Genomic DNA, 111,444 nt, shown 5'->3' with positions numbered 1-111,444 from the left:
TGGGGCGCATCCGCAGCGCCACCTTGCAGGCACTGGCCTATCAATCGGGGGTTGGCACGTTGCGCCTGGCTACCCTGCCAACCTTCGGTTCGAAATGGCTGTTGCCGAGGCTGCATGCGTTCTACAGCGCTCACCCAGGCATGCTGGTGCACATTCATTCACGCATTGAAACCATCAACTTCGACACCAGCGAAATCGATGCCGCCATCGGCGTGGCCAGCCACGACTTGCCGGGGCTTGTCTGCCATCGCCTGCATGCCGAGGAGCTGGTGGTGATCTTGCCACCGGAGGCCGGCGTCGGCAGCCAGGGCTGGAGCCCGGCGCGGATCAGTGAAGAGGTGCTGCTGAATGTGGCCAACAACCCGCATGCGTGGGGCGAGTGGTTTTCCCATCATGGGCTGCCGCACCGGGCGATGCGGCTGGGGCCGAGCTTCGAGCTGACCTCGCACCTGATCCAGGCGGTACGTGCCGGGATCGGGATCGGGCTGGTGCCGCGCATATTGGTGGAGGAGGAACTGGCCAAGGGAGAGCTGTACAGCCCGGGGGTGGCGTTTGCCAGCCAGCGCAGTTATTACCTGATCTACCCGCCGAGGAATGAGGCGCTGCCGTCGTTGCGGGCATTCAGGGGGTGGTTGCTGGAGCAGATCTGATTTTTGGCGGGGTCACCTAACCTGAGGGCAACGCTGTACCCGTAGGAGCGGGTTTACCCGCGAAAGGGCCGGGCCTGCTGGCCAATCTCCACCTTCCTTTCACCGTGGCCGCCGCCACCGTATTCGCGGGTAAACCCGCTCCTACAAGGGTTACGTAAGCCTCAGGCATACCAGGTCGTTGTAGGAGCGGGTTCACCCGCGAAAGGGCCGGGCCTGCGGGCCAATCTCCACCCGCCGCTCACCGTTGCCGCCGCTACCGTATTCGCGGGTAAACCCGCTCCTACAAGGGTTGCGTAAGCCTCAGGCATACCAGGTCGTTGTAGGAGCGGGTTCACCCGCGAAAGGGCCCGCACAGGCAACAAAAAACCCGAAGCCAGTCACCTGACTCCGGGTTTTCACATGCCGCCTATGGCGCCTTACTTAGCCACAGTCTCAACAGCACCGCCCGCATTCACCTGGCGACGCGACTTGACCATGTACACCACGAACATCGCAAGCAGCCACACCGGGATTGCATACACCGACACCTGGATGCCCGGGATCATCAGCATGATGCCCAGAATCAGCACCACGAAGGCCAGCACCACATAGTTGCCGTACGGGTACCACAGTGCCTTGAACAGCGGCTTCTGGCCGGTACGGTCGAGGTGCTGACGGAACTTCAGGTGCGAGTAGCTGATCATCGCCCAGTTGATCACCAGGGTGGCCACGACCAGCGACATCAGCAGTTCCAGCGCGTTTTGCGGCATCAGGTAGTTCAGCAGCACGGCGACGAAGGTCACGGCAGCCGACACCAGGATCGAACGCACTGGCACGCCCCGCTTGTCGACCTTGGCCAGCGACGCCGGGGCATCGCCCTGCTCGGCCATACCCAGCAGCATGCGGGCGTTGCAGTAGGTGCCGCTGTTGTACACCGACAGCGCCGCAGTCAGCACCACGAAGTTCAGCAGGTTGGCAGCCACGTCACTGCCCAGCAGCGAGAACACTTGCACGAACGGGCTGCTGCCGTAGCTGCCACCCGAGGCGTCGATACTGGCGACCAGGTTGTCCCACGGGGTCAGCGACAGCAGCACCACCAACGCACCGACATAGAAAATCAGGATGCGGTAGATGACCTGGTTGATCGCTTTGGGGATCACGGTCTTTGGCTTGTCGGCCTCGGCGGCGGTGAAGCCGAGCATTTCCAGGCCACCAAAGGAAAACATGATGAAAGCCAAGGCCATTACCAGCCCGCTGACACCGTTGGGGAAGAAGCCGCCGTGTGACCACAGGTTGGCCACGGTGGCTTCAGGGCCGCCGCTGCCGCTGGTCAGCAGGTAGGCACCCAGGCCGATCATGCTGACGATGGCGACCACTTTGATGATGGCGAACCAGAATTCGGCCTCACCGAAGAACTTCACGTTCATCAGGTTGATGGCGTTGATCAGCACGAAGAAGGCTGCCGCCGTGACCCAGGTGGGGATCTCCGGCCACCAGTAGTGGACATACTTGCCGACCGCCGAAAGCTCCGACATACCCACCAGGATATACAGCACCCAGCAGTTCCAGCCCGACAGGAAGCCGGCGAACCCACCCCAGTAGGTGTGGGCGAAATGGCTGAACGAACCGGCCACCGGCTCTTCGACGATCATTTCACCCAGCTGGCGCATGATCATGAAGGCGATGAAGCCGCAGATCGCGTAGCCAAGGATCATCGACGGGCCGGCGGATTTCATCACGCCTGCCGAGCCGAGGAACAGGCCGGTACCAATCGCACCGCCGAGGGCGATCAACTGGATATGGCGGTTCTTCAGGCCCCGCTTTAGCTCGCCTGAATGCATGTTTTGTCCACTCATGAACGAAGTCACCTGCATTGTTTTTATCTGTGACGGAATCGGACCCACCGCGCTCGTGGCGCAGCGGAATGGGCAAGGTGGTTACCTTGGGTTTCTTGACCTCAGGTGCCGCCGGAGCGGGTCAACCAGGCGTGATCAAGAGTGCGCGGTACGCAAGAGGGTCACAGGTAAAACGCGGCGCACTGTATACCCCTGCAAACGCGCAGGCGTCAACGCGTTGCATCGTTTCCTCGGGAAAAAACGCAGCGTTCCTGTGGTACAGGCCTTCAAAGGCGAAGTGATCGGCGTACATGGCGCCTCCATTTGTTGTTTTGTCAGCCCGGCTCTTTGGACGGGCTCCTGCACAAGGCAATGGCGGCTATAACACCGTGGGGACGGGGGTTTGGGCAAGGGTGGCTAGCGCCATGGCGACGGCTTTGGCACAGGGGCGCCGGCAAGGTTTGTTTACACGATCGGGCTTGATCTGAAATGCGGGCTGAAAACAGCCACATTCGTACAGTTTTCTTTACATGGCGGATCAAGAACTTGCCAGTCGTCCGAAAAATTCTTTCTGCTCAATATCTTGGGCCGCTTGGCGCGCATTCCCGCAGGCATAAAAAAACCAGCCCGAAGGCTGGTTCCTTGATTACCACGCTGGCTTATCAGCCACGCGGCTTGCCGCGACCACGGCCTGCCGGCTTGTCACCATCAGGCTTGCCCGGACGCTTGCGCATCTCGCTCGGGCGCTCAGCCACCGTGCTGCCACGGGTGGGTTTGCGCGGCGCTTCTTCACGCGGCTGACGCGCCGGGCGTTCGCCAGTAGCGGCACCTTCGTGGGCCGGGCGCAGGTTGCGCACGCGCTCGCCACGGCCCAGCGGGCGGGTCGATTTGCGCTGCAGGCGCTCCATCTTGTCCTTGGCCTTGAGCTTCATGGCTGGCAGCGCGACCGGCTGCAGGCCGACTTCGGCGGCGAGGATGTCGATTTCGCCCTGGGTCATTTCGCGCCAGCGGCCCATCGGCAGGTCGGAGTTGAGGAACACCGGGCCGAAACGCACACGCTTCAGGCGGCTGACCACCATGCCCTGGGATTCCCACAGGCGACGCACCTCACGGTTACGACCTTCCATCACCACGCAGTGGTACCAGTGGTTGAAGCCTTCGCCACCCGGTGCCTTCTGGATATCGGTGAACTTGGCCGGGCCGTCCTCCAACATTACGCCGGCTTTCAGGCGCTCGATCATCTCGTCGTCGACTTCACCACGCACACGTACCGCGTACTCACGGTCCATCTCGTAGGATGGGTGCATCAGGCGGTTGGCCAGTTCACCGTCGGTGGTGAACAGCAGCAAGCCAGTGGTGTTGATGTCGAGACGACCGATGTTGATCCAGCGGCCCTCTTTTGGCCGTGGCAAGCGGTCGAACACGGTCGGACGGCCTTCCGGGTCGTCACGGGTGCAGATTTCGCCGTCGGGTTTGTTGTACATGATCACCCGGCGGGTGGCCTCGGCGGCCTCCTCGCGCTTGATCAGCTTGCCGTCGACGGCGATGGCGTCGTGCAGGTCGACGCGCTGGCCAAGGGTGGCCTCGACGCCGTTGACCTTGATGCGACCCTGGCTGATCCAGGCCTCGACGTCACGCCGCGAGCCCACGCCAATGCGCGCCAGCACTTTCTGCAGCTTTTCGCCGGATGGCGGGGTGACTTCGGTTTCTTTCAGGTCTTGCTCACTCATCTGGGCACCTCCCGGTGTAGGAATGAAAACAGGTTTCTGGCGACGAACGCGCCAAAAGGCCGCGCATCATACGCGGTTCATCAGGGGAACGCACTGGAGGGTAGAGGGTTTTGTGGGGCTGGGCATGATTTTCTGCCCAGTGGGCTTTGTGCTGGCCTCTTCGCGGGCACGCCCGCTCCTACAGGTACGTGCGCAACCTTCGGGACCTGTGATACCCCTGTGGGAGCGGGCTTGCCCGCGAAGAGGCCAGCACAGGCAGCAGATCAATCAGGGCTGAGCCTTGATCTCCTCCTCCACCGGAGGCTCAGGCTCTTCTCCCCGCAAATCATCAAAATCGGTTTTCAAACCGTCTTCCATGGCATCCAGCTCCACCAACAGGCTACGGAAACTGGTCTCCTCTCTCGGCTCACCAACCTCCTCTTCCCCAAGGCTGGCATCCGCCAACGCCTGCAGGTGCGCAGGCACCGGCGCATCATCCGGGTCAAGTTGCGGCGCTGGTTCCATTTCGCGCAGCTCGGCCAAGGCCGGCAGGTCCTCAAGGCCCTTGAGGTTGAAATGGTCGAGAAACGCCTTGGTGGTGGCGAACATCGCCGGCCGCCCGGGCACTTCGCGGTAGCCGACCACGCGAATCCAATCGCGCTCCATCATGGTCTTGATGATATTGCTGTTCACCGCAACGCCCCGCACGTCCTCGATTTCACCACGGGTGATCGGCTGGCGGTAGGCAATCAGGGCCAGAGTCTCAAGCAGCGCTCGCGAATAGCGCTGCGGGCGCTCTTCCCACAGGCGCCCGACCCAAGGGGCATAATCCTCGCGAATCTGCAGGCGATAGCCGCTGGCCACCTCCTTGAGCTCGAACGCACGGCCATCGCACGACTTGCCCAGCACCTCCAGGGCCTGCCTGAACACCTTGGGCTCGGGGCGCTCGGCCTCCTCGAACAGCTCGTACAGGCGCTCCAGGGATTGCGGCTTGCCCGAAGCGAGCAAGAAGGCTTCGATCAGCGACGCCAGGTCGCGGGGTTCATTCAGGTTCATTGGGTTCTTCAACTGGCGCCGGGCGAAGCCGCACGTGAATGGCGGCGAAAGGTTCATTCTGCACAAGTTCGATCAGCGATTCCTTCACCAGTTCGAGAACGGCCATGAAGGTCACCACCACGCCCAGCTTGCCCTCCTCGGCAGCGAACAGCGCGATGAACGGCACAAAGGCACCGCCCTTGAGACGCTCCAGCACCTGGCTCATGCGCTCGCGGGTGGACAAGGTCTCACGGGTGATCTGATGGCTTTCGAACAGGTCGTTGCGGCGCATCACCTCGGCCATGGACATCAGCAGCTCTTCCAGGCTGACCTGAGGCAACAGCTTGCGTACCTTGGCCTGCGGCGCTTCCAGGCGCGGCACCACCACCTCGCGCCCGACCCGTGGCAATTCGTCGATGCCCTCGGCGGCAGCCTTGAAGCGCTCGTACTCCTGCAGGCGGCGGATCAGTTCGGCGCGTGGATCACCCTCCTCCTCCTCGACGTCGGCGGAACGCGGCAGCAGCATGCGTGACTTGATCTCGGCCAGCATGGCAGCCATCACCAGGTATTCGGCGGCCAGTTCAAGGCGCACGCTTTTCATCAGCTCCACATAGCCCATGTACTGCCGGGTGATCTCGGCCACAGGGATGTCGAGGATGTCGATATTCTGCTTGCGGATCAGGTACAGCAACAGGTCCAGCGGGCCTTCGAAAGCTTCGAGGATGACTTCAAGGGCGTCCGGCGGAATGTACAGGTCCAGCGGCAGCTCGGTCAGGGCTTCACCATAGACCAGCGCCAACTGCAGTTGCCGAGGCTCCTCGACCCGTTCGGCCGGCGCCTCAGGCGCTTCCAGCTGGCTCACGCGTTGACCAGGAACGGCGTGGGGTCGCCACAACCTTCGCGGATCAGTTCCGGTTCGTCGCCGGAGAGGTCGATGATGGTCGACGCCTTGAGATCGCCGAACCCGCCATCGATCACCAGGTCGACATGGTGCTCCAGCCGTTCACGGATCTCATAAGGGTCGGTCATCGGCTCGCTGTCGCCCGGCAGGATCAGGCTGACGCTCATCAGTGGCTCGCCCAACTCGGCCAACAAGGCCAGGGTGATGGCGTGGTCCGGTACACGCAGCCCGATGGTGCGACGCTTATCGTGCAACAGCAGACGCGGCACTTCACGCGTGCCGTTGAGAATGAAGGTGTAAGGCCCCGGTACATGCGCCTTCAGCATGCGGAAGGTGCCGGTGTCGACCTTGGCATACAACCCCAGTTGCGACATGTCGCAGCACATCAGGGTGAAGTTGTGCGTCTTGTCCAGCCCGCGCAGGCGCCGCACCCGCTCGATTGCCGACTTGTCGCCTATCTGGCAACCCAGCGCATAGGCCGAGTCCGTCGGATACACCACCACGCCCCCCTTGCGGATGATCTCGACGGCCTGTTTTATCAGGCGCGCCTGTGGGTTCTCCGGATGAATCTGGAAAAATTGGCTCACGTAATCGTCCTGTTCATAGCGCCAAAGGCTGTTCATGGCTGAATCGACGCCACAAAGGTGGCAGATCCTCGGGCAAAGGCCGATAGGCACCGATCTCGCCCCAGGTGCCGGGGCCGTGGAAGTCACTGCCAGCGCTTGCCAGCAGGCCGAACTCACGGGCAAGGATGGACATGGTGCCCACTTGCTCGGCAGGCATCATCCCGTTGACCACTTCAAGCGCCTGCCCTCCTGCCTGAATATAGTCGGCAATCAGCCGCCTGCGCTTGCTGCGGGTCAGGTCGTAGTGCATGGGATGCGCCAGGCTCACCCAGGCGTTGGACTGCCTCAGCGTGGCAACGGTTTCGTCGAGCGTCGGCCAGTGCTGCTTGACGTCGCCCAGCTTGCCGGCGCCCAGCCACTTGCGAAACGCTTCACCACGGTCCTTGACGTGCCCGGCCCGCACCAGATACTCGGCAAAATGCGGGCGCGCCGGGGCATTGCCGCTGTCACCCAGCTCGTGCTGCACGGCGCGCGCGCCTTCGAGCGTGCCGGGCATGCCCTTGGCCGCCAGCCGTCTGTCGATTTCTTCGGCACGCAGCCAGCGGCCTTGGTGCAGCGCTTGAATCGCCGCCAGCAATGGCGGTGCGTCGAGCGGGAAGTCATAACCCAGCACATGGATGGTCGCGCCGCCCCACGTGCAGGACAGCTCCACCCCGCTGACCCAGCGCATACCCAGGTCAACGCAGGCCTGGCGCGCTTCGGGCAGGCCTTCGAGGGTGTCATGGTCGGTCAGTGCCAGCGCTTGCACCCCATGCTCATGAGCCCGGGCAACCAGTACCGAAGGCGACAGGGCGCCGTCGGAGGCCGTGCTGTGACAGTGCAGATCAACATTCATAGAGGAGCGCTTTCGCTGGAATCGATGTTTGTTATTATGCCGTCACATCCCGATTCTGGCTGCCATTGTGAAACAATTCATCGATTTCATCCCGCTGCTGCTGTTCTTCATCGTCTACAAGCTTGACCCGCGCCCCATGGAAGTCGCCGGCCATCACTTCGAATTTGGCGGCATCTACAGCGCCACGGCCATGCTGATCATCAGCTCGCTGGTCGTGTACGGCGCACTGTTCCTGCGCCAGCGCAAGCTGGAGAAGGGACAGTGGCTGACGCTGATCGCCTGCCTGGTGTTCGGTGGCCTGACCCTGACCTTTCACAGCGAAACCTTCCTCAAATGGAAGGCTCCTGTCGTGAACTGGCTGTTTGCCCTGGGTTTTGCCGGCAGCCACTTCATCGGCGATCGGGTGCTGATCAAGCGCATCATGGGCCACGCCCTGACCCTGCCTGATGCCATCTGGACGCGCCTGAACCTGGCCTGGATCGCTTTCTTCCTGTTCTGCGGCGCGGCCAACCTGTTCGTCGCCTTCACCTTCCAGGACTTCTGGGTGGACTTCAAGGTGTTCGGCAGCCTGGGCATGACCGTGATCTTCCTGGTGGCGCAAGGCGTGTACCTGTCGCGCCACCTGCACGATGACCCTTCTACCTCCAAACCCAAGGATTGACATGCTCTACGCCATTATCGCCAGCGACGTCGCAAACTCCCTGGAAAAGCGCCTGGCTGCCCGCCCGGCGCACATCGAACGCCTGCAGCAGCTCAAGGCCGAAGGCCGCGTGGTTCTGGCGGGCCCACACCCGGCCATCGACAGCAACGACCCGGGCGAAGCGGGTTTCAGCGGTAGCCTGATCGTTGCCGAATTCGAGTCGCTGGCAGCCGCGCAGACCTGGGCCGATGCCGACCCGTACATCGCTGCCGGCGTGTACGACAAGGTTGTGGTCAAGCCGTTCAAGCAAGTACTGCCTTGACCTGAGACGGCACGGCCCTCTTCGCTACAAGGTACCCACAAACCTTCGGATCTGTGCGATCGCCCGTAGGAGCGGGTTCACCCGCGAAAGGGCCGGTCCTGCTGGCCAATCTCCATCCGCCGTTCACCGTTGCCGCCGCTACCGTATTCGCGGGTAAACCCGCTCCTACGATGGTGGTGGACACACGTCGGTGGTTGGACACAGCCCCTTGTAGGAGCGGGTTTACCCGCGAAAGGGCCGGGCCTGCTGGCCAATTTCCACCCGCCGTTCACCGTTGCCGCCGCTACCGTATTCGCGGGTAAACCCGCTCCTACACAGATTGGTGGTGGACACATGTCGGTGGTCGGACACAGCCCTTTGTAGGAGCGGGTTCACCCGCGAAAGGGCCGGGCCTGCTGGCCAATCTCCATCCGCCGTTCACCGTTGCCGCCGCTACCGTATTCGCGGGTAAACCCGCTCCTACACAGATTGGTGGTGGACACACGTCGGTGGTTGGACACAGCCCTTTGTAGGAGCGGGTTCACCCGCGAAAGGGCCGGGCCTGCTGGCCAATCTCCACCCGCCGTTCACCGTTGCTGCCGCTACCGTATTCGCGGGTAAACCCGCTCCTACACAGATTGGTGGTGGACACATGTCGGTGGTTGGACACAGACCGCTGTAGGAGCGGGTTTACCCGCGAAGAGGGCCACGCGTTACCAGCAGTTATACTCAGGCCATCAGTCTGCGGTATCTTTGCCACTGGCGGACCGAATCACCGCCGTCAATGGTTGAATTGAGTGAGTCATGAGCGAGCTGTTACTGATTGATGATGACCAGGAACTGTGCGAGCTGCTCGGCAGCTGGCTGACCCAGGAAGGGTTTTCCGTGCGTGCCTGCCACGATGGCCAGAGCGCACGCCAGGCCCTGGCTGAGCATGCCCCTGCTGCCGTGGTACTGGATGTGATGTTGCCCGACGGCAGCGGCCTGGAGCTTCTCAAGCAGCTGCGCAGCGAGCATGCCGAGCTGCCGGTGCTGATGCTGTCAGCCCGCGGCGAGCCGCTGGACCGCATTCTCGGCCTGGAACTGGGCGCTGACGACTACCTGGCCAAACCCTGCGACCCGCGTGAGCTCACTGCCCGACTGCGCGCGGTACTGCGCCGCAGCCACCCCACCGCCACGACCAGCCAGATGGAACTGGGTGACCTGGTCTACAGCCCTGCGCGGGGCGTGGCCAGCATCGATGGCCGCGAAATGACCCTGACCCTGTCCGAAAGCCGTATTCTTGAAGCGCTGCTGCGTCAGCCCGGCGAGCCGCTGGAAAAACAGGAACTGGCGCAGATCGGCCTGGGCCGCAAGCTGACCCTGTACGACCGCAGCCTGGACATGCATGTCAGCAACCTGCGCAAGAAGATCGGCCCCCACGCCGATGGCCGACCACGCATTGTGGCGTTGCGTAGCCGTGGCTATTACTACTGCCTGTAAACACACCGGGGCCACTGCGCGCCCCTTCGCGGCACAAGGCCGGGCTGCACGGCCCCATCATCTTTACTTTGCCTTTACCATCCCCTGACTGCGCTTGACGGTGATCTCCCTAGACTGTGCTCATCCGGTAATCACCGGCCTATGAAAGGAGAGACACCATGCGCAAGACCCTTATCGCCCTGATGTTCGCTGCCGCTTTGCCGACCGTGGCCATGGCCATGCCTGACGGCGGCCCGCGCCACGACGGCCCGCATCATCGCGGTGATGCGCCTTTCCACCAACTGGACCTGAGCCGCGATCAGCGCCAGCAGATCGGCAAGCTGATGGGCGAGCAGATGCAGCAGCGCCGCGACATTACCGAGCGCTACCTGTCCAAACTGCCGGCCGCCGACCAGAAGGCCATGAAGGATGAGCTGCAAGCCAGCCGCGACAAGACCGACAGCGCAGTGCGCAAGTTGCTCACGCCTGACCAGCAGAAGAAGTTCGATGAACTGCAAAAAGAACGCGCCGCCAAGAAAGCCGAGTGGCAGGAGTTCCAGGCCTGGAAAGCTGAAAAAGGCGCCAAGGCCCAGTAAGCTGTCCGCCCCGTGCCCGGCCCGCCTCACTGCGGGCCGGGCTTTTCCCGTTTAGGAGGTGCACTTGCGTTCACTGTTCTGGCGCATCCTGGCCAGTTTCTGGCTGGCCATCACCCTGGTCGCAGGCCTGTCGATCCTGCTGGGGCACATGCTCAACCAGGACGCCTGGATCCTCAGCCGTCACCCGGGCCTGAATACCCTGGCCAGCAAGTGGACCAAGCACTACGAGCAGGAAGGCCTGGAGGCGGCACAGCACTTTCTGGAACGACGCAAGGACCGCTACAAGATCGACGTGCAGGTGCTCGACGATAGCGGTGAAGCCGTGGTGCCCGGTACCTTCCCACGCCGTGCGGCAGCCTTCGAAGCGCGCCAGCACAACGACCAGCGGCGCTTGCCATGGCGCCGGCTGACCGAGGAATACACCAGCCCCGACACCGGCGAAACCTACTTGCTGATCTACCGCATCCCCCACCCGGCGCTGGATGCCTGGCACCGTGAAAGCCTGCTGTGGCCACTCAGCGCCCTGGGCATTGCCTTGGTCGTGCTGACCCTGTTCAGCCTGCTGGTGACGCTGTCCATCACCCGCCCGTTAAGCCGCCTGCGCAGCGCCGTACACGATCTGGGCCAGACCACCTATCAGCAGAACAGCCTGGCACGGCTGGCAGCGCGGCGCGACGAGTTTGGCGTGCTGGCCAAGGACTTCAACAAGATGGGCGCGCGCCTGCAAAGCACCATTGGCAGCCAGCGCCAGCTGCTACGCGATGTGTCCCACGAACTGCGCTCGCCGCTGGCCAGGCTGCGTATTGCCCTGGCCCTGGCCGAACGCGCCGAGCCTGAGCAGCGGCAAGCGCTGTGGCCACGCCTGACCCGCGAGTGCGACCGCCTGGAAGACCTGATCAGCGAAATCCTCGCCCTGGCCCGAGTGGATGCCGAACAGGCTCATGCCGAACCCGTCGACATCAATGCCTTGCTCGGCAGCGTACGCAAGGACGCCCTGCTGAGCGCACCGGAGCAGGACGTGCGCCTGGAGGCGCAGCCGGGGTTGAGCTTGCAGGGTTGGCCAACGCTGATCGAGCGTGCCGTGGACAACCTGCTGCGCAATGCCCTGCGCTTCAACCCGGCGGGCCAGCCGGTCGAGGTCAGCGCCGCACGCGAGCAGGACCGCATCGTGATCAGCGTGCGTGACCATGGTCCTGGGGCGGCAGCGGAGCACCTGGCGCAACTGGGTGAGCCGTTCTTCCGCGCGCCAGGGCAGGAAGCACCGGGGCATGGCCTGGGGCTGGCGATTGCGCGCAAGGCCGCGGAGCGCCATGGCGGTAGCCTGGTGCTGGAGAATCATCCACAGGGTGGGTTTGTGGCCAGGCTGGAGTTGCCCCTGGCTGAAGCGACAGGCAGTTGATGGGGTGTAAAGGTACCTGGCCTCTTCGCGGGTTAACCCGCTCCTACAGGGGATGTGGATGCCGTTGTAGGAGCGGCTTCACCCGCGAAAAGGCCGGAAGCCTTGATACCTGAATCAGCCCAAGGCCAGGTTACTCACCCCAGCCACTGACGAAATCAGCCGTTTCCAGCACCGGCGCTGTCCGCGGCTCGGTCAGCGGCGTGCCGACGTACAGGTAGCCGATCAGCTCCTCGTTCTCGGCCAACCCCAACCCCTTGTGCACATGGGCATCGAAGGCCATGTCACCGGTACGCCACACCGCGCCGATCCCCTGCGCGTGCGCAGCAATCAGAATACCGTGCGCCGCACAGCCCGCCGCCAGGCGCTGCTCGGACTTGGGCACCTTGAAGTGGTCCTGCAACCTGGCCACCACCACGATCAGCAACGGCGCCCGCAGCGGCATCGCACGGGCCTTGTCCAGTGCAGCCTGGCTGGCATCGCCCTTGTGCTGCACGGCTTCGGCGAACAGCTCACCCAGCTTCTCGCGGCCCTGGCCTTCGATGGTAAGAAAACGCCACGGCCGCAGCTGGCCGTGATCCGGGGCGCGCAGGGCAGCCTGGAACAGCGCCTCGCGCTGGGCGGCATTGGGCGCCGGGTCGGTCAGGCGTGGCACGGAAACACGGTTGAGCAATGCGTCGAGAGCCTCCATCGGCTACCCTCCTGGCAGTTGAATGTGCGGCCATTCTAGCGTTTACATCACCAGACCCATAGGTAGAATGGCGCCCTTCCGTTTCGAGTCTGAGCAGATCACATGGCGTTGCCGACCTTAAGGATCATTGGTTTCATCATCGGCATCTTCCTGATTACCCTGGCCGTCGGCATGGCCGTGCCCATGGCGACCCTGGTGATCTTCGAGCGCACCGGTGACATGCCGTCGTTTCTCTGGTCGAGCCTGATCACCTTCATCGCCGGCCTGGCCCTGGTGGTGCAGGGGCGCCCGGAGCATGTACACCTGCGCCCGCGCGACATGTACCTGCTGACCGTCAGCAGCTGGCTGGTGGTGTGCGTGTTCGCCGCGCTACCGTTCCTGCTGACCCAGCACATCAGCTACACCGACGCCTTCTTCGAAAGCATGTCAGGCATCACCGCCACTGGCGCTACCGTACTCAGCGGGCTCGATAACATGTCACCGGGCATCCTCATGTGGCGCTCGATGCTGCACTGGCTCGGCGGTATCGGTTTCATCGCCATGGCGGTGGCGATCCTGCCGCTGCTGCGCATCGGCGGCATGCGCCTGTTCCAGACCGAATCGTCCGACCGCTCGGAAAAAGTCATGCCGCGCTCGCACATGGTCGCCAAGTCGATCGTGGCGGTTTACGTCGGTTTCTCCATCCTTGGTGCGTTGGCCTTCTGGTGGGCAGGCATGAGCCCGTTCGATGCGATCAACCACGCCATGTCAGCTATCTCTACGGGTGGGTTCTCCACCTCCGACCAGTCGTTGGCAAAATGGGATATCCCGGCCGTGCACTGGGTGGCGGTGGTGGTGATGATCATGGGCAGCCTGCCGTTCACCCTTTACGTAGCCACCCTGCGCGGCAACCGCAAGGCGCTGATTCGTGACCAGCAGGTACAAGGCTTGCTGGGCATGCTGGTGGTCACCTGGCTGGTACTGGGCACCTGGTACTGGTACAGCACCAACCTGCACTGGCTCGACGCCCTGCGCCATGTGGCGCTGAATGTGACCTCTGTGGTCACCACCACCGGTTTCGCCCTGGGGGACTACAGCCTGTGGGGCAACTTCTCGCTGATGCTGTTCTTCTACCTGGGCTTCGTTGGCGGCTGCTCTGGCTCGACCGCCGGCGGTATCAAGATTTTCCGCTTCCAGGTGGCCTACATCCTGCTGAAGGCCAGCCTCAACCAGCTGATTCACCCGCGCGCGGTGATCAAGCAAAAATACAACGGTCATCGCCTCGATGAAGACATCGTGCGTTCGATCCTGACGTTCTCGTTCTTCTTCGCCATCACCATTTGTGTCTTGGCGCTGCTGCTGTCGCTGCTGGGCGTGGACTGGATGACTGCGCTGACCGGTGCCGCCGGCACGGTTTCGGGTGTAGGCCCAGGCCTGGGTGAAGTGATCGGCCCGTCGGGCAACTACGCCACGCTGCCTGACGCGGCCAAATGGATTCTGGCGGCCGGCATGCTGCTGGGTCGCCTGGAAATCATCACGGTGTTGGTGTTGTGCATGCCGGCGTTCTGGCGTCACTGAGCACTTCGCCTTCCGCGCCCAGGCGGGCGCGGTACTCGCTGGGCGTGGCATCGAACCAGCGGCGAAACGCCCGATAGAAGTTGCTGGGGTCGGCAAAGCCCAGCAGGTAGGCGGTTTCCAGCAAGGTCATACCCGGCTGGGCCAGGTATTGTTCGGCCAGTTCGCGGCGGGTGTCGTCAAGCAAGGTCTGGAAGCTGGTGCCTTCCTCCTGCAGCCGCCGTTGCAAGGTGCGCTGCGACAGGTGCAGGGCCTGGGCCAGGGTTTCGCGCTTGGGCTCACCCTGCGGCAGGATGCGGCACAACACCTGGCGCACGCGGTGGCTGACCCGGGTTTCTGAGAAGCGTGCCAGGTACTCGCCGGCAAACCGGTCGTGCAGCACCGCCATGGCCTCGTTGGCGGTCGGCAGCGGCGCCTCCATGTCGGCCCGCTCGAACACCAGCGCATCATGTGGGGCGCCGAACACCAGCGGCGAATGGAACGCCACCTTGTAAGGCTCGACATTCTTCGGCTGCGGCCCCTGCACCAGTACCCGCCGCGGCTGGACCGGCCGGCCACTGAGCCATTTGCACAGCGCCAGCGCACAGGCCAGCGACGCTTCGGCGCTGTGCCGGGTTGGCGGCAGGTGGTCGCCGTGCACGGTCAGAATCAGCGAATAGCCCTCGGGGCCGAGGACGAAACTGAGGTCGGAGCTTTCGGCGATGATGCGCTGGTAGCGCACCAGGCGCTTGAAGCCCTCGGCCAGGGTGCGGCTGGACATCAACGCATAGCCCACCACATGGAACGACGCCGGGCGAACCACCCGTGCCATGTTCAGGCCGATGGCCTCATTGCCCGACAGCTCCACCGCCAGCTGCCAGAGGCGGGTCATGGAGTCTTGCGGAAAACGTGCATCGGGGTCGTCGAGGGCGGCAAAGTCCAACCCCAATTGCTTGAACATGGCTCTGCAATCCAGCCCTTCCAGTTCAAGTGCCTTCACGATCCCTGATGCCCAACTGGCTGACGTTGTTCTTTCGCTCATGACAGGCTTCTTTTACCAACCGCTCCTGCGGTGAACCCCAAGGATACTCATTTGGCGCCTATTGTCACTGGTAGGCCCCGTCAGTCACTCTAGACTCGAATCAGGCTCCACGCCGTGTATCTTGTCCAGAAGTATTAATCCCGGAGCACTGCCATGAACAGCACAGCGCAGTTTCGCAGTTTTGCCGAGTTCTATCCGTACTATCTGGGGGAGCACAGCAACCCCACCTGCCGCCGCCTGCACTTCGTCGGCACCAGCCTGGTGATAGCGCTGCTGGCCTACACCATTGGCAGTGGCAAATGGTTGCTGCTGCTGGCCGTGCCGGTGTTCGGCTATGGCTTTGCCTGGGTCGGGCACTTCTTTTTCGAGAAGAATCGGCCAGCGACCTTTACCTATCCGCTGTACAGCCTGGCCGGGGATTTCGTGATGTTCCGGGATATCCTGCTGGGCAAGCTCAGGCTGTAAGCGTCCGAGGCCGCTTGGCGGCACTCTGCCCTCGGCCCCTAAGCCGGCTCGCGCAACGCCGCCACGGCCTGCGCTTCGGCCAGCCGATACAGTTCGACGCTGCCATCCCAATGCTCGATCAGGGCCGTGCACGACTCCACCCAGTCCCCGCAATTGAGGTAGTCCACCTCACCCACTTTGCGGATCTCGGCATGATGGATATGCCCGCACACCACTCCATGAAACCCACGACGGGTGCATTCATGGGCAATGGCATTCTCGAAGTCGCTGATGAAGTTCACCGCGCCTTTCACCTTGTGCTTGAGGTACGCCGACAGCGACCAGTAACCATAGCCATACCGCGCTCGCCAGTGGTTGAGCCAGCGGTTGAGCACCAAGGTGAATTCGTAGGCGCGATCACCCAGAAACGCCAGCCAGCGGTGGTAACGGGTAATCACATCGAACTGATCGCCATGGACCACCAGCAGTCGGCGGCCATCGGCTGTCAGGTGCTCGGCCTCGTCTACCAGCTGAATGTTGCCCAGAATCAACTTTGAGTAGCGGCGCAGGAATTCGTCATGGTTGCCGGTGACGTAGATCACCTCGGTACCGCGCTTGCTCATGGTCAGCAGCCGGCGAATCACGTTGGTGTGGGCTTGCGGCCAGTAGATCCCGCCGCGCAGCTTCCAGCCATCGATGATATCGCCAACCAGGTAGACGCGATCAGCCTGGTAGCCCTTGAGAAATTGCGACAGGTGTTCGGCCTGGCAGTCGCGGGTACCCAGGTGCACGTCGGAGATCCACAGGGTACGCACACGTTGCTTGCGCGAGGGGCGGGACAGTTCGGCATGGGTCATGGGTAGGCTCCGGCGCAGTTTGCTGGAGACTGGCAGGCGCACATGACAGCGCCATGGCAAAACGGTGACGAGTGATGGCGTGCAGGGATTGAGGCACAATGGGCGCCTGCCCTGCGAGGAAGCCCCCATGACCGCCGGCCCGATCCTCTCGTTGCGCCATTACCGCGACAGCCTGATCGCCCATAGCCACGAACACCCGCAACTGGTGTTCGGCCTGCGCGGCCGCCTGGAGTTCGAGGTCCAGGGGCATGGCGCCGGCATCGATCGCCAGGGGCTGATCGTGGTCCCGGCGGGTGCTCATCACACGTGCGCCAGCGATGCCGGCAGTGATTGCCTGGTGCTTGATGTGCCAGGGGAGCCTTGGCTGCGCGAGCACCTGGGCGAGCATGCCGATGCCAGCCGCCGCCTGCTCGACCGCCCCGCCGCCGTAAGCCTGGATGAGCGCCAGCAGCAACTGGTGGACTGGCTGGCGACCAGCCCCGTGCACGACCCACTGATTGCCCGTCAGGGCGCGGCACTGCTGCTGGCCAGCCTCAACGCCACGGCGGCAGCCAGCGTGCACCCCAGCCAGCGCCTGCCCTACAGCGCCTTCGATGCGCATATCGAACAGCATGCTGCCTACCCGCTGCAGGTTGCCGACCTTGCACGCATCGCCGGGTTGTCCATTGCCCGGCTGCATGCGCGATTTACTACGGAGTGCGGGATGACTCCGATGGACTACATTCGCCAGCGGCGGTTGCTCAAGGCACGGCGGCTAATCGTGCAGACCGTGCTGCCGATGGGCGAAATTGCGGCGCAGGTGGGGTATAGCTCGCAAAGTGCCTTTTCAGCGGCGATGCTGCGGGCGTTCGGGTGTACACCTTTGGCTTTGCGGCGAGAGTCTGGCGATAACTGACAGCAGTCTTGCGACAGAATGTGTTTGCCTGAGGCTTTAGACTTTGCCTTTACCGGCCCTTTCGCGGGTGAACCCGCTCCTACAGGATGCCCCCGCCTGAAGGTTGTGCAAAAACCTGTAGGAGCGGGTTTACCCGCGAAAGGCCCGGCACACCTGTAGGAGCGGGTTCACCCGCGAAAGGGCCAGCACACCTGTAGGAGCGGGTTCACCCGCGAAAGGGCCGGCACTGCCTGTAGAGATCTCCATCAAGGACCCACCATGAACCACCGCACCGCCCTCGGCGCCCTGCACATTGGCGCGCTGTTCTTCGGCCTTACCGGCGTCTTCGGCAAACTGGCCACCAGCGCCAGCCCGGCGATCATCGTCTTCGGTCGCGCCACCTTCGCCGTACTCGCCCTGGCCCTGTTCGCCAGCCTGGCCGGTCCGGGCTGGCAACGCCTGAGCAGCCAGGATACGCGCCGCCTGCTGCTCGGTGGTGTGCTGCTGGCCGGCCACTGGGTCAGTTTCTTCATCGCCGTCAAAGTGGGCGGCGTAGCCATCGCCACCCTCGGCTTCGCCAGCTTCCCGGCCTTTACGGTGATCCTCGAAAGCCTGCTGTTCCGCGAGCGTATCCACCGTAACGAAGCCGTCTTGGTCGTGCTGGTCAGCATCGGCCTGATACTGGTCACACCGGCATTCGACCTGGCCAGCGAAGCCACCGGCGGCCTGCTCTGGGCATTGCTCTCGGGCCTGCTGTTCTCGCTGCTGTCACTGACCAACCGGGCCGGCTCCGGACGTTTGCCTGCAGTGCAGGCCGCACTGTGGCAAAACCTGGTGGTGGGCCTGTGCCTGCTACCGTTCGCGGCGCCCGGCCTGGCCGACGTTGCGACCCTGGACTGGCTGTGGATCGCCCTGCTCGGCATCTTCTGCACGGGTGTGGCGCACAGCCTGTTCGTCGCCAGCCTGGCGGTGATCAAGGCGCGCACCGCCGCGGTCGTGTTCGGCATGGAGCCGGTCTACGGCATTGCCGTGGCCTGGGCAGTGTTCGCCGAAACCCCGACCGTGCGCATGCTGCTGGGCGGCGCGCTGATCATCTTCGCCATCGTGCTGTCCAGCCGTCTGGCTGCCGAGCAACCGCCCAGGCAGCGACCACTGACCGAGGGCGCCTGATCAGCGGTCGTTGTGACCAAGATCACGCTGCGGGTCGACCTGGTCGCGCACTCGCTGCTTCAGTACCTTCGCTTCGGGGAAACCACCGTCGGCCTTGCGCTCCCAGATCTGCACGCCATTGCAGGTGACGCGGAAGATACCCCCGGTACCCGGCTCCAGCGCTACCCGGCCAAGGTCGTCGGCAAAGGTGCTGAGCAGTTCCTGAGCCAGCCAGGCCGCACGCAGCAGCCACTGGCACTGGGTGCAATAGGTGATGACGATTTCCGGCTTGTTGTCAGCCATGGTGAAACATCTCCAGGTAAGGGGCCGCTTATACTAGCGGTCTTTAGCCCACGGTTTGAGAGTCACGATGCGCCGTCTGCTGTTCTGTTTTCTGCTCGCACTCACCTCGCTTACGGCAATCGCTGCGGAACCCGCCAGGCCCAAGGTCGGCCTGGTGTTGTCTGGCGGTGCTGCCCGTGGCCTGGCCCACATCGGCGTGCTCAAAGCACTGGAGGAACAGGGTGTGCGCATCGACGCCATCGCCGGCACCAGCATGGGCGCGGTGGTCGGCGGCCTGTACGCCTCGGGCTACAGTGTCGAAGAGCTGGAAAAACTCGCGACCACCCTTGACTGGCAACAGGCGCTCTCCGATGCCCCGCCGCGCAAGGATGTGCCGTTCCGGCGCAAGCAGGATGACCGTGACTTCCTGGTCAAGCAGAAGCTCAGCTTTCGCGACGACGGCAGCATGGGCCTGCCGCTGGGTGTGATTCAGGGCCAGAACTTGTCACTGCTACTGGAAAGCAAACTGGCGCATACCGCCGACACCCGCGACTTCGATAAGCTGCCCATTCCTTTCCGCGCCGTGGCTACCGACATCGCCAGTGGCGAAAAAGTCGTGTTCCGCCGGGGTCACCTGCCCCAGGTAATCCGCGCCAGCATGTCGATCCCCGCCGTGTTCGCCCCGGTCGAGCTGGACGGCCGTCTGCTGGTGGACGGCGGCATGGTCGACAACATTCCGGTGGATGTGGCCCGCGAAATGGGCGTGGACCTGGCCATCGTGGTCGACATCGGCACCCCGCTGCGCGATCGCAAGCAATTACTGACGGTCGTCGACGTGCTGAATCAGTCGATCACTTTGATGACCCGGCGCAACTCCGAAGAACAACTGGCCAGCCTGCACCGCGACGACATCCTCATCCAGCCATCGCTGACCGCCTTCGGCGTGACAGATTTCGGCCGTGCACGCGACATGATCGACGCCGGTTACCGCGCCACTCGCCTGCTTGACCCGCGCCTGGCCGCCCTGCGCCAGCTCGAGGGCGACGCCAGCCTGGCCATTGCCCGCTCGCCGCGCCAGCGCACGCCGGTAATCACCGCAATCCGGATCGAAAACGACTCCAAGGTCAGCGATGATGTGATCCGCTCGTACATCCGCCAGCCGATCGACGCACCGCTGGAACTGGACCGCCTGCAGACCGACATGGGTACGCTGTATGGCCTGGACTACTTCGACAGGGTGCAGTACCGCGTGGTGCACAAGGGCAACGACCACACCTTGGTGATCAACGCCCGCGGCCGACGCGGCGGCACCGACTACCTGCGCCTGGGCCTGAACCTGTCCGATGACCTGCGCGGTGACAGCGCTTTCAACCTGGGCGCCAGCTACCGGGTCAACGGCATCAACAGCCTTGGCGCCGAATGGCTGACCCGCGGCCAGATCGGTGACCAGCAAGCGCTGTACAGTGAGTTCTACCAACCCCTGGATGTGGGCTCACGCTACTTCATCGCGCCCTACCTGGACATGGGCTCGCAGAACATCGAAGCCACCCTGGACAACGACCCCGTCGCCGAGTATCGCCTGGAGCGCTACGGTTTTGGCCTGAACGTAGGCCGGCAGATCGGCAACAGCGGTGAAGTGCGCCTGGGCGTGGGCAAAGCCTGGGGCGAGGCCGAGGTGCGCATCGGCGACCAGGACCTGCCCAAAGTCAGTTTCAACGAAGGTTTCTACGAGCTGAAGTACTCGTTCGACACCCTCGATAACGTGTACTTCCCGCACCATGGCGAGGACATCGGCCTGACCTTGCGCAAATACGACAAGTCGCTGGACTCCGACCAGGATTACCGGCAGTGGCTGTTCACCCTGGACAAGGCCATCAGCAGCGGGCCGAACACGTTCGTGCTGGGTGGGAGCTACGGGCGCACGCTGGACGATACCGAAGTGGTGACGTCGAGCTTCGTGATGGGCGGGGCGCGACAGCTGTCAGGCTTCCGCGAAGACTCGGTATCGGGGCAGAACGCGAGCCTGCTGCGCATGGTCTATTACCGCCGGCTGACGCCGCGGGCCTATGTGCCGCTGGACTTCCCGCTGTACATCGGCGGCTCGCTGGAGCGTGGGCGGGCGTGGAACAACGACAACGAATTCGACAGTGGGTACATCAATGCGGCGAGCATCTTCCTGGGGCTGGATACGCCTCTAGGGCCGCTGAACTTCAGCTACGGCGCCAACAGTGCGCATGAGCAAGCGGTGTACCTGAACCTTGGGCACACCTTCTGAGGCTTGCACTGCACCTGCATCGATGGGGGAGCTCAGGACTTTTCGAGGTTGGCCAGGATCTTGGCATGCACGCGCATACAGACCTGCAATTCCGCCTCGTCCACGCCGGTAAACAGCTCTACCCGCAGCTGGTTGGCGATGGTCTCGATCTGATCGATCAACGGCTTGGCCGGCGGGCACAGCACAATCTTCTTCGCCCGCCGATCCTCCAGCACCGCCTGCCGGCGCACCAGCCCTTGCGCTTCCAGGCTGTCGAGCAGACGCGCCAGGGTCGGGCCTTCGACGCCTACGCTCTGGGCCAGCTCACGCTGTGTCGGGGCTTCTTCGAAGCGGGCCAGGTGCAGCAACACCAGCCAGCGCGCCTGGGACAGGTTGAGCCCGGCCAGGCGGCGGTCCAGCTCGGCACGCCAACCTCGGGACATCTGAGCCAGTTGCATGCCAAAGCGGTGTTGGTTGTCGTTCAGGGGCATAAGGAACTCATTGGAGTAGATCTAATTATTAGGCAGCTAACCATGCCCTGCCCCACGAGGCAAGGCTCGGCCATGGTTACGCGTTCGATAATCGTCAAAAAGCATGACAAAGGTCAGCAGATGGCGCTTCTGCCTTCGATCCTGCATGCCTTTACAACTCGAATTCCGCCGCCAGCGCTGCGCGCACGCAATAGAGTACGCCCTCTGGCACCCGCGCCCCGAACTGCGGGGCAATGGCCGACACCGGTGGCAGTTCCCCCTCGCCATCAAGAAAGGCGTCCTGCACCTCCATCATCAGGTCTTCCGGCAGGTCGATGGCCTGGTCCAGACTCAGTTCCTGGCGGCCCAACGCCTCGGCCAGCAGGCTATACACGTTCTTCTCGCTGCAATTGAGCTGCCCGGCGATCTGCGCCGGGGTCATGCCGGCACGGGCCAGGCTGACCAGTTCGTGGCGCAGGTCGAGCACCACTTTCGGTGCCTCGTCGGTACCACCGCTGTTGTTCAGCACTTCGAGGAACGCCTGGCCGTAGCGCTCCAGCTTGCGCGCCCCCACACCACTGACCTGGGCCATGTCGCTGAGGCTGACCGGCTGGCTGCGCAGCATCTCCAGCAGTGTCGAGTCGGGGAAGATGACGTAGGGCGGCACACTGTGTTCTTCGGCCAGCTTGCGGCGCAGGGTACGCAGCGCTTCCCACAGATCGCGCTCTTCGGCACGCACCAGCTGGCTGGCAGGGCTGCCGCCGCTGGACGACGAGGTTTTGGCCGTGGTCTGCGGTTTGAGATCACGGCGCAGTTGCAAGGTCACCTCGCCGCGCAGCAGCGGCCGGCAGCTGTCGGACAGCCGCAGGCCGCCGTAGCCTTCGAGGTCGATATCGACCAGCCCGCGCGCCACCAGTTGACGGAACAGCGAGCGCCACTCGACCTCGGCCAGACCTTTGCCAACGCCAAATACCGACAGCTTCTCATGGCCGAAATTGCGCACCTTCTCGGTGTCCTTGCCCAACAGCACATCGACCAGGTGGCCAACACCATAGCGCTGACCGGTGCGGAACACCGCCGACAGCGCCTGGCGGGCCGGCTCGGTAGCGTCCCAGGTCTGGATGTTGTCGACACAGTTGTCGCAGTGCCCGCACGGTTGTTCGAGGATCTCGTCGAAGTAGGCCAGCAGCGACTGGCGGCGGCAGCGGGTTTCTTCGCACAGCGCCAGCATGGCATCCAGCTTGTGCTGCTCTATGCGCTTGTGGCGCTCGTCGCCTTCGGAATTCTGCAGCATCTGCTTGAGCATCACCATGTCCTGCAGCCCGTAGGCCATCCAGGCATCGGAGGGCAGGCCGTCACGGCCGGCCCGGCCAGTTTCCTGGTAGTAAGCCTCAAGCGATTTGGGCAGGTCGAGGTGGGCAACGAAGCGTACGTTGGGCTTGTCGATACCCATGCCGAAAGCAATGGTAGCGACCATGATCAGCCCTTCCTCGTTCAGGAAGCGATGCTGGTTGGCCGCCCGCGTCTCGGCGGCCAAGCCAGCGTGATACGGCAGCGCGGGGAACCCCTGACTACAGAGGAAGGCGGCGGTTTCGTCGACCTTCTTGCGCGACAGGCAGTAGACGATGCCAGCGTTGCCACGGCGCTCGCCGAGAAAGGCCATCAACTGCTTGCGCGGTGCCTCCTTGGGCACGATGCGGTAGAAGATGTTGGGCCGGTCGAAACTCGACAGGAAGCGCTCGGCGCCTTGCAGGTGCAGGCGCTGAACGATCTCCTCGCGGGTTCGCATGTCGGCCGTGGCGGTAAGCGCAATGCGCGGCACATGCGGAAACAGTTCGGCCAGCTGGCCCAGTTGCAGGTACTCGGGGCGGAAATCGTGCCCCCATTGCGAAACGCAGTGGGCCTCGTCAATGGCGAACAGCGAGATGTCCAGATCGCGCAGGAAGTCGAGCATGCGCGGCTGCACCAGGCGTTCCGGCGCCAGGTACAGCATCTTGACCTCACCACGGCGCAGGCGCCCGGCCAGTTCACGCTGCTGCTCCGCCGTCAGGGTAGAGTTCAGGGCGGCCGCAGACACACCCAGCTCGTCAAGGGTGGCGACCTGGTCGTCCATCAGCGCGATCAGTGGCGATACCACCACCGTCAGGCCCGGGCGCAGCAGCCCCGGCACCTGGAAACACAGCGATTTGCCGCCACCGGTGGGCATCAGTACCAAGGCATCGCCGCCATTGGCCACGCATTCGATGATCGCTGCCTGGCGCCCACGGAAACTGTCGTAGCCGAAGATGTCCTTGAGAACGCGCTGAGCCTGTTCGAGCATGTGCAACTCCAAATCGCCGTACCATCCTGGATAAAGGCTGGACGAAAAACCCGCCCCGCACACGCCAAATGCGTAAGCGGTTTTTGCCAGGCAGCCGTTGAAACCTGCCCCTGGATGAAAAATCGCGGAGTATACCGCAGCACCGTGCTGCACATGCACCGCGGCGATAGACGTTCCCTTTGCCCCGCTGCCGCTGCAAGGTGCTAGAATTCGGTATCGTTTATTCCCCAAGGTAGCCCTGTAATGTCCTTCGCCGAGCAACTGACCCGCCTGCAAGCCTTCCTCGACGCCGACGAGCTGCACGAAGAAGCGCTGGACTATGTCGCCGCACACGGCTACCTCACCGCTCTTTCGATCAACGCCGAGGACGTGCCCGAGCGCGAATGGATCGACGCCCTGTTCGCCGAGGAGCCGCACTACGCCAGCGAAGCCCAGCGCACCGAGATCGAGGCCACCCTGGTGGCGCTCAAGGCGCACATTGCCCGCCAGCTGGCCAGCGACGAAGAATTCGACCTGCCCTGCGACCTCGACCTGACCGATGAGCCGGACGATTCCGACCTGCGCGGCTGGTGCATCGGCTTCATGGAAGGCGTGTTCCTGCGGGAAGAGGCGTGGTTCGAAAACGCCGAGGAAGAAGTCAGCGAAATGCTGCTGCCGATCATGGTGGGTTCGGGCTTGTTCGACGAACAACCAGAGTTCGCCGACATCGCCAGCAACGCCAACCTGCAGGATGACATGATCGTGCAAATCCCCGAGGCACTGAGCGCACTGTTCCTGCTGCTGCACGCCCCTGACGAAAAACCGGCGCTGCTCAAGCCACGCCACCACTGAGCAAGCTGTGCGCTACCTGCTGCTGGCCACTGGCTGGCTCAGCGTCGCGCTAGGGGTGCTGGGGATATTCCTGCCGGTATTGCCCACCACCCCATTCCTGCTTTTGGCGGCGGCCTGCTTTGCCCGCAGCTCGCCGCGCTTCCATCACTGGCTGGTCCATCATCCCAAGCTGGGGCCATGGATCCGTGACTACCTCAGTGGTGAAGGCATCCCCCTCAAGGGCAAGGTCTACGCCATCGGCCTGATGTGGGCCAGCATTGGCCTGTCGTGCTATCTGGTGCCGCTGTTCTGGGCGCGCACCTTCATGTTGACCAGTGCCGCATTGGTCACCCTGTACATCCTCAGCCTGAAAACCCTGCACAAGCCAAAGTGACAATATTTTGTCGCCAAATATCGCTTTCGCCTAATCAATGCCCTCTTTATCCGAATTAGTTCTGGAACTGCGCATAGCCCTTGTATCCATTGGTTTTCAAGGCATTTCCTGCGTTCATTCCGTGCCCTTGAATGCATACTTATTAGACAACAAAGATATTATATGGCAATTTGATATGAATAAATCTTCTTATCTATCGCGTTGAATGTACTTAGCTGTGTTGTTAAAAACCTGCAACACTATACGCGATAAGTTTATCGTCATTTTTTTGGCGAACAGCAGGATCAATTCCAGGATCAGGGAGATGTACCATGCGCGTTTTGAACCCCATCACCAGTGCTTTACTGTTGGCCCTGGCGAGTGCCAACGTACAGGCGATGTCGATTACCGAGGCTGTCCAAAGCGCCGTGGACTACCACCCACAAGTCAGCTCCAACCGTAACAGCAAGCTGTCGGCCGATGAAGACGTGAAGTTCGCGCGTGGTGGCTACTACCCTTCCGTGGACCTGGTTGCCGGTTATGGCCGCCAGCGCTCGGACAACGCCACTACCCGCGCCGAGGGAAACCACAACAAGGAAACCCTCAACTACACCCAGTCCGAACTGCGCCTGCGGCAGATGATCTTCGACGGCTTCAACACCTCGAATGAAGTAGGCCGCACCGAGGCGGTCTCTACCTCCCGCGCCTATTACACCCAGGCCGTTGCCCAGGATGTCGCCCTGCGTGCAGTCGAGGTCTACCTGGAAGTGCTCAAACGCCGTGAACTGGTGACCCTGGCCAAGAACAACCTGCAAGCTCACCTGCGCGTCAACGATCAGATTGGCCTGCGCAACGAGCGCGGCGTCGGCAGCACCGCCGACCTCGACCAGTCCCGCGCCCGTCGCGCCCTGGCGGAAAACAACCTGGACACCGCCGAAGTCGACCTGGCCGATGCCGAGGCCAACTTCTTCAGTGTGATCGGCCGTGCCCCGGACGAGCTGGAAAGCCCGCAGAGCATCAAGGGCGAGGTGCCAGGCACCCTCGAAGAAGCCCGCGATGGCATGCGTCAGAACAACCCGTACATCAAGTCTGCCCAGGCTGACGTCAACGCCGCCGAGAAGCAGTACGAAGTGGGCAAGTCGACCTTCTACCCACGCTTCGACGCCATTCTGGCAACCGGTGCCAACAACAACACCGGCGGCGAGAAAGGCCACAACAACAACGACTGGCAAGCTGGCGTGGAGATGAACTACAACCTGTTCCGCGGTGGCAGCGACAAGGCTCGCCTGCAGTCCGACGCGCACAAGATCAACCAGGCACTGGACATTCGCAACAACGCCCTGCGTGAGTTGACCGAGAACCTGAGCCTGGCGTGGAACGCCATGAACAACGCCAGCAAGCAGCTGCCGACCGCGCGTGAATACGCCGAAACCACCAAGCGTGTGCGTGCGGCCTACCAGGACCAGTTCGGCCTGGGCCAGCGCACCCTGCTGGACGTACTCGACAGTGAGAACGAGCTGTACAACGCCGACCGCCGCTACACCGAGGTGCGTTACACCGAAGAGTTCTCGCGCTACCGCGTACTGGCGACCATGGGTGAATTGCTGAGCAAACAGCATATTTCGCTGCCGCCAGAGGCGCTGGCGACCACCGAAGTACGCACCGAGGCGCGTCTACCTGAGATGCGTTGAGCGGGTTTTAGGTAGCGGGGCCGCTTTGTGCTGCGAATGGGCTGCAAAGCAGCCCCAATCCTCACTCACGGCCATGATTACGCTGAAAGGTCTCTACGCCCATGGCCCTGATCTGCCCCTCGATCAACGTCTCGAACGGCGCCAGCAGTGCATCGAAGCAGGCCGGTTGCTCCAGCGTGTTCAATGCCCCGACCACCGCCTCGATCGTCGACAACGCACCCGCCTCCGGCGCTTTGCGCAACCGATAGCGTGAAGCGGCCGCCTGGGCCAGCGTCACCCGTGGCAGCCCCCCCAGCAACGGGTTCAGGTACAGCAGCTTGCGCGCCTTGCGCCAGGTGCCGTCGGGCACGATCAGCAGCAAAGGTTTGTCGCCCGCCTCGCCATAGGCTGTCAGCACCTGGGCGTCATCACCCGGGAACAACAGCACCGGCTGGTATCCAGGGGTGGCGAGCAGGTCAGGCAGGTCATCGAACACCTCTCCAATCCGCAGCTCGGCATTGTTCAGGCCAAGGGCAGCCAGGCGCGCCGTGTTAAGGGCATGGGCAGTTTCACTGGGGTGCTGCAGCAGGATCACGCGGGTGCGGCTGTCGAGCGCGGGGATCAGTGGGCATAGGCAATGGTCGAGCGGGCGCTGGCAGCGCTCGCAGCGGGGTCTGGGCATGGCGGTCTCCTTGGCGGGGACAGTTTGCCACATAACCGGGGCCCGCTTTGCGGGCTCCGCGATTTCAACGGTTGAACCTTTCCGCCAGGCTGTGCAGGTACTCCGCCATGCGCTCGAGGTCCTGGCTGATTTCCGCGCCTTGCCTGGCTTGCCCGGCACTCTGGTCGCACAGTTGGGCAATCCTCACGATCTGCTGGTTGATGTCTTCAGCCACATGGCTCTGCTGCTCCGATGCCGTGGCCATCTGCTGGCTCATGCCGGTGATGCGGCTGACCGCCTGGGCAATCCCGCTCAGCGCCGCCTGCACCGCCTCGACACTGTGCACACTGTCCCGGGAAATCTGCTCGCCCCGGCTGGCAGTGCTCACCGCTCGCTCCGCCCCGGCCCTCAGCGAGGCAATGATATGGTGGATCTCTTCGGTCGACGCGCGGGTACGCTGCGCCAATGACCGCACCTCATCAGCCACCACGGCGAACCCCCGCCCTTGCTCACCGGCGCGCGCCGCTTCAATGGCGGCGTTAAGCGCCAGCAGGTTGGTCTGTTCGGCAATCGAAGTGATCACGTCGACCACACTACCAATCGACTGGGTCTGCTCAGCCAAGGCGTTGACTGCCTGACCAATGTCATTGACCGCATCGCTCATGCTGCCCATGTCTTTCAGGCTCTTCAGGGCCAGCTCGCTGCCCTGCTGCGCCAGTTGGTCGGCATCACTTGCCGCGTGTGCCGTACTTTGCACGTTGTGGGTGACCTGCTGGATGGTCGCCGCCATCTGCGCGATGGCCGTGGCGGACTGGTCAGTCTCGCTGCGCTGCCGGTCGAGCATCTGCGCCTGGGCATCGGACAGGTCGGAAGATTGCGCCGCCCGCGACTTTACCCCGACCCCGGCATCCACCAGGCGGGTCAGGGCCGTTTGCAGGCGGGCTTCTTCGCTGATGATGGCCAGGTCGAGCTGGCCCTTCAGGCCTGGGTTGTCGCTGTAGGTCAGCGCCACCAACGGACTGGTAAAGGCCTTGGGATGCTCAGCCAATGTGCGGCGAATGGCCTGGTTCTGCCGGTGCTCGACCCAGTACCAAGCCAGCAGCAGACTTGCCATCAGCACCCCGAGCGCCGCATAGGGGGGCAGCCAAAGGTAACCCGCCGCCGACAGCAGGCCGGCGCCGATCAGTGGCCAGCCATGGCCCAGGCCGTGCCCCAGGCGGGCAGCCCAGGGCACCGGGCTGCGGCCATCGCGCAAGCGCGCATACAGCGCCTCGGCCCGGCGGATCTGCTCACGCGTGGGCACCGAGCGCACCGACTCGTAGCCACTGATCCGGCCCTGTTCGTATATCGCCGTGACGTAGGCGCTTACCCAGTAGTAATCGCCGTTCTTCGCCCGGTTCTTGACGATGCCCATCCAGGGTTTGCCCTGCTTGATGGTTTCCCACATATGGCCAAACACCGCCGGCGGCATGTCCGGGTGGCGCACCAGGTTGTGCGGTTGACCGATCAGTTCGTCGTAGGTAAAGCCGCTGATCGCCACAAAGGCGTCGTTGCAGTAGGTGATGCGGCTGTCGAGGTCAGTCGTGGAAATAAGGCGTTGATCACCGGGGAAGGTTCTTTCGTGCTCAGTGACGGGCAAATTCATGCGCATCTTGGGCGATCCTTGCAGGATGAAATGAGGGGAAATCATCAGCGCAAGTTGATATGTAGCAGAGCGCTATCAGGTTAGCGGCCAGCGTTTAGCGGAATTTAACCCGCTCCCGACGGAATGCATGAATGCGTCGCATCTCAGCCCACGTTGAGCTGGCTTTTCAACAGGTCACGGAAGGTCTGGATCAACGGTTCGCGGCTGCGCCCGCGGCGAATGATCAGCGAGAACGGGGCCTGGTAACCAAAGGTCGACGGCGACAGCACGCGCAAGTCACCCTTGTCGACCCAGGCCTGGGCGTAGTGTTCAGGCAAGTAGCCGATATAGGCCCCGGAAAGGATCAGGATCAGCTGCGCCTCCATGCTTTCAACCGTCGCCGCACTGTGCTTGAAGCCATGCCGGGCCAGTTCGGCCTGGCTCCAATAACCACGGCCGACCATGCGCTGCTGGGTCACCACCTGCTCGGGAATGCGCCGCTCGGCATACAACGGGTGGCGGCTGCTGCAGTACAGCCAGTGCTGTTCGCGATACAACGGCTGGTAGAGCAGGCCGCTCATCCGCGAAGAAAACGCGCCGATGGCCAGGTCCAGCCGGTTGTCCTGCACACCCAGTTGCAGCTCGTAGGGGCTGGACACCGACAGGTGCAGGTGCACCGCCGGGTGCTCCTGGCTGTAGGCACCGATGGCTTCGGCCAGCGGCAAGGCGCGATCACCGACGGTGGAGTCGATCACCCCAAGGTTGAGGGTGCCACGCAGTTCGCCCTTCAGGGCGGCGGCATACTGCTCGAAACCGTCCAGCTCGGCCAGCAGGCGCAGGGTTTCCTGATGGAACAGCTCGCCCTTGCTGGTCAGGCTGAAGCCCCCCCGACCCCGGTGGCACAACACGATACCCAAGGCGCCCTCCAGCTGGCTCATGTAGGTACTGATGGCGGAGGTCGACAGGTTCAGCTCGCGCTGGGCGTTGGCAAAGCCCTGGTGGCGCACCACGCTGATGAAGATGCGCAGCAGTTTCAGGTCGGGCAAGGTCGAGGCCATGGTGCAACGGTTCCACTAGGGTATATGCGCGCAGTCTAACTGCTCTACCCGCCTTTAGTTCAGAAATTCCTGAACTAAGTATTTGTCGGTAGCGATTCTTCCCCGGCGCTCGCTTGAGCAGACTTGGCCGAAATGTCCCTGCCCGCCGGCAAACCACACGTGAATGGCGCGCGGCGGCACAGGTTCGAACAAACACAACAATCGACCGACTGATGAGGCCCACCGTGGACAAGACTCTCCACCAACCACTGGGCGGCAACGAAATGCCGCGTTTCGGCGGCATCGCCACCATGCTCCGCCTCCCCCACCTGCAAAGCGCGAAAGGTCTGGATGCGGCCTTCATCGGCGTCCCGCTGGATATCGGTACCTCGCTACGTTCCGGCACCCGCTTCGGCCCACGGCAGATCCGCGCCGAATCGGTGATGATCCGCCCGTACAACATGGCGACCGGTGCCGCCCCGTTCGACTCGCTGTCGGTCGCCGATATCGGCGATGTGGCAATCAACACCTTCAACCTGCTGGACGCCGTGCGCATCATCGAAGAAGCGTATGACGAAATCGTCGAGCACAACGTCATTCCCATGACCCTGGGGGGCGATCACACCATCACCCTGCCGATCCTGCGTGCGCTGCACAAGAAACACGGCAAGATCGGCCTGGTGCACATCGATGCCCACGCCGACGTCAACGACCACATGTTCGGCGAGAAGATCGCCCACGGCACCACCTTCCGCCGCGCCGTGGAAGAAGGCCTGCTCGACTGTGAGCGCGTGGTGCAGATCGGCCTGCGCGCCCAGGGCTACACCGCCGATGACTTCAACTGGAGCCGTCGCCAGGGCTTCCGCGTGGTCCAGGCCGAAGAGTGCTGGCACAAGTCACTGGAGCCACTGATGGCCGAAGTGCGGGAAAAGGTCGGCGGTGGCCCGGTTTACCTGTCTTTCGACATCGATGGCATCGACCCGGCCTGGGCCCCCGGTACCGGAACCCCGGAAATCGGCGGCTTGACCACCATCCAGGCAATGGAGATCATTCGCGGCTGCCACGGCCTGGACCTGATCGGCTGTGACCTTGTCGAAGTCTCCCCGCCTTACGACACCACCGGCAACACCTCGCTGCTCGGTGCCAACCTGCTGTTCGAGATGCTCTGCGTGCTACCTGGCGTGGTGCGTCGCTAATACCGCTCTACCCCGGCAGGAGCCATGAGGGAGGGCCACTGAGGCCCGCCAACACAAGAAAAGACCGCCGGGCGCCGTGCAAACGCCCGCGCGGTCGATCTCGCCATAATAAAGATAATCGGGAGACCCCCAATGGCCTTGGACATCATTGTTGTAATGATCTACACCGCTGGCATGCTAGGGCTTGGCTGGTATGGCATGCGCCGCGCGAAAACCCATGAAGACTACCTGGTAGCCGGGCGCAATCTCGGCCCGGTGCTGTACATGGGTACCATGGCCACCACCGTACTCGGTGGCGCTTCCACCGTCGGCACCGTGCGCCTGGGCTACGTCCACGGCATTTCCGGCTTCTGGCTGTGCGCAGCCCTTGGCCTGGGCATCATCGCCATCAACCTGTTCCTCGCCAAACCGCTGCTGCGCCTGCGCATCTTCACCGTGACCCAGGTACTGGAGCAACGCTACAACCCCACCGCACGCCAGGCCAGCGCCGTCATCATGCTGGCTTATGCACTGATGATCGGGGTCACCTCGACCCTGGCCATGGCCACCGTCCTGCAGGTGCTGCTGGACCTGCCGTTCTGGGCTTCTCTGATGCTCGGCGGCGGCGTGGTAGTGCTGTACTCGACCATCGGCGGCATGTGGTCGCTGACCCTGACCGATATCGTCCAGTTCGTGATCAAGACCGTCGGCCTGATGTTCATCCTGCTGCCAGTGTGCCTGTACAAGGCCGGTGGCTGGGATACCCTGGTGGCCAAATTGCCAGCGGCCAGCTTCCAGCTGACTACCATTGGCTGGGACACCATCATCACTTACTTCCTGATCTACTTCTTCGGCATCCTCATCGGCCAGGACATCTGGCAGCGGGTGTTCACCGCCCGTGACGAAAAGGTCTGTCAGCGTGCCGGTACCGCCGCTGGTGTGTATTGCGTGCTGTATGGCCTGGCCTGCGCTGCGATCGGCATGGCTGCGCATGTGCTGATGCCCGACCTGGCCAACCCGAACAACGCCTTTGCCGAGATGATCAAGACCACCCTGCCCGATGGCATCCGTGGCCTGCTGATGGCTGCGGCCCTGGCGGCCATGATGTCCACCGCCAGCGCCGGTCTGCTGGCTGCCTCGACCACCGTAACCGAAGACCTGCTGCCCAAGCTGCGTGGCGGCAAGCAGTCGAGCCTGGGTACCAGCCGCCTGTTCACCCTGCTCACCGGCCTGGTGGTGCTGGGCATCGCGCTGGTGGTGAATGATGTGATCAACGCCCTGACCCTGGCTTATAACCTGCTGGTCGGCGGCATGCTGATCCCGCTGATCGGGGCGATCTTCTGGAAGCGTGCGACCACTGCAGGCGCGATTGCCAGCATGTCGCTGGGCTTTGCCACCGCCCTGCTGTTCATGTTCCTGGACGGGCTGGAGGCCAATACGCCGATCTACTACAGCCTGGCAGTAGGGCTGGTGAGCTTTGTGGGCGTGAGCCTGGTGTCGCGCAAGTCGGTGGCGGCGGTGAAGCTGGCCTGACTGCTGTACCGGCCCTTTCGCTTGTAGCGGGCTTGCCCGCGCGAAAGGGCCAGTACAGGCAATAGACAATCAGCAGACACAAAAAGGCCGCTGCACCCACTCGGGTGAAGCGGCCTTTGTCGTTAATCAGCGCCGACGCGGTTGACGTTTGCGCTGCTCTTCATCAGTCGGGATCGGCACCGGCTGCAAGGGTGGTGGAATCAGCCCCAAGGCGACAGCCAGGTCATGGAGCCAGTTTGACAGTGGTTTATTCATAATGCCCCCTTGACGGGTCAGCCTCACGGCAAATCAATCCTGCGATGTTTCATACAGATCATAGCCCGATGTCCTGTATTACGCATTCCTCTGTTCCTACAGATAAGGGCGATTTTGACTCGGATCAAGCCGTGGCAGCGCATTCCGACGACTGGTTAATCGTTTCGCTTTGTTGCAGGTCGATCCATGCCTGCAGATTAGCCCCGCGCATACCTTGGCGCCACATCAGCCAGGTGACCGCCTGATCGAAAGGTGCCTGCAGCGGGTGCACCCTCACCCGATCACGCCCAGGCAGGCTGTCGAGCATCGACTGGGCCATCATCGCCACACCCGCACCCGCGATCACACAGGCCAGCATGCTCTGGTACGACTCGATCTCCATCACTCGCCCCATCGGCGTATGGGCATGGGCATACCAGGCCTCCAGGCGCATGCGGTACGAGCAACCCTGGCGGAAGGTGAACACCGCCTTGCCCGCCACGTCCTTGGCTGTGAGTACCGCCGGTTGTTCGGGGCTGGTGATCAGTACCAGTTGCTCATCGCACAGCGGCACGCCATCCAGCCCGGCAAGGCTCGGTGGCCCGTCCACAAGAGCAGCATCCAGGGTGTGGTTCAGCAGCCCTTCAAGCAACTCGCCGCTGGGTGCAGCACGCACTTGCAGGTTCACCTGCGGGTAAGCCTGGTGATAGCGCGCCAGCAACGCTGGCAGGTGGGTCGCCGCCGTGCTGTACATGGTCCCCAGCACGAAGTCCCCAGCCGGCTGACCGCCACGCACGGCGCCCAGCGCTTCGTCGCGCAAGGCGGACATACGGTTGGCATAGTCCAGCAGCACCTTGCCTGCTGGCGACAGTTGCAGGCGCTGACGTTCGCGCAGGAACAGATCGACGCCCAGCTGCTCCTCGAGTTGGCGCAGGCGCGTGGAAAGGTTTGATGGCACCCGGTGCAGGCGCTCTGCGGCGCGGGTAACCGAGCCCTCCTCGGCCACGGCCTGGAAGATACGCAGTTGGCTGAATTCCACGGCATTCTCCAAAACAGAACAACTTGATCACCATTATTCAATTTTATTGAAGAATAAACCGCCCTAACCTGCCATCTATCGCTTACCCGCGCAGGAGACCTGTCATGTCGCCACTCATTCAACTGCTCGCCAGCGCCGTGGCGCTGATGATGGCCATGGGCATCGGCCGTTTCGCCCTCACCCCGCAACTGCCGCAACTGATTGCCGAAGGCCAGTTCGACCTGACAGTCGCCGGGCTGGTCGCGGCGGCCAATTACCTGGGCTATTTCGTGGGCGCGGTGGACGCCATGTTCGCCCGCTCGCCAGGCCAGGTACGGCGGCGCCTGCATGGCGGGCTGTGGCTGTGTGTGCTGCTGACCCTGGCCTCCTGGGCTGCCAATGGCTTCTGGGGGCACCTGCTGCTGCGCTTCGGCACAGGCGTAGCCAGCGCCTGGGTGCTGGTGATGATCACCAGCCTCAGCCAGCAAGTAGCCACTGCGCACAACCGCCAACGCCTGGGAGCGCTGGTATTCGCCGGGCCCGGCCTCGGTATCGCCGTGACCGGGCTACTGGCACTGGTTGCGCATGTGCTGGGGCTTGGCTCGGCAGCCCTGTGGCTGATCTATGCCGTGGCTGCGCTGGTGATGCTGCTGGCCGTGCGGCCGTGGTTGCCACGGGCATTGCAAGCGGCACCGACTCAGTCGCCAGTACGACCAGGCGCGACGCGCAATGTCGGCACTGGCCGCCTGGGGTTGGTGTATGGCCTGTATGGCATGGGCTATATCCTGCCAGCCACCTTTCTGTCACAGATGGCCAATCAGCAGTTTCGCGGGCAGTGGCTGGCGGACCTGTTCTGGCCGGCGTTTGGCCTGGCGGCGGCGCTGGGCGTCTTGCTGGTGAGCGTGCGCCGTGGTGGCCGCACTTCAACCTGGTTGACCGCCACCCTGTGGTTGCAAGGGCTGGGTGTGCTGGCCTGCCTGTTGGGTGGGGGTATCGGGCTGGCGCTGGGTGTTGCGCTGTGTGGCGGGCCGTTCCTGGCCTGCATGCAACTGGTCATGCAACGCTCGCGCGAGTTGGCGCCACAGGCCACACAGCGCAATGCCGGGCTGCTGACCGCATGCTTTGCCTTGGGGCAGTTGAGTGGGCCGCTGCTGGCGGCGCTCAGCAGCCACTACAGCGGTGGGCTGCAACCCGCATTGATGCTGGCGGCGGGCGGGTTGGTGGTGGCTGGCGGGTTGGTCCAGTTGCCGGGTGATGCACAACAAGGAAGCGCCTGTCAGGCCAAGGTTGCATCCTGAGCCGGTACAGGCAACCCATCACCCTACCAACCGCCGCAATTGTTGTTTCACCCAAGGCTCGGCACTGACCAGGATCACACCCAACAACACCATCAACGCCCCCACCACGAAATTCGCACTGAGCGGCTCATCCAGCAGCAAAACGCCAAAGGTTACCCCAAACAATGGGGTAATGAAGGAAAACACCGCGAGGTTCGACGCCAGGTATTTGCGCAGCAACCAGAACCAGGTGAGGTAGCTGATGAACGACACCACAATCCCCTGGAACAATACACTGCCCATCGCCAGCGGCGTCAGCGACACCGCGCCGATCTGCCCGCTGAGCAGGGCGATCAGCAACAGCCCGGCAAAACCGACCGCCAGCTGATAGAACAGGGTCAAGGTCGCTGGCGCCTCCGACAACCGCGAGCAGCGCACCACCACCGTGGTCGCGCCCCAGGCCAGCCCGGCGATCACGCCAAAGGCATCACCCAGCAAGGTGCGGCCGTCCATGTGCTCGAACGAAGAGCCACCGGCAAAGGCCATGGCAATGCCGCCGAAGGCCAGCAGAATGCCCAGCCACTGCAGCAGCCGCAAGCGTTCACTGGGTAGCCGAAAATGCAGGCCCAAGGCGGTAAATACCGGCGCGGTATAGAGGAATACCGACATGTGCGCCGCCGAGGTCAGTTTCAGCCCTTCGGCAATGAACAGAAACTCCACCCCGAACAGCCCGCCCGCCACCAGCCCTGCGCGCCAGGTGCTGCCGACCTGCTCCCAGCCACCCCTCCAGCACAGCATCAGCCCTACCAGCACAGCGGCAATGCCATTGCGCAGCGCTGCCTGCATCACCGGCGCGATGTCGACGGCAGCGGTCTTGATCAGTACCTGCTGGCAGCCCCAGATCAGGCAAAGGCCCAGCATTACCTGGAAGGCAAAGGCGTCAGGGTTCTTGCGGACCGCGCTCATAAGCGGGCCTCTGGGGTGATCGTAGGCATGGGCAAGGCTCGGCAGCGTTCAGAAGCTACCGATTATCGGGTTTCGAACGCTGCACTTGCCAGCCTTAAAACGACCTCAAGCAATCTGTGCCTTCGCAGATACCCGTTCGAACGTCGTTTCGTCCAGCGCATCCTCCTGCTCATCCAGCACCTGGCGCGGGTGCTCGAAGCCGGGGATGCTGCTGTCGATCAGGCTCATCAAGCGCGAGCCGCGTTCGGTCAGGACGAAGTTTTCGCCATTGCCGCCGTCCTCTTCAGGTCGGCATTCAATGAATCCGCGCTCAAATAGCAGCTTTTCATACTCGCATGCACGGGTTTTCAGGTGATCCACGTCACCCACCGGCTCACCCTTGGCGGCCAGTGCCGCAGCATGCTGCTCGGCATAGGGGCGGGGCGTGAAGCTGTGACCGGCGCCGTTCTGCACTTCGTGCAGCAAGCGTTCGATCAGGTCCCAGTCGTAGGCGATGCTCATGGCTACGGGCTCCTGCTGTGGACGAAAGGGGTACACAGGTTGGGACCTGCCAAGGTTGCCAAGCGTTCCGAAGCGCTTAGCGCTGGCGTTGTTGCGCTTGCATGTACTGGCGCAGCAACTGATTGATGCGGGTCTGGTAGCCGCTGCCCTGCTCCTTGAACCAGGCGAGGACATCTGAGTCCAGTCGAATGGTCACCGTCTGCTTGGCGGGAACGCGCAGCTCGGCCTGGCGGAAAAAGTCCTGGTCCAGTTCAGGGATATCTGATGTATCGATATCCTTGTCGTCCTGTCGGGCCAGGCGGCTCCAGTCAGTTCTCGATGATTTGGTCATAGTACCTGGCCTCCCGTTTGGTGGCTTTTCTTGCAGAAATGATGCGTATCACCTCACCCCGCCTCTCCGTGTACACGACGACACCTATCAGCGCCTTTAGTCATTCAAAGAACATGGGACGACCTGTATTTACAGCTGTACATACAACACCCCCTCTTTTCTTTCGAGACTAGAGCGACGTAGCGTGCTGCTCAACAGCGCTGGAGGGATACGGGAGCGTTTCAGAAACGGACTACCACCACCAAAGAAATCTTCCATCGGTCGCAAGCCCTGAACTTCCCTGCACCCACAGCCCTCCACCGGGCATCACCACCGCCGGAGGTTGGAAGGATGAAACCGCTACTGCCCATAGCCTGTGCCACTGCCCTGCTCTGCGCCCTGCCCGCTTGGGCATGCACACCTGAAGAAGCAACGCAGAAACGTGAGGAGCTGGCCGGGCTGGTTACTCAGTTGACTGAGCAGAACCCGCAAAAGGCCAAGGAGATCAATGATGAGCTTCAGGGGATGGATCTGGGGACGGCGAGCAAGGACTTGCCCGACAAGTGTCAGCTGATCGACCAGCGGATCAAGGAGTTGAAACAGGCAGAGAAAAAAGCGGAGTGATCGTTCGTCGCCTGCGCACGCCCTTCGCAGATGCGAACTTGCGTCGCTTCTGCAAAGGGCCTGCGTGAGTCTTATTCAGCAGCAGGCTTGCGCTTCTTCAGCGGTGCCAGGCCGTCAGCACTGGCCAGAGGCGCGTTGGCCTTCGGCTTGGCAGTAGGCTTGCGCTTGGCTGCGGCTTTCTTGTCGCCAGTCTTCTTCTCGACCTTTTTCTTCTTGCTACCGGCCGCCTTGCCCGAGGCCTTGACCTTCTTAGGCCCGTTGTAGGTGCCCTTCACTTCCTTGATGACCCGGCGCTCGAACTGCTGCTTGAGGTAGCGCTCGATGCTCGACATCAGGTTCCAGTCGTTGTGGGTGATCAGCGAGATCGCCAGGCCTTCGCCACCAGCACGGCCGGTACGGCCCACACGGTGGACGTACTCGTCACCGCTGCGTGGCATGTCGAAGTTGATCACCAGGTCCAGGCCGTCGATGTCCAGGCCACGGGCTGCCACGTCGGTCGCTACCAGCACTTTGGAGCTGCCCTGCTTGAAGCGCTCGATGGCCAGCTTGCGGTCCTTCTGGTCCTTTTCGCCATGCAGCACGAAAGCCTTCACGTCCTTGGCCACCAGGTGACCATAGATACGGTCGGCCATGGCGCGGGTGTTGGTGAAGATGATCGCCTTGTCGAAGGTTTCGTTGGCCAGCAACCACTGCGCGATCTGCTCTTTATGCTGGTCGTGGTCGGCGGTGATGATCTGCTGGCGGGTGCCTTCAGCCAGTTGCGAGACACTGTTGAGCATCAGGTGTTCAGGGTCTTTCAGCACCTTGCCGATGATGTCACGCAGGGCCGCGCCACCGGTGGTAGCCGAGAACAGCAAGGTCTGCTTGCGGTTTTCGCACTCTTTGCACAGGCGCTCCATGTCTTCGGCAAAGCCCATGTCGAGCATGCGGTCGGCTTCGTCCAGGATCAGGACCTGCACGTGGGACAGGTCGAGGTTGCCGGCATTGAGCTGCTCGAGCAGGCGACCCGGGGTGCCGATCAGCACGTCAGGCACCTTGCGCAGCATGGCGGCCTGTTCCTTGAAGTCTTCGCCGCCAGTCACCAGGCCCGACTTGATGTAGGTGAACTGCGAGAACAGCTGCACCTGCTTGAGGGTTTGCTGGGCCAGTTCACGGGTCGGCAGCAGGATCAACGCGCGAATCTCGACACGCGGACCGCTGAGGTCGACCAGACGGTTGAGCAGTGGCAGTACGAAGGCCGCCGTCTTGCCGCTGCCGGTCTGCGCAGTCACACGCAGATCCCGCCCTTGCAGGGCCAGGGGGATGGCCGCGGCCTGCACCGGGGTTGGCTCGACAAATTTAAGCTCGGCCACGGCTTTAAGCAGGCGTTCATGCAGGGCGAATTGGGAGAACACGGAGGTAACCTCAGACAAGTGCGGGAAATTCAGTTGCATAGGGTAACGTTTTCTGCAGCCTTAGCCGAATTTCTTTTGGCAACTTTGTCGCTATCCGCGCTCTAATACGGCTTCGTTTCGCAACAAGACTGTACGCAAGCCCATGGATATCCAACGAATCTGGCGTGACTCCCTCGACCTGTGGGGCACCCTCGACCAACATCCCATGCTGCACGCCGCCATCGGTCTGGCGGTACTGCTGCTCATCTCCCTGGTAGTCGGCCGCCTGGCGCGCTTCCTGATACTGCACGGCGCGCGCCTGCTGGCCCGCCAGCCTGCGCTGAAGTGGCTGGACGACCTGCGCCACAACAAGGTGTTCCACCGCCTGGCGCAAACAACCCCGTCCCTGGTGCTGCAATTCGGCCTGAAGCTGGTGCCTGAGCTGTCCGACACCGCCCAGCACTTCCTCGGCAATGTCGCCCTGGCCTTCACCCTGCTGTTCATGACCATGGCGCTGTCATGCCTGCTGGATGCCCTGCTCGACATCTATGCCCGTACCGAACATGCCCGCACCCGCTCGATCAAGGGCTACGTGCAACTGGCCAAGATGATGCTGTGGATCTTCGCCTCGATCGTCATCGTCGCTACCCTGATCGACCGCTCGCCGCTGTTGCTGCTGTCCGGCCTGGGTGCGATGTCGGCGGTGCTGCTGTTGGTGTACAAGGACACCCTGCTGTCGTTCGTCGCCAGCGTGCAGTTGACCAGCAACGACATGCTACATGTGGGTGACTGGATCGAAATGCCGCAGGTAGGCGCCGATGGCGACGTGGTGGACATCACCTTGCACACGGTGAAAGTGCAGAACTTCGACAAGACCATCGTCTCCATCCCCACCTGGCGCCTGATGAGCGAGTCATTCCGCAATTACCGCGGCATGCAGCAGTCCGGTGGCCGGCGCATCAAGCGCAGCCTGTTCATCGACGCCGCCGGCGTGCGCTTTCTCACCCGCGAAGAAGAACAGCGCCTGAGCCAAGTGCAGCTACTGAGTGACTACCTGGCGGGCAAGCGCCAGGAACTGCAAAACTGGAACGAGGCGCTGGGGCCGGTGGCGGACCTGTCAGCCAACCGCCGCAAGCTGACCAACATCGGCACCTTCCGCGCGTTCGCCCTGGCCTATTTGAAGAACCACCCCAATATTCATCCGAACATGACCTGCATGGTGCGGCAGATGCAGACCACCGCCGAAGGCGTACCGCTGGAAATCTACTGCTTCACCACCACCACGGTGTGGGCGGATTACGAGCGCATCCAGGGGGATATCTTCGACTATCTGCTGGCGGTATTGCCGGAGTTCGGCTTGAGCCTGTATCAGCAGCCGAGTGGCAATGATATGCGCGTGGGGTTGGCCGGGCGTACGGCGGCAGAACCGATGCCGCGTCGCCTTGAAGAAATGAACGAGGCCTGAGATTGCTGGGGCTGCCTTGCAGCCCCCGGATCAAAGGGCGCGTCAGGCCTTGCCGGCCAGCGGTGCTTGCGCGCGACCACCCAGGCGGCTCAGCCACACCGACGCCAGGATGATCCCCCCGCCGATGAATAGCCGCCCTAGCGGCTCGTGCTGGTTCCAGATCAACAGGTTCAGCAGCAGCCCTACCGGCACATGCAGGTTGTTCATCACCGCCAGCGTACCGCCAGAAACCAGGCATGCACCTTTGTTCCACCAGTACAGCCCCAGCGCCGTCGGACACAGCCCCAGGAACAACAGCACCAGCCATTGCACATCAGTGCTCGGCAGGTGCTGAGTGTTGCCGAACAGCAGGAAGGCCGGAAGCACCACCAGCAACGCGCCGAGGTAAAAGTACCCAAAGCGCGCGTAGTGTGGCAGGTCGCTGGGATGGCGAGCGACCAGGTGACGGTACAGCACCTGGCCAGCGGCGTAGGTAAAGTTAGCCAGTTGCAGCAGCAGGAAGCCGATGAAGAACTCGCCGCTGATGCTGTCGAAGCGGATCACGGCAGCACCGGCCACGGCGACCAGCGCGGCCACTAGCGCCCAAGCGTTGAAGCGCCGGTTCAGGGCATCTTCGATCAAGGTCACGTGTAGCGGCGTGAGGATCGTGAACAGCAGCACCTCCGGTACGGTAAGCACGCGGAAACTCAGGTACAGGCAGACGTAGGTGATGCCGTACTGCAACGCGCCGATCAGCAGCATCCAGCGCATGAAGCGTGGCTCGACCTGGCGCCAGCGGGTCAGCGGCAGGAACACCAGGCCGGCCAGCAGCACCCTGGCGAGCACTGCGAAATAGCTGTCGACGTGCCCGGCCAGGTACTCGCCGATCAAGCTGAAGGAAAACGCCTGGATCAGCGCGACGATTATCAGGTAGCCCATGGTTGCCTCTCGTGAATCAAGGCCGCGACCTTAGCGGGTTGCAGCGAATGAGTTCAACCATGAGGAATGTAGGGGCTGTACCGGCCTCTTCGCGGGCACGCCCGCTCCCACAGGGACCTGCATATCTTCCGGCGAGCGAAGAGGCCGGCACTGGCGACCTGAAAACCCCAGGCATAAAAAAGCCCGGCCATACAAGCCGGGCAGGTACACCCAAAGGAGCAAAAACAGGTGTCAGGTTTGGGAATTCGTGAAGCCTCAGGCCACCGCCGCCAGCTTGGCCTTGGCCTGGTTGACGCCCTTCTCGTGGAACTCGCCGCTCATGTTCAGGCCTTCGGCATGGATGAAGTCGACATCGTGGATGCCGATGAAAGCCATCACCTGGCGCAGGTACGGTTCCTGGTGGTCACTGCTGGCACCCGCATGGATGCCGCCGCGAGCAGTCAGGACGATGGCGCGCTTGCCGGTCAGCAGGCCTTGCGGGCCGGTCGGGGTGTACTTGAAGGTGATACCCGCACGCAGCACATGGTCCAGCCAGGCCTTCAGGGTGCTGGGGATGGTGAAGTTGTACATGGGCGCAGCCATCACCAGTACGTCGGCAGCCAACAACTCATCCGTCAGTTCGTTGGAACGGGCCAGGGCCTCCAGTTCGGCGGCGCTGCGCTGTTCTTCGGGCTTCATCCAGCCACCCAGCAGGTTCGCGTCCAGGTGGGGAACCGGGCTTACTGCCAGGTCGCGCACAGTGATCTGATCGGCCGGGTGAGCGGCCTGCCATTGCTGAATGAAGTCCTTGGTCAGCTGACGGGAAACGGAATCCTGCTGGCGGGCGCTGCTTTCGATGATCAGTACGCGGGACATGGGGGGTGCCTCCATCGGCAAAAAAGGGTGCGATTCGATGGAGGTGAGATTAAGGCTTGACCTATCGATAAAAAAGCGTAAAAAGTGGGTCCAATCTATCGATTAATCAGTTTATTCCGCGCTGCAGTTCAAGGCGATCCGTAGTTTGATGATTTGCCGATTGAATTTGGCGGTGACATCGACGCTTTTACCCGCCGGTACGTTCACCCGGCGCACCCGTGGTGCCTCTGGGCCATTGCGGAAGGTCACCTTGCACGCCGCCGGGACCTGCCCATAGTTGTTGAGGGTGATGGCGCCAATGTCATAGGCCGTGTCATAGGCGGTGTAGTCGAGCTTGACCCCGGTCAGCTCCTTCTCCACATCGATGGGATAAGCCATGGCCCCGAGGGGCAGGCACATCAGTATTGCCGCACAACATTTCTTCATGGGCCGCTCTCCTTGAAAGAGCGCAGCTTAGGACAACAGGAGCGAAAGATGAAAGCGCCGCGCGTAACCCTTGACCAGTGGCGAACCCTGCAAGCAGTGGTCGATCACGGCGGGTTTGCCCAGGCCGCCGAGGCCTTGCACCGCTCGCAGTCATCGGTCAGCTACACCGTGGCCCGCATGCAGGAGCAGCTGGGCGTCCCGCTGTTGCGCATCGATGGCCGCAAGGCGGTGCTGACCGAGGCCGGCAATGTGCTGCTGCGCCGCTCGCGCCACCTGGTCAAGCAGGCCAGCCAGCTCGAAGACCTGGCCCACCACATGGAACAGGGCTGGGAAGCCGAGGTGCGCCTGGTGGTCGATGCCGCCTACCCCAGCGCCCGCCTGGTGCGCGCGCTGGCTGCGTTCATGCCACAAAGCCGCGGCTGCCGGGTGCGCCTGCGTGAAGAAGTGCTGTCTGGCGTGGAGGAAGTGATGCACGAAGGCATCGCCGACCTGGCCATCAGCAGCTACAGCATCGGCGGCTACCTGGGCGCCGAATTGAGCGCAGTGGAGTTCATCGCCGTCGCCCACCCCGAACACAGTCTGCACCGCCTGGGACGCGAACTGACCTTCCAGGACCTGGAAAGCCAGCTGCAGGTGGTGATCCGCGACTCCGGCCGCGCCCAACCGCGCGACGTGGGCTGGCTGGGCGCCGAGCAGCGCTGGACCGTCGGCAGCCTGGGCACCGCCGCCACCTTCGTCAGCAGCGGCCTGGGCTTTGCCTGGCTGCCCCGTCACATGATCGAGCGCGAGCTGCGCGAAGGCGTGCTCAAGCCATTGCCGCTGGATCAGGGTGGCAGCCGCCACCCACTGTTCTACCTTTATTCGAGCAAAGAGAAGACCCTGGGCCCGGCCACGCAGATTCTCATCGACCTGCTGCGCAATTTCGACACCGCGCCACTGGACGTGCCCTTCGCAGCCCCCCCACAAGCCTGAGAGGACCGCGCCCATGGCCTATTTCGAACACGAAGGATGCACGCTGCATTACGAGGAATATGGCCAGGGCGAACCCTTGGTGCTGCTGCACGGCCTGGGCTCCAGCTGCCAGGACTGGGAGTTGCAGGTGCCGGTGCTCAGCGGCCACTACCGGGTGATACTCATGGACATCCGCGGCCACGGTCGCTCCGACAAACCCGCTGACGGTTACCAGATCGCCACCTTCAGTGCCGACCTGCTGGCCCTGCTCGAACACTTGCACACAGGCCCGGTGCACTTCGTCGGCCTGTCCATGGGCGGCATGGTCGGCTTCCAGTTTGCCGTCGACCACCCACAATGGTTGCGCAGCCTGTGCATCGTCAACAGCGCCCCCGAGGTCAAGCGTCGCACCCGCAGTGACTGGCTATGGTGGTTCAAGCGCTGGAGCCTGGCGCGCGTGCTCAGTGTCGAAACCGTCGGCAAGGGGCTGGCCGAGCGGCTGTTCCCCAAACCACAACAGGCAGACCTGCGGCAGAAGATGGCCCAGCGCTGGGCGCGCAACGACAAACGCGCCTACCTGAAAAGCTTCGACGCCATCGTCGACTGGGGCGTGCAGGAACGCATCGGGCAGATTCACTGTCCTACCCTGGTGATCGCCGCCGACCACGATTACACGCCGATACAACTCAAACAGCGCTACGTCGCCCTCATACCCAACGCCAGGCTGGTCGTCGTCGACGATTCCCGGCACGCTACACCCCTCGATCAACCCGAGGTCTTCAACCAGACCCTGCTGCAATTCCTCGCAGCCGCTTCCACCTCTCAAGGATCTTTGAGCCCATGCTGAAAAAACTTCTGCTCACCGCCTGCTCGGTCGCCTTCGCCACCAGTGTCATGGCTTCCGACAAGACCCCGCACGTCCTGCTGGACACCAGCTTCGGCCAGGTCGAAATCGAGCTGAACGCCGAGAAGGCACCGCTCAGTACCAAGAACTTCCTGCAGTACGTGGACAGCGGCTTCTACAACAACACCATCTTCCACCGCGTGATCCCGGGGTTCATGGTCCAGGGCGGCGGTTTCACTGACCAGATGGTGCAAAAAGAAACCCAGGCCCCGATCAAGAACGAGGCCAGCAACGGCCTGCAGAACACCCGCGGCACCCTGTCGATGGCACGCACGTCCAACCCGAACTCGGCCACCAGCCAGTTCTTCATCAACGTCGCCGACAACGACTTCCTAAACCCAGGTCGCGACGCCGGTTATGCCGTGTTCGGCAAAGTGACCAAAGGCATGGAAGTGGTCGATCAGATCGTCAACTCGCCGACCACCATCAAAAAAGGCATGCGCGACGTACCGGCCGATCCGGTCTATATCAAGTCCGCCAAACGTATCGACTGACTGCAGGCTTCACAGGGATGTGAAACCGCCTGAGGGTCGGACGAACAGGAGTGTTGTCGCCCATGCTGTACCGCCGTTTCGAAAGACTGATCGATATTTTCCGCGAGGCACCGAGCGAAGCCCCCCCGAGCACGGTGTGGCCGTTCTACCTGTATTACCTGCGCCAGGTGTGGCCCAGCTTCGTGGCCCTGCTGGTGGTCGGCCTGGTCGCCTCGCTGATCGAGGTGGCGATGTTCAGTTACCTCAGCCGCATCATCGACCTGGCCCAGGGTACGCCCAATGCCAACTTCTTCAGCCAGCACAGCGGCGAGCTGATCTGGATGCTAGTTGTGATTCTGCTGCTGCGGCCTTTGTTCTTCGGCCTGCACGACCTGCTGGTGCACCAGACCATCAACCCCGGCATGACCAGCCTGATCCGCTGGCAAAACCATACCTATGTGCTCAAGCAGAGCCTGAACTTCTTTCAGAGCGACTTCGCCGGGCGTATTGCCCAGCGCATCATGCAGACCGGCAACTCGCTGCGCGATTCCGCCGTGCAGGCGGTGGACGCGCTTTGGCATGTGCTGATCTACGCCATCACCTCGCTGGTGCTGTTCGCCGAGGCCGACTGGCGCCTGATGCTGCCGCTGCTGGCGTGGATCGTCAGCTACATTGCCGCGCTGTTCTACTTCGTGCCACGGGTCAAGGAGCGCTCGGTAGTGTCTTCGGACGCACGTTCCAAGCTGATGGGGCGTATCGTCGATGGCTACACCAACATCGCGACGCTGAAGCTGTTCGCCCATACCGACTACGAACAGCAGTATGCGCGTGAGGCAATCCGCGAGCAGACCGAGAAAACCCAGCTGGCCTCCCGGGTGATCACCAGCATGGACGTGGTCATCACCACCCTCAATGGCCTGCTGGTGGTCGCCACCACCGGCCTTGCCCTGTGGCTGTGGAGCCAATCGCTGATCACCGTGGGTGCCATCGCCCTGGCCACTGGCCTGGTGATCCGCATCGTCAACATGTCGGGCTGGATCATGTGGGTGGTCAACGGCATCTTCGAGAACATCGGCATGGTGCAGGACGGCCTGCAGACCATCGCCCAGCCGGTCACCGTCACCGACCAGCCCAATGCGCCGGCCCTGAAGGTCAGCCGCGGCGCGGTGCGTTTCGATGACGTCGACTTCCATTACGGCAAGGCCACCAATGTCATAGAAGGGCTCAACCTGGACATCCGCCCGGGCGAGAAAATCGGTTTGATCGGCCCGTCCGGGGCAGGCAAGTCGACTCTGGTCAATCTGCTGTTGCGCCTGTACGACGTGCAGGGTGGGCGCATCCTCATCGACGGCCAGGACATTGCCAAGGTGAGCCAGGCCAGCCTGCGTGCACAGATCGGCATGATCACCCAGGATACCTCGCTGCTGCACCGTTCGATTCGCGAAAACCTGCTGTACGGCCGCCCCGGTGCCAGCGATGCAGAACTGCATGAAGCTGTGCGCCGCGCGCGGGCTGACGAGTTCATCCCACAGCTTTCGGATGCCCAGGGCCGCACCGGTTTCGATGCCCATGTGGGGGAGCGCGGGGTCAAGTTGTCGGGCGGTCAGCGTCAGCGTATCGCCATTGCCCGGGTCCTGTTGAAGAATGCGCCGATCCTGATCATGGACGAGGCCACTTCAGCGCTGGACTCGGAGGTGGAGGCTGCCATCCAGGAAAGCCTGGAGACGCTGATGCAGGGCAAGACGGTGATTGCCATCGCCCACCGGCTTTCCACCATTGCCCGTATGGACCGGTTGGTAGTGCTGGACAAGGGACGAATTGCCGAAAGTGGCAGCCACAGTGAGTTGCTGGAGCAGCAAGGGCTGTATGCCCGGTTGTGGCACCACCAGACCGGGGGCTTTGTCGGGGTCGATTGACGCTTGCACCGGCCTTTTCGCGGGCTCGCCCGCTCCCACAGGATCACCACAGGCCTCAGAACTGTGCAATACCTGTGGGAGCGGGCAAGCCCGCGAAAAGGCCGGCACAGGCAACACAAAACGCTCAGTCCCGGCGGTAGGGCAACATCCCCCGCGCCTCCTCGGCATACCCCTTGACCCCTTCCCGTTCCTGCAGCAGAAAATCCTCCACCGCCCGCCGCAACCCCGGGTGCAGCAGGTAATGCCACGACCGCGTCAACACCGGCTCGAACCCGCGTATCAACTTGTGCTCCCCCTGTGCCCCGGCATCGAAACGCTGGTAACCCTCGGCAATGGCAAAGTCCATGCCCTGGTAGAAACACGTCTCGAAATGCAGCCGATCGAACTCATCCAGGCAGCCCCAGTAGCGGCCAAACAGGCTGTCGCCGCCCACCAGGCTCAGGGCCATAGCCACATCACGCCCGCCCTGACGAGCCATTACCACGCGCACCGCCTCGGGCATGCGCTCGGCCAGCAGACTGAAAAATTCGCGCGTCAGGTAGGGGGCACGACGGCGCACCGCATAGGTGTTGGCATAGCACAGAAAGACGAAATCCCACTGTGCCTCGTCCAGTTCATCACCGCGGTACCAGCGGAAGTCGATACCCTGCCCCGCCACCTGCTCACGCTCCTTGCGCATCTGCTTGCGCTTGCGCGAGCTGAGGCTGTCGAGAAAGTCCTGGAAGTCGCGATACCCCCGGTTTTGCCAGTGAAACTGGCAGCCCAGGCGTTCCATCCACCCAGGCAGGCCCGCCAACTGCGCGTCCAGCGCCGGGTCGGTGAAGTTGATGTGCGCTCCGGAAAGCCCACCCTTGCCCAGATACTCCGGCAGGGCCTGCAGCATCAACAAACCGTCAGCCGGATCGGCCGCCAGCAGCCGTGGGCCGCTGACCGGACTGAACGGCACAGCGCCAAGCAGTTTTGGGTAGTAGGCGATACCGGCCCGCTCACAAGCATCGGCCCAACCATGATCGAACACATACTCGCCAAACGAGTGCCACTTGCGGTACGCGGGCAACAGCGCCCGTACCTGTCCGTCACGCTCCAGCACCAGGTGCTCGGCGGCCCAGCCAGTGTTGCGCGCCACGCTGCCGCTGTCCTCCATTGCACTGAGAAAAGCATGGCGCAGGAAGGGTTGGCCGGCTGGCACAAGGGCATCCCAGGTGGCCGTCGGCAGATCACGCAGGTGGGCAAGGCTGTACAGGCTGGTCACGTTTTCGGCTCGCTGTCTGAAGACCGTCAGTATCCCCAAGGAAGGCCCGTCGCTCAAATGACGAACGCCGGGTGGGTCCTTTAATACTCAATTACTTAACAACAGTGCCACTAATCAGACATTAATCTGTCATTGGCCCCCGCAATACTTGCGCCTGTTTTCCGGAACCCTAGAACCTGTCTATTCAGGCCCTTTCCGAAGACATGCCAACGCAGGGGCAGGCGCTTGAGCCTCCCCCATTTTTTTCAGTAGGGAGAACCTTATGCGTCTTGTTTCCACACTTACCGGAGTAAGCCTCACCGGCATGATGCTGGCCCTGAGTGCCCCGGCCAGTGCTGCTGTCGACGCCAAGCTGCTCGAAATGCTCCGCGCCAATGGCTCGATCAACCAGGCGCAGTACAACGAACTGCAGGGCGACCTGGCAAAAGAAACCAAGGAAAAGGCCGACCAGAAAGCTCAGTCCGAACGCATGAGCTCCTTTGAACAAAAAGTGGCATGGGCCGCCAAGACCCAGATCAAGGGTGACGTGCGCCTGCGTTACGAAGACGTCAACGTCGACGATCCGAACAGCAGCAGCGGCAACCAGGACCGCCAGCGGGTACGTGCCCGTGTCGGTTTCTACAGCGAGATCAACCCGCAGGTCGACGCTGGGGTCCGTATCGCCACTGGCAGCAGCGCTGACCGACGTTCGACCAACCAGAGCTTCGACAACTACTTCGACAAGAAGTCGCTGTGGGTCGACCTGGCCTACCTCGACTGGCATCCGACTGCAGTGCCTAACCTGCACCTGATTGGCGGCAAGATGCAACAGCCTTGGGTGAGCATGGGCGACATCATCTGGGATAGCGACATCAACCCGGAAGGTGTGGCGGCCACTTACAAGGCTGACCTGGGCGGGGCCGAAGTCTTTGCCAGCGCCGGTCAGTACACCCTGAAGGACAACGTCGATGGTGACGGCGTCCAGTACAAGCACGATGCGCAGGTCTACCACGGCCAGTTGGGCGCCAAGTTCGCGCCGGCCGACGTGCTCAAGCTCACCGTGGGTGCCAGCATCTATGGTTACGACAACGACAAGGAAGCCGCCATCCTGCAGTCGTTCGGCAACACCACCAACGAGTTCAATCTGGTGGAAGGCTTTGGCCAGATCGACTTCACTGGCTTGGCCATTCCGCTGTCGGCCTATGGCCAGTACGTGAAGAACACCGACAGCACCGACGGCGAAGATCAGGCCTGGCTGGCTGGCCTGAAAACCAAAATGGGTGCCTGGAGCCTGGACTACAACTACCGCGATGTGCAGCGTAACGCGGTGGTCAGCCTGTTCACCGATTCGGACTTCGGCAACGGCTACACCGGTTCGCGTGGTCACAAGTTCAAGGTCGGTTACGAAATCGACAAGAACTTCTCCCTGGGTGCTGCCTACCTGATGGCCAAGACCGACCTGTCGCAGCTGCCGAACAGCGATGCTGACGTCGACACCCTGCAGGTAGATCTGGAAGCCAAGTTCTAAGCGACACCCTGCTCTGCTTCACCTGAAGCGGGAAACGCCGACCCCATCCGGCGTTTCCCGCTTCTTTTTGCCTGTGTGAAATGCGCCGGCCCCTTCGCGGGCTTGCCCGCTCCCACAGAATCACCACAGACCTTGAGAACTGTGCTGTACCTGTGGGAGCGGGCAAGCCCGCGAAGAGGCCGTAACAGGCGCCTGATGAATCAGCGCTTGCGCAGAATCACACTACCAATCGAATACCCCGCACCAAACGAGCTCAACACGCCCAACGAGCCCTTGGCCAGGTCATCCTGGTACAGGTGGAAGGCAATCACCGACCCCGCCGAGCTGGTATTGGCGTAACGGTCCAGAATCACCGGTGCCTCTTCCACGGCCACTTCACGCCCCAACAGCTTCTTGACGATCAGCTGGTTCATGCTGAGGTTGGCCTGGTGCAGCCAGAAGCGCTTCACGTCGCCCGGTTGTAGCCCATTCTCCTGCAGATGCTCACCGATCAGCTCGGCCACCTTCGGGCACACCTCGCGGAACACCTTGCGGCCTTCCTGGATGAACAGCTTGTCCGCAGCGCCTTCGCCCTCTTCCGCCGCACGGTTGAGGAAGCCGAAGTTGTTGCGGATGTTGTTGGAGAACTCAGTCCAGAGCTTGCTGCTCACGATGTCGAACTGGTGCGCCGAAGTGGCCTGGTCGGCACGCTCCAGCAACACGGCGGTGGCGGCATCGCCAAAAATGAAATGGCTGTCGCGGTCACGGAAGTTGAGGTGGCCGGTGCACACTTCGGGGTTGACCATCAGCACCGCCCGCGCCTGGCCCAGCGCTACGCTGTTGGCGGCGGTCTGGATACCGAAGGTGGCCGACGAGCAGGCCACGTTCATGTCGAAGGCAAAGCCCTGGACACCCAGTGCCTGTTGCACTTCGATGGCGATCGCCGGGTAAGGGCGCTGCAAGTTGGAGCAGGCGACGATCACCCCGTCGACATCGGCCGCCGTTCGGCCTGCGCGCTCCAGGGCCTGGCGGGCAGCGGCCACGGCCATTTCACACAGCACCGACGGTTCATCGTTGCTGCGCTCGGGCAGGCGCGGCTTCATGCGCTGCGGGTCGAGGATACCGGCCTTGTCCATGACAAAGCGGCTCTTGATGCCCGAGGCCTTTTCGATAAACGCCGCGTCAGAGAGCGGCGCCGCCTCGACTTCACCGCGCTCGATGGCGGCAGCGTTGTCCTGGTTGAACTGCTGCGACCAGGCATTGAAGGAAGCCACCAGCTCTTCGTTGGAAATGCTCTGGGCCGGGGTGTACAGGCCGGTGCCGCTGATCACGACGTTATGCACGGTCGTTCCTCTGGTCAAAGGCCATCGCCACGGGGCGCTGGCTGGAAACATGACAGGTTAATGGCACTTTAGTGCCAATTCAGGGGCATACGTTTACCCCCGCGCGGCGGGCTTATCCGCCAAGGGCCGCAAAGCGGCCCCAAACGCCCCAAAGTTTGCCACAAATAATGGAGGTTAGCCTTCCACCTGACTCCATTGTTTGCTCAATCGCTTGTCAGAAATCGGCACCTTGGTCCCCAACTGCTGGGCAAACAGCGACACTCGATATTCTTCCAGCCACCAGCGGTACACGGTCAGTTGCTCATCGCGCTTGCCTTCCTGGGCATGCTTGTCGGCACGGGCCTTGTACTGCGCCCACAGGTTGGCCAATTCGCCGCTCCACACCCGGTCCTTCTGTACTTGCGAGCCGAGTTTCTCGAGGCGCAATTCAACCGCCTTGAGGTAACGCGGCAACTCCTTGAACCACACCCCAGGCGTTTCGCGTACGAAGCCCGGGTACACCAGGTTGCCTAGCTGCTGCTTGATGTCGTTCAGTGCCACCGCTTGGCTCAGGTCGATCTTGCCCTTGAAGCGTTTCTGCAGACCATGCCACAGCTTCAGCACTTCCAGAGTCTGCCTTGCCAGGCGCTCGGCATGCTCGGCCCAGCTGCCGCGCTTGCGTTCAGCCAGCGCGGCCAAGGCCGCACCATCACGTGGCAACGGTTGTTCGCCTTCAAGGATGCAACTGTCCAGGCTGGCCAGCAGAATGTCTTCGACCAGCGCCTCTACCCGCCCCATTTCACGGTACAGCAGGCCCAGCTCGGTCAGCCCCGGCAGCTTGCCGCGCAGGAACTTGGCCGGCTCGGCCAGTTGCTGCAGCAACAGCCGTTGCAAGGCGCGGCGGTGCTGAAACTCGGCTTCGGCCTGGGTCGAGAAGCGCCCTTCACGCACAGTGCCGTTGTCTTCCACCAGCGCCGGGTACACGGTCATCGACAGGCCGGCGATCTTCTGCTGGGCGGTCTGCTTCACTTCGCTGAAGGCCTTGGCCTGCACCGGCTGCTCACCCTTGGCGTCACGCGGCACGGCCAGGGCAGCCTGGCTGGCGGCAGCAAAGCGCGCGGTCAGTTCCGCCAGGTCGCGGCCTTCGCCAAGGAACTTGCCCTGGCCATCGACCACTTCGATGTTCATGCGCAGGTGGCCCTCGACCTGGTTGACCGACTCGTCCCAGGCCTCATCCGACACACGCGCACCGGTCATGCGCAGCAGCTCCTGGCCCAGGGCCTGTGGCAGCGCCCCTTGGCCGAAGGTCATGCGCGCCAGCGAAGCCTTGACGAAGTCTGGCACCGGGACAAAGTTCTTGCGCAGGGCCTTGGGCAGGTTGCGCACCAGCGCCACGCACTTGGCCTCCAGCAGGCCCGGCACCAGCCACTCCAGGCGCTCGCCCGGCAGGCTCGGCAACAGCGGTGCCGGCACCCGCACCGTCACACCATCACGGGGGTGGCCGGGCTCGAAGTGGTAGCTCAGCGGCAGGCGCAGATCGCCCACCTGCATACTGTCGGGGTACTGTGCGGCGGTCACTTCGCTGGCCTCGCGGGCCAGCACGTCCTCCTCGCGCATGATCAGCAGGTTGGCGTCCTTTTGGCTGCCCATGCGGTACCAACTATCAAAGGTCGCCGTCTGGTGGATTTCCGCCGGCAGGCGCGCTTCGTAGAAAGCGTACAGCGTTTCTTCGTCAGCCAGGATGTCACGCCGGCGAGCCTTGGCTTCCAGCTCGTCCAGCTCTTCAAGCAGGCGTTTGTTGGCCGCCAGGCACTTGGCCCGCGACTGGATTTCGCCACCCACCAGGCCTTCACGGATAAACAGCTCGCGCGAGGTTGCCGGGTCGATCGGGCCGTAGTGCACCGGCCGACGGCCGACCAGGATCAGCCCGTAGAGCGTGATCTGCTCGTAGGCCACCACCTGCCCGCGCTTCTTCTCCCAGTGCGGCTCGAAATGGTTCTTCTTGATCAGGTGGCCGGCCAGCGGCTCGATCCAGTCCGGCTCGATCTTGGCCACCATGCGCGCATACAGCTTGGTGGTTTCGACCAGCTCGGCAGCCATGACCCACTGCGGGCGCTTGCGCCCCAGGCCAGACGATGGATGCACCCAGAAGCGCCGCTGACGGGCGCCTTGGTAGTCGCCCTCTTCGGTCTTCTGGCCAATCTGGCTGAGCAGCCCGCTGAGGATTGCCTTGTGCATCTTCTGGTAATCGGTCGGTTCCTTGTTCACCGTCAGCTGCAGGTCACGGCAAATCAGCGCCAACTGACGATGAGCATCGCGCCACTCGCGCAGCCGCAAGTAGTTCAGGAACTGCTTGCGGCACCAGTTGCGCAGCGGGTTGGCAGTCAGCGCCTGGCGTTGTTCCTCGAAGCCGCGCCACAGGTTGACCAGCGCAGCGAAGTCCGAGTCCACGTCCTTCCACTGTGCGTGCGCCTGATCGGCGGCCTGCTGGCGTTCTGGAGGGCGTTCACGCGGGTCCTGCACCGACAGCGCGCTGGTGACGATCAGCACTTCCTGCAGGCTGCCCAGGCGCGCGCCTTCAAGCAGCATGCGGCCCAGCCGCGGATCGATCGGCAAGCGCGCCAGCTGGCGGCCAATTGGCGTCAGCTGGTTCTCGCGGTTGACCGCCGAAAGCTCCTGCAACAGGTTGAAGCCGTCGCTGATGGCTTTGCCATCCGGCGGCTCGATGAACGGGAAGGCATCGATTGCGCCCAGGCGCAGGTGCAACATCTGCAGGATCACCGCCGCCAGGTTGGTGCGCAGAATCTCCGGGTCGGTAAACGCTGGCCGGCTGTTGAAGTCCTCTTCGCTGTAGAGACGCACGCAAATGCCCGGCTCGACCCGGCCGCAACGGCCTTTACGCTGGTTGGCACTGGCCTGTGACACTGCCTCGATCGGCAGGCGCTGGACCTTGGCGCGGTAGCTGTAGCGGCTGATGCGCGCAGTACCGGTGTCAATCACATAGCGGATGCCAGGCACGGTCAGCGAGGTTTCGGCGACGTTGGTGGCCAGCACCACGCGGCGCCCGGTGTGCGGTTGGAAGATACGCTGCTGCTCGGCCGGCGACAGGCGCGCGTACAGCGGCAAAATCTCGGTATGGCGCAGTTGCGCCTTGCGCAGGATCTCGGCGGCATCACGGATTTCCCGCTCGCCCGGCAGGAAGATCAGCACATCGCCCGGGCCCTTGCCTTCGCTGCGTTCGTGCTGCGCCAGCTCGTCGAGGGTGGCAAGGATGGCCTGATCGACAGTGAGGTCATCCTCGATCTGGTTGCCCTCTTCGTCCTGCTCGCTGGTCAGCGGGCGGTACCAGGTGTCCACCGGGAAGGTGCGCCCGGACACCTCGATGATCGGCGCACCGTCGAAGTGCCTGGAGAAGCGCTCCAGGTCGATGGTGGCCGAGGTGATGATCAGTTTCAGGTCCGGTCGGCGATGCAGCAACGTTTTCAGGTAGCCGAGCAGGAAGTCGATGTTCAGGCTGCGCTCGTGCGCTTCGTCGACGATGATCGTGTCATAGCGTTCAAGGAAGCGGTCATGCTGGGTTTCGGCCAGGAGAATGCCGTCGGTCATCAGCTTGACCAAGGTGTTGGAATCGCTCTGGTCTTCGAAACGCACCTGGTAACCGACCAGCGCGCCCAAGGGCGTGCCCAGCTCTTCGGCGACTCGCGCGGCCACGCTACGCGCTGCGATCCTGCGTGGCTGGGTATGGGCGATCAACCCATGGCTGCCACGGCCAAGCTCCAGGCAGATTTTCGGCAACTGGGTCGTCTTGCCAGAGCCGGTTTCGCCGGCGATCACCAATACCTGGTTTTCGGCCAAGGCCTTCTTGATTTCGTCACGCTTGGCGGCGATGGGCAGGTTGTCGTCGTAGCGTACGGTCGGCACGCTCTGCTGACGCGCGGTGACCTGAGCGCAGGAGGCCTGGACCTTCTCCACCCACTGCGCCAGCTTCGCCTCGTCGGGGCGCTTGCGCAGTTCGTGCAGTTGCCGGCGCAGGCGATGGCGGTCGGCAATCATGGCGTGGTCGAGGTTTTGCAGCAGTTTGTCGATGGCGTGGTCAGTCATGGGGCTTTTTAGTGATGCAGGTGAGCCTGCTTTTTCATGATCGGCATTCGGAAAGTCGGGCGATTGTCGCAGATTTGCGGATTCTCTGCTGCCTGCACGCTCCCTGTGGGAGCGGCCTTGTGTCGCGATAGGGCCGCAAAGCGGCCCCAGCAATTTCTGCGTGGTCGCTGATGGCCGGGGTCCGCTACGCGGCCCTTTCGCGACGCAAGGCCGCACAAAGGTGGCGTCCTGGGACAGATTGCACTTGGCGAACGGCAGCGGCGGGTGGCGCAGTTGCTCAAGGCGTGCTCAACGCTCGGTACTTGCGCGGTCTCCTGTGGGAGCGGGCGAGCCCGCGAAGCAGCCACCGCGTTGCATGGCACCGGCCTGCCGGTGTTCGCGGGCATGCCCGCTCCCACAGGGATCACGCCAGCTTTCAGAAATTGAGCAAGACAGTTGCTCCCACTTTGACCGTGATGCTTTCAACACGAATGTTTAGCCGAGTGCGATGTAAAGGTTGCCATTCACTGCTTTAATCAACCTTACGCCGCATGTGAGTATCAAAGGCATGACTCCCGCCCAGCCCATCGCCCCACCGTCGTCCCGCCCTTCGCTACCGAAGGCCCGGAGCCGTGCCGGGGAAAATCCGCTGGTCCACATCATCCTCGCCTTCTGGGCCTTGTGGCACTGCCGTCACGCGCGCCCACCGGACACCTCGCTCACGCCATTGTGACCAAACCCGGCCAGCGTCTGGCCGTTTGACTCAACCGGGCCGCCTGCTTGCGCGGTGGCCCTGCGCGTCTATGAGCGAATTGATCATGCACTTTGCCCCTGTAGAGCAGGCTACCCGTTTTCTGGCCGACAACCCCGATATCGAGCTGTTCGAACTGTTCATCCTCGACGCCAACGGTGTGCCACGCGGCAAGCTGTTGCACCGCGAGGAACTGCTGGCCGTGTACCAGACAGGCCGGCCACTGCCCAGCACCATCCTTGGCCTGACCCTCAATGGCGACGACGTGGAAAACTCCGGCCTGGTGTGGGACGTCGGCGATATCGACTGCCGTGCCTACCCGCTTGACGGCAGCCTGGTGCGCCTGCCCTGGCGCCGGGTCCCCACCGCCGCAGTGCAGGTGAGCATGCACCCCAGCGAGGGGCTGCCGGCCAGCATCGCGGACCCACGCCATGTGCTGCTGCGCACCATCGAAGCGCTGAAGGCTGACGGTTATCACCCGGTGATGGCCTGCGAGCTGGAGTTCTACCTGCTTGACCAGCAGCGTGATGCCCAGGGCCGCCCACAACCGGCACTGGACAACGATGGCGGCCGCCCACGCAGCACCCAGGTCTATGGCCTGCGCGAACTGGAGCAGATCGAACCGTTCCTCGCCGACCTGTACGCTGCCTGCAAGGCCCAAGGCATCCCGGCGCGCACGGCCATTTCCGAGTACGCCCCAGGCCAGGTGGAAATCACCCTGGAGCATGGCGATGCGCTGCAGGCAATGGACCAGGCGGTGCGCTACAAGCGCCTGGTAAAAGGTGTGGCCCATGCCCACGGCATGCAGGCCTGCTTCATGGCCAAGCCATTCGCCCAACTGGCCGGCACCGGCATGCACATGCACCTGAGCCTGGCCGACAGCGCCGGCAACAACCTGTTCGCCAGCGAAGACAAGGCCGGCACCCCGCTGCTGCGCCAGGCCGTGGCCGGCATGCTGCGCCACCTGCGCGACTCGCTGCTGCTGTTCTGCCCCAACGCCAACTCCTTCCGCCGCTTCCAGGCCAACAGCTATGCGCCCCTGGCGCCAACCTGGGGCGTGGACAACCGCACCGTGAGCCTGCGTGTGCCAGGAGGCCCTGCCAACAGCCGCCATGTGGAGCACCGCATCTGTGGCGCAGATGCCAACCCTTACCTGGCTGCAGCGGCGATCCTTGCTGCCAGCCACTGGGGCATCCGCGAACAGCTTGACCCAGGCGCGCCCGTTGAAGGCAACGGCTATGCCCAGGCCACCGAACACCTGCCCACTGACTGGCTGACCGCACTCGACGCCCTGCAACATTCCGATTGGGCCCGTGAAGCATTGGGCGAAGACTTCCTTGGCGTGTACCTGAAGGTCAAGCGCGCCGAGTACCGCCAGTTCATGGCCGAAGTCAGCGAACAGGACTGGCGCTGGTACCTGCACCAGGCCTGAGCCCCTAAATAACAAGGAACACCCATGAACGCAGCATTGAACAACGGCCCGGCGCAGCGCGCGCCGTCCTACTACAGCGCCACCCTCAACGACCACACTGCGTACCCGCAACTCAAAGGCACGGTGCAGGTGGATGTGGCGATCATCGGCGGTGGCTTTACGGGCGTGGCCACGGCGGTTGAACTGGCCGAGCGCGGCCTGAAGGTCGCCATCGTCGAAACCAACCGTATCGGCTGGGGCGCCAGCGGGCGCAACGGCGGCCAGGTGACCGGCAGCCTGTCGGGCGACGAGGCCATGCGCTCGCAGATGCGCAACCACCTGGGCGCCGAAGTTGACGACTTCATCTGGCACTTGCGCTGGCGCGGGCACCAGGTGATCGAGCAGCGCGTGGCGCGCTATGGCATCGATTGCGACCTCAAGCGTGGCCACCTGCATGCAGCCATGAAGCCTTCGCACATGAACGAACTGCGTGCGTTCGAGGCCGAAGCACAGCGCCGCGGCATGGGCGATCAGGTGCAATTGCTCGATCGCGCTGCAGTGGCCGAGCATCTGCAAAGCCCGCTTTATCTGGGTGCGTTGAAGAACCTGCGCAACCTGCACCTGCACCCACTCAACCTGTGCCTGGGCGAAGCCCGTGCCGCGCATGGCCTGGGTGCACTGATATTCGAAAATTCCGAAGTGCTGGACATCGTCCATGGCCCGCGCCCGGCGGTGGTTACCGCCCACGGCCGGGTGGAGGCACGCCAGGTGATGTTGGCCGGCGATGTGTATCACAAGCTGGAAAAGCGCCAGCTCAAGGGCAAGATCTTCCCAGCCATGGGCGGTATCGTCACCACCGCGCCGCTGGGTGAGCTGGCCGAGCAGATCAACCCGCAGGACCTGGCGGTGTACGACTGCCGCTTCGTCCTCGACTACTACCGCCTGACGGCCGACAAGCGCCTGCTGTTCGGCGGCGGCGCCAACTACTCGGGCAAGGATTCACGGGACATCGAAGGCGAATTGCGCCCCTGCATCGAACGCACCTTCCCGGCATTGAAGGGGGTGCCGATCGAGTTCCAGTGGAGCTGCGCCATGGGCATCGTGGTCAACCGCATCCCGCAGTTGGGCAAGCTGTCGGACAACGTGTGGTACTGCCAGGGTTACTCGGGGCATGGCATTGCCACCAGCCACATCATGGGCGAGATCATGGCCGAAGCGCTGACCGGCACGCTGGAGAAGTTCGACACCTTCGCCCAGTGCAAGCATGTGCGAGTGCCGATGGGGGACTTGCTGGGGAACCCGCTGCTGGCGGCGGGGATGTGGTATTACCAGATGCTCGAGAAGCTGCGCTGAGTTGCGCGGATGTAGGAGCGGGTTTACCCGCGAAAGGGCCGGCCCTGCTGACCGATCTCCACCCGCCGTTCACCGTTGTCGCCACTACCGTATTCGCGGGTAAACCCGCTCCTACCGGGGCTCACAATGTCTGAAGACGGCGCCGCATCTTATTGTGGGGCCTTGTGTCGCGAAAGGGGCGCAAAGCGCCCCCAGCCATCGTTGCATCACCGCCGAAATCCCAGGGCCGCGTCGCGGCCCTTTCGCGACACGAGGCCGCGCCCACACTGAGCGTGCAGGCTTGTGGTCAGGCGATCTTCTTCAAGCCTTGCTTCTTGAGCTCTTCATCACGCAGTTCGCGGCGCAGGATCTTGCCCACGTTGGTGGTCGGCAGCGAATCGCGGAACTCGATGTGGCGCGGTACCTTGTAGCCGGTAACGTTGGCACGCATGTGCTCCATCACCTGCTCCTTGGTCACGGTCATGCCCGGCTTGACCACGATGAAGACCTTGATCACTTCACCCGACTTCTCGTCCGGCACACCGATGGCTGCGCACTGCAGCACGCCCGGCAGGGCCGCCAACACGTCTTCCAGCTCGTTGGGGTATACGTTGAAGCCCGAGACCAGGATCATGTCTTTCTTGCGGTCGACGATGCGCATGTAGCCGTCCGCCTGGATCACGGCGATGTCGCCGGTCTTCAGCCAGCCTTCGCTGTCGAGAATCTCGGCCGTGGCATCTTCACGCTGCCAGTAGCCCTTCATCACCTGCGGGCCCTTGACACACAGCTCGCCCACTTCGCCAAGCGGCAACTCATTGCCAGCGTCGTCGATGACCTTGCACAGGGTCGACGGCACCGGAATACCGATGGTGCCCACCTGGTTCGCTTCCGAGGGGTTCACCGCCGCCACCGGGCTGGTTTCGGTCATGCCATAGCCTTCGCAGATGGCGCAACCGGTAACGGCCTTCCAGCGCTCGGCCACGCTTAGCTGCAAGGCCATACCGCCCGACAGGGTGATTTTCAGCGCCGAGAAATCCAGGGCTCGGAACGCCTCGTTGTTGCACAGGGCAACGAACAAGGTGTTGAGGCCCACAAAGCCGCTGAACTTCCACTTGCCCAGTTCCTTGACCATCGCCGGCAAGTCTCGCGGGTTGCTGATCAGCACGTTGTGGTTGCCGATCAGCATCATCGCCATGCAATGGAAGGTAAACGCATAGATGTGGTAAAGCGGCAGCGGGGTGATGAGGATTTCGCAGCCTTCGTGCAGGTTGGCGCCCATCAGTGCGCGGCACTGCAGCATGTTGGCCACCAGGTTGCGGTGGGTCAGCATGGCGCCTTTGGCCACGCCGGTGGTACCGCCGGTGTACTGCAGCACCGCCACGTCGTTGGCCTGCGGGTTGGCTTCGGTCACTGGCTGGCCCTTGCCCAGCGCCAGGGCGTCATTGAAACGCACGGCCTGCGGCAGGTTGTAGGCCGGCACCATCTTCTTCACGTATTTGATCACGCTGTTGATCAGCAGGCGCTTGAGTGGTGGCAGCAGGTCGGCCACTTCGGTGACGATAACGTGCCTGACCTGGGTTTTGGGCACCACTTTTTCCGCCAGGTGGGCCATGTTGGCCAGGCACACCAAGGCCTTGGCACCCGAGTCGTTGAACTGGTGTTCCATCTCCCGCGCGGTGTACAGCGGGTTGGTGTTGACTACGATCAGCCCGGCACGCATGGCACCGAAGACCGCGACCGGGTATTGCAGGACATTGGGCAGTTGCACGGCAATGCGGTCACCCGGCTTGAGGTCGGTATGCTGCTGCAGCCAGGCGGCAAACGCCCCCGACAACGCATACAACTCGCCATAAGTGATAGTCTTGCCCAGGTTGCTAAAGGCCGGTTTGTCGGCAAAGCGTTGGCAGGATTGCTTGAGTACTGCCTGGATATTGGGGAATTCGTCAGGATTGATTTCCGCCGTAATCCCGGCTGGGTACTTATCCTTCCAAAAATTTTCGATCATGGAAGCCCACTCCTTCAGCAACAGCGAAGTTCGATTCACGCGTCGATGCGCTTATTATTGATATGAGATGACGGTTCGTTGCAAACCGGATCATCTGGAAGCGGGCCGAGAGTAACAGCTTTGTCTGGGGTCGCCTAGAGGCCAAAACAGGCCTTACGGTCACAAAAATGACTCAATGAACAATACAGGTCATTTTTAGAGTAATTATCCAAAATGTCGCAGATAAGGCTGTATAGAGCCTGTTAGAGCGGTTTAAGGCATTCGCGGGTAAACCCGCTCCTACATTGGGCGATGCAGGAGCGGGTTTACCCGCGAAGAAGCCATCCCGGTATCACGCTATATCACGCAACTCCCGCCGCAAAATCTTGCCCACCGGCGTCATGGGCAACGATTCGCGCAGCACGATGTGCTTGGGTACTTTGTAGCCGGTGAAGTTGGCCTTGCAGTAGGCCTTCAGCTCATCAACGCTCAGCCCCCCCTCGCGCGGCACCACGAACAGCTTGACCGCCTCGCCGGAACGCTCGTCCGGCACACCGATAGCCGCACAGTTGGCGACCTTGGGATGCCCCATCACCACATCCTCGATTTCGTTGGGGTACACGTTGAAGCCCGAGACGATGATCATGTCCTTCTTGCGGTCGACGATGCGGGTGAAGCCGTCCGGGTCGATCACCGCGATATCACCGGTCTTGAACCAGCCTTCTGCATCCAGTGCCTGGGCCGTTGCCTCGGGCTGCTGCCAGTACCCCTTCATGACCTGCGGGCCTTTGATGCAAAGCTCGCCCCGCTCGCCCAGCGGCAGTTCGTTGCCCTCATCATCGATGACCTTGAACGCAGTACCCGCCACGGGGATGCCCACGGTACCCAGACGCGCCAGCTGGCCGTAGGGGTTGGTGCTGGCCACCGGCGAGGTTTCTGTCAGGCCGTAGCCTTCAACGATGCGGCACCCGGTAAGGTCTTCCCAGCGCTCGGCGGTGGCCTTGACCAGCGCTGTGCCACCAGAGTTGGTGACCTTCAGCGCCGAGAAGTCCAGCTGACGGAAGCCCGGGTGGTCCATCAGTGCCACAAACAGGGTATTGAGGCCCAGCAAGGCAGAGAAACGCCACTTGCCCAGCTCCTTGATGAAGCCGGGAATATCCCGCGGGTTGGTAATCAGCACATTATGGTTGCCGGTGACCATCATGCACATGCAATTCGCGGTGAAGGCATAGATGTGGTACAGCGGCAGCGGCGCGATCATCACTTCCTGGCCGTCCTTCAGCAGCTTCTGCCCATCGGGGCCGTGCTGCGAGAAGCAGGCCAGCACCTGCAGCATGTTGGCCACCAGGTTGCCATGGGTGAGCATCGCGCCCTTGGCCAGGCCGGTGGTGCCGCCGGTGTACTGCAGCACCGCGATGTCATCGAGGTTCAGCGACACCGGTTTGGGCGACAGCCCGCGGCCCTCGCGCAGCACCTGCTTGAACGGCACCGCCTGGGGCAACCGGTAGGCCGGTACCATCTTCTTCAACTTGTCGACCACGGTGTTGACCAGCCAGCCCTTGGCGGCCGGCAGCAGGTCGCCCATCTTTGCCTCGATCAGGTACTCGATACCGGTATCGGGCAGCACCTCCTGCACGCGCTTGCCGAACATGTTCAGGTACACCAGCGCACGCGCGCCACTGTCCTTGAACTGGTGGCGCATCTCGCGCTCGGTGTACAGCGGGTTGGTATTGACCACGATCAGCCCGGCGCGCATGGCACCGAAGACGGCGATGGGGTACTGCAGCACATTGGGCATCTGTACGGCGATGCGCTCACCCGGTTTGAGGTCGGTGTGCTGCTGCAACCAGGCAGCGAAGGCTGCCGAATGGCGCTCCAGTTCCGCGTAGCTGAGGGTCACGCCCAGGTTGCTGAACGCCGGGCGGTCGGCAAAGCGCTTGCAGGAGCGCTCGAACACCTCGACGACCGAGGCGTAGGCATTGATGTCGATGGTGGAAGGCACGCCTGCCGGGCGCTTGTCATTCCAGAAGTCGGCTTGCATTTATTATTGTTCCTCTGCCTGGACCTGCACTGCGTCCTTTAGTCCTTTACCTGACCGCCTGCTGGCGAAAAGGCGTTGATTCGACGTTAGCAGGTAAACCCAAGGTGGCATATACGCCAAGTGCCGCCATTAACATTGTGAATCTTATTTGTGCCCCTCCTGCAATCTGGCCCGTTGTGCATACACTGTTCGGGTAACCGCGCGCACAAGGACCCGCCATGCCTCACGACGCCTTCTGGCTGCCCGCCAGTGAGCACTGCAGCCTGTACGTACACCAATGGCTGCCGGCCACACCGGTAAAGGCCGTGGTGCTGCTGGCCCATGGCATGGCCGAGCATGCCGGGCGCTACCAGCGCCTGGGCCAGGCCCTGAGCGAGGCCGGCTTTGCCCTGTTCGCTGCCGATCAGCGTGGCCACGGGCGCACGGCCGAACTGGGCAACCTCGGCCTGTTCGCCCGCCATCATGGCTGGAATGCCGTGGTCAACGACCTTGGGTGTGTGGCCCAGCACATAGGCCAGCAGTTCCCGTGCACGCCGCTGTTCCTGTTCGGCCACAGCATGGGCAGCTACATCGCCCAGGCGTACCTGCTGCATCACAGTGGCAGCCTGCACGGGGCGATCCTCAGCGGTTCCAACTACCAACCGGCCGTGCTGTACCGCCTTGCGCGGCTGATTGCCCGGCTGGAGTCCTGGCGCCAGGGGCCACTGGGCAAGAGTGCACTGATCGAATGGTTGTCCTTCGGTTCGTTCAACAACGCCTTCAAGCCCAACCGCACGGCCTTCGACTGGCTCAGCCGCGACCCGGGCGAGGTCGATCAGTACGTGAATGACCCGTTGTGCGGCTTTCGCTGCACCAACCAGTTGTGGCTCGATCTGCTGCAAGGCTTGGCGCAGATCAGTCAGCCGGGTAACCTCGCGCAGATCGATCCCAACCTGCCGATGCTGGTGATCGGCGGTGAATGTGATCCGGTCAGTGCCGGCAAGCGTCTCACCCATCTGGCCGACGCCCTGCGCGCGACCGGCAACCGACATGTACAGCTGCGCATCTATCCTGAGGCGCGGCATGAAGTACTCAACGAAACCAACCGTGGCGAGGTCATCGCCGATATTCTCGGCTGGCTGGAACAGGCGCTGGCCCTTGGCCGCCCTGCGCGCAGTGAATGATAGCCGCCCTCGCCCAACGCTTAAGGAAGCATCGATGTCCCAGGTCACCAACACGCCTTACGAAGCCCTCGAAGTCGGCCAGAAGGCCGAGTACAAGAAGTCCGTTGAAGAACGCGACATTCAGCTGTTCGCCGCGATGTCCGGTGACCACAACCCGGTTCACCTGGATGCTGAGTTCGCCGCCAAGAGCATGTTCCGCGAACGTATTGCCCATGGCATGTTCAGCGGCGCGCTGATCAGTGCGGCAGTGGCCTGCACCCTGCCTGGCCCTGGCACCATCTACCTGGGCCAGCAGATGAGCTTCCAGAAACCGGTGAAAATCGGCGACACCCTGACCGTGCGCCTGGAAATCCTCGAGAAGCTGCCCAAGTTCAAGGTGCGCATCGCCACCAATGTGTACAACCAGAACGACGAGCTGGTGGTCGCGGGTGAAGCCGAGATCCTGGCGCCGCGCAAGCAGCAGACCGTCGAGCTGGTATCGCCGCCGAACTTTGTGGCGAGCTGAAGTGTGATGCAGCCAGCTTCTTCTTCAAGGCTGCTCTCCTGGGTAACCCGCTAACGCGTTGATTTAGCAGGCACCCTGAGGGAGCGGGCTTGCCCGCGAAGCGGCCGGCACACCCCACATCATTCGATAGCCTGCAAACGCCGCTCGATATGCCGCCGTTCAGGCGCCTGCCGGGTCAAGGCCAGCGCCTGCTGCCAGGCCGCACGCGCCTCTTGCACCTGTCCCAGCTGGCAATGCAACTCGGCGCGTGCCGCATGTGCCAGGTGATAGTCCAGCAACTCCCCCCGCGCCAGAATCCCTTCGACTTCCCGCAAGCCAACCTCCGGCCCATCCCGCTTCGCCAGGGCCACCGCGCGGTTAAGCGCCACCACCGCTGATGGCCAATACCGCTGCAACACGTCATACAGCCCGACGATTTCTCCCCAGTCCGTCTCTTCAGCCGTCGCCGCTTCGGCATGCACGGCAGCAATCGCCGCCTGGACGGTATAGGCCCCGAATGCACGGCTCTGCAGGGCCTGGCGCACCAGAGCACAGCCCTCGGCAATGAACTGCCGGTCCCACAAGCTACGGTCCTGCTGCTCCAGAACCACCAAATCGCCTTGGCCATCGATGCGCGCCCGCTGCCGGGACGCCTGCAGCAACATCAACGCCAGCAGGCCGACCGCCTCCGGGTCGGGCAGCAACTGCACCAGCAACCGCGCCAGGCGAATGGCTTCATCGCTCAGCGCCTGCTGTAGCAGTGTCTCGCCCGATGACGCCGAATAGCCCTCGTTGAACACCAGGTAGATCACCCGCAACACGCTTTCCAGGCGCTCGGGCAGCTCATTCAGCTCCGGTACCTGGTACGGTATGCCCGCGTCACGGATCTTGGCCTTGGCGCGCACGATACGTTGGGCGATGGTGGCCGGGCTTTGCAGAAAGGCCCGGGCGATCTGCTCAGTGGTCAGGTCGCAGACTTCGCGAAGCGTCAATGGCACCTGAGCGTCGGCCGACAGGGCCGGATGGCAACAGGTGAAGATCAGCCGCAGGCGGTCATCCGCCAGCAGCTCTTCTTCACTGGGGTCCTGCGCCTGCCCCTCCAGCAGCATGCTCAAGTCCGCCTGGGAGCGGTCGAAGCGGACGCGCCGGCGCAGCGCGTCGATGGCCTTGAAGCGCCCGACAGAAACCAGCCACGCTCGCGGGTTGGCGGGAATACCGTCGCGTTGCCAGCGTTCAACGGCAATGAAGAAGGCATCATGCATGGCCTCCTCGGCCAGGTCGAAATCACCCAGCAAGCGGATCAGTGTCGCCAGTATGCGCCGCGACTCCTGCCGGTACACAGCCTCGACTTCGGCGCGCACCTGGGCCAGTGCGGCCATCAGTCGGGCATCCGCTGGGTCACCACCTCCACCAGGCGGTCCAGGCTTTCTCCCCAGCCCTGGTGGAAGCCCATTTCTTCATGGGCCCGGCAGTCGGTGGCATTCCAGTGCCAGGCACGGGCGGTGTAGCGGGTTTTGCCCTGTTCCTCGTCAAAGCTGATCACCGCGGTCATGAAGGCCTTGTCCGACGGTACCCAACCGGGGCCGAAGGCATCGGTGAACACCAGCCGGCGTGGCGCGGCAATTTCCAGAAAGACGCCCTGGTTGGGGTACTCGCTGCCATCCGGCGCGCGCATCAGGGTGCGAAACAGGCCACCGGCCCACAGCTGCATTTCACACTCCGGGGTGGTCATGCCGTGCGGCCCCCACCACTGCATCAGCCACTGGGGTTCGGTCCAGGCGCGAAATACCTTGGCCGGTGGTGCGTCGATCAGGCGGCTGATGGACAACTCGTGTTGCGCCTGGGCAATGGGTGCAAGGCTCATGCTGATGGTTCTCCTTGGCTGTCAGGGTTGCAGCTCGCGCACTGGTCGCACCTCGACACTGCCAACCCGCGCGGCAGGGATGCCCTTGGCGATATTCAGCGCTTCGTTGAGGTCGCGGGCCTCCACCAGGTAAAAGCCCGCCAGTTGCTCCTTGGTTTCGGCGAACGGGCCGTCGGTCAGGCTCATGTGTCCGTTGCGCATGCGTACCGTGGTGGCCGTCTGCACCGGCTTCAGCGCCTCGGCCGCCAGCATGCGCCCGGAACCCTGAATGGCTTCGGCGTAGGCCATGCATTCGGCGTCTGCCGGGCTGTCGGGCAGGCTGTGCAACAGCCCTTCGTCACAATAGACCAGGCACAGGTATTTCATGGTCGCCTCCAGGGTATTGGCAAAGTGCGTTTGGCGATAACGGCTCAGGGCTTGAGATCGAACAGCGCTTTTTGCGTTTCCATGTCGAAAGGCGCCGACCAGTGTTCATGGATTACCTGCCACTGGCCGCCTTGACGACGATAGCCCACCGTGGCGCGCATGAAGCCGCACTGGCTTTCGTCGTCGCCCGGGCCGCAGCGGTTCAGCCAATGGGCCAGGGCCAGATCGCCAGCGGCGTGCACGGTGAGTTGGGCAAGTTCGAACACCATGGGGCCGGTGCACATGCCCATGCACATTTCCCAGTGCGCCGTGTAGGCCGACTTGCCTTTGAATTGCAGAGCCTGGATGGCATCGAAGGCGACGATATCGTCGGCGTAGGGGGCGATGATGCCCGGGATGTCGCGATCGCGCACGGCTTGCATCCAGCGCTCGATCAATTGGCGGATTTCGGATTCGGCTGCAGTGCTCATCGGGGTACCTCCGACAGATCATAGGGGTTGGGGCACGGTGTGAAGCGTGCCTTCAGCTATGGTCGAACGGTAAGTGGAGGATTCGACAGGCGGGGAAATTATTCTGTATTGGCGGAGCACCTGGGAGATCGCGTCAGGGCCAGCAAGTGCCCGCCACAGCGTTTTCAGCCCCTGTGGCGGGCACCGCCAGTCAACCCTGCTGGCAACCTTCACCCATGGCCCGGTACTGAATGGTGTGCACCTGGCCCTGATGGTCTTCATAGGTCATGGTCGCAGGTACCACTTCGCAGACATTGGGGATGGTCGACAGGTTGATCACCCGCTTGATGTCCAGGTTCATCGAGTAGTCGTACTGCTGAGCCACAGGCTCGCTGGAGACGGGTTTGGCCTCATCGGCGAGGGCGAACGAGGACATACCGACCAATGCAAGAATCAGTAATGGTTTCATGTGGTTTTGCCTTTTGAGCGTTCAAGCTGATCGATTGACTTCTATTGCCGTATCCGGCGCGGAGAAGTTGTCATCTAGGGTCTAGATGGCACGAAGTACCGATCCCGCTTCGTACTGCCAGGGGGGATGAACAAAATTCTACTCCCGGCCAGCAATAGTTGAACCCCGTAGTCGGATATTCACCCTTGCCGGTTTTGCAACAATCTGCGACAAAGTGGCCGCAAATCATCAGGCCAGAGCCTCTGGCCTCGTTTCAGGGTAGGACTCACCATTTCTGAACAATTTTCCTGTTCGACGCTTTCGGACACAGAACGCCGTTTGCTGGACCACTTCTACCGCCAGCACAGCTCACGCATGCGCGCAGCAAGCGACGCCGAACTGTGGGTAGCACGGGCCCCTGGCATCATCGCCGGGCTGAGCCTGAGTGCGGTGGGTGAGGGATTCTGGCTGACGGGCCTGTTCGTCGCCCCGCAGCGGCGCAACCAAGGGGTGGCTGCGCGATTGGTCGAGGCCGCGCTGGCGCAGGTTGACGGGCCCGTCTGGCTGTTCTGTCATCCCGACCTGACGCCCTTCTACCAGCGCCTGGGTTTCGACCTGGCCCAACACCTGCCAGAAGCCCTGGCCAGCCGCCTGCTACGCTATCAGCGCAACAAACGCCTGGTAGCCCTGCAGCGAGGTCAGTCCTCGCTGACCTCAAGCCCAGGGAACAGCACCTCGGTGTAGCCGAACTTGGCAAAGTCCTGGATGCGCGAGGGGTATAGCCGGCCGATCAAGTGGTCGCACTCGTGTTGCACCACCCGTGCATGGAAGCCATCGGCAAAGCGGTTGATCGGGCTGCCCTGGGGGTCGATCCCTTGGTAGCAGATATGCTTGAAGCGCGGCACCACGCCGCGCAAGCCAGGCACCGACAGACAACCCTCCCAGCCGTCCTCGACCTCGCTGGAGGTCGGGGTGATGACCGGATTCAGCAGAATGGTCTGTGGCACTGCCTCGGCATCGGGGTATCGCTCGCTGCGCTCGAAGCCGAAGATCACCAACTGCAGGTCGATGCCGACCTGCGGGGCGGCCAGGCCCACACCGCCGACGTGACGCATGGTTTCGAACATGTCGTCGATCAGTTGCTGCAGTTCGGCACTGCCAAGCATGTGCTCGGGCACTGGCGGAGCGATGCGCAGCAGGCGTTCGTCGCCCATCTTGAGAATGTCACGGATCATCAGGGGTTCGGCTCGACGCTATGAGGCTTGCTCGGGTTCGGGTGCTCGTGACCCAGTACAGTCAAGGTTTCCTTGGGCTTTTCCCCGTCGAAGTCTTTCTCGCCCGGGTTCTTGCCTTCGGCTGACATGTGCTCGATCACCGCATTCATTTCGGCGCCGAGCAGCAGCACGGCAGCCGAAATATAGAAATACAGCAACAGCACGATGATTGCACCAATGCTGCCGTACATGGCGTTGTAGTCGGCAAAGGTCTTCACGTAGTAGGCAAAGCCCAGTGACGCCACGATCCACACCACAACCGCCAGCACCGAGCCCGGGGTGATGAAGCGAAACTGCTGTTTCACATCAGGCATCACGTAATAGATCAGGGCCACTGCCACCATCAGCAGAATGATGATCACCGGCCAGCGCAGGATGGTCCACAGTGTGACGATGAACTCCTGCATGCCGATCTGGGCAGCTATCCATTCCATCACCTGCGGGCCCAGCACCATCAGCGCTGCGGCCGCCAGCAACATCCCAGCCAGGCCCACGGTGTAGAAAATGGAAAGCGGGATACGCTTCCACACCGGGCGACCTTCGGGCACATCGTAAGCGGCGTTCATGGCGCTCATCATCAGGCGCACGCCGGCGGAGGCGGTCCAGAGGGCGATCACGATACCCACCGACAGCAGCCCACCCTTGGATTGCTGCAACTGGTCGATCACCGGATTCACCTGCTCCAGCGCCTGGGGTGGCAACACCAGTTCCGACTGCAGACGCAGCCAGGAGAAAAAGTCCGGCAAGTGCAGGAAACCGATCAGGGCAATCAGGAACAACAGGAAGGGGAATAGCGAGAACAGCGCCTGGTAGGCCAGCGCTGAGGCATAGGTGGACATCTCGTCGTCGAGGAATTCCTTGACGGTGCGAACCAGCACGCGGTGCAGGGGCAAGCCGCGCAGGTCGGGGAAAATCATAGCGTCTCCTTTCGCCGCTTGATCGTTACACAGGCAAGTCTAATAGACCGTGCCCGAGCTGTGCTGCTCCCGGCCGTGGTTGAAGAATTTGCTTACGAATAAGTGCCGGCCTCTTCGCGGGTTCACCCGAGAAGAGGCCGGCACCGCCTCAAGTCAAGGTTTCTTCACCGCATCCTTCACATTGCCCTTGACCTGCTGCGCCTCGCCTTTGAGCTCCTGCGCCTTGCCTTCGGCCCGCAGCTTGTCGTTGTCGGTCACCTTGCCAACACCCTGTTTCACGTTGCCGATCGCTTCGTTGGCCAAGCCTTTCGCTTTGTCTTTAGTACCGCTCATGGCAAAACTCCTGCAAATGGAGACACGTGAACCGTGTCGACAGAAGGTTGACCCAACGCCTGGGCCAGGAGTTTCAACGGATTTCCCGGCCAGAAGCCGAACGGTAAAACGGCAGGCGAATACCGCCCAAGCCCGCGAAGAGGCCGGCACTGGCACCGCAAGTCACAAACCTTGCTCCGCCCCGTGCCACCCCTCACAATGCAGGCCTTCATAGCGTCAACGCGCAGGAACCTGCATGAAACTCGACAAACCCGCCGCCATCGCCCGGCGCAACGAAGCACTGGCCCGGCCGGTGCTGACCAGCAGCAATACTCTGTTCGCCACTCTGGACAGCAAACGCAACCTGTGGTGGTTCGAAGTGCCAGTGGCACTGCTGGGCAAGGGCCAGGCCGACTGGGTCAACCTGCTGCTGCACACGCCGGAAAGCGATGAGCTGCAGCACCTGAAGGTGCCCACCAATTTCCTCAAGGCTCACCTTGAGCAAATGGAAGTGCGCAAGCCTGGCAAGCGCCGCTCCACCATCAGCCTGGCCCTCAGCGCCGACCGTGACTCGCTGCTGCGCGACACCCGTCCGGGTGGCGAGCAGCTGGACTTCCGCAACTTCGTACAGGCATAAGGCCGTCAGGCTTTCTCGATGCGATCGTCATGGATGACGATCAGGCCCTGCTTGAACAATCCGCCAATGGCCTTCTTGAAGTTGCCCTTGCTGACGTTGAACAGCTTGCTGATCAACGCAGGGTCACTCTTGTCGCACACCCCCAACACCCCGCCTTCGGCTTCCAGGCGCGCCATGATCTGCTCTTGCAGGGTGTCCGCCAGGGCGGCGCCTACCGGCTGCAGGCTCAGTGAAATCTTGCCGTCCTGGCGCACTTCCTTGATGAAGCCCTTCTCGTGCATGCCCGAGCGCAAGAACTTGAACACCTCGTTCTTGTGGATCAGGCCCCAGTGGCGGTTGTTGATAATGGCCTTGAAGCCCATCGGCGTTTCGCCGGCCACCAGCAGCTCGACCGGCTGGCCAACCTTGTAGTCGGCTGGGGTGACATCGAGGTAGCGGTCCAGGCGCGACGTGGCAGTGATCCGGCGGGTGCGCTTGTCGAGGTACACGTGCACCACGCAGTAATCACCGATCTTCAGTGGCCGAGCCTCTTCCGAGTACGGCATCAGCAAGTCCTTGGACAGGCCCCAGTCCAGGAAGATACCGGCACCGTTGATGTCCTTGACCTTCAGGCTGGCGAACTCGCCAACCTGCACCTTGGGCTTCTCGGTGGTGGCGATCAGCTGGTCTTCGCTGTCCAGGTAGATGAACACGTTCAACCAGTCATCGACTTCGGTCTCGGCGTTTTTCGGGATGTAGCGCCCGGGCAGCAGGATCTCGCCATCGGCGCCGCCGTCCAGGTACAGACCGAAGTCCACGTGTTTCACGATTTGCAAACTGTTGTAACGCCCAAGCAGAGCCATTTCCGATGATCCTCAAGACAAGGCGACTATTCTACACCTGAAGCCACCACATGGCCCGACCACTCATGCAGTGGAACCGCCAGGCCGCACTTGCATCTACCTTCTGGCCAGCCTGAGGAAGGAACAGCACATGCCGCTTCGCCTGCCCAAAGCCCTGCTTGTCGCCATCGGCTTCGCCCTGGCCTTGGCCGCCTGCAGCCGCATCGACCTGGCCTATCGCAACCTCGACCGCCTGGTGCCGTGGTCGCTGAGCGACTACCTGGACATGAACCGCGAGCAAAGGGCGCTGCTGGACGATCGGTTGCGCGAGCACCTGGCCTGGCATTGCAAGACTCAACTGCCCGGCTACCTCGACTGGCTCGATCGGCTACGTGACCTGGTCGCCGACGATCAGGTCACCGACCAGGCCCTGCAGCAAAGCACCCGCGAGGTCCGTGAAGCGATTGGTCGGGTGGCCGAGGAAATCACCCCTTCAGCCACCGAACTGCTGCGCGGCATGAGCGACAACCAGGTAGCGCAGATGCGTGAGGCCTTCCGCGAAGACATCAGTGAACGGCAGAAGCAGTATGTGGATACGCCATTGCCCAAGCAGATGGCCCGCCGTAGCGAGCGCATGGAAAAACGCCTGACGCCATGGTTTGGCGAGTTGACGGCGGTACAGAAGCAACGCATCCAGGCCTGGTCTCAAGCGCTGGGTGACCAGAACCGTGAATGGATCGCCAACCGTGCCCACTGGCAGCAGCAATTGCTGTTGGCAATGAACCAGCGCAACGACTCCAGCTTCGAACCGCGCCTGGCGACCTTGTTGCAACGCAAGGAGAGTTTGTGGACACCCGAATACCGGGCGGCGTATCAGAATAGCGAGCAGCAGGCACGCAGCCTGCTGGTGGACCTGGTGCGGCAAAGCACCCCGCAGCAACGGAGGTTCCTGCAGGAACGGTTGGGCAAGGTGCGTACCCATTTGAGCGAGATGAAGTGTTTGAAGGAGTGACAGACCTGTTCGCGCTGACTCACCGGGCTTTGCGCCGATACGGAAACACATCGATCACTTTCCCTTCACGTATCGCCGCCTGCAGCCCCTTCCAGTAATCCGCGTCATACAGTTCCCCATGCAAGCGGCTGAACAACCGCCGCTGGCCCATATCGGCAAACAGAAACGGCGGAAACTCTTCGGGAAACACATCATGCGGGCCGATCGAGTACCACGGCTCGCCCGACATTTCGTCCTCCGGGTAACGCGGGGGCGGAATGTGGCGGAAATTCACCTCGGTCAGGAAGCTGATTTCGTCATAGTCGTAGAACACGACCCGGCCATGGCGGGTCACTCCGAAGTTCTTCAGCAGCATGTCGCCGGGGAAGATGTTCGCCGCCGCCAGTTGCTTGATGGCCAGGCCGTAGTCCTCCAGTGCCTCCAGCACCTGGCCCTCGGTGGCCTGCTCCAGGTACAGGTTCAACGGCGTCATGCGCCGCTCGGTCCAACAGTGGCGGATCAGCACTGTGTCGCCCTCCAGCGCCACCGTCGACGGCGCCACCTCCAGCAACTCGGCCAGGCAATCCGGCTCGAACTTGCTGCGCGGAAAGCGAAAATCGGCAAACTCCTGGGTGTCGGCCATACGCCCCACCCGGTCGACACTCTTCACCAGCCGGTACTTGTCGATCACCGTGGCGCGGTCCACGGTTTTCGATGGCGAGAAGCGGTCCTTGATGATCTTGAACACCGTATTGAACCCGGGCAAGGTGAACACGCTCATGACCATGCCCCGCACCCCTGGCGCCATGACGAAGCGGTCATCACTGCTGGCCAGGTGGTTGATCAGTGCGCGGTAGAACTCCGACTTGCCCTGCTTGTAGAACCCGATCGAGGTATACAGCTCGGCAATGTGCTTGCCCGGCAGGATGCGCTTGAGGAAATTGACGAACTCGGCGGGCACCGGGACATCGGCCATGAAGTAAGAGCGGGTGAACGAAAAGATGATCGACACCTCGGCCTCGTCGGTAATCAACGCATCGGCCTCGATGCCGTGGCCCTCGCGGTGCAGCAAGGGAATCACCAACGGCCACTGCTCATCGCTGTTGTACAGGCGGCCGACCAGATAGGCCCCCTTGTTGCGGTAAAGCACGGGTACAAACAGCTCCACGGCCAGCGTCGGGTCCTTGCACACCCAGTCGGGCAGGCATTCGCGCAGTTGTTCTTCCAGCCGCGCCAGGTCGCCTTCCAGGTCGCCATAAGGCATGTCGAATGGGTAATCGGCGAACACCGCGCGCAGCAAGTTCCTGAGACTGCCATCAAGCCGATAGGTACGGGTTTGCGCGGCGCGCTCGCGGCCGCGCATGGAAGGCCGGGTAGTGTGGATGAACATGCAGCCGTCGCTGATCAGGTCATGGCTGAACAGGCTGCAAAACAGCGAGTTGTACCAGGTCTCTGCCAGCTCGTCGTCCAGGCGGGGGTCGATCAGGTGGATATAGGCGTTTTTCACCAGCGGCCACTGTTCCACATCCAGCAGCACCTCTGCGGCAAAGGCCTGGCGCAGCCAACCGTTGACTTCGGCGACTTTCTCTTCGTAGAGATTGATGCGGGCAGCGGCGGCCTGCTGGATATCCTGCCAGCGCGCCTGCTCGAAGCGCTGGCGAGCACCAAGGGTGATGCGCTGGAAATGATCGCGGTAGTCGTCGAAGCCGGCGAGGATCATCCGGGCGATTTCGACAGCGGGCCAGGGCTGGGACATGCGTGGGGCCTCGGAGCTGGGATTGAGTACAGAGCTTAGCCGCCCTTGGCTTCATCGGTTACTGCCATTGAAGGCCCGAGCTGTAGTTGCAGCTGCATTGCCCAGAGCCCCGCAGCCCAAGAGGAATTACACAGCAAGAAAGCACAAGAATCCCCCCGCCCCCTGGCGTACACTCGCGCCCCTGCCTTGCCTTCGGAGACCGTTGTGAGCCCCATCGCCCTAGCCCGCCTGCTGACCCTTGCCGCCGTCTGGGGAGCGAGTTTCCTGTTCATGCGCATCATCGCCCCCGAACTGGGCACGGTGCCGACCGCGTTCTTCCGGGTCTCCATCGCCTGTCTGGGCCTGATCGTGATACTGGCCGCCGCCCGTGTGCGCTGGGACTTCCAGGGCAAGCTCGGCGCGTGCCTGGTGCTGGGCATGATCAACTCCGGCATCCCCGCCACCTTCTATTCGGTGGCGGCCCAGGTGCTGCCGGCCGGCTATTCGGCGATCTTCAACGCCACCACCCCGTTGATGGGCGTGCTGGTCGGCGTACTGTTCTTCCGCGAGCCAATGACCCTGGCCAAACTCTGCGGCATCTTCCTTGGCCTGTTCGGCGTCGGCATCCTTAGCGGCGCCGGCCCGGTGGCACTGGACATGGCCCTGCTGCAAGGCGCCCTCGCCTGCCTGGCGGCCACCACCTGCTACGGCTTTGCCGGGTTCCTCGCCCGCCGCTGGATCAGCGGCCTGGACAGCCGTCTTTCCGCACTGGGCAGCATGCTCGGCGCCACGCTGATGCTGACCCCGCTGTTCGGCTGGAGCGCACTCACCCAACCGCCCGCCAGCTGGGGGGGCTGGGAGGTGTGGTTGTCGTTGCTGGGGCTGGGGCTACTATGCACCGCCTTTGCCTACATCCTGTACTTCCGCCTGCTGGCCGAGATCGGACCGGTCAAAGCCAGCACCGTGACCTTCCTGATCCCGGTATTCGGCGTATTGTGGGGGGCATGGCTGCTGAATGAGCCGTTGTCGATGGCGCACCTATACGGCGGCCTGCTGATTGGCCTGGCCTTGTGGCTGGTGCTGCGCCCGGCGCGCAACTGAAGCGGGGTACTGCATGAACAGCGCGTACAAAAAGGTCCTGTTCCGCCTGGAACAGGACGAGAACGGCTACCCACCGGCCTCGGTCGAGGGCCTGTGGGCCAAGGCCGTGGAAGGCGGCTATGCCATCGACAACATACCCTTCCATGTCTATGGCATCGCCCCGGGCGACGTGATCGACACCCGCGAGGAAGCAGGCGAAACCTGGTTCGCAGAACTGCGCCACAGCAGCGGCAGCTCGGTGTTCCGGGTGGTCGTCAAACCACCGGAAACCCTCGACCAGGTACGCGCAGCATTGCTGGATTTCGGCTGCGCCTGTGAAACCGAACAAGCAGTGAAGATGTTGGCGGTCGAGGTCCCGCCGCAACGCTCGCTCGATACCCTGCTCTACTACCTGCTCACCCAGCGCGAAGCCGGCCTGCTGGACTTCGAGGAAGGCGTGTTGCGCCACGCCATCCCCGAAGAATTCCGCTAGGGCCTACGCTTCGGCCAGGCGCGCGGCGGGCTTGCGAAACACGAACAGCAGCCCAACCACGATCAGCCCCATGCCCAGCAGGCTGAGTGGTGCCAGGCGGTTACCGAAGATCAGCAAGTCCATCACCGCAGTCACTGCCGGCACCAGGTAGAACAGGCTGGTGACGTTGACCAGGTTGCCCTTGGCGATCAGCCGGTACAACAGCAAGGTTGCCAGCAGCGAGACCACCAGGCCCATCCAAAGCAGCGCACCGAAGAAGCTGCCGGTCCACTCGACATGAAGCGGTTGCAGAGGTGCGAACAGCGCGCACATGGCAAAGCCGGCCAGGTACTGCAGCGGCAGCGTGCCCATGGGGTTGTCGGTAATGCGCTTCTGCAGGATCGAGCCAAAGGTCATGCTGACCAGCGCCAGCAGGGCGAACAGCATGCCCGCCAGCGATACCCCGCCCAGATTGATGCCCTGGTAGACCACCATGATCAAGCCGCCCAACCCCAAACCCAGGCCGAACAAACGGCTCCAGGAACGCTGGCGTTCCATCAGCACCACGGTGAGGATGGGTTGTACCCCCATCACCGTGGCCATGACGCCGGGGGTGACATGGGTATCAAGCGCCAACAGATAAAAGATCTGATAGGCACCGAGGAGCACACACCCTGTACCCAGGGCCCGCAGAATGCTCCCGCGAGTACGCGGCCAGCGCAGCCCTAGCAACGGGCCGATCAGCAACAGGCCAGCCAGGGCCAGCGCCGAGCGCAACAGCAGGAAGGCGAACGGGCTGGCATGCGCCAGGCCGAGCTTGGAGACGATCGCCCCGCTGCTCCACAGCAGGACGAACAGGCAGGTAGTGGCCGCCGAGGCCACGGACGTTTTGGTAAAGACAGACATGAATTGCCACCTGATAGTAGGCAGATAAGCCAAACGGACGGCGTGCGCTTCAACGTGAGCAGTGGCCGACCGTGTTCAGTAGGTTGCGCGTGTGAAGGGGTACGGCAAGAAGCCGATCAGCCCAGCACGACCACGCAATGAGGCGGAGCTACGCCGCCTACGACGCCACTGACAGGTGGTGGGGAGTGACAGATCATGACCGGCTGCTGGCTACCACGCACGACCATGCCCGCGACTGGCGCGATGGCAAAGCGTGTGGTGGAAGGGATGGCGGGCATGACAGGGGTCTTTGCAGAAGTGAATGCTCTGGAATATAGCGAGTGATTCTTCGCAGCACAACCCCGCCTCCACACGCGCGCCCTCGTCCTTGAAGGATGAGGCGCACCTGTGGCAGCGGGCTTGCCCCGCAAAGCGGCCGGTTAGACCAGAAAAAATCAGAACAACCAGCGATACAACAGATACGCCACCACCACCGCCAGTACCGGCCGCAGCACGCGGTAAGCCTTGGGGTTGGCACGTTTGAACTGCTTCACATGGCTGCTGATCTTGTTGCTGAAGCGCTTGCTCCAGGCGTACGCCTGGTTGATCCCGCCCACGCGCTCTTCGTCGGTGTTCTGCGGCGCGGTGGCGCGGCCGAGGAAGGCACTGACCCTACGGTTGATGCGCGTCATCAGCGGGCTACTCAGCGGGCGCTCGATGTCACAGAACAGGATCACGCGGGTAACGTCGGTTTCGTTCTTGACCCAGTGCACGTAGGTTTCGTCGAACATCACGTCTTCGCCATCACGCCAGGCGTACTGCTCACCGTCCACGTAGATGCGGCATGCGTCGGAGTTGGGCGTGGACAGCCCCAGGTGATAACGCAGCGAGCCTGCGAACGGGTCGCGGTGCGGGTTCAGGTGGCTGCCGCCGGGTAGCAGGGCAAACATTGCGCCCTTGACACTGGGGATGCGGCTGACCAGCTCGACAGTGCGCGGGCAAAGGGTTTGCGCCGAAGGCAGCGGTTTGTCGTACCACTTCAGGTAAAAGCGCTTCCAGCCCTTCTTGAAGAACGAACCGAAGCCGGCGTCGTTATCTTTCTCAGCGGCACGGATATAGCCTTCGTCGAACAGGCGCATGGCCTCTTCGCGGATTTCCTGCCAGTTGTCCTTCAACACGTCCAGCTCGGGGAAGCGCTGGCGATCCAGGTAGGGCTTGGACGGCACGCCGGAAAACAGGTACATCAACGCGTTGTAGGGGGCGAACAGCGCCGAATGGTTGACGAACTGGCGCAACACCGGCAGACGGGCCTTGCCGCGCAAGTGCACGAACAGCACGCTGCCGAAAAACACCAGCAAGACACCCGCCTTGGCTGCAAAGGAAAAGGTCATGCTTTCACTCCTTGAGGAAGAGTCAGGCCTGCGCTGCCTGCTCTCCAGAAAATCATCCTGCCATCATAAACCGATCCCGCCGCGGTAAAAACAACCCGGGCGGGATCGCATTCATGAAGATTTTGCAATAAACCAGTCCGCCGATCGTTGCGCCGGATCAGCGGCAAGGCCGATTACTGCTGGGTTTCCTGCTCGCTGAACATGTCGCTGAACAGCATGCTCGACAAGTATCGCTCGCCCGAATCGGGCAGGATTACGACGATGGTCTTACCCTGCATTTCCGGTTTTTCGGCCAGACGCACCGCTGCCGCCATTGCCGCACCGCAGGAAATACCACAAAGGATGCCCTCTTCCTGCATCAGGCGAATCGCCATGGCCTTGGACTCTTCGTCGGTCACCGTCTCCACTTGGTCGACAATCGACAGGTCGAGGTTTTTCGGCACGAAACCGGCGCCGATGCCCTGGATTTTGTGCGGGCTTGGCTTGAGTTCTTCGCCGGCCAGGGTCTGGCTGATCAGGGGCGATGCCACGGGTTCCACTGCCACCGACAGGATGGCCTTGCCCTGGGTATGTTTGATGTAGCGCGACACGCCGGTGATGGTCCCGCCAGTGCCCACGCCTGCCACCAGCACGTCGATGGCGCCGTCCGTGTCGTTCCAGATCTCAGGGCCGGTGGTTTTCTCGTGAATGGCCGGGTTGGCCGGGTTTTCGAACTGGCCCGGCAGGAAGTACTGCGCCGGGTCGGAGGCGACGATTTCGTTGGCCTTCTCGATCGCGCCCTTCATGCCCTTGGCCGGATCGGTCAATACCAGCTCGGCGCCCAGTGCCTTCAGCACCTTGCGGCGCTCCAGGCTCATCGAGGCGGGCATGGTCAGCATCAGCTTGTAGCCGCGGGCGGCGGCAACGAAGGCCAGGCCGATACCGGTGTTGCCCGAGGTGGGCTCGACGATGGTCATGCCCGGTTTGAGCTTGCCGCTGCTCTCGGCGTCCCAGACCATGTTCGCGCCAATGCGGCATTTGACCGAGTATCCGGGGTTGCGCCCTTCGATCTTGGCCAGGATGGTCACACCGCGCGGGGCGATGCGGTTGATCTGCACCAGCGGCGTGTTACCGATGGAGTGGGCGTTGTCTGCAAAGATACGGCTCATGGCAGGGGTCCTTGGCATGAAAAAGCAGGGAAATGACTCAAGGGTAAGCCTGCGGCGGTGGCCCGTAAAGCCTGTTCGAACTCAGCCCGGCACGTTGCGGTCAACCGCACATCCCGCCTTGGAGACAGCCTCATGAAAGCCCGCTATCGCTGGCCGCTGGTCGGCCTGGCCAGCCTGATCGTGCTGCTGGTGGCGCTGCACCTGGCCCTGCCCTACCTGGTGCGCGACTACCTCAACGACAAGCTGGCCGACATGGGTGACTACCGCGGCCAGGTAGCCGATGTGGACCTGGCCTGGTGGCGCGGTGCCTACCAGATCAATGGGCTGAAAATCGTCAAGACCACCGGCAAGGTGCCCGTACCGTTTCTCGACGCCCCACTGATCGACCTTTCGGTGAGCTGGCGTTCGTTGTGGTACGACAAGGCAGTAGTGGCGGAGGTAACCTTCGTGCACCCCGAGCTGAACTTTGTCGACGGTGGTAGCAAACAGGCATCGCAGACCGGCCAAGGTACCGACTGGCGCCAGCAGCTGGAAAAACTCCTGCCCATCACCCTCAACGAAGTGCGTATCGACAATGGCGTGCTGACGTTCCGCAACTTCAATTCCAAGCCACCGGTCGACCTCAAGGCCACCCGGTTGAACGCCAGCATCCACAACTTGACCAACGTGCGCGACCAGCAAGGCCGTCGCGATGCAAGTTTCGAAGGGACGGCGCTCATCGCGGGGGATGCGAAGGTAGAAAGCCGTGCCACCTTCGACCCTTTCAGTGATTTCGACGACTTCGAATTCAGGCTTCGCGCCACCGGCATCGAGCTGCGCAAACTGAATGACTTTGCCAGCGCCTACGGCAAATTCGACTTCAATGCCGGGCACGGTGACGTGGTCATCGAGGCCCAGGCAGAAAACGGCCGGCTGAACGGCTATATAAAACCGCTGCTGCGCGATGTCGACGTGTTCGACTGGCAACAGGACGTCGAGGAAAAGGACAAGGGCTTCTTCCGCTCAGTGTGGGAGGCCCTGGTGGGGGCGACCGAAACGGTGCTGAAGAACCAGCCGAAAAACCAGTTCGCCACCCGGGTGGAACTCAGCGGCAGTGTGCGCCAACAGGATATCAGTGCCTTCGAAGCGTTCTTGCAGATCCTGCGCAATGGGTTTGTCCAGGCATTCAATGCGCGCTATGAGCAACCAGCGCCGAAGTCTGACTGAGACAGTGTGACGGGGCATTCAGGGACTGAATACCCGGTCTGCGTTTGCAGCCGCCTGGCCCCGCGTTATAGTCGGAAACAAATCCAGATCATGTGCTGCGTGTTCGGGCCTCTTCGCGGGTAAACCCGCCCCTACAACCTTATTAGGCGCGGGTTTCCCGCGAAGAGGCCCGCAAAGCCCTAAACAGAGGACAACCCCCCATGAAGTTCGAAGGCACCCGCGACTACGTCGCCACAGACGACCTGAAACTGGCGGTAAACGCGGCCATTACCCTCGAACGCCCGCTGTTGGTCAAGGGCGAACCGGGCACCGGCAAAACCATGCTCGCCGAGCAGTTGGCGGCTTCGTTCGGGGCGCGCCTGATCACCTGGCACATCAAATCCACTACCAAGGCCCACCAGGGGCTGTACGAGTACGACGCGGTCAGCCGCCTGCGCGACTCGCAGCTGGGCGTGGACAAGGTGCACGATGTGCGCAACTACCTGAAAAAGGGCAAGCTCTGGGAGGCCTTCGAGGCCGACGAGCGGGTCATCCTGCTGATCGACGAAATCGACAAGGCCGATATCGAATTCCCCAACGACCTGCTGCAAGAACTCGACAAGATGGAGTTCTACGTCTACGAAATCGACGAGACCATCAAGGCCAAACAGCGGCCGATCATCATCATTACCTCGAACAACGAAAAAGAGCTGCCGGACGCCTTCCTGCGCCGCTGCTTCTTCCACTACATCGCCTTCCCCGACCGCACTACCCTGCAGCAGATTGTCGACGTGCACTACCCGAACATCAGCCAGTCGCTGGTCAGCGAGGCACTGGATGTGTTCTTCGACGTGCGCAAGGTGCCGGGCCTGAAGAAAAAGCCGTCCACCTCCGAGCTGGTCGACTGGCTCAAGCTGCTGATGGCCGACAACATCGGTGAAGCGGTGCTGCGCGAACGCGACCCGACCAAGGCCATCCCGCCGCTGGCCGGTGCGCTGGTAAAAAACGAGCAGGATGTTCAACTGCTCGAGCGCCTGGCCTTCATGAGCCGGCGCGGCAACCGCTGACAGGAGCAGGGCCATGCTGCTCAATCTGTTCAATGAGATGCGTGCGGCCAAGGTGCCGGTTTCGGTGCGTGAACTGCTCGACCTGCACCAGGCCTTGCAAAAGCGCGTGGTGTTCGCCGACATGGACGAGTTCTACTACCTCGCCCGCGCCATCCTGGTGAAGGACGAACGCCACTTCGACAAGTTCGACCGTGCCTTCGCAGCCTACTTCAAGGGCCTGGAAAACCTCGACCGGCATATCGAGGCGCTGATCCCCGAAGACTGGCTGCGCAAGGAATTCGAGCGTTCGCTGACCGATGAAGAACGCGCACAGATCCAGTCGCTGGGCGGCCTGGACAAGCTTATCGAGGCATTCAAGCAGCGCCTCGAAGAGCAAAAGGAACGCCACGCTGGCGGCAACAAGTGGATTGGCACCGGCGGCACCAGCCCATTCGGCTCGGGTGGTTTCAACCCCGAGGGCATCCGCGTCGGTGACGCCGGCAAGCGTCAGGGCAAGGCAGTCAAAGTCTGGGACCAACGCGAGTACAAGAACCTCGACGACCAGGTCGAGCTTGGCACCCGCAACATCAAGCTGGCCCTGCGCCGGCTGCGCAAGTTCGCCCGCGAAGGCGCCGCCGAAGAGCTCGACATCGATGGCACCATCGACCACACCGCGCGTGATGCCGGGTTGCTGAACATCCAGATGCGCCCCGAGCGGCGCAACACCGTGAAGCTGCTTTTGCTGTTCGACATTGGCGGTTCGATGGACGCCCACGTCAAAGTCTGCGAAGAGCTGTTCTCGGCCTGCAAGACCGAGTTCAAGCACCTGGAGTATTACTACTTCCACAATTGCGTTTATGAGTCGGTGTGGAAGAACAACCTGCGCCGCACGTCCGAACGTTTTTCCACCTTCGACCTGCTGCACAAGTACGGCGATGACTACAAGGTGGTGTTCGTCGGTGACGCGGCCATGGCGCCCTACGAGATCACCCAGCCCGGTGGCAGCGTGGAGCACTGGAACGAAGAAGCCGGGTATGTGTGGATCCAGCGTTTCATGGAAAAATTCAGGAAGGTCATCTGGATCAACCCGTACCCCAAGCAGGCCTGGGAGTACACCGCCTCGACCCATCTGGTGCGCGACCTGATCGAGGACAAGATGTATCCGCTGACCCTGCAAGGGTTGGAGGACGGGATGCGCTACCTGTCCAAGTGAGGTTGCCTGTACCGGCCCTTTCGCGGGCTCGCCCGCTCCCACAGGCCCCCCCACATTCACAACCCTCAAATGCAGTGCTATCCCTGTGGGAGCGGGCAAGCCCGCGAAAGGGCTAGCAGCCTTAAGACCAACGCCTCAGGTAAAGCTGCTGCTCACGCCAGGCCTGGTCCTGCACCACCGCCCTGAACCGCACCACCGCCCCCGGCATGCACTGCGCCAGTTGCGCCAGCGCCAGCGGCGTCAGCGCGCCCAGCCGCGGGTACCCACCAATGGTCTGCCGGTCATTGAGCAACACGATCGGCTGCCCGTCTGGCGGCACCTGTACCGCCCCCAGCGGGATCCCTTCGGAGATCATCGGCGCCCCTTGGTACACCAGCTGCGGCCCCAACAACCGGATGCCCATGCGGTCGGCCCGGCTATCCAGCGTCCACTCCCGGTTGAATGCCTCGAACAAGCTGGTACCGCTGAATTCACCGATCTGCGCGCCCATCACCAGGTCCAGCACCGGCTTTGGGGCGAACTGCGGGCACAACGCTTGCGGCACTTCGCGCAGGGGGGCATTGCTACCGGTAAAAGCCAATGCCTGGTGTTTAGCCAGCGCAGCACCCTGGCCATCGATGCCACCCAGTGCTTCACGTACCACGGTGGCACAACTGCCCAGCACATCCTCGCCCAGAAACCCACCCGGTGCCGCCAGATACGCCCGCACACCCACTTTGGGCTGTCTCAAGGTCAAGCGCTGCCCCTTGGCCAAGGCAAAGCTGCGCCATGGCGCGAGTGGCTGATCATCGACACACGCATCCAGGTCGGCACCGGCCAGGGCCAGCACGCAATCCTGTTCGGCCACCACGCAAAAACCACCCAGCGCCACCTCGACCACCGGCGCCCCCAACGGGTTGCCCAGCAGCCAGTTGGCCCAGTGCATCGCCACCCAGTCCAGCGCCCCGCCCTGGGTCACGCCAAGGTGGCGCACGCCAAAGCGCCCGGCATCCTGTAACTGGCACAACGGCGTACTGGCCTCGATCATCAACTGCTTCATCCCTGCGCCTCCACATCACCACCCATAGCCAGGAATTCGCTGCGCGAAACCGGCACGAAGCGCACCCGGTCACCGGGTTGCAAGAGGCTGTAACCCTCACGCTCACGGTCGAACAACCGCACCGGGGTGCGCCCGATCAGGTTCCAGCCACCCGGCGATACTGCCGGGTAGGCCGCCGTCTGGCGCTCGGCAATACCCACGCTGCCCGCCGCCACGCGCTTGCGTGGGGTACTCAGACGAGGGCTGGCCAGGCGCTCGTCGACCAGGCCCATGAAGCCGAAACCCGGTGCGAAGCCCAGGGCAAACACCGGGTAATCGCGTTCACCGTGCAAGCGAACAATCTCCGCTTCACTCAAGCCGCTGCGAGCTGCCAGCACAGGCAGCTCGGGGCCGACACTGGCGTCGTACCACACCGGGATTTCGTGTCGGCGGCCGCCACTGCCGGTGTCAGGCTGCAAGCCGTCCAGCGCCTGAGCGATTCGCGCCCTGGCCTCGCCTGGCGGCAGGGCAGACTGCACCATCAGCGTGGTATAGGACGGCACCAGGTCCAGCAAATGCTCGCCGAACGCCGCGCTCAAGCGCCGGCTGGCGGCGAGCATCCATGGCATGTTGGCCTCATCGATACGGTCGAACAGGCGTACCATCAGGCTGTCGATGGCGACCACTTCGATTCGCGGCTTCATCACACCTCCAGCCCATCGAGGGCCTGGCGAATCTGCCGCACCGCCGCCACCGAACTGTCGTTGTCGCCATGCACGCAGAGGGTGCGGGCGGCAAGCTGCAAGGCGCTGCCATCGTCAGCCAACAGCGTTTCGCCTCGGGCCAGACGCACCGCCTGCTCCACCACCCGCGCCGGGTCGTGATGCACCGCGCCCGGCAGGCGCCGCGACAGCAGATGGCCGCTGGCGGTGTATGCGCGGTCTGCGAACGCCTCGAACCACAGCGGCACGCCGATTTCATCGCCTAGTGCCTGGGCGGCACGGTTGTCGGCGGTGGCCATCAGCATCAATGGCAGGTTGCTGTCATAGGCCGCTACGGCCTCCAGCACGGTACGCAGCTTGAGCGGGTCGGCCATCATGTCGTTGTACAGCGCGCCATGGGGCTTCACATAGGCCACGCGACCACCCAGCACTTTGCAGATGCCATCCAGCGCACCGATCTGATAATGCAGCAGGTCGCGGATTTCTTCCGGGCTGCAGGCCATGGAGCGGCGGCCGAAGCCGACCAGGTCCGGGTAGGCCGGATGAGCGCCGATAGTCACCCCGTGCTCCAGCGCCAGGGCCACGGTACGGCGCATGATACCGGGGTCGCCGGCGTGGTAGCCGCAGGCGATGTTGGCGCAATCGATGTAAGGCATGACCTCGGCATCCAGGCCCATGCGCCAGCTGCCAAAACTCTCGCCCATGTCGCAATTGAGTAGCAGGCGTTCCACCACGAGGCCTCCGTTGTTGTTGTGCATATGCCTACCTTACCGCGCCTGCAGCTGTTTGCCGCGGGTTTCCGGCAAGCTCAAGGCCGCCACGATCACAATGCCGTAGGACACAGCAGAAAACACGCCGATACCCAAACCCAGCGGAACGTTCTGGCCGAGCATGCCGATCATTAACGGGAACAGCGCGGCAATGACCTTGCCGATGTTGTAGCAGAAGCCCTGCCCCGAACCCCGGATGCGCGTGGGGAACAGTTCGGTCAGAAACGCCCCCATGCCGCTGAAGATACCCGAGGCGAAGAAGCCCAACGGGAGACCCAGCCACAGCATCACGCCATCGCTGACCGGCATCTGCGTGTACAACAGCACAATGACGAAAGAGCCCACGGCGAACAGGATGAAGTTCTTCTTGCGCCCCAGCAGGTCGGACAGATAAGCGCTGACCACATAGCCCACGTACGAGCCGACGATCACCATGGCCAGATAACCACCCGTGCCCAGCACACTCAGGCCGCGTTCGTTCTTCAGGAAGGTTGGCAGCCACGAGGTGATGGCGTAGTAACCGCCGAGCGCGCCGGTGGTCAGCAGGGATGCCCGCACGGTGGTCCAGAGCATGCCCGGGGCGAAGATTTCGTAGAAGCGCGAAGGTGCCTCGGCGTTTTCCACTGCCTTGGCCTTACGATAGACCTCAGGGTCCTTGACCAGGCGGCGAACGAAGATCACGAAGATTGCCGGTACCAGCCCCAGCAGGAACAACGCACGCCAAGCCTGCTCTGCCGGCAGCCAGGAGAACAGCAGCGCATAGAGGATGGCCGTGAGGCCCCAGCCGATTGCCCAGCCGGACTGCACCATGCCCACCGCCTTGCCGCGGTCCTGGGCGCGGATCACCTCGCCGATCAACACCGCACCGGCGGTCCACTCGCCACCGAAGCCAAAGCCCATCAGGGTTCGGGCAATCAGCAATTGCTCGTAGTTCTGAGCGAAGCCGCACAGGAAGGTGAAGAAGGCGAACCACAACACCGTCAGTTGCAGGGTACGCACCCGGCCGATGCGGTCGGAGAGGATACCCGCCACCCAGCCTCCTACAGCCGAGGCAATCAGCGTGCTGGTGTGGATCAACCCGGCTTCGGTGGTGGTGATACCCCACAGCATGATCAGCGTAGGGATGACGAAACTGAGCATCTGTGTGTCCATACCGTCCAGGCCATAGCCAATCTTGCAGCTCCAGAAGGTACGTCGTTGCTGTTTGTCGATGTCACGGTACCAGGCGAAAGGCCCGGACGAAGGGAGGGTACTGACCTGCTGCTGCACGCCGGTGGGGTTCATGGATGCCTCGGCTTGTTGGTATTGTTTTATGGGCGACATGAAGCGTCGCGGCCTGGGCGCCATTGTTCAGAGGCCGCCTCGCCTGCGTCCAACGAAAAAAACCGCCGGTCTGGAACAAGAAAAACTGATCATGAACCTTCGCTTCCTCGAAACCTTCGTCTGGGTCGCCCGGCTCAAGAGCTTCCGCCTGACGGCAGAAAAGCTGTTCACCACCCAGGCTTCGGTATCCAGCCGCATTGCCGCACTGGAGGCTGACCTGGGCGTGAAGCTGCTGCTGCGCGACTCCCGCGGCGTCAGCCTGACCCCGGAAGGCAGCAAGGTGCTGGAATACGCCGAACGCATGCTGGAAACCGCCAAGGCCATGAAGCAGTCGCTGGACAGCGACCGGGCCAAGGTCGGGCGCATTCGCATCGGGGTGATGGATACTGTGATCCACACCTGGATGAGCGCGCTGGTGGCGGAGCTGACCGAGCGCTACCCACAGGTGGAAATCGAACTGGTGGCCGACACCGCGCTGAACTTGCGCGAGCAGCTGCAGAAGGGCTTTCTTGACGTGATTTTGCAGACCGACTTGCTGCGCGAGCAATCGATCCGCAGCCTCGACCTGGCACGCTACCCAATGGGCTGGGTGGTGGCCGCAGGCGCCCACCAGCACCGGGACTATGCGTCGCTGGCCGAACTTGGGCGCGAGCGCATCATCACCTTCTCGAAGAATTCACGGCCGCACCAGGAGGTGCTGAGCTTGCTGCAGGCTGCGGGGGCAGAGGCACCCCGGTTGAATTGTGTGAACTCGGTGGCGGCGATTACCCGGCTGTTGCGCGACGGCTTTGGCATTGGCGCGCTACCGCCGGCGCTGGTGGATGCCGAGTTGGGCCGGGGCGAGCTGGTGCTGCTGGAAGGGTTGCAGCCGCCGCCGAGCCTTGAGCTGGTGGTGGCGTGGCAGACCGGGGTGGCGTTGGTCGATGAGGTGGTTGGGGTTTGCCGGCAGGTGTTGGCGCGGTATGCGCGGGATGTGGGTGGGCAGCGGATCGTGCTGGTCTGACCAACAGTCTCCGCCTGTACCGGCCCTTTCGCGGGCTTGCCCGCTCCCACAGGATCATCACAGGCCTGGCGGGCCAGGTTGTACCTGTGGGAGCGGGCAAGCCCGCGAAAGGGCCGCTACAGGTACAGCAAAACTTAGCGCCAGCTCTCTTTCACCACCCTGCGCCGCCCGCCCAGGATCAGCCAGCCAATCCCCAACAACAGGCTTTCGACCACAAAGGCCAGCACAAACCCGGCACCCACACCCCAGCCAATCGCCTCGGGTACCAGCAGAATCTGGTAGCTGTAGCCATTGAGGGTTTCTTCACGCAACTGCGGGTCGGCCTGTACCAGCACATGCCAGGTACGCTCGGCCCATGACCCTTGCAGCACCTGCCATTCGTTTTCCAGCAGTTCGTTGCGGATCATCAGGCTTTCGATGCTGTTGGCATCACTGTTGAACACCGGGTCGTCGCTGCTGCGGTAGTGCTGCAACAGCGCCTGCAAGTCGCCCTTGAAAAAGCGCTCGGCCGTTTGCCGGAACCCATCGAGCGCCTCGCGCGATTCGAACAGGTGCGCCTCGACCCGCTGGCTATAGTCCTTGACCAGCCCCGGGACCTGGATACCGGCCAGCAGGCCGAAGGTGAACAACAGCAATCGCAGGTAACTTCTGAACATGCAGCGTCCTTAGCTCTGGCCGTGCGCCACGCACTCGCCGTGCCGCCACAGGGCCCACTGACCCGGCGCGTAGCGGTGCCAGGTCTCGTTCTCGGTCAGGGCCTCGGTGGCAATCACCGTGACCACGTCGTTGGGGGTGGTTTCGGTATGAAAATCGACGATCAGGTCGACATCCTTCAACCGTGCGGCACCGAATGGCGCACGGCGGGTAATGTGCACCAGCTTGGTCGAGCAAAAGCAGAACAGCCAGTCGCCGTCGCTGAGCATGCAGTTGAACACGCCCAGATCCCGGTAGCCGGCACAGGCTTCGACCAGCACGGGCAGCAGCTGCTCCACCGGCACCGGTTCGGGGAAGGCGCTGCGGATGCGGTTGAGCAAGTCGCAGAAGGCCGCTTCGCTGTCGGTGTCGCCCACTGGCCGGTAGAAACTGGCCAGGCCCTTGAAGTCACCCAGCTGGCCGTTGTGCGCGAAGCACCAGTTGCGGCCCCACATTTCCCGCACGAACGGGTGGGTGTTGGACAGGCACACCCTGCCGACGTTGGCCTGACGGATATGACCGATCACCACTTCACTTTTGATCGGGTAGCGCTGCACGAGGTTGGCCACTTCCGACTCGCTGCTCGCGGCCGGGTCCTGGAACAGGCGCAGGCCGCGGCCTTCGTAAAAGCCTATCCCCCAGCCGTCACGGTGCGGGCCGGTTCGCCCGCCCCGCTGCATCAGGCCGGTGAAGCTGAAAACGATGTCGGTAGGGACGTTGGCACTCATGCCCAGCAGTTCGCACATAGGCGTGTCTCCGTTTACAGACGAGGCTCGACCCGGCCTGCGCCACGCGTAGCGGCTGGCGGCAAGTCGTCACGGTAACGGTCGCTGCGCTCGGCAGCCAGCGGCGCCTGGGTGCCGAGCTGGTCATCCTCGGCCTGCTGACGCCTGGCGGCGGCTTCGGCCTGCTCACGGCGTGCGTGCGCGCGCTTTTCCAGCGGCCAGCGCAGCAGCACGAAGAGGAAGTACAGGCCGAAGGCGATCATGCCGTACATGGCGAAGTCGGACACAGCGCGCCAGGCGTTGTTGCCGACCTTGAAAGCGACATCCAGCGCAGTGATGGCGATTGCAGGGGCGAAGCTGTCCTTGACCGGGTCGACGATGGTCGGGGTCAGCAGCAGCACCGCCAGCACCACCCGTAGCGGTTCGCGCAGCCAGCGCCACATCCAGCCGGTGAGCTTGAAGCCCACCAGCAGGCACCCTAAGGCGGCTACTGCGTACAAGCCCCAGGCGAAGGTGTAGTCGTTCTCGGTCATGGTGTTCGTGCAAGCCAGGCAAAGAGATGCCTATGATAAACACTTTTCCGGGCGCAGACAGTGTTTGCCTGTGCCGGCCTCTTCGCGGGTAAACCCGCTCCTACCTCGGTGCGACCCCTGTAGGAGCGGGTTTACCCGCGAAGAGGCCGGCACAGGTAACCCCAATCAAGAGACCTTCAATGCCAACCAAGCCCCAACCCCCGATTGCCCAAGCCGACCAGGCCACCGACCCGTATGCCTGGCTGCAACAGCGCGACACCCCCGAGGTACTCGCTTACCTGCAAGCTGAAAACGCCTACCAGGAAGCCTGCCTGGCCGACCAGGCACCGTTGCGTGAGCGACTGTTCGAAGAAATCAAGGGCCGCATCCTGGAGACCGACCTGTCATTGCCGGCGCCCTGGGGCCCCTACCTGTACTACACCCGTACCACCGCCGGCGACGAATACCCGCGTCACTACCGCTGCCCACGCCCGGCCGACGACTCGAACACCGTCGATGAAAGCCAGGAGCAACTGCTGCTCGACCCCAACGCCCTGGCCAACGGCGGTTTCCTCTCCCTGGGCGCGTTCAACATCAGCCCCGACCACCGCCTGCTGGCCTATAGCCTCGACACCAGCGGCGACGAAATCTATACCCTGTACGTCAAAGACCTGGCCAGTGGCAGTGTCACTACCCTGCCCTTCGACGACTGCGACGGTAGCCTGACCTGGGCCAACGACAGCCAGACGCTCTTCTTCGCAGAGCTGGACGACACCCACCGCCCATGGCGCCTGCGTCGCCACACCTTGGGCACGGACGCCGCGCACACCGTGTTCGAAGAGCCAGACGGGCGTTTCTTCCTGCACTGCTACCGCACCAGTTCCGAGCGCCAGCTGGTGCTGCTGCTGAACAGCAAGACCACCAGCGAGGCCTGGGTGCTGGACGCCGACACCCCGCAGGCGCCGTTCACCTGCCTGGCGCCGCGCGTCGAAGGCCACGAATACTTCCCCGACCACGGCCAACTCGACGGCCAGTGGCGCTGGTTCATCCGCACCAACCAGGATGGCATCAACTTCGCCCTGTACCACGCGCCAGCCGCGCCAGTGCCAAGCCGCGAACAGTGGCAGGTGCTGGTGGCGCACCGCGACGCGGTCATGCTCGAAGGCCTTAGCCTGAACGCCGGCGCCCTCACCCTGAGCCTGCGCGAAGGCGGCCTGCCGATCATCGAAGTCCGCCCGCAGGGCTTGCCGGCCTACCGCGTCGAACTGCCAGACGCCGCCTACAGCCTGTACGTGCAGGACAGCCTGGAATTTGCCAGCACTCGCATACGCTTGCGCTACGAAGCGCTCAACCGCCCGGCCCAGGTGCGCCAACTGACGTTGCCCACGGGCGCCCAGGTGGTGCTCAAGCAAACCCCGGTGCTCGGTGCATTCGATGCCGATGACTATGTCAGTGAGCGCCTGTGGGCAACCGCAGCGGATGGCACCCAGGTGCCGATCAGCCTGGTACGCCGCCGCCAGGACCTGGGCAAGACCGTGCCACTGTACCTGTACGGCTATGGCGCCTATGGCGAAAGCCTCGACCCCTGGTTCTCACATGCGCGCCTGAGCCTGCTGGAGCGCGGCGTGGCCTTTGCCATCGCCCATGTGCGAGGTGGTGGTGAACTGGGGGAGGCCTGGTACCGTGCCGGCAAGCAGGAGTACAAGCACAACACGTTCAGCGACTTCATCGCCTGCGCCGAGCACCTGATCAGCCAGGGCGTGACGGCCGCCGACCGCCTGGCCATCAGTGGTGGCAGCGCTGGCGGCCTGCTGATCGGCGCGGTGCTCAACCTGCGCCCGGAGCTGTTCCGCTGCGCCATTGCCGAAGTGCCGTTCGTCGACGTGCTCAACACCATGCTCGACCCGGAGCTGCCGCTGACCGTGACCGAGTACGACGAATGGGGCAACCCTGAGGAGCCGGAGGTGTATGAACGGATCAAGGCTTATGCGCCGTACGAGAACCTGAAAGCGCAGGCCTACCCGGCGATGCTGGTGGTGGCGGGCTACAACGACAGCCGCGTGCAGTATTGGGAGGCAGCCAAATGGGTGGCGAAGTTGCGCACACTCAAGACCGACAGCAACCTGCTGCTGCTCAAGACCGAGATGGGGGCTGGGCATGGCGGGATGAGCGGGCGGTACCAGGGGTTGAAGGATGTGGCCCTGGAGTATGCGTTCGTGTTTGGCGAGCTGGGTATTGCCTAAACTCAGGTTTGAGCACCCCCGCGATCGCTGTGGGAGCGGGCAAGCCCGCGAAGCCAACACCGTGGTGGATGGCACGGGCTTCGCCCGTGTTCGCGGGCAAGCCCGCTCCCACACGCGCCAGCTTCAGAAATTGAGCAAGACAGTTGCTCCAACATGATGACGGCGTGGGCCGCTCATGCTCAATCATTCTGGGCCGGCGGCTTCGGCGGGTCCTGTCGCAACCCGGGCAATGGCTGGTCCTTGGGCGGGCCGGGCACTGGCATCGGCGGCAACAAGGGCGCCCCCGGCTGGCTGTCATAAGCCTTGGGCGGTGTGCTCGGGGTAATCTGCGGGTATGGCGTAGGCGTCGGCGTACCGGGCGCGCCGGGTACTGGCGGCGTGAGCCTGGGTGGCGGGCTGGCAGCTTCTGCCAGGGGCAGGCCAGCCATCAACAGCGCGGCGAGGATCGCGTGAAACATCAGCAACCTCCTGTCGGGAACCTTTCTACAGGCTACGCCTAAATCAACGCTTTCGCCTGTCCGCCTGACCTGCAAGCGCGCTAGACTCAATGGCATAACCGTCACCTGCCTGATCAGAACAAAGGAAACACCATGAGCTCCACCTCTTCTGCCGCCGCTACCGCGCGCCTCGACCGCATCCTGGCCGATGCCAAGCGCGACAAGGAAATGGGCTACCGCGACAAGGCCCTGAGAATGTACCCGCACGTATGCGGCCGCTGCGCCCGCGAGTTCGCCGGCAAGCGCCTGAGCGAGCTGACCGTGCATCACCGTGACCACAACCACGACAACAATCCTCAGGACGGCTCCAACTGGGAGCTGCTGTGCCTGTACTGCCACGACAACGAGCACTCGCGCTACACCGACCAGCAGTACTTCAGCGAAGGCTCCACCAGCACCCCGAGCATTGCCAAGGCTACGCACAACCCGTTTGCCGGGCTGGCGGGCATGCTGAAGAAAGACTGACCATCGATTCGCCCCCCGCTGTTACCGGGCAGCCCGTATAATCGCGCTTTTTTCGCGAAGGGCCCCGGTACGTGGCAAACAAACGATACAGCTGCATCGGCCTGTTCAACCCCAAGTCGGCAGAAAACGTCGGCTCTGTGATGCGCGCCGCGGGCTGCTATGGCGTCAATTCGGTGTTCTACACGGGCAAACGCTATGAACGCGCACGTGACTTCGTCACCGACACCAAGCGCGTGCACTACGACATCCCGCTGATCGGCATCGACGATCTGCAGCGCATTATTCCGCTGGGCTGCACGCCCGTGGCGGTGGAACTGGTAGAGGGTGCGCGGCCATTGCCGGATTACACCCATCCGGACCGGGCCATTTACATCTTCGGGCCAGAGGACGGCTCGTTGAGCGAAGACGTGCGGGGATGGTGTGAAGAGACCATCTACATCCCGACCGAGGGCTGCATGAACCTGGCGGCGACGGTGAATGTGGTGCTGTATGACCGCATGGCCAAGGGGCTGAATACCCGTTCGGGGCCCAAGTTCAAATAGAAAGGCCGCCACTGCGGCAACAGGATAGACCTGCCAACACAGGGCGACCGAGTGCTGAGCTCCGTCAGAACAGCACCGAAACCGGGCCGAACATTGCCTCGACAAACCTTGGGTTGTCGCAATCAACGTTGCCGACGATGGTTGGCTGCACGCCCCCCTCCTCGGTTTCGCCCCGTGAACAATGCTGAGTTTCTGCTCCGCGGTGTATTCCAGGTACGACTTGATACGCTTGAAATGCGACTTGCAGACGATGCCGCCCTGCCGATTGTCAGGCGCAGGGATGCCTAGTGCAGCACCTTGCTCTGCAGCACATCGGAACGCCGCCCCAGCACGTTCTCGCTGATCTGCACGAAGTCTTCGGTACTGACGCTGGGCAGGCGCATCAGCCCACGTACCACATCATCCAACGAACGTTTGGCCTGGGTGTGAATGCGGATTTCCTTGTCCAGCGCCTGCAACAGCATCACGCCGCGGGCCACCTGGGCCGGGCTTGCGCGTTCACCCTTGAGCCGGTTGACCTTGGCGCCCTGCTTGCTCAGACGCGCCTGCCAGACCTGGTAGCGGTCATCACTCATCCCGCCCGAGCGGCGTAGCAACTCGTTGGCGTAATAATCGGTCAGGCTCTCTACCAGCCAGTCACTGCCGTCACGCCCGTGAATCTGCGCGAACAGTTGCACCAATTCGCGCAGCAACGGGCTATTGCCGTTTTCGCTGACCATGGGCCGGGCACTGTTCAGGTACAACGAGCCCTGCGCAGCCATAGCCCCTCGCCACATGCCGTCACGCGCCCCGACCAACAGCAGCTTGGGCGGGTTACGCGGGAACACAGCTTGTAGTTGTGGCCAGACGAATGTGAGCAAGGTCAGGCTGTCCATGCGCCGCATGCCCTGCCCCACCGGCGCGGCCACGGTCACTTCGGTCTCGCCCAGGCGGGCGCGGCGGCTGCCCAGGTCGCCGGCAAGCATCCAGCCGGTCGGGCGATCGAACAGGCGCGACACGTTGTCGATGCGAAACTTCCCCTTGCCGATGCGCGGCCAGGACGTTTCGATGCTCTTCCAGCCCTCGGGCAGGTCGAAAGCCAGGCGCGCCACCAGCTCGGTACCATCCTGCTGGTCGAGGCGCGCAGGGGGTATCAGCTGGTCGCCGAGGAACAGTGCCCAGTGCGGAGTGATGCGTGATGAATAGGCGCCGCTGGCCAGTTTCTGGTCCAGCTGCACACGGTAGCTGAGGCTGGTCTTGCCGGCCGCTGGCTGCCAGATACCACGTTGCCCCTTCAGCTGCCATTGCCCATCAGCCTGGAAGCCGCTGTAGGCCCCAGCCTTGCCCAGGTCGAAGTCCAGGCTGCGCACGGCGCTGCCTTCGGCCAATGTCACGCGGACCTCGGCCTGACCGCTGGCAGGCAGCAAGCGCACCTGGTAGTCGAGGTCGACCTTTTTCGCCCAGGCCGGCGAACTGGCCATCAGGCCCAACAGCAACATCAGGTGGCAACGCATACAGAAACTCCTTGTTTCCCCGAGGCAGCGGGCCGCGCCGGTCAGCTGGCGCGAAAGATCAGGTGGTCTTCCCAGTCGTCTTCGTGCACATCGTGTTCACTGAGCATACGCCCCGACTGGGAAATGCGCTGTTCATGAACCTGTTGCCGGTCGCCACAGACCAGGTGATGCCAGGCCGGCAAGTCCTTGCCCTCACTGACCAGGCGGTAACCGCAGGTACTCGGCAGCCACTTGAACTGGTCGGCCTTGCCCGGGGTGAGCTGGATGCAGTCTGGCACTTGGGCGAAGCGGTTGGGGTAGTCGCTGCACTGGCAGGTATTCAGGTCCAGCAATTTGCAGGCGATGCGCGTGTAATAGACGCTGTTGTCGTCTTCGTCCTCGAGCTTTTGCAGGCAGCACAGGCCGCAGCCATCGCACAGCGATTCCCACTCTTGCTGGCTGAGCTCTTCGAGGGTCTTGCGCCGCCAGAACGGCGCGTTTTCAGCGATCATCACACAGGGTTCCTGCCTTCATCTTGGGGGCCACGGCGCGCGGCGGCGCCAGTCTAGAGCCTGGCCTTCGGCAAAGCCAGACCGCTTGTCAGTCGCGACGGCACGCAGTAGCGTGCGCTTTTCCCGTCCGTTTGCAGGAGCCGCCATGAGCGCCAACCCCCGCATTGCCGATTACGCCATCAACGAGCAGTTCATCAACCGCTGGTCGCCACGCGCCTTCACCGCCGAGCCGATCAGCGAAGAAACCCTGCTGAGCTTCCTCGAAGCCGCCCGCTGGGCACCTTCGGCCTATAACTCGCAGCCTTGGCGCTTCCTGTATGCCCGCCGCGACACGCCGAACTGGGAGCGTTACCTGAGCCTGCTGGTGCCCTTCAATCGCAGCTGGGCGCAACAGGCGTCGGCGCTGGTGCTGGTCATTTCCAAGACCACGTTCGCGGCCCCGGGCGCTACGGAAGAAAAACCGGCGCTGTGGCACACCTTCGACACGGGCTCTGCCTGGGGGCACCTGGCCCTGCAGGCCAGCATCAGCGGCTGGCATACCCATGGCATGGCCGGCTTCGATCAGGACCTGGCACGTCAGGAACTGAAGATTCCCGAGGGTTACGTACTGCATGCCATGGTGGCGATCGGCAAGCTGGGGGACAAGGCCAGCCTGGATGAAGCCCTGCAGGCGCGTGAAGTGCCGAGCCCGCGCAAGCCGCTGAGCGAGCTGGCTGCTGAAGGCGATTTCAGCCTGTAAGGTTTGTGTTGGCAGTGCTGGCCTCTTCGCGGGCAAGCCCGCTCCTACGGGGGGTATCACCACCCTGTGCTGGAGCGGGTTTACCCGCGAAGAGGCCGATACAGGCCACAGCGATCAGTAGCCCCGGGCGAAATCGACTTCACCCCGCAACCCCTGCCCCGCTTCATAAGCCCGCACATTCTCGACAAACAAGCGCACCATCGCTGTCGGCGAGGTGGGCGCCGAGCTGTGCCCGGTCAGCAGCAAGCCCCAGGCGGTCCAGAACGGGTGTTGCTTGGGCAACGGCTCCTGGCGGCACACATCGATCACGGCACCGGCCAGATGGCCCTCTTTCAACGCCTCGACCAGGTCGGCATCGACCACCGCCACACCACGCCCGGCATTGATGAACAAGGCCGAGGGCTGGAAGCACTTGAACAGCGCGGCGTCATACAGGTCATGAGTCGCCGGGGTATCCGGCAGCAGGTTCAGCACATAGTCGACCTGGCCGACCATGCGCGGCAGGTCGGCCAGCGCCGCCACCTGGACGAACGGGGCCTGTTCACGGGCGCTGCTGGCAACCCCGTACAGCTCCACACCAAACGGCTGCAGGAACTCGGCCACACGCTGACCAATGTCGCCTGCACCCACAATGAGGACCTTGCGCCCTTCCAGGCTGCGCCCCGGGCGGTCATCCCAGCGCCGCTCGACCTGGCTGACCAGGCGCGACAGCACCTCACGCTCATGGCCTAGCATATAGGTGAGCATGTACTCGGCCATCACCTGACCAAATATGCCAACTGCGCGGCTCAGGCGGTAATCACGCGGCAGGCCGTCGGCCAGCAACGGCGTGATACCGGCCCATGTCGACTGTATCCAGCCCGGCTTGTGGCCTTGGCGCAGCAGACTGGCCAGCAAGTCCGGCTGGCCCAGCCACACCGGGCACTGCGGTGCCTGGCGGGCCAGTTCGGCAGAGTCGCCGCTGGTCACAACGTCCACGTCAGGCGCGGCTGCGCGCAAAAGGCCGGCGTATCGAGCATGGTCATGCTCAGCGATCAGTACGCGCATGGTCAGACGGGGTCGTTGCGGCGCAGCAGCTCTTCGGGCAGGTGCTCGATGTACTCATCTTCCAGCGGCGGCATCTGCAGGTGGTAGCCTTGGCTTTCGAGGTTCTCCAGCACCTTGGTGATGTCCTCGCGGGCCAGCTTGCGCTCAGGGGTGAGCACCAGGTCGAAAGCGTGCACGGGGGTGCCGAAGAACGGCAGCAGGCCTTCAGGCACGCGCTCCAGGCCGTCAGCCTTGAGTACGTACAGGTACATTTCGTTCTTGCGTGGGCTCTTGTAGATCGAGCAAATGCGTTTCATCGGGTTTCTCCGGCACCTGCCAGGTTGTCCAGCAGGGCCTGGCCCATGCGCTCACGGCGCCAGCCGCGCAGCGAATCGGGCAGTTGATAAGGGCCATTGGGGTATCCGCTCTTGAGCAGCGCCTCCAGGGCTTTCTTGCGCAGCATCAGCTCGGGTGCAATCCCCAGGCGCTCGCCTTCGGCCTGGCCGATGGCACGCAGCTGCTTGAGAAGGCCAGCAGCCTCGATCGGCAGCGGCTCGGGCAAGGGCGCAGGCCATTGCTCGGCAGGCAGGCTGGCGGCGCGCTTGATCAGCTGGATGAGGAACTCACCGTCCTGACGAATGGTGCGCGGGTGCATCTCGTCGATCTTGGCCAAGGCCGACAGGTTGTTCGGCTGGCTTTTGGCCATGGGCCAGAGCGAGTGCTCCTTGAGGATACGATTACGCGGCACATCGCGGTTGCGCGCTTCGCGTTCGCGCCAGGCGCACAGCTCACGTAGCACTGCCAGTTGTTGAGGCGCCAGCTTCCAGGCCAGCTTGACGTCGCGGTACAGGCTTTCGGGCTCGACTTCACGGCGCAACGCAGCCACCAGCTCGGCGCCGTCTTCCAGCACCCAGGCATACTTGTCGTCACTCAGCCGCGGGCGCAGCACGGTGAAAAGCTCGGCCAGGTGCACGGCATCTTCGGCAGCGTAGCTGACCTGGGTTTCCGAGAGCGGGCGTTGCAGCCAGTCGGAGCGGGTTTCGCCTTTGGGCAATTCGATGCCCAGCACTTCCTGCACCAGGCGCGAATAGCCCATGGAGAAGCCCAGGTTCAGGTAACCGGCGGCCAGCTGAGTGTCGAACAGCGGCTGAGGCAGCTTGCCGGTCAGGCGCAGCAGCACTTCGAGGTCTTCGCTGCAGGCGTGCAGCACCTTGACCACACCGCTGTCTTCCAGCAGGTCGGCCAAGGGTTGCCAGTTGCCGATCAGCAGCGGGTCGATCAGGAAGGCGCGTTGGCCGTCGCCGATCTGGATCAGCCCGGCTTTCGGGTAAAAGGTGTCGACCCGCATGAATTCGGTGTCGACGGCGACGAAGGGCAGTTGGTGCCAGTCGCGGCAGTGTTCGGCCAGGCTCTGGTCGTCACGGATCCAGTGAATTTCGATGGCCACAAGGCTCTCCCACTAACATTGGCGCGCAGTATATACGGCGCGGGCACTGCGGGTGAAACTGTCCCGCTTTTCGGGGGCAGTCCACCCTGTGGGAGCGGGCGCGCCCACGAATGAAGGCAACACGGTGTATGGCCCGGGCTTCGCCCGGGTTCGCGGGCTTGCCCGCTCCCACAGGGCTTCAGCGCTTGGCCGCCAGCCAGGGCCGGCAACTGGCGAACATGTCCAGCGACTGCTGGTAGAGCTCGGTATGTACCTGCAACAGGCCAAGCATCGAGTGGAACAGGTTGTCCTGGGACAGCGGGGCATCGCTGAGCCGTGCCAGGCAGTCGGTATCGACGCCGAAGTCCTCTTTGTAGTTGTCGGAGAACCAGGTCAGCAGTGGTATGTGCTTCTGCTGCTCGGGAGCGATGGCGTACGGCGTGCCGTGCAGGAACAGGTTGTACTCGCCCAGCGACTCGCCGTGGTCGGACAGGTAGATCATCGCGGTATCGACCTTGTCTTGCTTGCTGCGCAGGGTATCGATCAGCGAGGCCAGCACCTTGTCGGTATAGGCCAGGGTGTTGTCGTACCCGTTGATGATTTCCTCCTCGCTGCACTGGTTCAACGCGTTGCTCTGGCACACCGGGGTGAAGCGCTCGGCATCACTGGGGTAGCGCTTGAAGTACTCGGGGCCGTGGCTGCCCATCTGGTGCAGCACCAGCACGGTGTCCTTGTCGAGGTTGTCGATCAACGCGTCCAGGCCTTGCAGCAGGATCTGGTCATGGCATTCGCCATCGGCGCACAGCTGCGGGTCCTTGAGGTTGCTGACGTCGATGAACTGCACGCGATCGCAGGTGCCTTTGCAGCCCGACTGGTTGTCACGCCACTGCACGGCCAGGCCGGCACGCTGCAGGATGTCCAGCAGCCCTTCGCGGTTCTTCGCTACGCGGGCGTCGTAGTCCTTGCGCTTCATGCCCGAGAACATGCAAGGCACCGAAACCGCCGTTTCCGTACCACACGAGTGCACGTCGGAAAACGCCAGCAGGCCCTGTTCCCTGGCGAGATTCGGCGTGGTATCGCGGTCATAGCCCAGCACGCCGAAATGGTCTGCCCGGGCACTTTCCCCGACCACCAGCACGGTCAGCGACTTGCGCTCATGTCTTTGCCAGGCCGCATCACGCTTGGCATCTTCACCATAATGCTGGAACGGGCGCGAAGCCGTACCGACACGCTCGCCGACATAACCAATGGAGGCCCCGACGATATTGCTGGGGGTGAGCATCAGGCGCAATTCGTGGTGATTGCGAAACAGCGACGACAGCCCTTGATAGTTGACCAACGCGACCGAGCCGATGGTCACCACACAGGCACCACTGACCACCAACTTGCCCAGCAGCTCGCGGTGCCAGGGGCGGTAGGCGATCTGCGCCTTCCACAGCAGCACCGATGGCAGCACACCCAGCAGCAGGATATACGCGGCAAACTTGAACGACATCAAGTCGCGCACTTCCGCAACATTGGTCTCGGCCATATTACGGAACATGCCGGCGTCAATAAGTACGCCGTACTGGTTCATGAAGTAAGCCACACCCGCACCACTCATGAACAACACGATAAGTACCGGCTTCACTACATACCGGAAGGCAATTAACGTGAGGATCAGATTGAACGCGAAGAGCATTAGCACAGCAAACGCCAGGCTCAACCACAACCCCGAAAGGCCGGCAGGAACCACCGTTTGCAGGTGCTCCCAGAGGAACATGTTGAAGCCAATCAGCAGATAAAGACTGGCCAGCAGCGTGACCCATTCAGTCCGCAGGGATTTGAAGTTGAGCATCAGCGTTCGCTATCAAGAGTGATGATCACCCCAGGCCAGATGGCACTGTGGGAAGTTGGGCGAACTCTAGAAAGCACGTCATCAATTTTTTGTGAAAAACTTGGTAACAATTTCGTGAGGGTGTGTCTTTTATCGATTATCTCAAAACCATTCAGCTGCCATTCAGCCTGGACCGCCGTCACAAGCCTGCGCAAAGACAGCTATCCTCAATGGTCAGGACCTTACCGACAACCCTGACAGAGGTGAAGAAATGCCAGTTCCGCACGATCTGCTCGCTGACCTGCACGTTACCGCTGATGCATTCCAGGCACTCATAGAGAAGGATCAGGACCTGCACAAACTGCACAAGGAGTACAACGCCAAGGACAAGGAGGTGGTCGCCGCCGAAGGCAACGGCACCAACGACGAGACGGTCAACCGCCTGCGCAAGGAAAGGTTGCTGATCAAGGACAAGATCGAACGGATCATTCATCCGCCCAAATCCTGACAGGCATCTATTGAATCCACCGGCCTCTTCGCGGGTAAACCCGCTCCTACACCGATGCGCCAGCCCGTCGTAGGAGCGGGTTCACCCGCGAAAGGGCCGGGCCTGCTGGCCAGTATCCCTGGCCGGTCACCATTGCCGCCGCTACGGTATTCGCGGGTACGCCCCTACGTGCAGACCGTCATAGAAACAGGTTCAACCGCGAAAGGGCCGGGCCTGCTGGCCAATGTCCCTGGCCGTTCACCGTTCTCGCCGCCACCGTATTCGCGGGTAAACCCGCTCCTACCACCTGCAGGAGCGGGCGAGCCCGCGAAGAGGCCTGCCGCCCTACACAGCAACCAGCGCTTTCAACGCCCCATCCAGGTCCTCGACCAGGTCACGGTAATCCTCGATCCCTACCGACAACCGCAGCAGGTTCTCGCTGATCCCCATCACCCCTTTCTGCTCTGGGCTCAGTGAGCAGTGCGACATGCTCCAGGAATGGTTGATCATGCTTTCCACCCCACCCAGCGAGTCGGCCAGCACAAAAATCTGCAGCGCCTCCACCAGGCGGTTGAGCGCGGCGCGGTCGCCTTTCACTTTCATCGCCACCACCGCCCCGCCACTGCGCATCTGGCGTTTGCACAGTTCATGCTGCGGGTGGCTTTCCAGCCCTGGGTAATACACCTGCTCGACCTGCGCGTGACCTTCCAGGAAGCGTGCCACCTGCAGGGCATTGGCGCACTGGCGCTCCATGCGCACATCCAGGGTCTTCAGACCGCGCAGGGCCAGGTAGCAGTCGAACGGCCCCTGCACCGCCCCAATCGCCATGCTGATACGGCGCAGGCGTGCCAGCAACGCATCGTTGGCCGCCACCACCACACCGCCGGTGAGGTCGGAGTGGCCACCGATGTACTTGCTGGCCGAGTGCATCACCAAGTCCACGCCCAGGGTGATCGGGCGCTGGTTCCACGGCGAGCAGAAGGTGTTGTCGATGCAGGTGAGGATGCCCTTGGCCTTGGCCAGGTCGCACACCGCCTTGATGTCGACCAGGTGCAGCAACGGGTTGGTCGGCGACTCGATCCAGATCAGCTGGGTTTCCGGCTTGATCGCAGCCGCTACGGCTTCAATGTCGTTGAGATCGACATAGGTGGTGGTCAGCCCGGAGGTGCGGCTGCGGTAATCTTCCATGATGCGGAACGTGCCACCGTATACGCCGTTCATCACCACCACGTGGGCATCCTTGGGCAGCAGCTCAAGCACGGTTGCGGTGGCATTGACTCCCGAGGCGCAGGCCACAGCGCCCACGCCTTCTTCCAGGGCAGCGACACAGGTTTCGTAGGCATGCCGGGTGGGGTTGCCGACGCGGCTGTAGGAATATTCCGGCTTGTCATCCAGGCTGCGCTTGGTGAACGAACTGGCGGTGACGATGGCCGGAAAAATGGCGTTATCGGCAACGCTGAACTGCTCGCCGGCGTGAATGGTACGGGTGGCGAAATTGCGCGGCTTGTCGGACATGGTCAGGCCCATTGGCAGAATGAAAGCTGCAACTATCGCACAACCCAAATCGTCTGGCCTTGGGGTAATCTGTGAAATATTTTTCTGCACGGCCTGCGCGCGATATGGACAATTTCGACCAGCACATTCTTACCCTGCTACAGCGTGATGCCTCGATCTCGCTGAAGGACCTGGCCGAGGCCGTCAACCTGTCCACCACACCGTGCTGGAAGCGGGTCAAGCGCCTGGAGGAAGACGGCTACATCCTCGGCCGCGTCGCCCTGCTGGACCCCGAACGGCTGGGGTTGGGGCTTACCGTGTTCGTCCAGCTCAAGACCCAGCGCCACGACAGCGCCTGGCTGGAGCAGTTTGCTGCGACCGTGACCGGGTTCGAGGAAGTGATGGAGTGCTACCGCATGTCCGGGGACTGGGACTACATGCTGCGGGTGGTGGTGGGTGATATTGCGGCGTATGACCGGTTCTACAAAAAGCTGATTACCCGTACCGATGGGCTATCGAACATCACCTCCAGTTTTGCCATGGAGCAGATGAAGTACACCACGGCTTACCCGGTGCATCGCGCCTGACCGGTGCTGGATTCTTCGCGGGCAAACCCACAGGATCACCTCAACCTCAAGCGCTGTGAGGTCCCGTAGGAGCGGGTTCACCCGCGAAGAGGCCAGCACAGGCACCCCATCAATCCGAGGCCAGCACCGCCGCAATGCGGTTCCCCGCCTTGGCTTTCACGACCTTGATCGCCACGAATTTCGAGGTCGGGGTATAGGTCCCCTCGCCATAACTATCAAGCGGTACCAACGGGTTGGTTTCCGGGTAATACGCCGCCGCCTGCCCCTCAGGCACGTCATACGCCACCAGGCGGAACCCCGACACCCGCCGCTCCACGCCATCCTCCCACAACGACACAAGGTCCACCTGCTCACCCGGTTCGAAGCCCAGGCGACGGATGTCCGCCTCATTGACGAACACCACTTCACGCAGGCCGAACACCCCACGGTAACGGTCGTCCAGGCCATACAGGGTAGTGTTGTACTGGTCGTGCGAACGCAGGGTCTGCAAAATCAGGTCGGGCTTGTCACCACGGGCCAGTACCTTGGCGTTGACCAGTTCCTCGGGCAGCGCGTGGGGCATGAAGCGGGCTTTGCCCGTGGCCGTGCGGAAGTTGCGATCGGCGGCATTGTTGCCAAGGTGGAACCCGCCGGGGCTGTTCAAGCGTTCATTGAAACCGGTAAAGCCCGGAATCACGTCAGCGATCATGTCGCGAATGCGGTTGTAATCCGCCACCGCGTGCTCCCAGTCGATCGGCTGGTTGCCCAGCGTGGCCTTGGCCATGCCGGCAATGATCCACGGTTCCGAGCGCATATGCGGCGAGCGCGGGCGCAACTGGCCATTGGAGATGTGCACCATGCTGAAGGTGTCCTCCACGGTCACGCCTTGCGGCCCTTCGGCCTGCAGGTCGATTTCGGTACGGCCCAGGCACGGCAGGATCAGCGCATCGCGGCCGGTGACCAGGTGCGAGCGGTTGAGTTTGGTGGAAATCTGCACGGTCAACGCGCAGTTCTGCAGCGCCGCGTGGGTGCGCGCGGTGTCCGGGGTGGCTTGGGCAAAGTTGCCGCCCAGGCCGATGAACACCTTGGCCCGCCCCTCTTCCATAGCCTTGATGGCCAACACCGCGTTGTGCCCATGGGTACGCGGCACACTGAACTGGAAGCGTTGTTCGATGGCATCGAGTAGCGCCGCCGACGGCTTCTCGTCAATGCCCATGGTACGGTCACCCTGCACGTTGCTGTGGCCACGCACCGGCGACAGGCCTGCGCCGGGTTTGCCGACGTTGCCACGCAGCAGCTGCAGGTTGACGATTTCCTGCACGGTCGGCACCGAATGGCGATGCTGGGTGACGCCCATGGCCCAGCACATGATGACCCGCTCGGCCTTGCGATACATGCGTGCGGCCAGCTCGATCTCGGCCAGGGTCAAGCCCGACTGTTTGACGATGTGCTCCCAGGACGTGGCATCCACCGCCGCCAGGTAATCGTCGACGCCGCTGGTGTGCTCGGCGATGAAGGCATGGTCGAATACCGCCGGCTCGCCCTTGGCCTGCGCCTCGCGCTCCCATTGCAACAAGTACTTGGCAATACCGCGCATTGCCGCCATGTCCCCACCCAAGGCCGGGCGGAAGTAGGCGCTGGAGGTCGGCTCGGAGCCGTTGCTGAGCATTTCGAACGGGTGCTGCGGGTGCTGGAAGCGCTCAAGGCCTCGCTCTTTCAGCGGGTTGAAGCAGACGACCTGAGCGCCACGCTTGACCGCTTCGCGCAGGGGTTCGAGCATGCGCGGGTGGTTGGTGCCGGGGTTCTGCCCGATGACGAATATCGCGTCGGCCAGCTCCAGGTCGTGGAACACCACGGTGCCCTTGCCCACCCCGAGGGTTTCCGACATGCCCGCGCCGCTGGCTTCGTGGCACATGTTCGAGCAATCCGGGAAGTTGTTGGTGCCGTAGGCACGTACGAACAGCTGGTAGAGGAACGCCGCCTCGTTGCTGGCGCGGCCCGAGGTATAGAATTCGGCCTCATCCGGCGACTGCAGCGCACGCAGGTGCCTGGCGACCAGCTCGAAGGCCTCCTGCCAGGTGGTTTCGACATAATGGTCGGTGGCGGCGTCATAGCGCATCGGGTGGGTGAGGCGGCCCTGGTATTCAAGCCAGTAGTCGGTCTGCTCCTTCAGCGCGCTGACGCTGTATCTGGCGAAGAAAGCCGGGTCGACCGAGCGGCCGGTGGCTTCCCAGTTGACCGCCTTGGCGCCGTTTTCGCAGAACTTGACCATGTCGCTTTCCGGCGACTCGCCCCAGGCACAGCCGGGGCAGTCGAAGCCGCCGTTCTGGTTGGTCTTGAGCATGGCCCGCAGGTTCTTGAAGGCGTTGTCGCTGCCCAGCCAGCTCTTGGTCACGCTTTTGAGCGCCCCCCAGCCGGCAGCGGCGCCCTTGTAGTCCCTGATGTGTTCGTCCTGGCTCATGCGATGAATCCTCACGCTTCGATGCTTTTTTCCAGCCTATGGAGCGTGGGAAGGGGCGTCCAATCGAAAGATCTTACGGCGTGATAAGCGGTTTCGATCATGGCTGCCAGGTGCTGTACCAAGCGATAGAGGCCATCGATCAACCGGTCAGGCAAAGCAATTTGACGGCCTTGCGGCCAGGTTATAGCTTGGAGTCATGTCCCAACCCATTCGAGTGCGAACGTGGAACAGAACAGCCGGGCCCTGATCGACGGCTTCAACCGGAAAATCGACTACCTGCGGATGTCGGTCACCGACCGCTGTGACTTCCGTTGCGTGTACTGCATGGCCGAAGACATGCAGTTTCTGCCGCGCCAGCAAATCCTCAGCCTCGAAGAACTGTTCCAGGTGGCCGAGCGCTTCGTCGCGCTGGGCACCCGCAAGATCCGCCTGACGGGTGGCGAGCCACTGGTACGCCAGGGCATCGTCGACCTGTGCGGGCGTATCGCCGCCCTGCCCGGCCTGCGCGAGCTGTGCCTGACCAGCAACGGCTCGCAACTCGGGCGCCTGGCTCAGCCGCTGTTCGACGCCGGGGTGACACGCCTGAACATCAGCCTGGACAGCCTGGATGCCGACCGTTTCAAGCAGCTGACCCGCACCGGCGACCTTGCCCAGGTAATCGCCGGCATCGACGCCGCACGCCAGGCCGGTTTCAAACGCACCAAGCTCAACTGCGTGGTACTCAAAGGCCGCAACGACCATGAACTGGTCGATCTGGTGCGCTTTGCCATCGAACGCGAGCTGGACATCACCTTCATCGAGGAAATGCCGCTGGGGGTGATAAGCGAGCATGAACGTGGCGAATCGTTCTGCTCCAGCGATGAAGTACGGACACGCCTGGCCGAGCAGTTCACGCTGGTCGAATCGACCGAGTCGTCCATGGGGCCGGCCCGCTACTGGCGCCTGGCCGAAGCCGCGAACACCCGGGTCGGCTTCATTTCCCCGCACAGCCACAACTTCTGCGCCACCTGCAACCGCGTGCGCCTTACCGTCGAAGGCCGCCTGCTGCTGTGCCTGGGCAACGAACACTCGGTCGACCTCAAGCACGTGCTGCGCGCCCACCCTGGCAACCCCGAACGCCTGGAAAAGGCCATTCGCGACTCGCTGCACCTCAAGCCCTATCGCCATCATTTCGAAGTCGGTGGCGATGTGCAGATCCTGCGCTTCATGAACATGACCGGCGGCTGAGCACCCGCCTCTGGATTTCCATGATCGTCCCCCCCTCCACAGATGTGTTGCGCGTGTTGTTCACCCTCAAGGGGTCGATCGTCAAACGCATTGCCCTGCGTTGCCTGATGGTGACACTGCTGGCCGCGCTGATCGTGCTGATCGAGCGGCATTATCCGGCGTATTTCTACCCGGTCAGCGCCACGCCGTTCACCTTGCTGGGCCTGTCGCTGTCGATCTTCATGAGCTTTCGCAACAACGCGTGCTATGACCGTTGGTGGGAGGGGCGCAAGGCCTGGGGCAAACTGATTATCGAAACCCGCTCGTTCGTGCGGGAAAGCGTGGCGATTACCGACGAAACACTGCGCACCGAACTGCTGCGCAACCTGTGTGGTTTCGCCCATGCACTCAATGCCCGGCTGCGTAACGAGGACGAACGGGCAGCTGCCAGGCCGTGGCTGGCCCGGGCCGATGCGATCAGCCCGCACAATGTGTGCGACGGCATCCTGCGTGAAATCGGCGAACACTGTTCACGGTTGGCCGCACAGCAACAGATCAGCGAATGGCGCTACAACCTGCTGGAACAACGCCTGGCGGGCCTGACCGAAGTGCAAGCCACCTGCGAGCGGATCAAGGGCACACCCTTGCCGTTTCCCTACACCCTGCTGCTGCACCGTACCATCTACATTTTCTGCCTGCTGCTGCCGTTTGCCCTGGCCGAGCCGCTGGGCTGGCTGGCACCGCTGTTCACCACCATCGTGGGGTACACGTTCTTCGGGCTGGATGCGATCGGCAACGAGCTGGAAGACCCGTTCGGGCGCGATGAGAACGACCTGCCGACCGATGCCATGGTGCGGACTGTGGAGCGCGATGTGCTGGCCGGATTGGGGGAACAGCAGCTGCCTCCTGCCTTGTTGCCAGTGGGGTATGTGTTGAGCTGACGGTGGGTGGTTGCCTGTTCTGGCCTCTTCGCGGGTAAACCCGCTCCTACATCGGCAACAGGTGTTTGACGAAGTTGCATGGCCGGTGCCGTGCATCCAGCTGCTCGGCCAGAATACCTTCCCAGGCGGTGCGGCAGGCTCCGGTCGAGCCCGGCAGGCAACATACCAACGTGCGGTTGGACAACCCGGCCAACGCCCGGCTCTGCACGGTCGAGCTGCCAATATCGAGAATCGACAATGCCCGGAACAACTCGCCAAACCCATCGATACGCTTGTCCAGCAGGCACTCGACCGCTTCGGGTGTGCTGTCGCGCCCGGTAAAGCCGGTACCGCCGGTGATCAGCACCACCTGCACCTGTTCATCGGCAATCCAGCTGGCCACCTGAGCGCGGATTTTGTACAGGTCGTCCTTGAGCAGCGCTCGCGCCACCAGCCGGTGACCGACCTCGACCGAGCGGTTGGCCAGCAGCGCGCCGGAAGTATCGTTATCGTAGGTACGGGTGTCGCTGACAGTCAGCACGGCGATGTTCAGCGGTACGAAGACCGCATCAAGTTGGACGCGCACGGTGAAGCTCCTTGAAGGGCATTTTCACCACGCTAGAGGCATACCCCCAGAGGCGTCCAATCGATATGACGTACCGGCCGATCAATGACATCTATCGCAGACGTGGGTTAAGGTCTGCATAACCAGACGCCAGGCACTTCCATGGACATCAAGCAGCTCAAGTTCCTCATCGCCCTCGACCAGACCCGACACTTCGGCCAGGCGGCGGCGCTGTGCCATATCACCCAGCCGACGCTGTCCATGCGCCTGCGCAACCTGGAAGACGAACTGGACCTGGTGCTGGTCAAGCGGGGCCAGCGCTTCGAAGGTTTCACCGAGGCCGGCGAGCGTATCCTGGCCTGGGCCCGCACCCTGCTCGCTGCCCACGACGGCCTGCAGGCCGAGGCTGCCAGTTGCCGTGGCCAGGTGGTCGGCAGCCTGCGCCTGGGCACGGTGCCGCTGGCCAGTTTCAACCCCATGCACCTGCTGCTGCCCCTGCGCGAAAAATACCCCGAACTGCACTTTCAGCTCAGCTCGCTGAGCTCGGAACAGGTCATCGACGGCCTCAGCCGCAACCAGCTCGACCTGGGTATCTGCTACCTGGACCAGGTCAACACCAGCTTCTTCGAAGTGATCGAACTGGGCACCACCACCATGGGCCTGCTGCACGATACACGGCACTTCCAGTTCGCCAGCGACCGGCTGCGCTGGGACGAGCTCGGCGATATTCCGCTGGGGCTGCTGAGCAAAGGCATGCACTACCGCCAGTCGCTGGACCTGAGCTTCCGCAGCCGTGGTCTGGAGCCCAATGCGGTGCTTGAGAGCGACTCGAGCTTCCAGCTTATCCAGGCCATCAACACCGGCATATGCTGCGCGATCATGCCACTGGACTGCGGCCTGGAAGACCTCAGCGAGCACCTGCGCATCGTACCGGTGGCCGACGCCGCCATCCACAGCCCGGTCGGGCTGCTGCTGCGCCGCAGCGAGCCACGCTCGGCGATTGCCGAGCAATGCTTTGCCGAGGCGCGGGGGCTGTTTCAGGCCACCTGATCGGCGGTAGCCTGGCGGTACTGGCGCGGCGTAAAGCCGGTCAGTTGCTTGAACTGGCGGCTGAAGGCGCTGTGGTCGGTGTAGCCGCAGCGCATCGCCACTTCAGTGATCGGCAGCTCCGAATGCAGCAGGCGATGGGCGTGCTCCAGGCGCGCCTTGTGGATCATCTGCCGGGGCGTGAGGTGGAACACCCGCTTGCAATAGCGCTCCAGCTGGGCCACGGAAATACCGGCGATGCGGGTCAGCTCGCCCATGCTGATCGGCTGGTGAAAATGCTGGCGGATGTGCTCGTCCACTGCGGCCAGGCGCTGGTAGGCGGGGTGGCTGTCAGCGGCTGACTGCAAGTCGACCGAGATGCCGACCAGGCCGATGATTTCGCCGGCAGGGTTGTACAGCGGGCGCTTGTGGGTCAGGCACCAGCCGGGCTCACGGCTGCCGTAGAGGTGCAGCTCCAACTGGTCCTCCAGCACCAGGCCCTCCTTGAGAACACGTCGATCCTGCTCGGTATAGCCGGGGCCAAACTGTGCCGGAAACACCTCGGCACTGGTCTTGCCCAGCAGCGGTTGCAGGCGCTTGAGGCCACAGCGCTGGACCAGTGTGTTGTTGGCCAACGCATAGCGGGCGGCAGAATCCTTGATGAAGATCGCGGCGTTGGGGATGGCGTCGAGCATCGGCAGCAACAGCGATACACCGGCGAGCAGGGCCTCGAGGGTGGCGGGGCGGTGCTGGTCCAGGGACTGGTAGAGGGTTGCCAGGGGGGTGTCGGTCATCTGTCGGTTCTCTGCTGGCTGTGCTGGCCCTTTCGCGGGCTCGCCCGCTCCCACAGGTCCTCCACACATTTCGAATGTCTGCGCCGTACCTGTGGGAGCGGGCATGCCCGCGAAGAGGCCGGCACTATCAACACCCCCCTACAGGCCTTGTGCGGTGTGGCCTACAGCCTATCCATCAGCCCACCCTGACCGCCAGCATTTTTCACAACTGTGCCGATTTCGTCATTCCCTCTGCAGAAAACCATCAAGAACCGCCGCCCCGACCGGTTCACTCTATGCCCCACGCAAGCCGCCCAAGTCCTACAAGAGCGCGGCCCAAAAAGCCGCATCTCGTGACATCAGACCTGCCTATCCAATAACCAACAAAAAGGCGAACCCATGTCAGGCAAATTCAAAAAACAGTTATCACTGCTGGACCTCACCTTCATCGGCCTAGGCGCCATCTTCGGCTCCGGCTGGCTGTTTGCCGCCAGCCACGTCTCGGCCATCGCCGGCCCGGCCGGCATCCTCTCCTGGTTTCTCGGCGGGTTCGCCGTACTGCTGCTAGGCATCGTCTACTGCGAGCTGGGCGCCGCCTTGCCCCGCGCCGGTGGCGTGGTTCGCTACCCGGTGTACTCGCACGGCCCATTGTTGGGCTACCTGATGGGCTTCATCACCCTGATCGCCTTTTCCAGCCTGATCGCCATCGAAGTGGTTGCCTCACGCCAATACGCCGCCGCCTGGTTTCCCGGGCTGACCAAGGCCGGCTCCAGCGACCCGACCGTGCTCGGCTGGCTGGTGCAGTTCGCCTTGCTGGGGCTGTTCTTCTTCCTCAACTACCGCAGCGTGAAAACCTTCGCCAAGGCCAACAACCTGGTCAGCGTGTTCAAGTTCATCGTGCCGCTGCTGGTGATCGGCGTGCTGTTCACCTTCTTCAAACCGGAAAACTTCGAGGTCCAGGGCTTTGCCCCGTTCGGCCTGTCCGGGGTGGAAATGGCGGTATCCGCCGGTGGCATCATCTTCGCCTACCTGGGCCTGACGCCGATCATATCGGTGGCCAGCGAGGTGAAGAACCCGCAGCGCACCATCCCGATTGCGCTGATTCTTTCGGTGTTGCTGTCCACCGCGATCTACGCCTTGCTGCAACTGGCCTTCCTCGGCAGCGTGCCGACCGAAATGTTGGCCAACGGCTGGGCCAGTGTGACCAAGGAACTGGCCCTGCCCTACCGTGACATCGCCCTGGCCCTGGGTGTGGGCTGGCTCGCCTACCTGGTGGTGGCCGACGCAGTGATCTCGCCAAGCGGCTGCGGCAACATCTACATGAACGCCACCCCGCGCGTGATCTATGGCTGGGCGCAGACCGGCACCTTCTTCAAGTACTTCACCCGCATCGATGCAGAGTCCGGCATCCCGCGCCCGGCCCTGTGGCTGACGTTCGGCCTGTCGGTGTTCTGGACCCTGCCGTTCCCGTCGTGGGAAGCGCTGATCAACGTGGTATCCGCCGCTCTGGTACTGAGCTACGCCGTGGCCCCGGTCAGTGTTGCCGCCCTGCGCCGCAATGCACCACACATGCCGCGCCCGTTCCGGGTCAAGGGCATGGCTGTGCTCGGCCCGCTGTCGTTCATCATCGCTGCGCTGATCGTGTACTGGTCGGGCTGGAACACCGTGTCGTGGCTGCTGGCCCTGCAGATCGTGATGTTCGTGCTGTACCTGCTGTGCAGCCGTTTCGTACCCACCCAGCACCTGTCGCTGGCCCAGCAAGTTCGCTCGTCGGCGTGGCTGATCGGCTTCTACGCGCTGACCATCCTGCTGTCGTGGCTGGGTAGCTTCGGTGGCCTGGGCGTCATCGGCCACCCATTCGACACCGTGGTCGTGGCGGCCTGCGCACTGGGCATCTACTACTGGGGCGCCGCCACGGGTGTGCCTGC

The 111,444-nt window shown here is 62.8% G+C and carries 108 protein-coding genes and 1 pseudogene (2 of these 109 running past the window's edge); 47 read left to right on the top strand and 62 right to left on the bottom strand.

The window, feature by feature from the left end; translation table 11 throughout:
- Positions 1-650, top strand: partial view of a LysR substrate-binding domain-containing protein gene (locus tag AC3RCM_RS07330; RefSeq protein WP_003254537.1) — the 3' portion only. It extends 235 nt beyond the left edge of the window; only the last 650 of its 885 coding nucleotides appear in the window; its start codon lies off the left edge, out of view; its stop codon occupies positions 648-650.
- A gap of 416 nt (positions 651-1,066) precedes the next feature.
- Here AC3RCM_RS07330 and AC3RCM_RS07325 read toward each other — a convergent pair whose 3' ends face one another.
- The 6 genes from AC3RCM_RS07325 to AC3RCM_RS07300 all read right to left on the bottom strand — a co-directional run bounded on the left by AC3RCM_RS07325 (position 1,067) and on the right by AC3RCM_RS07300 (position 7,570).
- Entirely contained in the window at positions 1,067-2,485 is a 1,419-nt protein-coding gene (locus AC3RCM_RS07325; RefSeq protein ID WP_177409991.1) for an amino acid permease, read from the bottom strand.
- Positions 2,486-3,126: 641 nt separating this feature from the next.
- Positions 3,127-4,194: a 23S rRNA pseudouridine(2605) synthase RluB gene (gene rluB, locus AC3RCM_RS07320; protein WP_064492119.1), complete on the bottom strand. Its 1,068-nt coding sequence runs from the start codon at positions 4,192-4,194 to the stop codon at positions 3,127-3,129.
- A 267-nt stretch (positions 4,195-4,461) separates the two neighbouring features.
- A complete protein-coding gene (gene scpB / locus AC3RCM_RS07315) occupies positions 4,462-5,229 on the bottom strand; it encodes an SMC-Scp complex subunit ScpB (protein ID WP_492629450.1) in 768 nt (255 codons plus the stop codon).
- Complete coding sequence (locus tag AC3RCM_RS07310) at positions 5,216-6,070, bottom strand: segregation and condensation protein A (RefSeq protein WP_020192616.1); 855 nt, start codon at positions 6,068-6,070, stop codon at positions 5,216-5,218. The genes scpB and AC3RCM_RS07310 overlap by 14 nt, the downstream gene beginning before the upstream one ends.
- Positions 6,067-6,696, bottom strand: coding sequence for an L-threonylcarbamoyladenylate synthase (locus tag AC3RCM_RS07305; protein WP_003254544.1), 630 nt, complete (start codon positions 6,694-6,696; stop codon positions 6,067-6,069). Before AC3RCM_RS07305 ends, AC3RCM_RS07310 begins: the two co-directional genes overlap by 4 nt.
- Positions 6,697-6,709: 13 nt before the next feature.
- A complete protein-coding gene (locus AC3RCM_RS07300) occupies positions 6,710-7,570 on the bottom strand; it encodes a PHP domain-containing protein (protein ID WP_020192615.1) in 861 nt (286 codons plus the stop codon).
- 67 nt (positions 7,571-7,637) lie between these two features.
- Here AC3RCM_RS07300 and AC3RCM_RS07295 point away from each other — a divergent pair, with 67 nt between their 5' ends.
- From AC3RCM_RS07295 to AC3RCM_RS07275, 5 genes are all read left to right on the top strand, one after another.
- The gene (locus AC3RCM_RS07295) at positions 7,638-8,231 is read left to right on the top strand and encodes a septation protein A (protein WP_010955188.1); all 594 of its coding nucleotides are present in this window, start codon (positions 7,638-7,640) and stop codon (positions 8,229-8,231) included.
- A 1-nt stretch (position 8,232) separates the two neighbouring features.
- On the top strand, positions 8,233-8,532 hold the full coding sequence (locus AC3RCM_RS07290; RefSeq protein WP_003254549.1) for a YciI family protein: 300 nt from the start codon (positions 8,233-8,235) through the stop codon (positions 8,530-8,532).
- 783 nt (positions 8,533-9,315) lie between these two features.
- Positions 9,316-9,993, top strand: a complete 678-nt coding sequence (locus tag AC3RCM_RS07285) for a response regulator transcription factor (RefSeq protein ID WP_064492117.1) — start codon at positions 9,316-9,318, stop codon at positions 9,991-9,993.
- Between the two features lie 158 nt (positions 9,994-10,151).
- A complete protein-coding gene (locus AC3RCM_RS07280; protein WP_014590086.1) occupies positions 10,152-10,568 on the top strand; it encodes a Spy/CpxP family protein refolding chaperone in 417 nt (138 codons plus the stop codon).
- Positions 10,569-10,626: 58 nt separating this feature from the next.
- On the top strand, positions 10,627-11,967 hold the full coding sequence (locus AC3RCM_RS07275) for a sensor histidine kinase (protein WP_239607175.1): 1,341 nt from the start codon (positions 10,627-10,629) through the stop codon (positions 11,965-11,967).
- Positions 11,968-12,097: 130 nt separating this feature from the next.
- Here the strand turns inward: AC3RCM_RS07275 and AC3RCM_RS07270 are convergent, their stop codons facing one another.
- Positions 12,098-12,655: an NAD(P)H nitroreductase gene (locus tag AC3RCM_RS07270; protein WP_003254557.1), complete on the bottom strand. Its 558-nt coding sequence runs from the start codon at positions 12,653-12,655 to the stop codon at positions 12,098-12,100.
- Between the two features lie 102 nt (positions 12,656-12,757).
- Here AC3RCM_RS07270 and AC3RCM_RS07265 point away from each other — a divergent pair, with 102 nt between their 5' ends.
- Positions 12,758-14,212 carry a TrkH family potassium uptake protein gene (locus AC3RCM_RS07265; RefSeq protein WP_004576878.1) on the top strand — a complete coding sequence of 485 codons (1,455 nt, stop codon included), beginning with the start codon at positions 12,758-12,760 and terminating at the stop codon, positions 14,210-14,212.
- Here the strand turns inward: AC3RCM_RS07265 and AC3RCM_RS07260 are convergent.
- The gene (locus AC3RCM_RS07260) at positions 14,169-15,230 is read right to left on the bottom strand and encodes an AraC family transcriptional regulator (protein ID WP_409322491.1); all 1,062 of its coding nucleotides are present in this window, start codon (positions 15,228-15,230) and stop codon (positions 14,169-14,171) included. The genes AC3RCM_RS07265 and AC3RCM_RS07260 overlap by 44 nt on opposite strands.
- Before the next feature lie 153 nt (positions 15,231-15,383).
- Here AC3RCM_RS07260 and AC3RCM_RS07255 point away from each other — a divergent pair, with 153 nt between their 5' ends.
- Complete coding sequence (locus AC3RCM_RS07255; protein ID WP_003254563.1) at positions 15,384-15,695, top strand: Mpo1-like protein; 312 nt, start codon at positions 15,384-15,386, stop codon at positions 15,693-15,695.
- A gap of 38 nt (positions 15,696-15,733) precedes the next feature.
- Here AC3RCM_RS07255 and AC3RCM_RS07250 read toward each other — a convergent pair whose 3' ends face one another.
- Positions 15,734-16,531, bottom strand: coding sequence for a UDP-2,3-diacylglucosamine diphosphatase (locus tag AC3RCM_RS07250; RefSeq protein ID WP_021783434.1), 798 nt, complete (start codon positions 16,529-16,531; stop codon positions 15,734-15,736).
- A gap of 127 nt (positions 16,532-16,658) precedes the next feature.
- Between AC3RCM_RS07250 and AC3RCM_RS07245 the strand changes: the two genes are divergently transcribed.
- On the top strand, positions 16,659-17,426 hold the full coding sequence (locus AC3RCM_RS07245) for a helix-turn-helix transcriptional regulator (protein WP_064492113.1): 768 nt from the start codon (positions 16,659-16,661) through the stop codon (positions 17,424-17,426).
- 258 nt (positions 17,427-17,684) lie between these two features.
- On the top strand, positions 17,685-18,575 hold the full coding sequence (locus tag AC3RCM_RS07240; protein WP_492629449.1) for a DMT family transporter: 891 nt from the start codon (positions 17,685-17,687) through the stop codon (positions 18,573-18,575).
- Here AC3RCM_RS07240 and AC3RCM_RS07235 read toward each other — a convergent pair whose 3' ends face one another.
- Positions 18,576-18,857, bottom strand: coding sequence for an Rdx family protein (locus AC3RCM_RS07235; RefSeq protein WP_409322490.1), 282 nt, complete (start codon positions 18,855-18,857; stop codon positions 18,576-18,578).
- Between the two features lie 67 nt (positions 18,858-18,924).
- On the opposite strand from AC3RCM_RS07235, the gene AC3RCM_RS07230 reads away from it, so the two are divergent.
- Positions 18,925-21,111 (top strand): patatin-like phospholipase family protein, encoded by a 2,187-nt coding sequence (locus AC3RCM_RS07230; protein ID WP_064492111.1) that lies wholly within the window; start codon positions 18,925-18,927, stop codon positions 21,109-21,111.
- 32 nt (positions 21,112-21,143) lie between these two features.
- Here AC3RCM_RS07230 and AC3RCM_RS07225 read toward each other — a convergent pair whose 3' ends face one another.
- On the bottom strand, positions 21,144-21,581 hold the full coding sequence (locus AC3RCM_RS07225; RefSeq protein ID WP_020191241.1) for a MarR family transcriptional regulator: 438 nt from the start codon (positions 21,579-21,581) through the stop codon (positions 21,144-21,146).
- A gap of 151 nt (positions 21,582-21,732) precedes the next feature.
- Complete coding sequence (gene recQ, locus AC3RCM_RS07220; RefSeq protein ID WP_010955199.1) at positions 21,733-23,880, bottom strand: DNA helicase RecQ; 2,148 nt, start codon at positions 23,878-23,880, stop codon at positions 21,733-21,735.
- Positions 23,881-24,123: 243 nt separating this feature from the next.
- Between recQ and AC3RCM_RS07215 the strand changes: the two genes are divergently transcribed.
- The 3 genes from AC3RCM_RS07215 to AC3RCM_RS07205 all read left to right on the top strand — a co-directional run bounded on the left by AC3RCM_RS07215 (position 24,124) and on the right by AC3RCM_RS07205 (position 26,754).
- The gene (locus AC3RCM_RS07215) at positions 24,124-24,711 is read left to right on the top strand and encodes a YecA/YgfB family protein (protein ID WP_010955200.1); all 588 of its coding nucleotides are present in this window, start codon (positions 24,124-24,126) and stop codon (positions 24,709-24,711) included.
- Positions 24,712-24,718: 7 nt separating this feature from the next.
- Positions 24,719-25,084 (top strand): YbaN family protein, encoded by a 366-nt coding sequence (locus AC3RCM_RS07210; RefSeq protein ID WP_010955201.1) that lies wholly within the window; start codon positions 24,719-24,721, stop codon positions 25,082-25,084.
- A 311-nt stretch (positions 25,085-25,395) separates the two neighbouring features.
- Positions 25,396-26,754 (top strand): TolC family outer membrane protein, encoded by a 1,359-nt coding sequence (locus AC3RCM_RS07205; RefSeq protein ID WP_010955202.1) that lies wholly within the window; start codon positions 25,396-25,398, stop codon positions 26,752-26,754.
- Positions 26,755-26,815: 61 nt separating this feature from the next.
- Here the strand turns inward: AC3RCM_RS07205 and AC3RCM_RS07200 are convergent, their stop codons facing one another.
- The 3 genes from AC3RCM_RS07200 to AC3RCM_RS07190 form a co-directional block, all read right to left on the bottom strand.
- A complete protein-coding gene (locus tag AC3RCM_RS07200; RefSeq protein WP_064492108.1) occupies positions 26,816-27,415 on the bottom strand; it encodes a tRNA-uridine aminocarboxypropyltransferase in 600 nt (199 codons plus the stop codon).
- A 64-nt stretch (positions 27,416-27,479) separates the two neighbouring features.
- The gene (locus tag AC3RCM_RS07195; RefSeq protein WP_409322489.1) at positions 27,480-29,045 is read right to left on the bottom strand and encodes a methyl-accepting chemotaxis protein; all 1,566 of its coding nucleotides are present in this window, start codon (positions 29,043-29,045) and stop codon (positions 27,480-27,482) included.
- Positions 29,046-29,182: 137 nt separating this feature from the next.
- Positions 29,183-30,076 carry a LysR family transcriptional regulator gene (locus AC3RCM_RS07190; RefSeq protein ID WP_003254585.1) on the bottom strand — a complete coding sequence of 298 codons (894 nt, stop codon included), beginning with the start codon at positions 30,074-30,076 and terminating at the stop codon, positions 29,183-29,185.
- 224 nt (positions 30,077-30,300) lie between these two features.
- Between AC3RCM_RS07190 and speB the strand changes: the two genes are divergently transcribed.
- Together speB and AC3RCM_RS07180 are read left to right on the top strand one after the other, a co-directional pair.
- Positions 30,301-31,251, top strand: a complete 951-nt coding sequence (gene speB / locus AC3RCM_RS07185) for an agmatinase (protein ID WP_029615437.1) — start codon at positions 30,301-30,303, stop codon at positions 31,249-31,251.
- 132 nt (positions 31,252-31,383) lie between these two features.
- Entirely contained in the window at positions 31,384-32,763 is a 1,380-nt protein-coding gene (locus tag AC3RCM_RS07180) for a sodium:solute symporter family protein (RefSeq protein ID WP_020191244.1), read from the top strand.
- A 126-nt stretch (positions 32,764-32,889) separates the two neighbouring features.
- Here the strand turns inward: AC3RCM_RS07180 and AC3RCM_RS07175 are convergent, their stop codons facing one another.
- Entirely contained in the window at positions 32,890-33,018 is a 129-nt protein-coding gene (locus tag AC3RCM_RS07175) for a PA1414 family protein (protein ID WP_009683677.1), read from the bottom strand.
- A gap of 124 nt (positions 33,019-33,142) precedes the next feature.
- Entirely contained in the window at positions 33,143-34,036 is an 894-nt protein-coding gene (ptrR, locus tag AC3RCM_RS07170; RefSeq protein ID WP_492629448.1) for a putrescine utilization regulator PtrR, read from the bottom strand.
- Between the two features lie 104 nt (positions 34,037-34,140).
- On the opposite strand from ptrR, the gene AC3RCM_RS07165 reads away from it, so the two are divergent.
- Positions 34,141-35,313, top strand: coding sequence for an MFS transporter (locus AC3RCM_RS07165; protein WP_104886538.1), 1,173 nt, complete (start codon positions 34,141-34,143; stop codon positions 35,311-35,313).
- 18 nt (positions 35,314-35,331) lie between these two features.
- Here the strand turns inward: AC3RCM_RS07165 and AC3RCM_RS07160 are convergent, their stop codons facing one another.
- The 4 genes and pseudogenes from AC3RCM_RS07160 to AC3RCM_RS07145 form a co-directional block, all read right to left on the bottom strand.
- Complete coding sequence (locus AC3RCM_RS07160; RefSeq protein ID WP_010955209.1) at positions 35,332-36,258, bottom strand: DMT family transporter; 927 nt, start codon at positions 36,256-36,258, stop codon at positions 35,332-35,334.
- 105 nt (positions 36,259-36,363) lie between these two features.
- On the bottom strand, positions 36,364-36,759 hold the full coding sequence (locus AC3RCM_RS07155; protein ID WP_014590069.1) for a hypothetical protein: 396 nt from the start codon (positions 36,757-36,759) through the stop codon (positions 36,364-36,366).
- Positions 36,760-36,835: 76 nt separating this feature from the next.
- Entirely contained in the window at positions 36,836-37,090 is a 255-nt protein-coding gene (locus AC3RCM_RS07150; RefSeq protein ID WP_004576871.1) for a BrnA antitoxin family protein, read from the bottom strand.
- A pseudogene (locus tag AC3RCM_RS07145) lies at positions 37,068-37,190 on the bottom strand (BrnT family toxin); the annotation flags it as partial. The gene AC3RCM_RS07150 and the pseudogene AC3RCM_RS07145, both read right to left, overlap by 23 nt.
- A gap of 230 nt (positions 37,191-37,420) precedes the next feature.
- Between AC3RCM_RS07145 and AC3RCM_RS07140 the strand changes: the two are divergent.
- Positions 37,421-37,693: a hypothetical protein gene (locus tag AC3RCM_RS07140; protein WP_012051554.1), complete on the top strand. Its 273-nt coding sequence runs from the start codon at positions 37,421-37,423 to the stop codon at positions 37,691-37,693.
- Positions 37,694-37,764: 71 nt separating this feature from the next.
- Here AC3RCM_RS07140 and AC3RCM_RS07135 read toward each other — a convergent pair whose 3' ends face one another.
- On the bottom strand, positions 37,765-39,126 hold the full coding sequence (locus tag AC3RCM_RS07135; RefSeq protein WP_104886541.1) for a DEAD/DEAH box helicase: 1,362 nt from the start codon (positions 39,124-39,126) through the stop codon (positions 37,765-37,767).
- Positions 39,127-39,229: 103 nt separating this feature from the next.
- Between AC3RCM_RS07135 and AC3RCM_RS07130 the strand changes: the two genes are divergently transcribed.
- The gene (locus AC3RCM_RS07130) at positions 39,230-40,531 is read left to right on the top strand and encodes a mechanosensitive ion channel family protein (RefSeq protein WP_014590066.1); all 1,302 of its coding nucleotides are present in this window, start codon (positions 39,230-39,232) and stop codon (positions 40,529-40,531) included.
- Positions 40,532-40,573: 42 nt separating this feature from the next.
- Here the strand turns inward: AC3RCM_RS07130 and AC3RCM_RS07125 are convergent, their stop codons facing one another.
- The 3 genes from AC3RCM_RS07125 to AC3RCM_RS07115 all read right to left on the bottom strand — a co-directional run bounded on the left by AC3RCM_RS07125 (position 40,574) and on the right by AC3RCM_RS07115 (position 42,730).
- Positions 40,574-41,449 (bottom strand): carboxylate/amino acid/amine transporter, encoded by an 876-nt coding sequence (locus tag AC3RCM_RS07125; RefSeq protein ID WP_064492102.1) that lies wholly within the window; start codon positions 41,447-41,449, stop codon positions 40,574-40,576.
- Between the two features lie 255 nt (positions 41,450-41,704).
- Positions 41,705-42,304, bottom strand: a complete 600-nt coding sequence (locus AC3RCM_RS07120) for an FMN-dependent NADH-azoreductase (protein WP_003254608.1) — start codon at positions 42,302-42,304, stop codon at positions 41,705-41,707.
- Positions 42,305-42,415: 111 nt separating this feature from the next.
- Positions 42,416-42,730, bottom strand: coding sequence for a hypothetical protein (locus AC3RCM_RS07115; protein ID WP_012051530.1), 315 nt, complete (start codon positions 42,728-42,730; stop codon positions 42,416-42,418).
- Positions 42,731-42,778: 48 nt separating this feature from the next.
- On the opposite strand from AC3RCM_RS07115, the gene AC3RCM_RS07110 reads away from it, so the two are divergent.
- The 4 genes from AC3RCM_RS07110 (at position 42,779) to AC3RCM_RS07095 (ending at position 46,974) form a co-directional block, all read left to right on the top strand.
- Complete coding sequence (locus AC3RCM_RS07110; RefSeq protein ID WP_003254610.1) at positions 42,779-43,702, top strand: LysR family transcriptional regulator; 924 nt, start codon at positions 42,779-42,781, stop codon at positions 43,700-43,702.
- 13 nt (positions 43,703-43,715) lie between these two features.
- The gene (locus AC3RCM_RS07105; protein ID WP_014590064.1) at positions 43,716-44,528 is read left to right on the top strand and encodes an alpha/beta fold hydrolase; all 813 of its coding nucleotides are present in this window, start codon (positions 43,716-43,718) and stop codon (positions 44,526-44,528) included.
- A complete protein-coding gene (locus AC3RCM_RS07100; RefSeq protein WP_020191622.1) occupies positions 44,522-45,079 on the top strand; it encodes a peptidylprolyl isomerase A in 558 nt (185 codons plus the stop codon). The genes AC3RCM_RS07105 and AC3RCM_RS07100 overlap by 7 nt, the downstream gene beginning before the upstream one ends.
- Positions 45,080-45,141: 62 nt before the next feature.
- Complete coding sequence (locus tag AC3RCM_RS07095; protein ID WP_492629447.1) at positions 45,142-46,974, top strand: ABC transporter ATP-binding protein; 1,833 nt, start codon at positions 45,142-45,144, stop codon at positions 46,972-46,974.
- Between the two features lie 124 nt (positions 46,975-47,098).
- Here the strand turns inward: AC3RCM_RS07095 and AC3RCM_RS07090 are convergent, their stop codons facing one another.
- Positions 47,099-48,226, bottom strand: coding sequence for a GNAT family N-acetyltransferase (locus AC3RCM_RS07090; protein WP_003254614.1), 1,128 nt, complete (start codon positions 48,224-48,226; stop codon positions 47,099-47,101).
- Between the two features lie 262 nt (positions 48,227-48,488).
- Between AC3RCM_RS07090 and AC3RCM_RS07085 the strand changes: the two genes are divergently transcribed.
- A complete protein-coding gene (locus AC3RCM_RS07085) occupies positions 48,489-49,733 on the top strand; it encodes a putative porin (RefSeq protein ID WP_020191620.1) in 1,245 nt (414 codons plus the stop codon).
- Between the two features lie 200 nt (positions 49,734-49,933).
- Here AC3RCM_RS07085 and AC3RCM_RS07080 read toward each other — a convergent pair whose 3' ends face one another.
- Positions 49,934-51,055 carry a beta-ketoacyl-ACP synthase III gene (locus tag AC3RCM_RS07080; RefSeq protein WP_104886545.1) on the bottom strand — a complete coding sequence of 374 codons (1,122 nt, stop codon included), beginning with the start codon at positions 51,053-51,055 and terminating at the stop codon, positions 49,934-49,936.
- 174 nt (positions 51,056-51,229) lie between these two features.
- Complete coding sequence (gene hrpA / locus AC3RCM_RS07075) at positions 51,230-55,135, bottom strand: ATP-dependent RNA helicase HrpA (protein ID WP_014590059.1); 3,906 nt, start codon at positions 55,133-55,135, stop codon at positions 51,230-51,232.
- Between the two features lie 797 nt (positions 55,136-55,932).
- On the opposite strand from hrpA, the gene AC3RCM_RS07070 reads away from it, so the two are divergent.
- Together AC3RCM_RS07070 and AC3RCM_RS07065 are read left to right on the top strand one after the other, a co-directional pair.
- Positions 55,933-57,297, top strand: a complete 1,365-nt coding sequence (locus tag AC3RCM_RS07070; protein WP_010955221.1) for a glutamine synthetase family protein — start codon at positions 55,933-55,935, stop codon at positions 57,295-57,297.
- 24 nt (positions 57,298-57,321) lie between these two features.
- Complete coding sequence (locus AC3RCM_RS07065) at positions 57,322-58,629, top strand: NAD(P)/FAD-dependent oxidoreductase (protein WP_064491823.1); 1,308 nt, start codon at positions 57,322-57,324, stop codon at positions 58,627-58,629.
- A 286-nt stretch (positions 58,630-58,915) separates the two neighbouring features.
- Here the strand turns inward: AC3RCM_RS07065 and fadD1 are convergent, their stop codons facing one another.
- Positions 58,916-60,613 (bottom strand): long-chain-fatty-acid--CoA ligase FadD1, encoded by a 1,698-nt coding sequence (fadD1, locus tag AC3RCM_RS07060; RefSeq protein ID WP_003254620.1) that lies wholly within the window; start codon positions 60,611-60,613, stop codon positions 58,916-58,918.
- A gap of 331 nt (positions 60,614-60,944) precedes the next feature.
- A complete protein-coding gene (fadD2, locus tag AC3RCM_RS07055) occupies positions 60,945-62,633 on the bottom strand; it encodes a long-chain-fatty-acid--CoA ligase FadD2 (protein ID WP_020190615.1) in 1,689 nt (562 codons plus the stop codon).
- Positions 62,634-62,851: 218 nt separating this feature from the next.
- Between fadD2 and AC3RCM_RS07050 the strand changes: the two genes are divergently transcribed.
- A complete protein-coding gene (locus AC3RCM_RS07050) occupies positions 62,852-63,796 on the top strand; it encodes an alpha/beta hydrolase (protein WP_020190616.1) in 945 nt (314 codons plus the stop codon).
- A gap of 34 nt (positions 63,797-63,830) precedes the next feature.
- Positions 63,831-64,301 carry a MaoC family dehydratase gene (locus AC3RCM_RS07045; RefSeq protein ID WP_003254624.1) on the top strand — a complete coding sequence of 157 codons (471 nt, stop codon included), beginning with the start codon at positions 63,831-63,833 and terminating at the stop codon, positions 64,299-64,301.
- Positions 64,302-64,420: 119 nt separating this feature from the next.
- Here the strand turns inward: AC3RCM_RS07045 and AC3RCM_RS07040 are convergent, their stop codons facing one another.
- The 5 genes from AC3RCM_RS07040 to AC3RCM_RS07020 form a co-directional block, all read right to left on the bottom strand.
- The gene (locus tag AC3RCM_RS07040) at positions 64,421-65,659 is read right to left on the bottom strand and encodes an RNA polymerase sigma factor (protein WP_064491824.1); all 1,239 of its coding nucleotides are present in this window, start codon (positions 65,657-65,659) and stop codon (positions 64,421-64,423) included.
- Complete coding sequence (locus AC3RCM_RS07035) at positions 65,659-66,144, bottom strand: SRPBCC family protein (protein ID WP_014590053.1); 486 nt, start codon at positions 66,142-66,144, stop codon at positions 65,659-65,661. Before AC3RCM_RS07035 ends, AC3RCM_RS07040 begins: the two co-directional genes overlap by 1 nt.
- A gap of 21 nt (positions 66,145-66,165) precedes the next feature.
- The gene (locus tag AC3RCM_RS07030) at positions 66,166-66,510 is read right to left on the bottom strand and encodes a YciI family protein (RefSeq protein WP_014590052.1); all 345 of its coding nucleotides are present in this window, start codon (positions 66,508-66,510) and stop codon (positions 66,166-66,168) included.
- A gap of 44 nt (positions 66,511-66,554) precedes the next feature.
- Positions 66,555-66,980, bottom strand: coding sequence for a YybH family protein (locus AC3RCM_RS07025; RefSeq protein ID WP_010955229.1), 426 nt, complete (start codon positions 66,978-66,980; stop codon positions 66,555-66,557).
- Positions 66,981-67,170: 190 nt separating this feature from the next.
- Entirely contained in the window at positions 67,171-67,428 is a 258-nt protein-coding gene (locus AC3RCM_RS07020) for a DUF2790 domain-containing protein (protein WP_003254632.1), read from the bottom strand.
- 354 nt (positions 67,429-67,782) lie between these two features.
- On the opposite strand from AC3RCM_RS07020, the gene AC3RCM_RS07015 reads away from it, so the two are divergent.
- Complete coding sequence (locus AC3RCM_RS07015; protein WP_231114276.1) at positions 67,783-68,151, top strand: GNAT family N-acetyltransferase; 369 nt, start codon at positions 67,783-67,785, stop codon at positions 68,149-68,151.
- Here the strand turns inward: AC3RCM_RS07015 and def are convergent.
- The 3 genes from def to AC3RCM_RS07000 form a co-directional block, all read right to left on the bottom strand.
- Positions 68,106-68,642, bottom strand: a complete 537-nt coding sequence (gene def / locus AC3RCM_RS07010; protein WP_010955231.1) for a peptide deformylase — start codon at positions 68,640-68,642, stop codon at positions 68,106-68,108. The genes AC3RCM_RS07015 and def overlap by 46 nt on opposite strands.
- Positions 68,642-69,598 (bottom strand): YihY/virulence factor BrkB family protein, encoded by a 957-nt coding sequence (locus AC3RCM_RS07005; protein WP_003254637.1) that lies wholly within the window; start codon positions 69,596-69,598, stop codon positions 68,642-68,644. Before AC3RCM_RS07005 ends, def begins: the two co-directional genes overlap by 1 nt.
- A gap of 153 nt (positions 69,599-69,751) precedes the next feature.
- Positions 69,752-69,931, bottom strand: coding sequence for a CsbD family protein (locus AC3RCM_RS07000; protein ID WP_012051514.1), 180 nt, complete (start codon positions 69,929-69,931; stop codon positions 69,752-69,754).
- 235 nt (positions 69,932-70,166) lie between these two features.
- Between AC3RCM_RS07000 and AC3RCM_RS06995 the strand changes: the two genes are divergently transcribed.
- Positions 70,167-70,547: a hypothetical protein gene (locus AC3RCM_RS06995; protein WP_014590048.1), complete on the top strand. Its 381-nt coding sequence runs from the start codon at positions 70,167-70,169 to the stop codon at positions 70,545-70,547.
- Between the two features lie 5 nt (positions 70,548-70,552).
- On the opposite strand, the gene AC3RCM_RS06990 is transcribed toward AC3RCM_RS06995, so the two are convergent.
- Positions 70,553-71,389, bottom strand: coding sequence for a CvfB family protein (locus AC3RCM_RS06990; RefSeq protein ID WP_010955234.1), 837 nt, complete (start codon positions 71,387-71,389; stop codon positions 70,553-70,555).
- Between the two features lie 130 nt (positions 71,390-71,519).
- On the opposite strand from AC3RCM_RS06990, the gene AC3RCM_RS06985 reads away from it, so the two are divergent.
- A complete protein-coding gene (locus AC3RCM_RS06985) occupies positions 71,520-72,380 on the top strand; it encodes a DUF6279 family lipoprotein (protein WP_064491826.1) in 861 nt (286 codons plus the stop codon).
- 19 nt (positions 72,381-72,399) lie between these two features.
- Here the strand turns inward: AC3RCM_RS06985 and aceK are convergent, their stop codons facing one another.
- On the bottom strand, positions 72,400-74,115 hold the full coding sequence (gene aceK, locus AC3RCM_RS06980; protein WP_020190624.1) for a bifunctional isocitrate dehydrogenase kinase/phosphatase: 1,716 nt from the start codon (positions 74,113-74,115) through the stop codon (positions 72,400-72,402).
- A gap of 204 nt (positions 74,116-74,319) precedes the next feature.
- On the opposite strand from aceK, the gene AC3RCM_RS06975 reads away from it, so the two are divergent.
- Both AC3RCM_RS06975 and AC3RCM_RS06970 read left to right on the top strand, forming a co-directional pair.
- Entirely contained in the window at positions 74,320-75,195 is an 876-nt protein-coding gene (locus AC3RCM_RS06975) for a DMT family transporter (protein WP_064491827.1), read from the top strand.
- 13 nt (positions 75,196-75,208) lie between these two features.
- The gene (locus AC3RCM_RS06970; RefSeq protein WP_019436818.1) at positions 75,209-75,667 is read left to right on the top strand and encodes a DUF4265 domain-containing protein; all 459 of its coding nucleotides are present in this window, start codon (positions 75,209-75,211) and stop codon (positions 75,665-75,667) included.
- A gap of 3 nt (positions 75,668-75,670) precedes the next feature.
- Here AC3RCM_RS06970 and AC3RCM_RS06965 read toward each other — a convergent pair whose 3' ends face one another.
- The 4 genes from AC3RCM_RS06965 to cysK form a co-directional block, all read right to left on the bottom strand.
- Positions 75,671-76,552, bottom strand: coding sequence for a DMT family transporter (locus AC3RCM_RS06965; protein WP_198748300.1), 882 nt, complete (start codon positions 76,550-76,552; stop codon positions 75,671-75,673).
- 116 nt (positions 76,553-76,668) lie between these two features.
- Positions 76,669-76,830 carry a hypothetical protein gene (locus AC3RCM_RS06960; RefSeq protein WP_154070663.1) on the bottom strand — a complete coding sequence of 54 codons (162 nt, stop codon included), beginning with the start codon at positions 76,828-76,830 and terminating at the stop codon, positions 76,669-76,671.
- A gap of 156 nt (positions 76,831-76,986) precedes the next feature.
- Positions 76,987-77,922 carry an aspartyl/asparaginyl beta-hydroxylase domain-containing protein gene (locus tag AC3RCM_RS06955; RefSeq protein ID WP_492629446.1) on the bottom strand — a complete coding sequence of 312 codons (936 nt, stop codon included), beginning with the start codon at positions 77,920-77,922 and terminating at the stop codon, positions 76,987-76,989.
- Between the two features lie 173 nt (positions 77,923-78,095).
- Positions 78,096-79,070, bottom strand: coding sequence for a cysteine synthase A (cysK, locus tag AC3RCM_RS06950; RefSeq protein ID WP_020190628.1), 975 nt, complete (start codon positions 79,068-79,070; stop codon positions 78,096-78,098).
- A 132-nt stretch (positions 79,071-79,202) separates the two neighbouring features.
- Between cysK and AC3RCM_RS06945 the strand changes: the two genes are divergently transcribed.
- The 3 genes from AC3RCM_RS06945 (at position 79,203) to AC3RCM_RS06935 (ending at position 82,514) form a co-directional block, all read left to right on the top strand.
- On the top strand, positions 79,203-80,276 hold the full coding sequence (locus AC3RCM_RS06945) for a DUF748 domain-containing protein (RefSeq protein ID WP_019436816.1): 1,074 nt from the start codon (positions 79,203-79,205) through the stop codon (positions 80,274-80,276).
- Between the two features lie 200 nt (positions 80,277-80,476).
- Positions 80,477-81,322, top strand: a complete 846-nt coding sequence (locus AC3RCM_RS06940) for an AAA family ATPase (RefSeq protein ID WP_003254658.1) — start codon at positions 80,477-80,479, stop codon at positions 81,320-81,322.
- A 13-nt stretch (positions 81,323-81,335) separates the two neighbouring features.
- Positions 81,336-82,514 carry a vWA domain-containing protein gene (locus AC3RCM_RS06935; protein WP_104886552.1) on the top strand — a complete coding sequence of 393 codons (1,179 nt, stop codon included), beginning with the start codon at positions 81,336-81,338 and terminating at the stop codon, positions 82,512-82,514.
- 121 nt (positions 82,515-82,635) lie between these two features.
- Here the strand turns inward: AC3RCM_RS06935 and AC3RCM_RS06930 are convergent, their stop codons facing one another.
- Genes AC3RCM_RS06930 through AC3RCM_RS06915 form a run of 4 tightly spaced genes read right to left on the bottom strand, consistent with a single transcriptional unit; the run spans position 82,636 to position 86,308 of the window.
- A complete protein-coding gene (locus AC3RCM_RS06930) occupies positions 82,636-83,553 on the bottom strand; it encodes a 5-oxoprolinase subunit C family protein (protein ID WP_064491830.1) in 918 nt (305 codons plus the stop codon).
- Positions 83,550-84,236, bottom strand: a complete 687-nt coding sequence (pxpB, locus tag AC3RCM_RS06925; protein ID WP_003254664.1) for a 5-oxoprolinase subunit PxpB — start codon at positions 84,234-84,236, stop codon at positions 83,550-83,552. Before pxpB ends, AC3RCM_RS06930 begins: the two co-directional genes overlap by 4 nt.
- A complete protein-coding gene (locus AC3RCM_RS06920; protein WP_064491832.1) occupies positions 84,236-85,012 on the bottom strand; it encodes a 5-oxoprolinase subunit PxpA in 777 nt (258 codons plus the stop codon). Before AC3RCM_RS06920 ends, pxpB begins: the two co-directional genes overlap by 1 nt.
- A 9-nt stretch (positions 85,013-85,021) precedes the next feature.
- Positions 85,022-86,308 carry an MFS transporter gene (locus AC3RCM_RS06915; protein WP_064491833.1) on the bottom strand — a complete coding sequence of 429 codons (1,287 nt, stop codon included), beginning with the start codon at positions 86,306-86,308 and terminating at the stop codon, positions 85,022-85,024.
- A 130-nt stretch (positions 86,309-86,438) separates the two neighbouring features.
- Here AC3RCM_RS06915 and AC3RCM_RS06910 point away from each other — a divergent pair, with 130 nt between their 5' ends.
- Positions 86,439-87,350, top strand: a complete 912-nt coding sequence (locus AC3RCM_RS06910) for a LysR family transcriptional regulator (RefSeq protein ID WP_010955248.1) — start codon at positions 86,439-86,441, stop codon at positions 87,348-87,350.
- A 134-nt stretch (positions 87,351-87,484) separates the two neighbouring features.
- On the opposite strand, the gene AC3RCM_RS06905 is transcribed toward AC3RCM_RS06910, so the two are convergent.
- The 3 genes from AC3RCM_RS06905 to AC3RCM_RS06895 are packed head-to-tail and all read right to left on the bottom strand — an operon-like array spanning position 87,485 to position 89,301.
- Positions 87,485-88,006 (bottom strand): DUF2937 family protein, encoded by a 522-nt coding sequence (locus AC3RCM_RS06905; protein WP_003254669.1) that lies wholly within the window; start codon positions 88,004-88,006, stop codon positions 87,485-87,487.
- Between the two features lie 9 nt (positions 88,007-88,015).
- Positions 88,016-88,789: a class II glutamine amidotransferase gene (locus tag AC3RCM_RS06900; RefSeq protein WP_010955250.1), complete on the bottom strand. Its 774-nt coding sequence runs from the start codon at positions 88,787-88,789 to the stop codon at positions 88,016-88,018.
- A 14-nt stretch (positions 88,790-88,803) separates the two neighbouring features.
- The gene (locus tag AC3RCM_RS06895; RefSeq protein ID WP_064491834.1) at positions 88,804-89,301 is read right to left on the bottom strand and encodes a hypothetical protein; all 498 of its coding nucleotides are present in this window, start codon (positions 89,299-89,301) and stop codon (positions 88,804-88,806) included.
- A gap of 179 nt (positions 89,302-89,480) precedes the next feature.
- Here AC3RCM_RS06895 and AC3RCM_RS06890 point away from each other — a divergent pair, with 179 nt between their 5' ends.
- Positions 89,481-91,523, top strand: coding sequence for a S9 family peptidase (locus AC3RCM_RS06890; protein ID WP_198748433.1), 2,043 nt, complete (start codon positions 89,481-89,483; stop codon positions 91,521-91,523).
- A gap of 179 nt (positions 91,524-91,702) precedes the next feature.
- On the opposite strand, the gene AC3RCM_RS06885 is transcribed toward AC3RCM_RS06890, so the two are convergent.
- A complete protein-coding gene (locus AC3RCM_RS06885; RefSeq protein ID WP_064491836.1) occupies positions 91,703-91,981 on the bottom strand; it encodes a hypothetical protein in 279 nt (92 codons plus the stop codon).
- Positions 91,982-92,113: 132 nt separating this feature from the next.
- On the opposite strand from AC3RCM_RS06885, the gene AC3RCM_RS06880 reads away from it, so the two are divergent.
- Together AC3RCM_RS06880 and AC3RCM_RS06875 are read left to right on the top strand one after the other, a co-directional pair.
- The gene (locus AC3RCM_RS06880) at positions 92,114-92,485 is read left to right on the top strand and encodes a YajD family HNH nuclease (protein WP_003254676.1); all 372 of its coding nucleotides are present in this window, start codon (positions 92,114-92,116) and stop codon (positions 92,483-92,485) included.
- A 71-nt stretch (positions 92,486-92,556) separates the two neighbouring features.
- On the top strand, positions 92,557-93,027 hold the full coding sequence (locus AC3RCM_RS06875) for an RNA methyltransferase (protein ID WP_010955253.1): 471 nt from the start codon (positions 92,557-92,559) through the stop codon (positions 93,025-93,027).
- A gap of 284 nt (positions 93,028-93,311) precedes the next feature.
- On the opposite strand, the gene AC3RCM_RS06870 is transcribed toward AC3RCM_RS06875, so the two are convergent.
- Together AC3RCM_RS06870 and AC3RCM_RS06865 are read right to left on the bottom strand one after the other, a co-directional pair.
- Entirely contained in the window at positions 93,312-94,520 is a 1,209-nt protein-coding gene (locus tag AC3RCM_RS06870) for a hypothetical protein (protein ID WP_064491837.1), read from the bottom strand.
- A gap of 41 nt (positions 94,521-94,561) precedes the next feature.
- Positions 94,562-95,011, bottom strand: coding sequence for a YcgN family cysteine cluster protein (locus AC3RCM_RS06865; protein ID WP_014590031.1), 450 nt, complete (start codon positions 95,009-95,011; stop codon positions 94,562-94,564).
- A gap of 145 nt (positions 95,012-95,156) precedes the next feature.
- Between AC3RCM_RS06865 and AC3RCM_RS06860 the strand changes: the two genes are divergently transcribed.
- Entirely contained in the window at positions 95,157-95,750 is a 594-nt protein-coding gene (locus AC3RCM_RS06860) for a nitroreductase family protein (protein ID WP_014590030.1), read from the top strand.
- Between the two features lie 114 nt (positions 95,751-95,864).
- Here AC3RCM_RS06860 and AC3RCM_RS06855 read toward each other — a convergent pair whose 3' ends face one another.
- The 4 genes from AC3RCM_RS06855 to AC3RCM_RS06840 form a co-directional block, all read right to left on the bottom strand.
- Complete coding sequence (locus AC3RCM_RS06855; RefSeq protein WP_064491839.1) at positions 95,865-96,797, bottom strand: D-2-hydroxyacid dehydrogenase; 933 nt, start codon at positions 96,795-96,797, stop codon at positions 95,865-95,867.
- A 2-nt stretch (positions 96,798-96,799) separates the two neighbouring features.
- A complete protein-coding gene (locus tag AC3RCM_RS06850; RefSeq protein WP_010955258.1) occupies positions 96,800-97,093 on the bottom strand; it encodes a YcgL domain-containing protein in 294 nt (97 codons plus the stop codon).
- Positions 97,090-98,223 (bottom strand): ribonuclease D, encoded by a 1,134-nt coding sequence (gene rnd, locus AC3RCM_RS06845; RefSeq protein ID WP_064491840.1) that lies wholly within the window; start codon positions 98,221-98,223, stop codon positions 97,090-97,092. The genes AC3RCM_RS06850 and rnd overlap by 4 nt, the downstream gene beginning before the upstream one ends.
- 178 nt (positions 98,224-98,401) lie before the next feature.
- The gene (locus tag AC3RCM_RS06840; RefSeq protein WP_492629445.1) at positions 98,402-100,039 is read right to left on the bottom strand and encodes a phosphoethanolamine transferase; all 1,638 of its coding nucleotides are present in this window, start codon (positions 100,037-100,039) and stop codon (positions 98,402-98,404) included.
- Between the two features lie 250 nt (positions 100,040-100,289).
- Between AC3RCM_RS06840 and AC3RCM_RS06835 the strand changes: the two genes are divergently transcribed.
- Positions 100,290-100,526, top strand: a complete 237-nt coding sequence (locus AC3RCM_RS06835) for an HP1242/YdcH family protein (RefSeq protein WP_064491842.1) — start codon at positions 100,290-100,292, stop codon at positions 100,524-100,526.
- A 324-nt stretch (positions 100,527-100,850) separates the two neighbouring features.
- On the opposite strand, the gene AC3RCM_RS06830 is transcribed toward AC3RCM_RS06835, so the two are convergent.
- A complete protein-coding gene (locus AC3RCM_RS06830; RefSeq protein WP_010955262.1) occupies positions 100,851-102,032 on the bottom strand; it encodes a trans-sulfuration enzyme family protein in 1,182 nt (393 codons plus the stop codon).
- 92 nt (positions 102,033-102,124) lie between these two features.
- On the opposite strand from AC3RCM_RS06830, the gene AC3RCM_RS06825 reads away from it, so the two are divergent.
- The gene (locus AC3RCM_RS06825; RefSeq protein ID WP_198747927.1) at positions 102,125-102,586 is read left to right on the top strand and encodes an Lrp/AsnC family transcriptional regulator; all 462 of its coding nucleotides are present in this window, start codon (positions 102,125-102,127) and stop codon (positions 102,584-102,586) included.
- Between the two features lie 109 nt (positions 102,587-102,695).
- On the opposite strand, the gene AC3RCM_RS06820 is transcribed toward AC3RCM_RS06825, so the two are convergent.
- Positions 102,696-105,026: an FdhF/YdeP family oxidoreductase gene (locus AC3RCM_RS06820; RefSeq protein ID WP_104886557.1), complete on the bottom strand. Its 2,331-nt coding sequence runs from the start codon at positions 105,024-105,026 to the stop codon at positions 102,696-102,698.
- 222 nt (positions 105,027-105,248) lie between these two features.
- Here AC3RCM_RS06820 and moaA point away from each other — a divergent pair, with 222 nt between their 5' ends.
- Together moaA and AC3RCM_RS06810 are read left to right on the top strand one after the other, a co-directional pair.
- A complete protein-coding gene (moaA, locus tag AC3RCM_RS06815) occupies positions 105,249-106,253 on the top strand; it encodes a GTP 3',8-cyclase MoaA (protein WP_081273166.1) in 1,005 nt (334 codons plus the stop codon).
- Between the two features lie 20 nt (positions 106,254-106,273).
- Complete coding sequence (locus tag AC3RCM_RS06810) at positions 106,274-107,173, top strand: bestrophin family protein (RefSeq protein ID WP_457251656.1); 900 nt, start codon at positions 106,274-106,276, stop codon at positions 107,171-107,173.
- 46 nt (positions 107,174-107,219) lie between these two features.
- On the opposite strand, the gene moaB is transcribed toward AC3RCM_RS06810, so the two are convergent.
- Complete coding sequence (gene moaB, locus AC3RCM_RS06805; protein ID WP_003254698.1) at positions 107,220-107,738, bottom strand: molybdenum cofactor biosynthesis protein B; 519 nt, start codon at positions 107,736-107,738, stop codon at positions 107,220-107,222.
- Positions 107,739-107,879: 141 nt separating this feature from the next.
- Here moaB and AC3RCM_RS06800 point away from each other — a divergent pair, with 141 nt between their 5' ends.
- Positions 107,880-108,767 (top strand): LysR family transcriptional regulator, encoded by an 888-nt coding sequence (locus AC3RCM_RS06800; protein WP_003254701.1) that lies wholly within the window; start codon positions 107,880-107,882, stop codon positions 108,765-108,767.
- Here AC3RCM_RS06800 and AC3RCM_RS06795 read toward each other — a convergent pair.
- Positions 108,755-109,537, bottom strand: a complete 783-nt coding sequence (locus tag AC3RCM_RS06795; protein WP_064491359.1) for an AraC family transcriptional regulator — start codon at positions 109,535-109,537, stop codon at positions 108,755-108,757. The genes AC3RCM_RS06800 and AC3RCM_RS06795 overlap by 13 nt on opposite strands.
- Positions 109,538-109,915: 378 nt before the next feature.
- Here AC3RCM_RS06795 and AC3RCM_RS06790 point away from each other — a divergent pair, with 378 nt between their 5' ends.
- A protein-coding gene (locus AC3RCM_RS06790) for an APC family permease (protein ID WP_064491360.1) crosses the window boundary here: on the top strand, positions 109,916-111,444 show its 5' portion. It continues 85 nt past the right edge of the window; only the first 1,529 of its 1,614 coding nucleotides appear in the window; it begins with the start codon at positions 109,916-109,918; the stop codon falls past the right edge of the window.

It is taken from the genome of Pseudomonas sp. GW823-FHT05G12, from assembly GCF_058795575.1.
This window is presented reverse-complemented; position numbering and strand designations above follow the sequence as displayed.

Excerpts from the sequence above, each read along its gene's own strand:
- AC3RCM_RS07325 (WP_177409991.1), bottom strand. The coding sequence starts at position 2,485 with ATGAGTGGACAAAACATGCATTCAGGCGAGCTAAAGCGGGGCCTGAAG.
- rluB (WP_064492119.1), bottom strand. The coding sequence starts at position 4,194 with ATGAGTGAGCAAGACCTGAAAGAAACCGAAGTCACCCCGCCATCCGGC.
- scpB (WP_492629450.1), bottom strand. The coding sequence starts at position 5,229 with ATGAACCTGAATGAACCCCGCGACCTGGCGTCGCTGATCGAAGCCTTC.
- AC3RCM_RS07300 (WP_020192615.1), bottom strand. The coding sequence starts at position 7,570 with ATGAATGTTGATCTGCACTGTCACAGCACGGCCTCCGACGGCGCCCTG.
- AC3RCM_RS07290 (WP_003254549.1), top strand. The coding sequence starts at position 8,233 with ATGCTCTACGCCATTATCGCCAGCGACGTCGCAAACTCCCTGGAAAAG.
- AC3RCM_RS07285 (WP_064492117.1), top strand. The coding sequence starts at position 9,316 with ATGAGCGAGCTGTTACTGATTGATGATGACCAGGAACTGTGCGAGCTG.
- AC3RCM_RS07280 (WP_014590086.1), top strand. The coding sequence starts at position 10,152 with ATGCGCAAGACCCTTATCGCCCTGATGTTCGCTGCCGCTTTGCCGACC.
- AC3RCM_RS07270 (WP_003254557.1), bottom strand. The coding sequence starts at position 12,655 with ATGGAGGCTCTCGACGCATTGCTCAACCGTGTTTCCGTGCCACGCCTG.
- AC3RCM_RS07265 (WP_004576878.1), top strand. The coding sequence starts at position 12,758 with ATGGCGTTGCCGACCTTAAGGATCATTGGTTTCATCATCGGCATCTTC.
- AC3RCM_RS07260 (WP_409322491.1), bottom strand. The coding sequence starts at position 15,230 with ATGAGCGAAAGAACAACGTCAGCCAGTTGGGCATCAGGGATCGTGAAG.
- AC3RCM_RS07255 (WP_003254563.1), top strand. The coding sequence starts at position 15,384 with ATGAACAGCACAGCGCAGTTTCGCAGTTTTGCCGAGTTCTATCCGTAC.
- AC3RCM_RS07250 (WP_021783434.1), bottom strand. The coding sequence starts at position 16,531 with ATGACCCATGCCGAACTGTCCCGCCCCTCGCGCAAGCAACGTGTGCGT.
- AC3RCM_RS07245 (WP_064492113.1), top strand. The coding sequence starts at position 16,659 with ATGACCGCCGGCCCGATCCTCTCGTTGCGCCATTACCGCGACAGCCTG.
- AC3RCM_RS07240 (WP_492629449.1), top strand. The coding sequence starts at position 17,685 with ATGAACCACCGCACCGCCCTCGGCGCCCTGCACATTGGCGCGCTGTTC.
- AC3RCM_RS07235 (WP_409322490.1), bottom strand. The coding sequence starts at position 18,857 with ATGGCTGACAACAAGCCGGAAATCGTCATCACCTATTGCACCCAGTGC.
- AC3RCM_RS07230 (WP_064492111.1), top strand. The coding sequence starts at position 18,925 with ATGCGCCGTCTGCTGTTCTGTTTTCTGCTCGCACTCACCTCGCTTACG.
- AC3RCM_RS07225 (WP_020191241.1), bottom strand. The coding sequence starts at position 21,581 with ATGCCCCTGAACGACAACCAACACCGCTTTGGCATGCAACTGGCTCAG.
- recQ (WP_010955199.1), bottom strand. The coding sequence starts at position 23,880 with ATGCTCGAACAGGCTCAGCGCGTTCTCAAGGACATCTTCGGCTACGAC.
- AC3RCM_RS07215 (WP_010955200.1), top strand. The coding sequence starts at position 24,124 with ATGTCCTTCGCCGAGCAACTGACCCGCCTGCAAGCCTTCCTCGACGCC.
- AC3RCM_RS07205 (WP_010955202.1), top strand. The coding sequence starts at position 25,396 with ATGCGCGTTTTGAACCCCATCACCAGTGCTTTACTGTTGGCCCTGGCG.
- AC3RCM_RS07200 (WP_064492108.1), bottom strand. The coding sequence starts at position 27,415 with ATGCCCAGACCCCGCTGCGAGCGCTGCCAGCGCCCGCTCGACCATTGC.
- AC3RCM_RS07195 (WP_409322489.1), bottom strand. The coding sequence starts at position 29,045 with ATGCGCATGAATTTGCCCGTCACTGAGCACGAAAGAACCTTCCCCGGT.
- AC3RCM_RS07190 (WP_003254585.1), bottom strand. The coding sequence starts at position 30,076 with ATGGCCTCGACCTTGCCCGACCTGAAACTGCTGCGCATCTTCATCAGC.
- AC3RCM_RS07180 (WP_020191244.1), top strand. The coding sequence starts at position 31,384 with ATGGCCTTGGACATCATTGTTGTAATGATCTACACCGCTGGCATGCTA.
- AC3RCM_RS07175 (WP_009683677.1), bottom strand. The coding sequence starts at position 33,018 with ATGAATAAACCACTGTCAAACTGGCTCCATGACCTGGCTGTCGCCTTG.
- AC3RCM_RS07165 (WP_104886538.1), top strand. The coding sequence starts at position 34,141 with ATGTCGCCACTCATTCAACTGCTCGCCAGCGCCGTGGCGCTGATGATG.
- AC3RCM_RS07160 (WP_010955209.1), bottom strand. The coding sequence starts at position 36,258 with ATGAGCGCGGTCCGCAAGAACCCTGACGCCTTTGCCTTCCAGGTAATG.
- AC3RCM_RS07155 (WP_014590069.1), bottom strand. The coding sequence starts at position 36,759 with ATGAGCATCGCCTACGACTGGGACCTGATCGAACGCTTGCTGCACGAA.
- AC3RCM_RS07150 (WP_004576871.1), bottom strand. The coding sequence starts at position 37,090 with ATGACCAAATCATCGAGAACTGACTGGAGCCGCCTGGCCCGACAGGAC.
- AC3RCM_RS07140 (WP_012051554.1), top strand. The coding sequence starts at position 37,421 with ATGAAACCGCTACTGCCCATAGCCTGTGCCACTGCCCTGCTCTGCGCC.
- AC3RCM_RS07135 (WP_104886541.1), bottom strand. The coding sequence starts at position 39,126 with ATGCAACTGAATTTCCCGCACTTGTCTGAGGTTACCTCCGTGTTCTCC.
- AC3RCM_RS07130 (WP_014590066.1), top strand. The coding sequence starts at position 39,230 with ATGGATATCCAACGAATCTGGCGTGACTCCCTCGACCTGTGGGGCACC.
- AC3RCM_RS07125 (WP_064492102.1), bottom strand. The coding sequence starts at position 41,449 with ATGGGCTACCTGATAATCGTCGCGCTGATCCAGGCGTTTTCCTTCAGC.
- AC3RCM_RS07120 (WP_003254608.1), bottom strand. The coding sequence starts at position 42,304 with ATGTCCCGCGTACTGATCATCGAAAGCAGCGCCCGCCAGCAGGATTCC.
- AC3RCM_RS07115 (WP_012051530.1), bottom strand. The coding sequence starts at position 42,730 with ATGAAGAAATGTTGTGCGGCAATACTGATGTGCCTGCCCCTCGGGGCC.
- AC3RCM_RS07110 (WP_003254610.1), top strand. The coding sequence starts at position 42,779 with ATGAAAGCGCCGCGCGTAACCCTTGACCAGTGGCGAACCCTGCAAGCA.
- AC3RCM_RS07105 (WP_014590064.1), top strand. The coding sequence starts at position 43,716 with ATGGCCTATTTCGAACACGAAGGATGCACGCTGCATTACGAGGAATAT.
- AC3RCM_RS07100 (WP_020191622.1), top strand. The coding sequence starts at position 44,522 with ATGCTGAAAAAACTTCTGCTCACCGCCTGCTCGGTCGCCTTCGCCACC.
- AC3RCM_RS07095 (WP_492629447.1), top strand. The coding sequence starts at position 45,142 with ATGCTGTACCGCCGTTTCGAAAGACTGATCGATATTTTCCGCGAGGCA.
- AC3RCM_RS07085 (WP_020191620.1), top strand. The coding sequence starts at position 48,489 with ATGCGTCTTGTTTCCACACTTACCGGAGTAAGCCTCACCGGCATGATG.
- hrpA (WP_014590059.1), bottom strand. The coding sequence starts at position 55,135 with ATGACTGACCACGCCATCGACAAACTGCTGCAAAACCTCGACCACGCC.
- AC3RCM_RS07070 (WP_010955221.1), top strand. The coding sequence starts at position 55,933 with ATGCACTTTGCCCCTGTAGAGCAGGCTACCCGTTTTCTGGCCGACAAC.
- AC3RCM_RS07065 (WP_064491823.1), top strand. The coding sequence starts at position 57,322 with ATGAACGCAGCATTGAACAACGGCCCGGCGCAGCGCGCGCCGTCCTAC.
- fadD1 (WP_003254620.1), bottom strand. The coding sequence starts at position 60,613 with ATGATCGAAAATTTTTGGAAGGATAAGTACCCAGCCGGGATTACGGCG.
- fadD2 (WP_020190615.1), bottom strand. The coding sequence starts at position 62,633 with ATGCAAGCCGACTTCTGGAATGACAAGCGCCCGGCAGGCGTGCCTTCC.
- AC3RCM_RS07050 (WP_020190616.1), top strand. The coding sequence starts at position 62,852 with ATGCCTCACGACGCCTTCTGGCTGCCCGCCAGTGAGCACTGCAGCCTG.
- AC3RCM_RS07045 (WP_003254624.1), top strand. The coding sequence starts at position 63,831 with ATGTCCCAGGTCACCAACACGCCTTACGAAGCCCTCGAAGTCGGCCAG.
- AC3RCM_RS07040 (WP_064491824.1), bottom strand. The coding sequence starts at position 65,659 with ATGGCCGCACTGGCCCAGGTGCGCGCCGAAGTCGAGGCTGTGTACCGG.
- AC3RCM_RS07035 (WP_014590053.1), bottom strand. The coding sequence starts at position 66,144 with ATGAGCCTTGCACCCATTGCCCAGGCGCAACACGAGTTGTCCATCAGC.
- AC3RCM_RS07030 (WP_014590052.1), bottom strand. The coding sequence starts at position 66,510 with ATGAAATACCTGTGCCTGGTCTATTGTGACGAAGGGCTGTTGCACAGC.
- AC3RCM_RS07025 (WP_010955229.1), bottom strand. The coding sequence starts at position 66,980 with ATGAGCACTGCAGCCGAATCCGAAATCCGCCAATTGATCGAGCGCTGG.
- AC3RCM_RS07020 (WP_003254632.1), bottom strand. The coding sequence starts at position 67,428 with ATGAAACCATTACTGATTCTTGCATTGGTCGGTATGTCCTCGTTCGCC.
- AC3RCM_RS07015 (WP_231114276.1), top strand. The coding sequence starts at position 67,783 with ATGCGCGCAGCAAGCGACGCCGAACTGTGGGTAGCACGGGCCCCTGGC.
- def (WP_010955231.1), bottom strand. The coding sequence starts at position 68,642 with ATGATCCGTGACATTCTCAAGATGGGCGACGAACGCCTGCTGCGCATC.
- AC3RCM_RS07005 (WP_003254637.1), bottom strand. The coding sequence starts at position 69,598 with ATGATTTTCCCCGACCTGCGCGGCTTGCCCCTGCACCGCGTGCTGGTT.
- AC3RCM_RS07000 (WP_012051514.1), bottom strand. The coding sequence starts at position 69,931 with ATGAGCGGTACTAAAGACAAAGCGAAAGGCTTGGCCAACGAAGCGATC.
- AC3RCM_RS06995 (WP_014590048.1), top strand. The coding sequence starts at position 70,167 with ATGAAACTCGACAAACCCGCCGCCATCGCCCGGCGCAACGAAGCACTG.
- AC3RCM_RS06990 (WP_010955234.1), bottom strand. The coding sequence starts at position 71,389 with ATGGCTCTGCTTGGGCGTTACAACAGTTTGCAAATCGTGAAACACGTG.
- AC3RCM_RS06985 (WP_064491826.1), top strand. The coding sequence starts at position 71,520 with ATGCCGCTTCGCCTGCCCAAAGCCCTGCTTGTCGCCATCGGCTTCGCC.
- aceK (WP_020190624.1), bottom strand. The coding sequence starts at position 74,115 with ATGTCCCAGCCCTGGCCCGCTGTCGAAATCGCCCGGATGATCCTCGCC.
- AC3RCM_RS06970 (WP_019436818.1), top strand. The coding sequence starts at position 75,209 with ATGAACAGCGCGTACAAAAAGGTCCTGTTCCGCCTGGAACAGGACGAG.
- AC3RCM_RS06965 (WP_198748300.1), bottom strand. The coding sequence starts at position 76,552 with ATGTCTGTCTTTACCAAAACGTCCGTGGCCTCGGCGGCCACTACCTGC.
- AC3RCM_RS06960 (WP_154070663.1), bottom strand. The coding sequence starts at position 76,830 with ATGCCCGCCATCCCTTCCACCACACGCTTTGCCATCGCGCCAGTCGCG.
- AC3RCM_RS06955 (WP_492629446.1), bottom strand. The coding sequence starts at position 77,922 with ATGACCTTTTCCTTTGCAGCCAAGGCGGGTGTCTTGCTGGTGTTTTTC.
- cysK (WP_020190628.1), bottom strand. The coding sequence starts at position 79,070 with ATGAGCCGTATCTTTGCAGACAACGCCCACTCCATCGGTAACACGCCG.
- AC3RCM_RS06945 (WP_019436816.1), top strand. The coding sequence starts at position 79,203 with ATGAAAGCCCGCTATCGCTGGCCGCTGGTCGGCCTGGCCAGCCTGATC.
- AC3RCM_RS06940 (WP_003254658.1), top strand. The coding sequence starts at position 80,477 with ATGAAGTTCGAAGGCACCCGCGACTACGTCGCCACAGACGACCTGAAA.
- AC3RCM_RS06935 (WP_104886552.1), top strand. The coding sequence starts at position 81,336 with ATGCTGCTCAATCTGTTCAATGAGATGCGTGCGGCCAAGGTGCCGGTT.
- AC3RCM_RS06930 (WP_064491830.1), bottom strand. The coding sequence starts at position 83,553 with ATGAAGCAGTTGATGATCGAGGCCAGTACGCCGTTGTGCCAGTTACAG.
- pxpB (WP_003254664.1), bottom strand. The coding sequence starts at position 84,236 with ATGAAGCCGCGAATCGAAGTGGTCGCCATCGACAGCCTGATGGTACGC.
- AC3RCM_RS06920 (WP_064491832.1), bottom strand. The coding sequence starts at position 85,012 with ATGCACAACAACAACGGAGGCCTCGTGGTGGAACGCCTGCTACTCAAT.
- AC3RCM_RS06915 (WP_064491833.1), bottom strand. The coding sequence starts at position 86,308 with ATGAACCCCACCGGCGTGCAGCAGCAGGTCAGTACCCTCCCTTCGTCC.
- AC3RCM_RS06910 (WP_010955248.1), top strand. The coding sequence starts at position 86,439 with ATGAACCTTCGCTTCCTCGAAACCTTCGTCTGGGTCGCCCGGCTCAAG.
- AC3RCM_RS06905 (WP_003254669.1), bottom strand. The coding sequence starts at position 88,006 with ATGTTCAGAAGTTACCTGCGATTGCTGTTGTTCACCTTCGGCCTGCTG.
- AC3RCM_RS06900 (WP_010955250.1), bottom strand. The coding sequence starts at position 88,789 with ATGTGCGAACTGCTGGGCATGAGTGCCAACGTCCCTACCGACATCGTT.
- AC3RCM_RS06895 (WP_064491834.1), bottom strand. The coding sequence starts at position 89,301 with ATGACCGAGAACGACTACACCTTCGCCTGGGGCTTGTACGCAGTAGCC.
- AC3RCM_RS06890 (WP_198748433.1), top strand. The coding sequence starts at position 89,481 with ATGCCAACCAAGCCCCAACCCCCGATTGCCCAAGCCGACCAGGCCACC.
- AC3RCM_RS06885 (WP_064491836.1), bottom strand. The coding sequence starts at position 91,981 with ATGTTTCACGCGATCCTCGCCGCGCTGTTGATGGCTGGCCTGCCCCTG.
- AC3RCM_RS06880 (WP_003254676.1), top strand. The coding sequence starts at position 92,114 with ATGAGCTCCACCTCTTCTGCCGCCGCTACCGCGCGCCTCGACCGCATC.
- AC3RCM_RS06870 (WP_064491837.1), bottom strand. The coding sequence starts at position 94,520 with ATGCGTTGCCACCTGATGTTGCTGTTGGGCCTGATGGCCAGTTCGCCG.
- AC3RCM_RS06865 (WP_014590031.1), bottom strand. The coding sequence starts at position 95,011 with ATGATCGCTGAAAACGCGCCGTTCTGGCGGCGCAAGACCCTCGAAGAG.
- AC3RCM_RS06860 (WP_014590030.1), top strand. The coding sequence starts at position 95,157 with ATGAGCGCCAACCCCCGCATTGCCGATTACGCCATCAACGAGCAGTTC.
- AC3RCM_RS06855 (WP_064491839.1), bottom strand. The coding sequence starts at position 96,797 with ATGCGCGTACTGATCGCTGAGCATGACCATGCTCGATACGCCGGCCTT.
- AC3RCM_RS06850 (WP_010955258.1), bottom strand. The coding sequence starts at position 97,093 with ATGAAACGCATTTGCTCGATCTACAAGAGCCCACGCAAGAACGAAATG.
- AC3RCM_RS06840 (WP_492629445.1), bottom strand. The coding sequence starts at position 100,039 with ATGCTCAACTTCAAATCCCTGCGGACTGAATGGGTCACGCTGCTGGCC.
- AC3RCM_RS06835 (WP_064491842.1), top strand. The coding sequence starts at position 100,290 with ATGCCAGTTCCGCACGATCTGCTCGCTGACCTGCACGTTACCGCTGAT.
- AC3RCM_RS06830 (WP_010955262.1), bottom strand. The coding sequence starts at position 102,032 with ATGGGCCTGACCATGTCCGACAAGCCGCGCAATTTCGCCACCCGTACC.
- AC3RCM_RS06825 (WP_198747927.1), top strand. The coding sequence starts at position 102,125 with ATGGACAATTTCGACCAGCACATTCTTACCCTGCTACAGCGTGATGCC.
- AC3RCM_RS06820 (WP_104886557.1), bottom strand. The coding sequence starts at position 105,026 with ATGAGCCAGGACGAACACATCAGGGACTACAAGGGCGCCGCTGCCGGC.
- AC3RCM_RS06810 (WP_457251656.1), top strand. The coding sequence starts at position 106,274 with ATGATCGTCCCCCCCTCCACAGATGTGTTGCGCGTGTTGTTCACCCTC.
- AC3RCM_RS06800 (WP_003254701.1), top strand. The coding sequence starts at position 107,880 with ATGGACATCAAGCAGCTCAAGTTCCTCATCGCCCTCGACCAGACCCGA.
- AC3RCM_RS06795 (WP_064491359.1), bottom strand. The coding sequence starts at position 109,537 with ATGACCGACACCCCCCTGGCAACCCTCTACCAGTCCCTGGACCAGCAC.